This is a genomic window from Bradyrhizobium sp. 2TAF36 (assembly GCF_052114925.1).
Classification (GTDB): Bacteria; Pseudomonadota; Alphaproteobacteria; order Rhizobiales; family Xanthobacteraceae; genus Bradyrhizobium; species Bradyrhizobium barranii.
In genome coordinates this window covers 1-101,505 of record NZ_JBFRFR010000021.1, presented here as the reverse complement: position 1 = coordinate 101,505, position 101,505 = coordinate 1, and the positions used below count along the sequence as shown (strand labels likewise).

Genomic DNA, 101,505 nt, shown 5'->3' with positions numbered 1-101,505 from the left:
CCTCGATCGCGGACACGACACGCTTGCGAAGATCCAGAGAATAAGGCTTGCCCATCCATGCTGGCCTCCAACCCAGCCAGAATGGTGAATCAGAAACACACCGATTTGGGAATCCCAAATCGATTCAACCTAACCCCATCCCGCTTTAGGCCACGCCGCGGAGTCCCCCAGCGGAACAGGCTCGTCTTCCATCTAGTGCCTGGGATTGAGGGCATCATTCAGGCCGTCACCCATCAGGTTGAAGCCGATGACGAGCGCAATGATCGCGAGGCCGGGCCAGAAGGCCATCCATGGCGCCTCGCCGAGAAATTGCCTGGCAACGTCAAGCATGGCGCCCCATGAGGGGGCCGGAGGAAGCTGGCCAAGCCCCAGAAAGGCCAGGCTCGCCTCGGCGAGAACTGCAATCGCCATGGTCAGCGTCGCCTGCACAATCGTCGGCGCAAGCACGTTCGGCAGCACCTGTCCGGTCAGGATGGCGAGATGGCCGAGGCCCTGGGACCGGGCCGCGGCGATGTAATCCTCGGTGCAGACAACCAGCGTCTCGGCACGCGCGACACGAACGAACACCGGCACGGCGGAAATGCCGATGGCAATCATCGCATTTTGCAGGCTGGGGCCCAGGAACGCGGCGAGCGCAATCGCCAGCACCAGAAAGGGGCAAGCGAGCAGCGCATCGGCGAAGCGCGAGATCACCATGTCGGTGAGGCCGCCGAAATAGCCGGCCATGAGACCAAACGGAAGGCCGATCAGCACCGCGACCGTCACGGAGACGATGCCGGCGGCAAGCGAGGCTTGCGTGCCGAAGATCACGCGCGACAGCACGTCCCGACCGAGATCGTCGGTGCCGAACCAATGTGCCGCACCGGGTGCCGCGCGAATCGCCATCCAGTCCGGCGAGTTTGGATCGTACGGCGCAATCCACGAGGCAAACACCGCCAGCACGACGAAGAACAGGATGATCGTGGCCCCGATGACGGCGGATGGTTCGCGCAACAGGCGACGAATTTCCGAAGGAGCGGCGGCGCGTGCCTGACTTGCGACCGGCACCGTCTCAATCGAGCTCATGACCTGAGCCTCGGATTGAGCAGCACATAGGCCACGTCGGCAATCAGGCTCATCAGGAGGAATACGGCTGCTGTGCAGAGCACGACCGCCTGAACCACGGCATAATCGCGGCTGAACACGCCGTCGACGACCATCTTGCCGAAACCCGGGATGGAAAAGACCTGCTCCGTCAACACCGCGCCGGCCAGCAGTTCGCCAAATTGCAGTGTGCCCAGCGTGACCACGGGAATCAGCGCGTTCGGCAACGCGTGACGCATCACGATGGTGCTTTCGCGGACGCCCTTCGCGCGGGCGGTGCGCACGTAGTCCTGCTTCATCGCCTCGATCATCGCGCCGCGGACATGGCGCATCATGATCGCAGCGGTGCCCGTGCCGAGCACCAAAGCGGGCATCAGCATCGAAAGCAGGTTGCCTCCCACGCTCTCGGACGGCGGAACGAAACCTCCGGCCGGAAGCCAGCCGAGATTCACCGAGAACAGAAGGATCAGCATGATCCCCAGCCAGAAATGCGGGATCGACAGTCCGGCAAGCCCGAACAGACTGGCGCCGTAGTCGAAGGGCGTCCCGCGCCCCAGCGCCGCGAAGATCCCGATCGGCAACCCGACGAGCAGCGCGACCAGCATCGACAGGGTCGCGAGCTCAGCGGTCACCGGCAATTTTTCCGCCAGCATGGTGCCGATCGGTAATCGGGTGCGTACCGACGTGCCGAAGTCACCGTGCACCAGGGCTTTCAGCCAGACGGCGTATTGCACCGGGATCGGATCATTGAAGCGATACTTCTGCCGAAGATATTCAACGACTTCGGGATTACGCTCTTCTCCGGCGAGCGCCAGCGCAGGATCGCCGGGCAGCAGTTTCTGCAGACCGAACACCATCATCGACACCAGCAACAGGGTCGGCAGCAGGACGGCAAGCCGGCGCAGAAGCAAGCTCTTCATCGGGGCAGACTGGTCCTCACCAGGACGAGCGCATCGGCGGGCGCGAGGCGTTGCACATCAATTCACAGGCCTGACACCGACCAGGCGCAACAGACCGTCCGGCACCATGACGATGCCGCCGACCGATTTGCGGGCCGCAAAGAACCAGTTCGGGTGATGGAGGGGAATCGACGAGAGCGCCGTCAGGTAAATGTCCGTCGCTTTGGCGTAGAGTGCCTTGCGCTTGGCTTCGTCAGCCTCGCCCCGGGCCTGGTTCAGGATCGCATCGAGATCCTTGTTGCAGTACTTGTTGACGTTCTGGGAGCCCGCGCAACTGAAAAAGGCGACCAGCGTCGGGTCCGGGTCAGCGCGGCCGCTCCAGTTGCCGATATAGGCTTCGAAATTGCCGTTCATGTAGCGCTCGATGGCCGTGGTCGTTTCCATGGGCAGCAGCTTGACGTCGAAACCGGCCTCGCCCGCCATCGACTGTATGATCTGTGCGACCCGGGAATCGCCGGCCGTATTCTCGTACTGGATCTCGACCGGCACGCGAGTCATTCCGGCGGCGGCAATCATTGCCTTGGCCTTGGCAACATCGCGAGCCGGCGCCTTGCGCGCGCTATCGTAGAACGGAGATGACGGCGGGATCATCTGGTTATCCGCCAGGAACTCGCCGTTGAAGGCAACGCGGTTGATGACATTGCGATCGATCGCCAGCTCAAAGGCCTGACGCAGCGTCGAGTTCTTGCCGAGTGGCGTATCGGCCTTCGCGCCCGCGCCGACATTGAACATCAGATGCGAGACGGCAAGTCCCTGGCCGGAATGCAGGGCGAGGTTGGGATCGTCGCGTACGGTCTTGAGATCGGTCGGCGCGATACGCTCCGCGAGATCGAGATCGCCCGCCCGGACACGCGACAACCGCACGGTCGAGTCGGGAACGTAGTAGTAGACGACCTCGTCATAGCCGACCCGTGCAGCGTTCCAGTAGCCGGGATATTTCTTGACGCGAATGAGGTCGCGCGACTTGCGCTCGGCAAATTGATACGGACCGGCACAGACCGGCGCGGCCGCAAATTCCCCGGCTTTCTCCGTGGCGGCCTTGGGCGAGACCATCATGCCGGCACGATCGCTGAGATTGGCAAGCAGCGGCACGAACGGCTCCGACAGGTTGAACTTCACCTTGTCCGCGGCAAGCGCTTCGACGCTCGCGACCGGCGCCAGCTCGGCCTTGCGCTTGGAATCCGGCATGGACTTCATGCGCTCGATATTGAACTTGACTGCCGCTGCATCGAACGCGGTGCCATCGTGGAACGTGACGTTCTGGCGTAGCGTAAAGGTGATCGACTTGCCGTCCGCGGACCACTCCCATGCCTCTGCCAGCTGCGGCACGATCTTGAGGTCGGGGGAGATATCGACGAGCTTGTCACACAGCGCCGCAAACACGAAGCGGCCGGAGTATGTGCCGCTGAGTGCCGGGTCGAGCGCATCGGGATCGTCCTGAATGCCGACCCGCAATGTCGCGGCACTCGCCGAGACCAGGCCCGATGCGATCATCAGAATTGCCGCCCACGCCGTGCCCGTCCGCTTCATACGGAATTCCTTTCGTCGCACGCCTATCCCAAGGCTTCCAAGGCTCTGCTGTTGGAGGTCAAGACAAGCACGACTGAACCTATTTGTAAATGTCTCGAACAAATCATGGAACTAAATTACAATACATCGCTTTCGAGAGCGCAAAATCCTCGTGCCTCACCCCTTGACGACAGATCAAGCGAAGTATTAGTTCGGTATATTGACTAATTGGATTGAGGCCCATGCCAGACGCCCCCTCATCGCCCGTTGCGCGACAGCAATCCGTGCGCCTTGTGGTAGAGCGCCTGCTGCGCGATCGCTCGGTATCGCGCGCCGAAATCGCCCGCAGCACGGGCCTGTCCAAGCAGACCATCTCCGAAGTGATGCGTGATCTCGAGCGCGACGGCTGGGTCCATGAGGACGGTCAAATCCAGGGCAGCGTGGGGAGAAGCGCCGTCACCTATGCGCTCCGGCCGGATGCCGCCTTCGTGTTGGGTATCGACCTTGGCGGCACGAAACTGCACGTCGCACTTGCCGATCTGCACGGTGAGATCGTCGCCGAGAGCATCGAACCGACATCCTGCGACGGCGGCGCTGCCGTGGTCGCACAGATCGATCGCATGAAGGATGCCCTGCTTCAGCGTGCGTCCGTATCGGCGCAACGCTTGCGCGGCGGCGTGATGGGAAGTCCGGGGATGGTCGACCCAGCGTCGGGCAGCATCGTCATCGCGCCCAATATCCCCGGACTGGATAGCCTGGACGTGAGGGCCGCGCTGCGCGAACGGCTCGGAATCGACGTCGCTATCGAAAATGACGTCAATCTCGCCGCAATCGGGGAGCACTGGCGCGGCAACAGCCGCAAGGCGCGCAGTTTCGCCTTCATCGCAGTCGGCACCGGCATTGGCATGGGCATCTTTTCGAACGGCTATCTCGTGCGCGGCGCACGCGGGGCGGCCGGCGAGATAGCCTACCTGCCGCTTGGGGGCGATCCCTACGATGCGCGCGGTCTTCGGTTCGGCACCCTGGAAACCGCGATCGGCAGCGCCGGCATTGTCGAACGCTATATCGCGCTCGGCGGCGCGCCCGGCAGTACCGTGCGCGATGTCTTCGATCGGCTCGCGGTCGAGGAGGCGGCGCGAGTGACGATCGACGAGATCGGCCGGATCCTCACGACCGCGATCCTGGCCGTGCACAGCATCCTCGATTCGGAAATCATCATCATGGGCGGCAGCATCGGCGCGCGGCCCGAGTTGAAGGTCCGGATCGATGAACATCTGGCACGCTGCATGCGCGAGCCTGTTCGTATCGAGCTCAGCGCGCTCGGCAATCGCGCCACGCTGATCGGCGCGATCGGAAGCGCGATCGACCTCGTGCATCGCTCGTTGTTTGGCATCGGCAAGGATGCGGGCCCGCTGGCTCTTCCTTTCACGGCAGCAGATGTCGCGGCATGAAGGAGCAGGCGCCGAGAATCGAAGTTGTCGGCAATGCCGCCGCCGTCGCGGAACGCGCAGCCGCGCTCGTCATCGCGCGGCTACACGATCGGCGGCCGGTTACCCTCGGTCTTGCGACCGGAGCGACAATGGCGCCGCTCTATGCCCGCCTTGTCGCCGCGACCCGCGCCGGCCTCATCTCATTCCGAACGGTGTCGAGTTTCAACCTCGATGAATATGTGGGCGTCGCACCCCAATCGCCCGGAAGCTTCCATGCCTATATGCAGCAGCACTTGTTCAGGCATGTGGATATGGAAGCCGGTCGGGCAAAGATCCCCGATGGCACGGCCGACGACGTCGCCGCCGAGGCCGCGCGCTATGAGGCGCAGATTGCGGCTGCCGGGGGCATCGACCTCCTGCTCCTCGGCATCGGCGCCAATGGCCATATCGGCTTCAATGAGCCAGGTTCGGATTTCGCCTCACGTACCCGCGAGGTCAGACTCGACGAGGCAACCCGCATCGCGAATGCCATCAATTTTCCCGATCCGGCGTCGGTTCCCGAACGTGCGATCACAATGGGCATAGCAACAATCCTGGAGGCTCGGAGCATCCTCCTGATCGCGAAGGGACCGGAGAAAGCAGCCGCACTCGCGGCCGCGATCGAGGGTCCGATCACAACAGCTTGTCCTGCCTCGGCACTCCGCCTGCATGGCAACGTCGATATCCTTTGCGATGAACCGGCTGCCGCAGCCCTCGCCACGCGGCCCCACAACAACAATCGGAGAAGGGCATGAGCTGGGGACAGCGCGATTTCATGGTGCCGGGGCGCTCGCTGGCGGTGGGCGATCGGGGCATGGCCGCGACCTCTCATCCGGCTGTCACGCTCGCTGCGGTCGAGATCCTGCGCAGTGGCGGCAATGCGGTCGATGCCGCCATTGCCGCGATCGCCCTCCAGGGTGTCATTGATCCGCATATGACCGGCATCGGCGGCGACTGTTTTGCGATCTATGCTCCCGCCTCCGGCAAGCCCGTCGCTGTCAACGGCTCGGGCCGAGCGCCGGCGAAGGCCGAGCTCGGCTGGTTTCGGCAACGCGGGCTGGCGTCGATCCCGGACGATTCACCCCATGCAGTGACAGTTCCGGGTGCGGTCGATGCCTGGTGCCGCCTCTCTGGCGACTATGGTTCAAAAGGCCTGGACGAGGTTCTGGCGCCGGCGATCCGCGCGGCCGAGACCGGCTTTGTGGTGACGCCCCGCGCCGCACTGGATTGGGCACGCTACGCCGATCGCATCGAACGACATCAGACTGGCGTACCGGTCTATCTGCCCGGTGGCGCTGCGCCCGCCGTCGGCAGCAAGCTCAATCATCCCGCACTCGGCGCGACGCTGCGCCGGATTGCACGCGAGGGACGCGCCACGTTTTACGAAGGTGCCGTCGCCGAAGAAATCGTCGCGACATTGAAGGCGCTGGGCGGAGTGATGCAGCTTGAAGATCTCGCAAGTGCCCGATCGGAGTACGTTGAGCCGATCAGCGCCGACTACCGCGATCATCAAATCCTGCAATGCCCGCCTAACGGACAGGGCGTCGCGGCGCTGCTGATCGCCCGCATCCTTGCCGGCTTCGACATGGCCAGTCCGGCGCTCGGCGAGGCGGATCGCATTCACCTCCTAGCCGAGGCAACCAAGGCGGCCTACCGGCAGCGCGACGCGCTGGTCGCCGATCCGGAATTCCGTCCGCTCGATGTCGATTCGCTACTCTCAGAGGCGTCAGTTGCGGCATTGCGCTCCGCCGTCGACCTGAAGCGTGCCAGCGCATCAGCGGATTTTGACATGCCTGTTCATCGTGACACGGCCTACGTTGCGGTCGCCGACCGCGACGGCAACATGGTATCCTTCATCAATTCGCTTTTCTTCGCGTTCGGCAGCGGCATCTACGCTCCTCGCGCTGGCGTGCTATTGCAGAACCGGGGTTCGGGATTCTCCCTTCTCGAAGGACATCCCAATGCGATTGCGCCGCGAAAACGTCCCTTTCACACCATCATTCCGGGTCTGCTGGCGAAGCATGGCAAGCCGATCATGGCCTTTGGCGTGATGGGTGGACAATACCAGGCGGCGGGACATATGCAGATCCTGAGCGGCGTTCTCGATCGTGGGCTCGACATTCAGCAGTCCTCGGATGCGCCGCGCAGCTTTGCGTTTGATGGCACACTGAGTCTCGAACCCACGATTCCCGGCTCCGTCGCCGACGAATTGATTGCGCGCGGTCATCGCGTGATCTGGGCGGACGAACCGCTCGGAGGTTGTCAGGCCGTGCACGTCGATCATTCCAGGGGCGTCATTCTCGGCGCGTCGGACCATCGCAAGGACGGCATTGCACTGGCGGCGTGACCAGGATGAGAAAGACGTGATGTCGGATCGGACAGCATGAGCGAGACAATAGAGGCGATCCTGTCGATCGAGCGGCTGACGCTGGCGCTGCCCGCCGGCGGGGATCGTGCCTCTGCCGTCGAGGACGTTTCGCTTGCTCTGCATCCGCGACAAATCCTCTGCGTCGTCGGGGAATCCGGCTCCGGTAAATCGGTCTGCGCCTCTGCTGTCATGGGCCTGCTGCCCAGGGCCATTCGCCCGGTTGCAGGGGCCATACACTTTGAGGGGCGCGATTTGCTGAACCTCCCCGCAGCAGAATGGCGGACGTTGCGCGGGCGACGCATCGCGATGATCTTCCAGGAACCGATGACAGCGCTCAATCCTGTGATCAGGATCGGCGACCAGATCATGGAAGCGTTCGAGGCGCACGGACAATTCACGCCAACTGAGCGGCAAACCCACTTGCGCGCCCTCCTCGAAGAGGTCGGCATGCGCGACCTCGAGCGGATCATCCACAGCTACCCGCATCAATTGTCGGGTGGCCAGCGTCAGCGTGCCATGATCGCAATGGCCCTTGCGCTCGAACCATCGATCCTGGTCGCGGACGAACCAACCACGGCACTCGACGTCACGACACAGGCACAGATCCTTCGGTTGATCCGGGACATTCAGCAGCGGCGCGGCATGGCGGTGCTGTTCATCACCCATGATTTCGGCGTCGTCGCCGACATCGCGGACCGCGTCGCGGTCATGGAGAAGGGGCGCGTCGTCGAACAGGGGTCCGTGGAGGACGTGCTCGAACGCCCGCAGCATCCCTATACGCGTCGGCTGCTCGCCGCGGTGCCCGGCGGGACCCCGCCGGTCCGGGTCCGGGTCGAGGACGAACCGATCGCCTGCGCCGCGACCGGACTTGCGAAGATCTATCGTGGCAGCGACTGGTTCAGCTCGCAGACCGAGGTCGCAGCCGTAAAGAATGTGACCTTCGAAATCCGGCGCGGCGAGACGCTCGGCCTCGTTGGAGAGTCCGGCTCGGGCAAGAGCACGATCGGTCGGCTGGTGATGCGTCTCACCGACGCCGATGCCGGTGTGGTCCGTATCGGCGAACTGGATTTCTCCGAGGCTCGCGGTGCCGGCCTGCGGGCCGCCCGCAAGCACGTCCAAATGGTGTTCCAGGATCCCTTCGCCTCGCTCAATCCGCGTCGCCGCGTCGGGCGAATTATCGCCGACGGACCGATCGCGCACGGCGTCCCGCCGGCGCAGGCCTTCGCACGTGCCGAGGAACTGCTGGCACTCGTGGGACTCGACCCGAGCGCCGCGCGACGCTTTCCGCATGAATTCTCCGGAGGGCAACGCCAGCGGATCGGAATTGCGCGCGCGCTGGCGCTCGACCCAGAGGTGCTGGTGGCCGACGAACCGGTGTCGGCACTCGACGTCTCTGTCCAGGCGCAGGTGCTCACCTTGCTCGAGACGTTGAAGGCGCGGCTGCGGCTGGCGGTGCTGTTCATCACCCACGATCTCAACGTCGCGGCCCAGGTCTGCGACAGGATCGCAGTGATGCGCCTCGGAGAAATCGTCGAGATCAGGCCGACGGCAGATCTACTGACACGGCCGGAGCATCCCTACACGCAGGCACTGCTGGCCGCGATCCCGGGCAGGCAACGCAGGACGCCCACGTCGGTCTGAACCACCACATTTTCATTGAAGGAGGTCTCTGACATGCAGAAGCTCACGGAACTTCCAATGCTGCGCATCGGCCTTGTCGGCAGCGGCTTCATCGCCGCGTTCCATCTGCAGTCCATGCTCGGCGTGCGCAACGTCAGCGTCGGCGGCGTCTACAGCCGTTCCGCCGAGCGACGGACGCGCATCGCCGACAAGGCGCGCAATCTTGGCCTTGGGCCGGCGCATGTGTTTGACAGCATCGAGGCGATGGCAATGTCCGGCGAGGTCGACGCGCTTTGGCTGTTGACGCCGAACGACAGCCGTCTCGACATCATGCGCGAGATCCACCGCGTGACCAAGGCCGGGGCTCCCCTGCGCGCCATCGCCTGCGAAAAGCCACTCGCCCGCACGCTTGCCGAAGCACGGGAGATGCGCAGGCTCGTCGAAGATGCAGGCCTGCTTCACGGTTATCTGGAGAACCAGCTTTTCTCGACCGCGGTGATGCGCGGCAAGGACATCATCTGGCGGCGAGCCGTACCCGGAAGTGGACGCCCCTATCTCGCGCGTGCCGCCGAGGAGCATTCAGGACCGCACGAGCCATGGTTCTGGCAAGGCGACAAGCAAGGAGGGGGCGTGCTCTCCGACATGATGTGCCATTCAGTCGAGGTCGCACGCTTCATGCTGACCGCGCCAGGCGCAAAGCGCGACTCCCTACGGCTGGTCAGTGCCAGCGCCACGACGGCCAATCTCAAATGGACGCGCCCCCACTACGCTGCCGACCTCAAGAGGCGAATGGGGGTCGATTTCACCAAACGTCCGGTCGAAGATTTCGCGCGCGGGATACTTTCGATGGAAGATACCGACGGGAATCAATTGATGATCGAGGCGACAACCTCATGGGCGTATGTCGGCGCGGGCTTGCGCATCCAGCTTGAACTGCTTGGTCCCGAATATTCGATGGAGTTCTCCTCGCTCTCGACTGGCCTCAAGGTCTTCCTCTCCCGCGCGATCAGCGGATCAGAGGGCGAGGATCTCGTCGAGAAGCAGAATTCCGAGCAAGGTCTGATGCCGGTAGTCGAGGACGAAGCCGGCATCTACGGCTACACCGACGAGAACCGCCATATGGTGGAGGCATTCAGGCGGGGCATGAGTCCGGCAGAAACCTTCGATGACGGGGTCGGCGTCATGGAAATGCTTATGGGGCTCTATCGCTCCGCGGAGCTTGGCCGGACCATCCATTTCCCGGATCCCGAACTCGAGCACTATGTCCCTCTCGTGGCGCGCTGACGGCGTGCCCTGTCCTGCAGGCTGACGAGTCGAGATCACCGACAAGAAGCTCGGCTTCAACATCGCGTCTTCCCGAGGATGGCGCGCTGCTATTTCGCCAAGCGGAACTTCCCGCCCTCGACCTTGATCAAAAAGGCTGAGCGTTCATCATAGCCGTTGTGGTCGGTCTTGCTCATGTTCGACAGCCCGTTGTTGAGATAGATGTTCTCCCCGCGCTCGAGTTCGTCCCGCAGAGCTGCACGAAACTCGGGCGTACCCGGCTTCGTCGTCTTCAGCGCGTTCGGAGCAGCTTTCCCGATCAGCGCGACGACATCCCAGAGGTGAGCCGCGAACATATTGGGCTTCTGACCGTTCACCGCCTCATAGGCCGTCACGAACTGCTCCGTCGCGTGACGGAACGGGTCTCCCGCCGGAAGATCGGCCGCAACGGTAAAGGCCTCGCCGGCGAAAATAGCGCCTTCGACGGTCGCGCCTCCGAGCTTGATGAACTCCTCGCTGGCTACGCCATGCGTCTGGAAGATCTTTCCGGTGTATCCGCGCTCACGGAGCGCCTGCTGCGGCAGGACCGCCGGTGTGCCAGCAGAAGCAATGAAGACGGCGTCAGGATTCGTCGACATCACCTTCAACGCCTGGCCGGTGACGCTGGTATCCGCACGCGCGTAGACTTCATGTGTCGTCACCGTCAGGCCCAAGGTCGGCGCAAGGCGGCTCACCTCCTTATAGTAACCTTCGCCATACCCATCCGAAACACCGATAAAGCCAAGCGTCTTCGCGCCGGATTTCGCGATGTATTTGAGAATGGCGCTCGCCATCAGGTCATCGTTGGGGACGACCTTGAAGGCCCAGGCCCGCTTGTCGTCCAGCGGCTGAACGATGGCGGTGGCGGCCGCAAGCGATAGCAGCGGCGTCTTCGACTCCAGCGCGACGTCGAGCATCGGCATGGTCACCGGCGTCAGAGAAGACCCGACCAGCACGTCGACCTTGTCCTGGATCACGAGCCGGCGCGCGTTCTGGATCCCTTTGGTGGAATCAGACTCGTCGTCCAGGATGATGTAGGTCGCCTTCTCTCCGCCGATCTCTTTTGGCAGAGCTGCGACAGTCTTGAGCTGGGGTTGCCCCAACGCAGATCCCGGGCCAGTGGCCGAAATCACAATTCCGACTTTGATTTCCGCGTGCGCCGCGCATCCATAAAGTACGCAGGCCACAACAAGACAAACGCGCGTGAAACCGATCGTCATACAGCTCCTCCCTGTCCGCCCCAGTGCTTCGGCTGGTTGCATCGGACCCCGCGGGGCAGCATCAACGCCCCGGAGGAGATCGTCCGATATTCTGGCCCTGTCCCGGGGTTACGAGCAACCAGACGAGCGACCCTAAGCGGATTGCAGGGCCGTGTCTGTCCCTATGCCTAGGGACAAGGACCCGCGTCTCAAGCCAGGCGCCGGCCCAAGCCGCAGGAGTACGGTTCGTTGCGTATGTTTTGCTTCGGACTATTGGCCTAACAGCTTCCTGATACCTGTCAAACCGGCACGCAGGAACGGATCTGAGTGGATGTAGAAATATTTGACGCCGCGCTCAAGCCGCTCGGCGCGATGCGAGCGCGGCGCGCCTCGATCAGGCAGAATGGGCACGCGACCTTACCAATGGTCCATGCCTGCGGCCGCCGGATGCGGTCATGCTATCGGCCCGATCGTGCGATCGGGCTACTCAGCCGAGGCGATCATCGATGTAGCGCCTGAGTGCGGACGCGGCATTCAGCATGTGCGCACGCATTCGGCGCGCGGCAGTCTCTCCGTCACCTTCCGCGATCGCCTGCATGATGGCGTCATGCTCGTCGCGGGACTTGCGAATGCGATCGCCCTGCCGCAATTGGGTGCGGCGGAAGGCGCTGAGCCGCGAACGCACGTCCTGCGCCTGCTCGGCGAGAAACGAGTTGTGCGTTGCGCGATAGATGCATTCGTGGAATTCGCGGTTGAACGTGTCATAGGCATCGACATCGTTGGCCTCGACCATCTTCAACGAGGCGTCATGGAGTTCGATCAGATGGCTCCGCTCGAGCGGGGTCATGCGGTAGGTCGCGAGCCTGACGCACATGGCTTCCACCTCGGCGCTGGTCTCGAACATGTCCATGATGCGCTCCGGCGTCATCCGCGCAACGACGAGGCCGCGGCGGCCGCGCACCTCGACGAGGCCGCTGACCACGAGTTGGCGAAGCGCCTCCCGCACCGGCGTGCGGGAAGCTCCAAAACGATCGGCAAGCTGCTGCTCTTCCAGGGCCGAACCGGCGACGAGCGCACCTGAGGCAATCTCGTCCGTGAGCGCATTCCGGATGCGATCGGAGAGCAGCCCGCCATCGTCCTCCGCGTCGACTGCGACCTTCAATACTTCTGCCATTCAGCCTCCCGTGATCGCGCGCACCGCGAAGTAAAGGATCGAGGGCGCGACCAGGCATCCGAGCCCGGTGTGGAATGTCGCCGTCAGCGCACCATAGGGCACCAGACGCCGGTCCGTCGCCGCCAACCCTCCAGACACGCCGCTGACCGTTCCCATCAAGCCGCCGAACACCATCGCGCTACGCGGATTGTTCAGGCCGATCATCTTCGCCACAAAGGGCGTGCCGATCATGACGATCACTGCCTTGAATACACCGGTCGCGATCGAGAGCGCAATAACCGGTGAGGATGCGCCGATCGCCGCACCCGTGACCGGGCCCACGATGTAGGTGACCGCACCGGCGCCGATCGTCGTCAGCGATTCCGCGTCAGTGTAGCCAAACGCCGCGGCGACGAACACGCCGAGAATGAACGGCACCACCGTTCCCAGTCCGAGTGCGACCGCACCGATCACCCCGGCCTTGCGCGCGTGGACGACATCGACCTCGAAGGCGGTTGCGACGATGGCGAAATCGCGCAGCATCGCTCCACCCATCAGGCCGATCCCGGCTAGGGCCGGCAGGTCGGCCACGCCCTTCTCGCCGCCGGTGGAGATGCCTCCCCAAAAGGCTAGCGCAAGGCCCAGCATGATCGCGATCGCCGAGGCGTGAATGCGCCCGAAGGTGAGATATTTCGAGATCGCTCCGGAGATCCACATCAGGATTCCGACGACCGCGAACGCAGTGATCAGCGCATTGGCGGCGAGAATGTGAGACATCATGATCATCCGATCCTCCCGGACTTGAAGTGGGGCACAGGTGCAGCGAGCGCCTCGGCCTCTCGCGCCTCGATCTCGTCCATGGTCTCGACACGACCGCTGAACCGGCCGATCAGGGCCACCATCGCGAAACACACCGCGACCGCGCCGATCCCCGCAATGACGACGATCGGACCGCCTTTTGCCGCGGCGACCACGTTCTGCTGCGCGGCCATGGCGACCACGATCGGAATGTAGAAGCTGCCCCAGAACTCGACGCCGGTCTTGAGCCCGTGGCTGAGTATGCCGTGCCGCACCAGCCAGAGCCGGGCCGCGATCAAGAACATCATGGCGATGCCCACGCCGCCGACATTGGCCTTCACGCCGAGGGCGACGCCGAGCAGGTCCCCCAGCAGGCCCCCTAAGAGGGTGCAGATCGCGAGCAGCGCTACGCCGGAAATGGTCACGGGCGCCTCCCCTCGGCGAGCAGGGCACGATCCCCAGGACTTGGACTATCTGCATGCATTCGCATCGTAAATTCCCTCCTGTGTATGCGAATATCCATCGCTTATGGGTTTATGCATGCACTAATTGACATTTGAGAGCAATACGCATACATTTAGGCAATCGAAAGCCAACCCCGCATGCCAAGGAGCCGAAATGAGCGATTGGGGTATGCAAAAGGCCGCCCTGGCGGAGCGCCTGGCGGCCGGCGGCCAGCACGCGAAGGGCAAGATGGTGCCCATTGCGAACCTGCCTGCATTCCTGAGGGCGGTGATCTGGTCAGGGGACCGGGTTTGCCTGGAGGGCGATAATCAGAAGCAGGCCGACATCCTCGCCTCGGCGCTCGCGAACCTCGACCCCCAGGATGTCCATGACCTGCACATGGTGCAGTCGGGGGTGGTCCTGCCCGCCCATCTCGACATCTTCGACAAGGGAATCGCGCGACGGCTCGACTTCTCCTATTCGGGGCCGCAAGCGGCCCGCATCGCGCGCATGCTGTTCGGCCGCAAGATCGAGCTCGGGGCCGTGCACACATACCTCGAGCTGTTCGCCCGGTATTTCATCGATCTCACGCCGAATGTCGCACTCATCGCGGCGGTGAGCGCCGACAAGGACGGCAATCTCTATACGGGGCCGAACACCGAAGACACGCCGACGGTGGTCGAGGCGACGAGCTATAAGAACGGTCTCGTCGTGGCGCAGGTCACCGAAATCGTCGACAAGGTGCCGCGCGTCGATATTCCCGGCGACCTCGTGCATTTCGTGGTCGAGGCCGGCCGCCCCTTCTATGTCGAGCCGCTCTTCACCCGCGACCCGGCCGCGATCACCGAGACCCAGATCCTGACCGCAATGCTCGCGATCAAGGGCATCTACGCGCCCTACGGCGTGCGCCGGCTCAACCATGGCATCGGCTTCAACACCGCCGCGATCGAGCTGCTGCTGCCGACTTATGGCGAGAGGCTCGGCCTCAAGGGCAAGATCTGCACCCATTTCGCGCTCAACCCGCATCCCACGATCATTCCGGCGATCGAATCCGGCTGGGTCGACCAGATCCACTGTTTCGGCTCGGAAGTCGGCATGGAGGATTACGTCGCGGCGCGTTCCGACGTCTTCTTCACCGGGTCCGACGGCTCGCTGCGATCGAACCGCGCCTTCTGCCAGACGGCGGGCCTCTATGCCTGCGACATGTTCATCGGATCGACGCTCCAGATCGACCTCGAGGGCCACAGCTCGACGGTGACGACCAGCCGCATCGCCGGCTTCGGCGGTGCGCCCAACATGGGCTCCGATCCGCGCGGCCGGCGCCACCCGAGCGAACCCTGGCTCAAGGCCGGCGCCGAAGCCGATCCCGATTCCAACGCGGCGCTGCGCCGCGGCCGCAAGCTGGTGGTGCAGATCGGCGAGACCTTCGGCGATCGCAATGCGCCGCTGTTCGTCGAGCGGCTCGATGCGCTCRATCTGGCGCGCGAGCTCAAGCTCGATCTCGCGCCGGTGATGGTTTACTCGGACGACGTCACCCACATCGTCACCGAGGAAGGCATCGCCAACCTCTTGATGTGCCGCAGCAAGGACGAGCGCGAGCAGGCGATCCGCGGCGTTGCCGGCTACACCGATATCGGACGCGCGCGTGATGCGAAGCTGGTCGAACAGCTCAGGCAGCGCGGCGTGATCCAGCGCCCCGAGGATCTCGGCATCGATCCGCTCGACGCCGACCGGCGCCTGCTGGCGGCCCGCTCGATCAAGGACCTCATGCTGGCCTCCGGCGGTCTCTACCGCCCGCCCAGCCGCTTCCGCAATTGGTGAGGAGTTTTGCATGGAAAAGCTCAGCTTCAGACTGACTGCCCCGAGATGCGCCGGCGGCACTCGCACCCAGGCGATCGTCGGCGTCGTCGCCTCCGGCAATCTCGAAGTCCTGCTGGAACGCGTCTCGCCGGCAGATGTCTGCACCATCGACATCGCAACGGCTGCTCATGGCTTCGGCATGGTCTGGGACGCCGTGGTCCGCGACTTCGTCGCCCGCCGCTCCGCCGGGGGCTTGCGCATTTCCATCAATGACGGCGGAGCCAGGCCCGACACAGTGGCGCTGCGCCTTGCGCAAGGCGTCCGCAAGATCGAGGAGCCGGAACGTTGACAGCCGTCACAGCCGACGCCAATTTGCTGAGCTGGTACGAGGCCAGCGCCCGCCAGCGCATCGACGCGCTCGTCGACGCCGGCAGCTTTACCGAACTCAACGGCCCCGAGCTGCGCGAGATGAGCCCGCATCTGGCGATCTTCGACCTGCCGGAACAGTTCGACGACGGCATCGTCGTCGGCCGCGGCCGTCTGGACGGCGCGCCCGTGCTCGTCGCGGCGCAGGAGGGACGCTTCATGGGCGGTGCCTTCGGCGAGATCCATGGCGCCAAGCTCACGGGCCTCTTGCGTGCCGCGCGTGCGCTTCATCAGGACGTACTGATCCTGTTCGACACCGGCGGCGTGCGGCTTCAGGAAGCCAATGCGGGCGAGCTCGCCATCGCCGAGATCATGCGCGCGATCATCGAGGCACGGCGCGCCGGCATCCACGTGGTCGGCCTGATCGGCGGCCGTGCCGGCTGTTATGGCGGCGGCAGCCTGATCGCCGGCACCTGTTCGCACCTGATCATCTCGGAACAAGGCCGGCTCAGTGTCAGCGGCCCCGAGGTGATCGAGACCAACAAGGGCATCGAGGAGTTCGACTCGCGCGATCGCGCGCTGGTGTGGCGCACCATGGGCRGCAAACACCGTTACCTCATCGGCGGCGCTGATGCGTTCGTCGACGACGAGGCGCAGGCGTTTCGTCAGGCGGCGGTCGACGCGCTCAAAGCCAACAGACGATGCGACGTGGCGGTGCTCGAAGCCGAGCAGACGCGCCTCGAGCGGCGATTGCAGCGTTTCGGCGAGGCCGAGGACGCCATCGAGATCTGGCAGACGCTCAGCATCGACCAGCCGACTCAGATTCCCGCACTTCCGACCGGCGCATTTCTTCGCGCGGCAGACAACAGGGAGAACGCCGATGACGCTCGATGAAATCCTGGCCAGTCTCTTTCCAAACGGCAGCAAGATCGCAACCACGGGCGCGATGATCGCGGGACAGGCGATCCTGCCCGGTGGAGGTCCCGTCCACGTGCTGGGCATCACGCAGGGTCAGCCGCTCGGTGTCGATGAGGCGATCGTGCTCGCAGGCCACGTGATCGAGATCGTCAAATCCGGCGATCGTGCGCCGATCCTGGTCCTGGTGGATTCGTCGAGCCAGCGCATGAGCAAGCGCGACGAGTTGCTTGGCCTCAGTGAGTATCTGTCGCATCTCGCCAAGACCCTGCTGCTGGCGGAAGCCGAGGGACACCGCACCGTCGGCCTGCTCTATGGTGGCAGCGCGGCCGGTGCGTTCATCGCCACCGCGCTCGCCACGGCTACGCTGGTGGCGCTGCCCGGAGCGCATCCCGCCGTGATGGATCTGCCGTCGATGGCGCGGGTCACCAAGCTGCCGATCGATGTGCTGAAGGCCAAGGCGGAAGCGACGCCGGTGTTCGCGCCTGGCCTCGACAACATGGTGCAGACCGGCGGCATTCACGCCGTCTGGGATGAAAATGCGCCTTTGGCGCCGCAGCTTGCGGCCGTGCTGCAACGGCCGCAGGGACAGGACGATCGCGCCCGGCTCGGCGCCGAGCGTGGCGGCCGGCGGAAGGCGGCCGAGATCGCCGATCGGGTTGTCACGCTCGCGGCAGCCGCGCATGAGGGGGCGCAACATGGCTGAAGCCCTCCAGCGCCATACGATGGTGACGGCCTCGGCCACCGGGTGGGCCGCCGCGATGAGCCGAAATCCCGCGCTCGCCAGCGAGCCGATTATCGAGGGCTGGGCGCGCACCGGCCGCCCGCTCGTGGTTCGCAGGCCGGCCTGCAACGACCCCGCAGGCATGATTCCGCTTGGCCTGCCGCTGCCGCCGAGCCACGGCAAGCGGCGTATCGCGGTCGCGCTCGCCCCCGGCGAACTCATCGCGCATGCTCCGCCGCCATTGCTGGCGGATACGGCAGCAGCCGCGCCGGCGTCGTGGCGCCAGACCATCGACCTGCTCGTCCGCCTTCTGCCTGAGACGCGCACGTACGGCAGTCTGGCCTGGCAGCATCTCACCGGCCTGCCCTATCTGTCCGATGGGTCGGACCTCGACCTGCTCTGGCCGCTGTCGTCGGCGAGGCACGCGATCACCCTGCCGTCCGACATCGCGCGGATCGGAGAGACGGCGCCGATGCGGCTCGACGGCGAGATCGTCTATCACGCCGGCGGCGTGCAATGGCGCGAGCTGACCGGCGCTGACGAGGACGAAGTCCTCGTCAAAGGCGCGGCCGGCGTTCATGTCACCACGCGTGCGGCGTTTCTCGCCGGTGGCGCGTCATGAATGTCGCGCTGAGATGGCAAGCGCCGCCGCAACGCGCGCTCCGCGCGGAGCAGCTCGGTCATCTCGCATCGCTGTGCCTGAAGCTCGAAGTCGAGACCTATCCGAAGCCGGGGCTCGTCAGCCACGTCGACAACGGCGCGCATCGCGATATGGACGCCGGGCTCCTGTGCCGAAGCGCCGACACGCTGGCTCCGTTCTTCCACGACCTCGCAGCCGCGGGCGCCGAGGGCGCCGGCATGGACCGGTTGCGCGCGATCGGGGTTGCGGCGGAGCGCGCGATGTTGGCGGCGACCTCAGGTGTGAACACGCATCGCGGCGCGATCTTCGGACTGGGTCTGCTCTGCGCCGCGGCCGGGTATCGCGGCGCTCTCGGTATCCGCAAGCCGCTCGGCGAATTGGTGTCGCAACGTTGGGGCGACGCCATCTACGCAGGCCCGATATCCCTGCGTAGCCACGGCGCCGTGGCGTCACGTCGCTACGGCGCCGGCGGCGCCAGGGCGGAAGCGGCTTGTGGCTTCCCCTCCGTCTATGACATCGCCCTTCCCGCGCTGCATGCGGCGCGGACGCTCGCGCCTCGGGATGAGGAGGCGGTTCGGGTTCAGACCTGCATGGCGCTGATCGCAGATGTTGCCGACACCAATCTGTTGCACAGGGGCGGAGTTGACGGATTGCGCTTCGCGCAGGCCAGCGCATCCGCATTCCTTGCCGCAGGCGGAATCGGTTGCCCAGGCTGGCGCAAGCACGCCGACGGCATTCACCAGGCGTTCGTCGCGCGCAATCTCAGTCCGGGCGGATCGGCAGATCTGCTCGCCATGGCTCTGTTTGTGGACGCTCTCTTCGTCGATCGGCTGGCCCCCTGATGCTTGCACTGCTCTGCGGCGGACAAGGCACCCTGTCGGACAATATCTTCGATCTCGTCGCCGATCGGCCTGCTGCGGAATCGGTCTTCGCCGCTGCGACCGCTTGTCTCGGCGAAGATCCGCGGAAGTTCATAAGGACGCGCCGCGCGGACGAGCTGTCCGCCAACCATGCCAGCCAGATCCTAACCGTCACATCGGCGCTCGCGATCCACGCCTGTATCGCGGACTTGCTGACTGAGGGCACCGCTGTCACGGGCTACAGCGTCGGCGAGATGGCGGCCTGGAGCGTTGCGGGAATATGGACCGCCGCCGAAGCGTTGCGACTGACCGATATCCGCGCCCGATTGATGGACGGCGTGGCGGGGCCGGATGGGCGGCTCGGCTATGTCCGCGGGCTCGAACGAGCCACGCTCGAACACCTGCTCGAGACGCACCGCTGCGAGATCGCAATCAGGAATCCCGGCCTTCTTGTCGTGGTTGGAGGCGCGGAGTGCGATGTCATCGCCCTCTGTCAGGAGGCGACGACACAGGGCGCCGCCCGCGCCGGTCTTCTCGCCGTCAAAATCGCCTCGCATACGACGCGTCTCGAACCGGCCTGCACGCCCTTGCAGCAAGCGCTTGCGACCAGCAGACGCGCTCCTGTCGCAGACCAACGAACCCTCCTCGCAGGGGATGGCGGCGAGCGCATCTTCTCCGTGACCGATGCGACAGCAAAGCTCGCATGCCAGATCGCGCGCCCGATCGACTGGGCGGCGACGCTGGAGGCTCTCGTAGAGCTCGGGGTCGATCAAGTCCTGGACCTCGGTCCAGGACACGCGCTTGCCGAGATGACGCAAGGCTTCCATCCATCGATCCGCTGCTACGCCGCCGACGGATTTCGCACGATCGATGGTCTGCGAAACTGGGTTGTTTCCGAATAGGCAGGGCGCCCGGCGGCTCGCGATTGAGCGAACGCATGAAATTTCTCGAGAGAACTCGCCCTCGACAAGAGAAGCCTCCAGATACTCACCGCGATCGGTGCTGAAAGCTGTGGTGTTGAGCGACGCCAGGCATTGCCCCATAAGTCCTGTTGGGCCCAAACCAGGGAGCCGCGCCGCCAGGGAGCTCGAGGCCCATTCTGCCTGCTGGCGTCAACTCGCCGCTGGCAAGCGAATAATAGCTGGGGCAGCAGCGCGGCCCACCGAATGGTTAGACTCGCGCTCAAGACGGAGACAAGCCCCAAAGCCATCAGCAGCATGCCAAGCCAGGTCCAAACCCGTCCGTCATCGCCCGCCTCTGCGGCGGAAAAGGCGAGCGGCGCCGCCGAGGCGGCAACCACGTCACTGGCGGCTGGCGCCGCCGCAAGGAGTGCCTCCACGTCGACCTGGCGCGGCGTGATCTCGTCGGCCGTGAGCCGGTCGCGTTTGGAAAGGGGGGCCGGCGACGCGCGGGTTGCGATCCCGGTGGCGAGGACGGGACTGGCATCAACCACCTGCGCGGGCACGGACGGGCTCGGCCGGGACGTATCCGCAGGTGCGGAGCGCGGCAGCTCCGCGCGCGCATCCACCACCGTCTTCCGCTTGCGCGCCGCGGTCTGGTTCTCTTCGGCCGCGGCGACACGATGTTTGGTGGCGCGTTGCTGAACCAGCTTCTTCGCCCTCTCAGTTCCTTCGGCGATCTGGAACCAGCATCTGCGCTGGCCTTCCACCCGATAGACCCAGTGCTGGCCATCGGCGGTCGACTTGCCGGGCCGCGTCAAGCACTCTGCTTCCGCGGAAGCGGGCGCAGGGGCTGTGGCGGGACCGGCATTGAAGAGTTCGGAAAGAGGCGTCGAAAACGCGGATGATGTCGAGAGACCTGCAATAAGCGTAAAAGCGGCGCAATAAACTCGCAAATGACCGGACATGGAAAACCCCGGTGTTGCGCCCCTGCCCGGACGGGAGCGTTGGCCGTGACCTAGGTCGCAATGCGACCTAAATCCGGCAACGCCGTGGATTCATTTTGGCCGCAGGCGATCTGGCCGTCAGCTCGATTGTCCATTTTCGCCATCCCCTCAAGGTCGCACTTTCAAGCATCGGCCCACGCAAAGTTGCAAAGGCTGTTTACCCGAACGGATGTAGCCGATGTTACTGGTGCCAGACGAAGCGCTATATCCGAACTGACGACTGGGCATTCGACCTTCCCGGGATGACAGTCTGTCCGGAGTGCAGAACCCGTCCGATCGCGCGGAGCGATTGCGATGAGGGAGGCTACGATGGATTTTTCGCGGATGTCGGATGCAATCCGGCTGCATCACGCCTCCCATCGCCACGATGGGTACGATGGTGACGACGAAGCGGGTCCGGCACCGAGCGCACCGTTCCTGACTGACGCGGTTGGCGGTGGCGCCCTGGTCCATGGTCCCCGCCCGTTTGCAGGTCAATTTGCAGATTCTGGAGCGCACCCCGCGAGCGCGAACACCCAGCACAATGACTCCGACCCGATTCAATCCAAACATCCCACGTCGGTGGGCGACACGGGCGGCCACGTCGGCAACCACGCTGCGGCGGGCCTGGATGCTTCGTCCACCACGCCCGCTTCCGGCGCATCACATCCCGGGATGGGCATTGCTGCGGTCGAGAGCGGAGCCAACACGGCCGGAAACGGCGGAGATGGCTACTTCTACGGAAGCATCATTCACGCGTCCCTGTTGATCTATCAACCGATCAACATCTCGGTGAGCTTGGGATACGGCTCGGTCGCCCTGGCCAACCAGTCCAACAATTTGAATGTCGATCAGTCCGCCTTTCAGATGGCCGGCGTCGGCGGCCATGGCGGCAATGACAACATTGCATCGGGAGGCAGCGTCAGTACGTCCTTAGGCGCCGGCCTGATCGCGAGCGGCGACAACGGCGCCGGAAACGGCGGCAGTGGCTATTTCTCGGGTGCGATCGTGGACGCTCCCGTGGTGATCTATCATCCGATCAATATTGCGGTGGCGGCCTCGGGCGGCACTGCGCATGCAAGTCAATCGAACACGGTGGATATCGATCAATCGGCCACTCAGATCGCGGGCGTCGGCGGAAGTGGCGGACATGGCAATTTGGCCGCCGGCGGCAGCGTCATGACGCTCGACCCCAGCTGGGGATCAAGCAACGGAGGCGGCGTCTTTGGCGTTCAAACGGGCGGAAGCCAGGCCGGCAATGGCGGTGACGGCGTGTTCTACGGTGAACTCGTCCATACCTCGTTTGTAGTGTACAACCCGATCAACATCGCAATCGCGGGCTATGGTTCCAGCACTTACGCGGTCCAGATAAATGATGTCTCCGTGGATCAATCCGCGGTTCAGATCGCTGGCATTGGCGGGCACGGCGGCAACGACAACGCCGCAGCGGGCGGCCATGCAAGCCTTCTTTCCCATAATCTGTGGGGCGGTTCCGATACGATCGCGACCGGCTCGAACAGCGCAGGCAATGGCGGCAACGGCTATTTTGCCGGCAGTCTGATCGACGTCAGCGTCGCGATCTATGCACCCATCAACATCGCAATCGCAGGTCCCCATTCGACGGCCGTAGCCGATCAGGTCAACAACGTGCACATCGACCAGAGTGCGGTCCAGATCGCCGGCGTTGGCGGGGACGGCGGCCACGGCAATCTCGCACTGGGTGGCGATGCCGCGCATCTCTTGTCGGATCTTCACCTGGTGGCATAGCGAAACGTCGCATCGCTCGCATAGCCGATCGCATCGCGGCACGCGCCGTCGCCACTCTTCGCATGCAAAGCCCGCGCAGAGGCGCGTCTCCTGACGAAATGTCGTACTTTCGTACGTAGGCCCACCAAACCGGATGGTGTCCGATTTGACATCTATCGCCATCGCGCGCGGGCGGACCAGACTTGCCGCGCGCGTCCGCCTGATCGGGATGGATGTTGCACGACAGCCAACAAACCGACGGAGGCCTCAAATGATGCCAAAGGCAATCAACATCTCGGATACGATCAAAGTCAAATCGATCGACACCGGTGGTCAAAGTGCCGGAAATGGCGGCGACGGTACTTTCAAGGGAGCCATCATCAGCAAGCCGACTGTCAACTACGATCCGACCAACAAGGCGGAAGGTGCCGACGTGCACGTGAACACCGGCGATCACGTCAAACAAACGGCGGATTGGGATGCCGGCGGCGCAAACGCCAAGGCCTCGTATTTTTCGAAGGCCCATGGCGGAGACGCCGAGTCGAACGGAAGCCAAAAATCCTACAGCGGCTACGATACCTCCAAGGTCTACGCCAATACGGATGCCACCCAGATCAACAAGGTCATGGTGGACCAGCACCAGGAAGTTGTGGCCGGCATCGGCGGCGATGGCGGAGACGGCAACTTCGCATGGGGTGGCGGAGTGACCTTCCATCTCGATACGCTCTAACCAGCCGCTCGTCCGACTGGCGGGACCGGCGGCCGCGGCCGCCGGTCCTGGATTTCACGCCAATGATCTACCGATGCCGTTGCCGGATTGCGTTGGCCATCGGTCAAGTGCGCCGGACCTCGATTTCAGGCGGTGACGATCATGCTGATGCCGCCCATTCGGTTGCCTATCCTGCCGCAGATCAGGACGCCACTGCACGCGGCCCTCCGGTCCTGCGCGGGACCGCTCGGTCTCGTATTCGCGTATAGCTGCAGCTACAACCTGCTCCTGTTTGCGCCCTCGATCTATCTTCTTCAGATCTACGACCGGGTGTTGTCGAGCCGGAGTGGCGACACCTTGCTCCTGCTCACGCTCATTGTCGCGATCACAGTGGTCGTCGGCGGCGTGTTCGATGCGTTGCGGCGCGCCGTCCTGGGACGCCTTGGCGCCTGGCTCGACGATCGCCTTCGTCCTTGCGTGCTTTCGGCCGGCCTCGAATCGGCGCTTCGCAGCGATTGGACGCAAGCGTCGGGCGCATATCGGGATCTCACCGTGCTGCGCCAGTTCGTCGAGTCCGGCGCATGTCCGATGCTGTTCGACGCGCTCTGGGCGCCCTTGTTCCTCCTTGTGCTCTTTCTGATCCATCCCCTGCTTGGCGTGGTGGGCGCCTGTTGCGTCGCCTTCCTGTTCGCGCTCACAGTTGCCGGTGAGCTGGTCACGGAAGACGTTCTGCTCAGATCCGGCGCCGCGCTGTCCAGAAGCTGCGGCCGCCTCCAGACTGCAGCGAGCAACATCCACATGATCCGCGCCATGGGAATGTTCGATAGCGCTGCGCGCATGATCCACCGTGACGCGCAGCACGCCCGCAGAGAGCACGATGTGGCACTCCGGCGAGGCGAGATCGTCTCGCTGGCCACCAAGCCGGTTCGCGCGCTGTCGCAGGTCTTGATCATGGGGGCTGCCGCATGGCTCGTCCTCGATCACGGGAAGAGTCCGGCCATCATCTTTGCTGCCACGCTGATGTTCGGCCGTGCGCTCGCGCCGGTCGAAAGTGCGGTCGCAGGCTGGAAATCACTCGTGACGGCCGTGAGCGCCTGTCAGCGGCTCGGCGCGCTTCTCGCCGCATTCCCCGTCACCCGGCAGCAGAACGCGGAGGTTTCTCCGCCGCAGGCGCGAAGCGGCCTCGTCGTCGACAATGTTGACGTGAGGCTTGCGGGGACCAACCGTCTTCTGCTGAACGGTGTCTCGCTCAGCCTCATGCCCGGAGAATGCCTTGGCATCATCGGTCCGTCCGGGTCAGGCAAGTCCTTGCTCGGCCAGGTGATCGCCGGGCTGTCGATGCCAACGCATGGCCGTATCCTCCTCGACAATACTGACGTCTCGCTGCTTCGCGAGGGCCGAAGCGGCGACCGCCTCGGATATCTCCCCCAGGACATCAACCTGCTCGGCGACACGATCAACGACATCATCGCACGCCTTGAAGATGCCGACCGACGGAAAGTCATCGAAGCGGCCAAGCTCGTCGGTATCCATGGGGCGATCATGGGCCTGCCGCTGGGGTACGACACGGTGGTTCAGAGCGAAGCAACCTTCTCGCGCGGGTATCGGCAGCGCCTCGGTCTCGCCCGCGCCTTTTTCGGCAGTCCACGCCTCGTCGTTCTCGACGAACCCAACGCCAGCCTCGACTACGGGGGCGAGCGAATGCTCCTGGATGCCATCGAGCACATGAAGCTCGCAGGCGTCATCCTTGTCGTCGTCACTCACCGGATGGGTCTCCTCGCCGCCACGGACAAGATTGCCATCATGGAGGGCGGCGCGGTCRCCGCGTTCGGCGACAGCGAGGACATCTTTGAACGGCACCTGAGCCGCCCCCAGGTTACTTCGCAGATTGCGCCATGATCTGGAACTCTCTCACCATATGGACGCATCCCGCCGTATCGAGACTTCCCATGATCTGGGACCAGCTCATGCGAGCGCCGGCGAGCCCCCTGCCCGCCCGGCGATCTGGCGTCGTGGTGACCGCAATCGACGATTTCGAGCCTCTGGAATTTCCATGGTGTTCGACGCCCACGCCGACCTCTCCGCGCGGAAGGCTTCGCGGTATCACCGTCGCGGGCAATCTGCTGGTGCTCTGCTTCATGCTAGGGCTTGGGACATGGGCGAGCCTCGCGCCTCTCGAGAGCGCCGCGATCGCCTCCGGCGTCGTGGAATCGGAATCGAGCCGCAAGACGATTCAGCATCTGGAAGGCGGCATCATCAGGAAGATCCTGGTTTCGGATGGCGATATCGTGCGCAGCGGCCAAACGCTGATCGAGCTGGACGACACCCGGGCCGGCTCGGAGATGCAAAGCCTCCAAGGCCAATTCTGGGATGCCGCTGCTCGTGCCGCACGGCTTCAAGCCGAGCAGCAGAGATTCGAGAGGATCGCAATCCCGGACGCGCTGGAACAGGACAGCAGGCAGAGCGAGGTGGCGGCCGCCGCGGTGTCGGCGCAGCAATTCATTTTTCAGGCACGCCTCCAGGTTCACGAGTCGCAGCTTGCGGTCATTCGCGAACGAAGGCGTCAAGTCGAGAAGGAGATCGAAGGTCTCAAGGCTCAGGAAACCGCCACCGGGCAACGGGTCGACATCGTTCGGGAGGAACTGGATATGGTCGCGACCCTCGTCAACAAGGGACTCGAACGGCGGCCGCGGCTGCTGAACCTGCAGCGGGAGCTGGCCGACGTTGAGGGCCGCCGCGGCGAGATCGCCGCGCAGATTGCCCGCGCCGGGCAGGTCATCAGCGAACAGCAGGCCACCTTGTTCAAGCTCGAGAGCGAGAGGCAGAACGAGATCGCACAGTCGCTTCGTGAAGCACAGAACCAGATATTCCAGCTCCGCGAGCGGTTGCTTGCGGCCAGGGATCAGCTATCGCGAACGGAGATCAAGGCGCCCGAGGACGGCGTGATAACCGATCTGCGGGTTCATACGGCCGGCGGCGTCATCGGAGCGGGCGCTCCGCTCATGGACCTGGTGCCCCGGCAAGACCGTCTCGTCGTGACCGCGCGCCTGAGGCCCGAGGACATCGATGTGGTTCATCCCGGCCTCAATGCCGAGGTTCAACTCGTACCGTACAATCAGCGTCGCGTGCCTCGCCTGAAGGGAACCGTCGTGCACGTATCCGCAGACCGGCTGCTCGACAAGCGTACCGACCAGCCATACTACGCGACCAGGATCCGGATCGACGACGGACAGATCGTCGCGAACGACATCCAGATCGTCCCCGGCATGCCGGTTCAGGTGTTCATCACGACGGGGCGCGGCACCGTGGCTCTCTACGCGCTCAGGCCCCTGCTCGACAGCTTCCGTGGTGCATTCAGAGAGGACTGAAGCGCGATGAGATTCGGGTGAATCGTCATCGCGCCTTTCCGGGTCCGGATCATGCATTAGGTCTCCGGCATGAGAGCCACGCCGGGGACGTGATCGCGACTCGGCGCGGGCAACCGGCCGCGCCAGCGGAGCACGGCCTCCGTGCGATTGTGAGCGGCACATTTCCTCATGATATGCTGAATGTGCATTTTGACCGTGCTTTCCGACAGGCCCAATTTGGCGGCGATCAGCTTGTTGGGCAGGCCGAGCTCCAGTTCCGCGAGAACCTGTAGCTCACGAGGCGTGAGATCGGTCACACTCCTGTCGATAGCCACTCTGGCTCCCTCGTTCATCAGATATGCGGGCGCGAGCCCGCGCGCATCCGGCGGCTCGAAATCCGGTATCCTGTTCATCCCGGCCACGGGCAACGGCCTGTAGGCGCCGCCGACAAGAACAAGGCGCAGGCCGGCTATGGCGATCTCGATCGGTAGCGAGGTGGAAAGAAAGCCGCGCACGCCCCGCTGCATCGCGGCCTGCACGGTCGGCTCGTCCTCGTGGTTTGACAGGACCACAGTGGCGGCGTTGGGACAACACTCCGCAACGAAGGCGAGATCGTCCTCAACCGAGGGATCGCCGATGGGCTTGTCCGCGATACTCAGCAGCACCAGACGAACATCGCGGGCTGACGTGCAGTCCAGGCCTTGGACCGATGCCATGTCAAGGATCTCAAGTTCGTCCAGCTCCCGCCTGAGGACGTGCAGAATGCATGTACGAGGCAACAGGAGCGGCTCGATGATCACCAGAACCGGCAAATGAAGGGATTCATTAAGCCGTTTTGAAGTGTTGGTTATGTCGTGCATGATGTCCTCGAGATGAAAAGAACCTCCGCGATATTCCCATTCCGTATTGCGTCTCCCCTGCTGCTGCATTCATCCTGAATGCATCATCACGAGAGCGGCGCAGTGCCGCGTTAGTGCCGTATCCACTGCGGGATCACTCGACACCTGGGGGGAAATTCTTTCCGCTCAAATCATCTGGGCGTGTACCGCGCGGTGGCGCAGTCGACGCATCCCTAATTGCAGATATTTCGATACGCCGTTGATGCCGCCGACCCTGACTTGCCGTCGACGACATATGCTTCATCCTCCTTCACGAGATACAGGAACGGCCTCTCGCCAGTCTCGCCGCCTGACGCGCTTCTTCCTTTCACGCGGCCGCAAATCGTATCCACGGGGCGTCCAAACATGTTCTTTCGCATTGCGCGCTTCACGTCGCTGAGTTCGACCGTTTCCGGCCCCCTCATCTGCGTCGCGATCGCAACCTTCGCCTTGTCCAGAGCAGGGTCCGGCATTTCCGCGGGCCGTTCGGATGCCGGGACGCTGATGCTCGTCCGCGGGGACGCCGCTTTGGCAAGGTCGGTCGATCCGCGTTTCTTCGGAGATTTCGGAGATGATGTCTTGCCGGGCCTTGCCAGCGTTGCGGAACTCGATCTGACAGCCGCAGGCTCTTGCGCCAACGCCGTCGGCATTGGCGGCGCGGGTTGGGCGACAGCGAAACAGGGTCGTGACGCGCATCCGAGGAAATACCCTCGGGAAGGCGCAAACCAGCCAAAGCCGATCAGGACTCCCGCCAGCACTCCGACAAAAAGCAGTCCCATCCGATTCCCCTCCTCCGGGAGCTCGGCTCGCACTCGTAACTAGGACTAATTCCGCGCTGGTGATCTATCTGTTGCGCAAAAGCATTAAGCGCCCATTAAGCGCGCGCCGTTGTCCGGCCCATGCCTGGATGGGCGGATTAGATCGGGCTCCAGACCCGTGCCGAAATGACCGCGCCGATTGCCACAATGTAGTCGTTTTTCTGAATTCGGCGGAGATCGCCACGCGAGGAGGACGTTCCCCCGCTTCGGACACGCGATCTGCAGGACGACGGCGACTTCGGCGGTCGGCCCGACGACTTATCCGCCAAATCGCTTGATCAGCTTTGAGCCCTTGGCTGCATCGATCTGCTGGCCAGTCAAGTCGGAGCCGGCGCTCAATCCTTTCGTCATGAGGTTCTTGACGCGTTGCGCCGCCTGCTTCTCATTGGAATAGTCGATCTCGACATGATCGAGGCTCATCAGATGACCAAGCTCGTGAGCCCAGGCGCGTCCATTGGCGTGGTCATTGCCATACCACTGGACGAAGCTTGCCGGCTCGGGTTCGCTATTGGGGTATGAACTTCCGCCGGCAGATAGATTTTCAATCGAATTGACGAGGTAGATGTGGATGGCATTGTCCGGATCGTGCCGAGAGGCAAGAACACCCAGCAATCGCTGATCATTGCTGCGCGCGCTCTTTGCCATGTCGAGCGGCTTCTCCATCAAGCAATCGCTGATCACGAACGCGATCTTGGCCTTTGACCAGATCGTATTGACCACGTCGAGCGCCTTCTTGGCCGCGTCGCTGCTCCATTGCCCGGGCTCAACGACCCCCCTGTCGGCAAATGGCGTGATGTAAATCCTCAACGGAATGGGCATCAGCTTCTCCGAAGTCCGAAATTGCGATCGTATCTCCCTGCGCCGTCTTTCGAAGATGGTCACGGCCGGAAAGACGCTGTCCGGTCCTCAGCTACGGCGACAGCTGCCGGCCTGAGGGCAATCACATATGCGCACTTCGCGTTCCTATGCGCTTTCGCGGCAGCAATCGCGTGAGCGGTTTGTTTGACCCTTGTTAGCCACAACGGCGACTAACGAGCCACGTTTCGCCCGCCTCGTCGACTGAACGTGAATCGGGTCAGACGAGCATGTGCCCCTGGTGCGCGGGTCGGCCAATCCAGCTGGAAAATGTGTCGCGAAGACCCGGAAGTCTCCGCAAGGAAAGACTGGGGCCGGGCTTACGTTCAGAATGGCCGATGCAGACTCGAACGGCATGCTTGAACACGGCGCTACACGATATCGGCTGAAATCTTCAGGGCAGGAAGAACATGAATGGCATTCCGCCGCCTTCCGGCTTGTTGCTTGCGCTGGCCTCGGGTCTTGCGGGTCTTGCAGGAGCAGCTTCCCTCTCCCTTCGTTCAAGTCTTGCGGACGGGGCCTGACGGACCTTGCGCTTCTCGCATTCATCGTCGCCATTCAGAAAGTAACCCGCAGCGCAGGCAATCTTGACACAACGATCGCCGTCGCGCTTGAGGCCGGATCCGCAAATCAAAGGACAAACCCGCGCCGGTTTGAGCTTGATCGCATCGAGCGCATCGGCGCTCGCGGTCTTGGTATCGAACTTGGTGCCGGCGCTTTGATTGAACAGCTCAAGCGAGCGCCGCGACGCCGCATCCCACTCCCCACTGGCCGATCCCGTGAGGCAACCGACCCGGCGCAATTCGGTTTGCACCGATTTTGCCAGCTCGGCTGGCGAAGGTGGCGGCACGGGAGCCTGTGGATTGGGGAGCGCTGCCACTTTTGTGTCAGTGTTTGCCTTCGCCTCTTGCGGCTGACCTGTTGCTGATGGTGCAGCGTTCTTCGCGGCAGGTGCCGTTTCAGCCGCGACACGCCTTTGTTCGGCTTGAGCAGCCTGATGCTGCGCGGTTTCCTTGGCGGCCTCGGCGGCGGCCCGCGCTTCCTGCGCTGCCTTCAGATCCGACGCAGCCTTGGCAAGTTGCATCTGTTGTGCGCCCTCGTTCACGAGCCGCGCCTGCTCCTGCTCGGCCTGACGCGCCTTTTCGGCCGCAGCAACGCGCTTCTCCTCCGCATCGATTTTGGCGAGCTGAAGCTTTGCGAGACTTGCGTAGTAACCATCCGGATACTGGACGATGAAGAAGTTCAGTGCATCCTTGTTGCCAACCTGCAGCGCGAGCTCGTAGTCGCGCCGTATTTCGGATCGCAGCGTTGGCGATGGGGCAGCTTCCTTCGCTGCCTCCCTGGCTGGTTCTCCGGCTGGTTCCCTGGTTGGCCCCTTGGCTGTTTCCTTGGCTGTTTCCTTGGCGGGCACCAGCGGCACGTCGTCGCCGCCAAGCGTGCCGTAAACATAGGGCTCCTGCCGATTGCCCGTCGCTTTCATGACGTCGTCGCGAACGAAGCCGAACACTCTGCGCAAATCCAGACCCGGAGTCCCGATATATTTGACCAATGCGGCAGCGTAGGGACTGTTCTTGCTGTTGCCGTCCGACGCTGTCGAGCCAGCCTTGGCGGCGAAGGCAACCAGAGTATTCGCCGTCGCCGGCTCAATTCGGGCAAGGCCCCGGCTGATGGACCGCGAGCCGACCGTCCGTTTCATCTTTTCGGAGAAAGGATTGTTGCGGCAAGCGTCGAGGATCACAAGCCGCAGCTGCCTTGCCGGTTCAATGGCCAGCATGACGCGATCGAGCGAAAACGCCTCATCGTACACATCCGTATCGCGCTCGAGGGTGGCGTCGACCGGGATCAGATAGTTCGTACCTTCGATCTCCATACCATGACCGGCGTAGTAGATGACGGCCACATCTGCGTCGCGAGCCTGATCGGCAAAATCGCGCAGCGTGCGCCGCATCTCGATCGCCTGAAGATCCTGGCGGGTTTGCACAACGTCAAAACCTGCGTTCTTTAGTGTCGCCTCGACAATCGCAGCGTCATTGACGGGATTCGAAAGTGGCGCCGCGTTTTTGTAGGCAGAATTGCCAATGACAAGTGCGACGCGATTCCCCGCCCATGCCGGCTGACAGAAGAAGAGCAGCAGCACAGGAAGAAGGGACAAGATTCGGCGCAAATTCACGAATCCGTGCAAACCCATGGCAGTACTACTGTTTAATTATGCGCTTTATCATTCGTGTCGCCACGACAGGTTCGGTTCAATGACAACTCGACGATCCGGAAGGTCCGCGGAATGTGGAACCGCATGGGACTGGCTGGTGTGGCCGCGCCCGGAGATGTGGCCAGCCAATTGACCTCTCCAGGGGCCTGGCGTCTAGTGAGGCAGATTTTGAGCGAGCGAGATCACTGCTGTGACTGACGCGAAGGTCGGCCAGGAGGGGACAGCCAGGAACCGGATCGCCGGCGGCGTCAATCCCTGGCTGGACTGGACCTCCAGGGTGGCCATCGTGATCGTCTATGGCGGGTCTGCTCTCATTGGCGCCGCCAGCATCCATCGCCTTCCGTTGGGCAGCGTGGACAACTTGCTGATGATCGCAGCCAGTATTGCCAACGTCCTGTTCCTCGGACTCGTTGCACTGACAACCATGACCCGGCTGGTCCCGACAATGAAGTCGAAGGGCGTTGAGATGCGGGTCTCGGCCCTGCTGGGCGCATTTCCGACCGTCGCACTCGCTTTCCTTCCGAAGGCAGAGCTCGGCCCGATCTGGTCGGCTCTGTCCACGACGTTGATCCTTGTGGGGATCTCGCTTTCTATCGTGGTACTCCGCTGGTTGGGCAAATCCTTCAGCATTCTACCGGAGGCGAGGCGCCTTGTGACGGAAGGGCCTTATCGAGTCGTCCGGCATCCCCTCTACCTATGTGAGGGGATTGCGTTGGTCGGTGTCACACTTCAGGTCCTTTCACCACTTGCCGTGCTCATCGCCATCGTGGTTGCGATGATTCAGTGCCGACGAATGATCAACGAAGAGCGGATTCTAAGACTGGCCTTCCCTGAATATGACGTCTATGCCGCGGCAACGCCTTTTCTGATCCCTGCAGGTCTGATCCCCGCGAGACTCGGGCGGCGAGCTCATCAGGCCGGACCGGAGCTCTCGACCAAGGCGATCGATCCGCACGCCTGACACCGCGCTTCACGTCTCCTCGATGTGCGGCTCAGCGGAACTCGAGTTTGAACCAAGCCGGAGGCCTTGTGCCGCGCTGCCACGAGCAGCCCCCAGAAAAATAACCGTTTTATATCAATATCTTATATTGTGATCGCGCCCTCAGCAGAGCACTGGCGGGCGCCTATCATCCACATGAATCGGCGGATAGCGCCCGGCGCAATATCTTCCATGCCTTTTGAACGCGTCCGCATTTCGCAACAACACATAGGAATGGATCGGGCTCGAGTTTGGTACTGTATGCAGATAGGCAGCCGCCAGTAGCGTACGAATTCAGGAGCTGTTTCTCACGCGGCCATCTTCGCGACGTCACCATTCTACGGGCATAGGTTGAGTGTTCGCCATGAGAGTGTACAAGCACCTTCGAATTTTGCTTCTTCTCGCCGCTTCGCTGTTCCTGGCCTCTCAGCCAGCCTGGGCGACAAAGCGCGTGGCTTTGGTGGTCGGCAATTCCAACTATCAAAACGCCCCTCTGCTCCCAAACCCGGCCAACGACGCTGCGGCTATCACCGCGACCTTGAAGGGAGCAGGTTTCGACGTGGTTGACTCAAGGCTTAACCTCGCCGCGACCGATATGCGGCGGGCCTTGAGAGAATTCGCCGATCAGGCCCGCAATGCCGACATAGCTCTGGTGTACTACGCCGGCCACGGTATCGAGATCGACGGGACAAACTATCTGATCCCGACCGACGCCAGACTCGAACGAGACACGGACATCTACGACGAAGCATTCTCGCTCGACCGCGTCCTGCTGGCGATTGAGCCTGCGAGGCAACTACGCGTGGTGATCGTCGACGCGTGCCGCAACAATCCGTTTGCCGATTCGATGAAACGTACAGTTGCCTCGCGATCGATCAGCCGCGGGCTGGCCAGGGTCGAGCCCACCGTCTCCAACACGCTGATCGCGTTTGCCGCCAAAGCGGGACTAACCGCACTCGATGGCAACAGCCAGAATAGCCCGTACGCGACGGCCCTCGTGAAGTACATCGCAAAGCCGGGGCTCGACTTGCGAAGGGCTTTCGGCTTCGTCCGCGACGATGTCTTGCAAGCCACGGGCAACCGACAGGAACCCTATGTCTACGGCTCGCTCGGCGGCGAAGACGTTGCGCTTGTTCCGGCGACCAAGGCCGAGGAGCCGGTACAGGCAGCCAACCCCCAGTCGGAAATTCGACGTGATTACGAGTTGGCCTTGCAGCTCCGCAACAAGCCTGCTCTGAACGCGTTCCTGACCCAACATCCGGACGGATACTACTCAAATCTGGCCAAGCTGCAGCTCAATCAGCTCGACGCCGAGGACGCACGCGTCGCGGCCACGGCGAAAGCGCAGGAGGCCGAGCAGCAGCGAGCTCGCCTGATGTCCCAGGGCGCCCAGCGTGCCGACCAGGAGAAGGCGGCCGCGGATCTGAAGGCTGCGGAAGAGGCCCGGATTGCGGCCGAGAAGACGAAGCAAGCGGCGCAGGAGCAGGCCGCAGAGGCGGAACGGAAACGTATTGCATCCGAATCTACAATCGTCGCTGCACTCTCCGGGAATAAACCGGCTGTTGAGAGTACCGTCGCGGATAAGCCAGCGGCCGCTACGCCCGCTGAGGACAGCAAGACGCCCAAGCTTGCCGCGCTGAGCGACGAGCCGCGCCAGACCGATATCGCAAAGGCCGATCTCTCCAAGTCCGTAGATATCGCCAAGTCTGTACAAGGCGAATTGAGCCGCGTCGGCTGCTTCACCGGCGCCGTCAATGGCCAATGGAATGCGGCCTCACAGCGCTCGTTGGCTCTCTTCAACCAGCACGCGGGAACCAAATTCGACGCCAAGCTCGCAAGTCTCGACGCGCTTGACGCAATCAAGCTCAAGCCGTCCCGGGTCTGTCCCCTGATCTGTGATCATGGCTACAAGGCTGACGGTGACCTGTGCAGCAGGATCACCTGTGCCGAGGGTTCGTTCCTCAACGACGACAATGAATGCGAGAAGCGACCCGGGAAGAAACCGGTTGCAAAGCGCAACACGGACGAGCGTCCGTCACGTGCGGATCGTTCGGCACGCGAGAGGCCGGCGCCGGCAGCCGACGTTCCGCGGCGACAAGCAACTGCGAGGTCCGGCGGTGGCGGTGGTCAGGTCGTTTGCGATCAATCTCTGTGCCGTCAGGTTAGAAGCGGCTGCCACCTCGAATACCGTGGCGGCGGCGGCCCCGGGGGCAACGTGGGTAATGTCGAGTCCTGCAACTAGCAACGCGCAAGGCTGCCACGGCGTCATGGAAGGCCAGGAGGCCGCGCGGATCTTGGTGTCGAGAAGGTGTGACGGGCGGCAGAGCTTAACATTGGGTCATCCAGGTCCGTGCCTAGATTGGCCGAAGCGGAGCGACCTGCGTGGTTGCGTGTGAGCTTGAGCAAAAGGACGCCAACGCCTTTCCCGGGGTGACGCTCTTCACGAAGCGGCAGGCCCCCGGCATGAAGCCGACGGCGGTTTATCTTCCGCCAAAGCACCCAACAGCTGCCACCAAGTTCGATGTCGTGATCTGGCTTCACGGCTTCTATGTCAAAAACCATGAATTCCTCTTCCACAGCGATCCAGCGCGGCTGCGCGAACAGGTCCGGGATTCCGGCAAGGACGTAGTGCTTATCGCGCCGTTCCTGGGCTACGAGTATGCCGTTGGCGACACCTTTGCCGGAAACTACAGCGTGTCTGACCTGGCAACCGCGAACTGGGGCGAACGCTATCTCGAGGAGATCCTTGGAGCTCTTGCCAGGTTCCTGGGCCTCTCCTCGACGTCCATTCCTCAGCTCCAGATCGGCAAGCTCATCATCGCATGCCACTCCGGCGGCGGTAACGGCATGCGTAATCTCGTTGGGAGCCTTGGAAAGTATCAGGGCAAGCTGACGGCCTGTTGGGGATTTGACTGCCTCTACGGTGCCAATGCGCGGCCCGATGATGCGACCTTCTGGTACCAATGGCTGTCCGGACAGAGCGGCCGGGCGCTCGAGATCGTGTATGGTCCATCAACTCTGCCGCAATCGGTGAAGCTGGACCTGATCGGGCGTGGGCTGGCGACGACCGATGGCAATCAAACTCAGCCTCAGCGCCCTGCCCTCAAGAACCTCAGCGTAAGCTTGGGTCATCACGATCTATTCCCGGCATTTGGCCAGATGGTCAGGGTCAACGATCTTGACCCGGCTTTCGTGGATCGCTTCATGATACCGCAGGTCGCGGACCAGCCGCGGCATAAGCCCGCGCCGCAGCGCGGGGAATTCCTCCAGCACGCAATTTCCAACGTTCGCAGCGCTTTTCCCTTTCCAAAGGACATTCACTACATGATCRCCCGGGGTGGCTTCTTCAGCCGACTGAGCAAGCTATGACCCAAGCTTCACCGGACTCACTTGATGGAATAAGATTTGACGTCGAACGACCAATTGTTCGTCACCAGCTTTCCGCTGCTGTTGTCCGGCACGCGCAGCTCGCTGGTCCAGGCCGATAGATAGCTCAACGCGTCGGCCTGACCTTCCAGCTTGCGGGGCATGTCCGGCAAATCGAGCAATTGCACGCGTCGCTCGCTCAGGATGGCGATCATCACAGCGGACCCCGTCGGCGGTGCGACGACATATTCAAAACCACGCTGTCGCGCCGCCGGGGCAGGAACAACAAATTCGACACCCGGCTTGACGAGATTGATGTCGCGTTCGTTCGACTGCGCCAATAGCTCGGGGGTCGGAAAGATCTGGGACATCCGCCCTTCCGCGTCGACGTCGACCAAAATGAGATATCCGGTCTTCCTGGCCGTGACGCCGAACGAGACCTTGCCGCCGACGTTGACGGTCTGGCTCGGCAGGATCTGAAGGGACACACTCGCGGCATTGGTCTGCCCGCGCACCGCTTGTACAGGCCAAAGCCAACGTGCGTACGTCGTGCCGACATGCAACGACGCCGTCGGCAATGGTGCTGCGGACGCAGCTCCGCTACCCGCCAGCAGCAGCAGGAATGCGAGCCATGGTCGCGCCTGGCGGATCGGCTGCGATGACGGCATGGCCTGCTCCCCTAAGAGTCAGGGAGCACTGAAGAAGCCGATCGAGGCGATTCGCGCGTCTGCGGGCAAGTAACGCTCGAGACTCTTGATCACTTGCCCCGAGGCGCGACGCCGGTTGAACTGCATCAGGGCTGTCTCAAGATCTACCATGCGTTGCTGCGAGGTCACCGCAACGATCTGTTCCGCACCGAACGGCTCGCCGACCCTGAGCGGTAGGCGCAAACTCGCCGATCGGGCCAGCGCCGCATCAGAACCCACCGGATACAACAATTGGATGGTGCCATCGCCAGACACATTGAACAGCAGCACCGCCCTTGACGCCACATCGGACAGGTCAACTTCGACGGTCTGGCCAGCACGCTGTTGGCGATCGTCTGGCCAGATGCGCATGATCTGCGGCGACCGGGTCGCAATGCGTTTCAGTTCACGAATTGCCGCTGTCCGGTCGWCTACCGTCGGCAGGTCTGCAACGTCGATCCCGTAGGCGACCACGTCGCCCCACGCGATCACGTCGTGCGACACGGGATCCCAGATCAGGTCGGGATTGTCCGTCGGTTGGACCGCCTGCACGGGAACATCCTTTGGCTTCACGCTCGCAAAATAGCTCGTCTTGCCGTCGAGCGCCGCCAGCCGGATTGGTGCAGCGAGGCGGAGAGGCCCCGGCGCGTCGCCGGCCGGAAGTTCCTTGGTTGCCGCCGCGGCAAGCGTCGGAATGGTTGGTGCCTTGGCCGTGACAGACGGCGGCGCGGGCGCCTGTCCCTCGATGGCCCCGGATCCGGCCGGCCCAGAGGCCGCTCTCGCGGCCGGCCCCTGAATCAGCACGACACCGCGCGTCAATTCGAAGGCGACGTCGGTATCCGGCGTCTGAGGCGGCGATGATACGGTCACAATGTTCTGGCGCTGGTCCGAGAGCTGATAGACCACCTGTCGAACATTGCTGAAGAGCTCCTTGAGCGTCACCTTCCCATCGTGATTGATGTCTGCGCTCCCCTCCACCGCCCGCGCGACCGCATAGCTGAGAGCCCCGCGCAGGCCATCGATGCCAGGGATGCGGACTTCCGGTGCCTTGGTGTAGCGGTCCACCGCAGCCAGGAACGCCGTGTGGTCAAGATCGAGTTCTGACTTCGGATCGTTGCTGTCCGACACCGGCTTCAGTTCGTCGACCAGCAACGTGTAACGCGGAACCTGCCGGAAGCTCATCTCAGCGGCACGCGGATCGATATCGCGCACCATGCCGCCACCGTGGCAGGTATCAGCCACGAAGATCACCCTCGCCCCGCGCAGCTCGAACTGCCGGATGAAATGGTTGAACTCACTGCCCAGAACACGTTCAACCGACCCGGTTGGCGTAGTTTCAAAGCCTGGCAGCAAGAACACGTTTTCCATTCCGTCCGGCTCCGAGCCCTTGACGCGCTCCGGTTCCTGGGTGCCATGACCGGCGATCGACAGAAAGATGAGGTCGTTGTTCTTGGTCCGCTCCACCAGTGCACTGATCTCGCGCAGGACGCTTGCCCTGTCGGCCTGGGCGTTCGTCAGTACGACGACGTCGCCAACCCCCATGCTTTTCAAGCTGGTCACGATGTCAGTGGCGTCAGCGACCGCGCCCTTCAATTTCCGCACGTGCTGATAGTCATCGATCCCGATCACGAGCGCGCGCACGGCCGCCCCGTCCGGATTGCTGATCGACAGTCCTCCTGCCGCATATGCGTGAGGGGTTATCAGCCCGATCAACGCAGCGAGCCCGATGGTGGCGCATAGCCGCCTGATCCCGCAATCAAATCCTCTGGGCATCCGCATCGTGATCCACCTCGACATCATGCCTACCCATTTTGTAGCTCTGGCGACACACCGGGTTCAGCGCCTTTTGCTTGCCGTTTTGCGGCCCGCCGGCGATTGTTCGGTCTCCTGATAGGCGCTCGCTGAAACTGCCGTCTGATCGTCCGCGAAGGCTCGAAAGCGGACCGGAACGTAGCCGCGCGAAAGCAAGCTCGCCAACGGGTAGACGTTGCGGCAGACGCGGCCGTTGCAGCCGCCGGTCGAGGATTCCATCACCTCGGCCTTGCGATCCGGCGTGAACCGCAGGAACAACATCACATGCGAGCCCGGCTTGTTCAGCGCATCGCCGGGCCTCAGGTCCCAGGGATTTGCCACGGGCGCTGCGATCGCGGGGATAGCGGCAGTCGTGTAGTGGACGGAGAGCYCCCACGCGGCGCTGACGAATGCCGAGCAGTCGACGCCAGCCACATCCGGCCGTGGTGCATTGCGAGTGCACACATTGCCAGCCAGCGTTCCGCTCTCGATCCGCTGCCGGAAGTTCGCGAGCGAACCGTGGCAGCCCCAGCAATAGGGTACACCGCGCACCTCCTGGTTCACCTTTCCCTGCAGATACCACGGCCGACGAACACGGCTGAAGCCGCTGCATTGGCTGTCAGGATCGTTGCCGTAATTCGCCTGCGTCAGCTTCCACTGGATGCCCTCGAACGCAAACGCTGTCTCGATCGCCTGCTGGCGATTGGACGGTCTCACGGCGGCCGACGCGTCAAATTTGACGCCGGATTGCGGTGCCGGCGCGGCTGCCGTTCGCGACGGCCGCACGTCGATAATCGAAGCGTTGGTCAGAGGCCTGAAGCCCACACCAACCACTTCAATACCGTCCGGCTTGGTCCGCAGGAAATAGACATCGCCATCGCCCGAAACCGTGACGAACCGCCGGGTCAGCGGCGTGTTTTCCAAAGGAAGCTCGTAGATTCCTTCGAGACGCCCGTTCGCGGCATAGCGTGCGACGAACGTGGAGGCATTCTTTCCCGACGGCGGAACGTCCTCCGCCARCACATAGAAGCGGTCACTGTTGTCAATCTCGAGAAACTCTACCGTGCCGAGCTGGTTGCGCACCCGCAGGCCGAGCTGGCCGATCGTCTCGTTGGTGACCATGGTCTGGATTTCGACCCGTACGCTGGCATTGCCCTTGTCCGGAATGATATCGGCGATCACCGAGCCCTTGCTTCGAGTAGCAACATATTGCCGGTCGGGCTGCCGCGTCGTCTTGATGATGGCCGCGCGGGTGTTCTGGTCGAGCAGGTCGGTGGCGCTGCCTGGCGTCTGTGATCCCATCTGGGCAAAAGCCGAGACGGCGACCTGGTCGTCCGCGCCACGGCTCGAGACCTCTTCAAGCTGGATCACATCACCACCGAGGCCGCGCGTGGATTGCCCCGGCGCCGCCTTCAGCGTCCGTACGCCGCCGTCCCAAACCATGATGTCGTCGTTGTGGACGACGAGATCCGTCGGCTGGACGTCTTTCGGCATGTTGAGGACGTCAGGATCTGAGCTCGGCTGTTTCGGATCAAACTGGAGGATGCGACCGTTGATCTGATCGAGCACAAACAGGTTGCCCTGCCCGTCGGCGCTGAGTGCTTGCGGTCCCGCGAGTTCCACGTCCTCGCTGGCCGGGACGATGCCGACCATGGAAGCGGCCGAACCGCCGGCAAAGCTGCGTACGACAGTATCGTCGGCGTACGCCTTGGTTCCAAGAATGCCAGCGCCAACGATGAAGACCCAGATCCAATGACTTGGACGAAGCATGTTCGCCTCAATGTACCCCGAACCGATCGCCGCGTCGGATCGACTAATCCGAGATGCCGTTGATGCGGCGCGTCAATTAGTGGTGAGCAATCTCAATCACGTTCAATCTATCACTGGACGGTGATAGTCCGAATGTCTTCAGCTTGCGGTGCAAAACATGGCCCGGAATAGATTTGAGCAGGTGAGCGAAGTCCAGCCCGACGCGATCACGCTTGTCCTGAAACGCGACAATGACGGCATCTCCGGATCGATCGTGCTGCCGGCCGCCGCGAGCGGGGGACGGCTGACGACCGACCAGGTCAGCGCGCAGTTGCCGGCGCAGGATGCTTTTCGCGGCGCGATCCGGCTGGCAAACGACGTAAAGCTCGCGCTCGTAGTGTGCGATCCAGACGGGGTCTGGAAGTCTGAGTGGGGCGATCTTTATCAGCCGATCGATTGACCCGCACCGGATGGAACCAGCATATGCTGCGACGCCACATCGAGACGAGCTTGCCGAACGGACCCTCCCCCCGACCATCGTTCTGGATACGGGCCTCCATGGTCGCGCTGCTGGTTGCGACAAGCTGGCCGGCACGCGCCAACGACTCGGCTGCGGAATTGTCGATCGGCGGGCTCCAGTTCGTACGCACCAATGACGTGGCCATGGAGAGCGAGAACCTTCGTATCGCGCTCGACAGGATTAGCGTTCGCTATCAATTCGCCAACGTCACCGCCAAGCCGGTCACGCTTACCGTTGCCTTTCCGCTGCCCGACATCGACCTGTCGGAGGCTGAGAACATCGCACTGCCGTCAAATGATCCGATCAACTTCGTCGACTTCGAGACCAAGGTCGATGGCAGCCCGGCGCCGCTGACCGTCGATCAGCGCGCCATGGTCGGCAACAAGGATGTCAGTGCCCTGCTCCGCGAACTCAAGTTGCCGCTGCTGCCGATTGGTAACCGCGAGATCCGGGTGAACGACCTGCCCGAGGCGACCCGGGCCCGGCTCGTGGACGACGGACTTCTGATGCCTGCCGGAATGAGCGACAACGGTCGGCAGCAGTACGCGCCAAGTTGGGTTATCAAGACCTCGGCTGTGCGCCAGCAGGTGTTTCCGCCCATGCGCACCGTCTTGGTCGAACACCAGTACCGGCCGAGCGTCGGCTCCAGTCCCGACACCATCCTGCGCTCGAGCCTGCGCCGCAGTGGCGCACTCGCTCAGGAAGTCGCGCGTTACAGGAAAGAATACTGCGTCCAGGATACGTTCCTCGCCGAACTCGACAAGCGCGCGGGCAGCAACCAGACCAACAGCGCGAAACTGCAGGAGCGGCGCATATCGTATGTGCTCAAGACCGGCGCGAATTGGGCCGGGCCGATCCGCTCATTCAAACTGACTATCGACCCAGGCGGCAGCGACCGTTTGGTGAGCTTCTGTCCCGGGCGGCTAAAGGCATCGTCCGCTACTGGAAACATGCTTGAATATACGGCAAGCGACTTCAAGCCAGATGCCGACCTGAAAATCCTGGTGATCGGAACATTCTGAGCGTGCTGGTCAATTGGTGAGCAGTACGTAGCGCGCGGCCGCGATGACAGTCACCTTGTTGCGCTGAGCCTCGCTTAGCGCCTGCAGAAAGAACGTGTCGGCAGCCATCGGTCGCGGCTGGCGCAATGAGTCCAGAACCTGCGGAACCGCCACGACCAACAGCAATTGCGGACCGCTCGCGCGCGCTGTCGGGAGCGTAAACGAAAGTGAGTCGATGCCCGGCTTCAGAAGGTAGGAGAGGCTCTGGACTTCGCCGCGATCCGACACCATGAGCAGCTCCACCACGCGGTTGGCAAAGTTCTCAATGGTCCCATTAAGGGTTTCGCCGCCCTTCAGCTCTGTCGCTGACAGGGTGATGCGTGGCATTCGCGCCTGATCGCTCCCGACCTGACTCAAGAACTTGACGGCTGGGCATTGCGCCTGGGTCACTTGCCTGACGCCGACCGAAGCTTCGAAACCCTGCTCACGCCGAAACGCTTTGTCGAAGGTGTCGAATGGGGCGGTCGAGGCACCGAACCCTTCGATGACAGCCGCATTTGGGCTCACAGCAATCGGCAAGACAAAGAAGCAGTCACCGCCAGAATATTGGGCCACGTATTTGCGGATGCGCTCAGCTCGCCCCGGCCCATCGAGCGCCGGAGACGGCGTTGCCGTCGGCTGCGCGGACAACTTCTCTGTCTCTTGGCGTCCGGGCTGTGGTCCAGCGGGCTCGACCTTCGGCGGCACCATTGTTCCAGCGAGTTTCGGAGGTGGCGGCAAGACCGCGGTGCCGGGCGCTGACCAGACCAGCTTGTAGAAGGCATATCCGCTACCGCCGACCAGCAGCAACAATGCCGCCACGCCCGCCCCCAGCCAGAGGCCGCGCGCACTCCGCGCGGTCGACGGCATCGTGCCCTGCGACGGCGGCGCCGCGCTTTCCGGCCGCCGTAGCGGATCGAAGCCATATAACGGCGCGGCCGGTGTCTGGGCCGAACCGGTTGGCGTCCAGCTGGCGACCTCCCCCATGGTCGGGCGCAATGCCGGATCAGGCTGCAGCATCCGCTCCAGCAAAGGCCGGATTCGCATATCAACCGCACCGAGATCGGGCACACGCCGGCGCTTCTCCACCAGTTGAAACTGGCTGCCGCCCATGTCGAGTTTCTGCCCGGTCAGCGCATGGAACAGCACAAGACCGAAGCTGTAGACATCGGATTTCGCAGTCACGTCATTGCCGTACAACCCAACCTGTTCCGGCGATGCGTAATTGTCCTTGCCGGCGAAGCCCGAGCCGATGATGGTCTTGTCACCCATCTGGGTCGACCGGGCGATGCCGAAGTCGATGATCTTGGCCCGCCTGACGTCGTCGAGCGGAACGATGATGTTGTCCGGAGAAACGTCACGATGGATGATGCCGTGCTCATGGGCGGCCTCCAGTCCCGATGCGACGCGCTGCATCAGCCTGATCAGCGCCTCGAAGGCCAACGGCCCATCATCGAGCATGTTCGAGAGCGAGCGGCCATTCACGAATTCCATCGCGAGATAAGGTCGCTGCAGCACCGGCTCCACGGTAAACAGGAAGTAACGAACGATCGCGTCATGCGGAAGATTGTGGAGTGCCGCGGCCTCTCGACGGAACAGCGCGAGCGCCGCCTCGTTGTCAACCATGTCGGGCAGCAGCATTTTCACCGCAACAGGCGATCCAGTCTGGATCTCACGGCATTTGTACACCTCACCCATGCCGCCCGCGCCGATCACCGCTTCGATCTCGTAAATGCCGTTGAGACGCGTGCCGGGCGGCACGCCGTGATAGGACGATCGGAACGGATCGTTCGGGGTCATGGTTGCGGCTCCCGATTGAGCGGAGATCTTGTCGCCTCCTGAGATCGTGGCGTCAGCAGTCGCACGATCACAATCGTCACGTTGTCAAGCCCGCCACGATCAAGAGCCAGCGCGAGCATGTCATCGCAAGCCGCCTGGGCGCGTCGCGTAGCCACGTGCTGCAGGATCTCGTCGTCCTGCACGTGCCTGGTCAGGCCATCGCTGCAGATCACGAAGATATCCTCCGGCTCGGCCGGGCCTGTCACCACCTCAAATTCCGGATCATCGGCGACACCGACGGCACGAGTAATGGCATTGCTCGGCCAATCATTCACGTCTTCGCGCGACAGAGCACCTTCGGCGATCAGTTCCTCCAGTTCGCTGTGATCGTGCGACACTTGGCTAATTGCGCCACGACTGATCAGGTAGACCCGGCTGTCACCCGCCCATATGCAAGCGTAGTAGCTATCGCGAACGAGCAGAACCGCCGCTGTGGTCCCGACGGTGGCACCCTGTCGTTCATGACTTAGCGCCAGTATCTGCTGGTTTGCGCTGAACAGCCGCTCCTCGCATTCCGCCAGCAGGTCTGCGGCTGATTCTGGCGTGCCGATCGCGTCAAGCGACTGCACGACAATGCGACTGGCGAGATCGCCGGCCTCGTGACCACCCATACCGTCGGCGACCGCCCAAAGGCCGACGTCGGTTCGTACCAAACATGAATCCTCGTTCCGCTCCCGCACCCGTCCGGCATGGGTGACGCTACCAACATCGAACAAGGATGGAATATGCACCATCGCGTGTCATCCATTCCCGGATGCCGCGTGGCCGAGATCACCGGTCAGCAGCGTGATGTAGTGAAACGGATCTGGTAATCCGCGGCAACTCAGCGCCATTGGCGGAAAGCCTTCCCCTCCGGCGGTCCACCAGAAGCTAGCCGCGGCGTAGACCTGTGGGTTGGTGGCGCAAAGTGCTGCAAACGACCCCGCGAAGGCGTCGACCGCCGAGGCCCTTCCCATTGCCGCAGCACCCAGCGACGTGATCGGCGGATCGCCGGCGATGGTCTCCTGCAGTCGTGGCACCGCAAGCCGATCCAATGCATCGGAGATCTGCTCGAAGGTTGCGGCCCGATCCAGGGTCGAAAGCATGAACGCTTCCACTTGCCCGAACCATTCGTCCTGCGGATCAATGCTCGGCGGCGGCAGCGAGACGGCCTCGCCGGTCACCGCATGCAGGGTCAAGGGATAGTATCGCCCCACCCCGTCGAGCGAGGGCATGATCGCACCCGCCACTGTCGTGCCGCAGATCGCGGCGCCGAGCCAAAACCGCCAGACCGGAGCGGTCAGAAAGGCCTGCTGCCATCCTGGGCCAAGCTGGTGGCGACTTGCTGACAGCGCGGCCTGTACCCACGGCTCCCAGGCTTCCAGGAAGCTGCGCGGGGTCGCGATCGCGATGAAATCGCGCTTGGCGCCGATCTTGCCGAATAGCCCGCAACGCATGGTCATATCCCGGTCGGGCAACGAAACTCGCGCAGCACTGACAGGTTCAGCGGGTTGCGCAACGACCCAGTCGAAATTTGATAGTTGAGCTCGCGCCCCGCGACGATGAAAGTCGCGCTGGCCGTTTCCGCTTTCACGACCAACGAGCCCGCCTCCAGCATCCGAAAGAGCGACCAGGGACCAATGCGCTCAAGCACGGATGGCGCGCCGGTGTCGTTACTAACTGAAATTGCCGTTCGCGGCGCCGGGCCCGGCCATAGGACGGTCGTTGGCGAGTTGCTCTGAGGCGGTGGTGATGGCGGTGGCGTCGGTTGCGGACCGCCGAACAAGGACGACGTGGCCGGTCCGGGAATGGTTGGGCTCGCAATCGTGGTGCCGCCGATCTCGGTCTTAACGGTCACGCCTGGCCCCGGTGCCCCAGGAGGCCGGATCGCGAAAGAAACGGCGGGCACACCGCCGCCCGTCTGGAAGAACGCATCCCGGATATAGGCCGCATTCTGGAATTGTTTGAGCGTGTCGGGCGAGAACGACCGACCAACGGGGCTCTCCTTGCGCCAAGCCCAGTCCGACCGCGACGTGTCGGCATAAGGTGCCAGGTACTGGGTGAAGAACTTGTCCATAACGCCATTCGGACTGAACAATTTGGCAAAATCCGCCAGCGGGACTTCCTGGCCGCTGCTGCGGACAAACGGGTAGCGGTTGGTCACAGTCTGTTGGCAGACCGGCGTGACCTGATCGCGCAACGCTTGCAGGATTTGCCCGGCGGTTGAAGCCGCGATGCTGCCTTCGAACTCCGCGGCTGCTGCGCGCAGCATGTCGGAGAACGGCGGCGGCATGCGCGAGGCATTGTTGCGGAGCGCTGCGACCTGGGTCTGAAGCGCAGCCGTGGCCTGTGCTGTCAGTTGGGGATTCTCGACGATCAACGTCAGGTTCTGCGCGATGTCGTTCAGGTTCGCGACGGTCGAGTCGATCGGCCGGCGGGTGCTCTCGCCTTCGAGCGCCGCGTGGTAAGGTTTGAACTGCGCCTCGATCGTCGCGCCAGGCGGTCCATCCTGGGCATTCGTGAAGAGTGCCGGCGCCGGTGCGGCAGCTGGCGCCGAAGCATTTGCCGGCTTCGCCCGTTCCTTGGTCAGCACCGTCTCGTCGCGCACCGATTCCAGAATTTGCCGCATCGGCGAGGTCGGCGCCGAAAGCGCCCGCAGCACCTCGTATTTCGGCTTGTCGGCGAGCAGCTTCTTCAGGCGCAGGCTCCCGAGCGCCGTTCGCCAGGTCGTCACGAAATCGTTGGAATAGATGTTGAGCAGATCGCCGGCCAGATTGTCGTACTGCTGGTCGATGGCCGACTGCTGGCCTGCATCACCCAAGACCCATCGCTCCCGCTTCATCCGCTCAGACAATCCGGACAGCCGGGCGACGAACTTCTGATGGAAGCCGTTATACGTGAAGAACTCAGGTACCCGCACCGCGTCCAAAGGCTGCCCTGTCGTGGTTTCGAACACGACACCCATGTCAGGTCCGCCATGGCGGCTAGCGATCCAGTCGCCAGCGGTCGATGCGCGAGCCTCCGATTTCAGAAACTCGTAGGCACGTTGCGACACGCTCAGGCGCGCCAAGGAGCTCTGGGCCTGCTTGATCAACCGGCCGTCGAGTTCGACCAGCGGCGGCTGCTCGGTCTCGAGGTCGAACATTGCCACGAGGTTCTCGTCGAGCAGACGCCGCCCTTCCGCGTTGGTGGCGCCAGGATAGAGGTTGTCCGCCCAGTCACGCTGCATCCAGGAGCGGATCAGCTCGCGGTCCGGCGACTGCAGGCCGCCGACCATCAGATAGACCTTGAGCGCCTCGTAGACGAAGGCAGGTTCGTTGATGCGCGCATTGAGCTGCTCCTCGAGGCGATACAGCAGGCGCGGCCGGAACATGCGCTCAAGCGCCGTATGATAGGCCGCCTTCGACGGCGACAGCAGCCGGGCGTGCTGACTGAGCCCGTAGCGAGCCGACAGAGGCACCGACTCGCCGCGCGATCCGTAGCCTGCCGGGGCGTTGCGCAGCCGGTAGAGTAGCGGCAGCACCTTGTCGAGATCATGATCGGCAATCAGCGTCTGCCTGATAAGTGGAGCGCCGGCGGCCGCATACTCGCTATCCGCCTGCAGGCTTTGCTCGATCAAATCGGAGTTCCGCTTGTAGCTCATCAGCCAGGCTGCGATCAGTCCGATCGAGACCAGGCCAATCAATGACAGGGCCGCGGTTTTCAGGATCAGCGCGCGGCGCACCGCGGCACGGTCGGTCGACACCCAGTCGGCCTCGCCGATGATGACCTTGGAAATCAGGTCGGCGAGGAAGAAACTCTTGCCCGCGCCCGAATAGGATCCGGAACCGACCTCCTCAGCGCCGAACGTACGTGCCAGCGACCCGATCAATTGGTCGATCGGCGTGCCCTGCTGCGTACCCGAGGTAAAGTAGAAACCGCGCAGATTCGCGTTCACGTGATAGCGCGTCGGCTCGAAGATCTGGTTGAGGAAATCGTGGATCTGGGGCTTGAGCCGCGCCATCTGTGCCGGAAAGCCGAACAATTGCACGCGGTGCTGGGGCGTCGGCTCGTCCTGCAGACGGTCGAGCGTCTCCTCGCTCAGGCGCTCCAGCAGACGGTCGAACTCGACCGGGATCTGCCCCACCAGATTCTGGGTCTTGTCTGCGGTCTGGAACGTGGCACCCCAGACTTGGCGGCGGCCGGCCTCGCCGAGATAGGCGAAATACTCGGTGAAGCCGGCAACGAGATCGGCTTTGGTAAATAGCGCGTAGACCGGGAAGCTGACCTTGAGTCTCTGATGCAACTCGAGCAGGCGCATCCTGATGGCATCGGCGTGAAGTGCGAGTTCCTGCTTCGGCAGCGTCAGGATGTCTTCGATACTGATGGCGACAAGGACGCCGTTGATCGGCTGGCGCGACCGGCTTTTCTTCAGGATGTCCAGGAACGCCAGCCAGCTGTCCTTGTCGGCCTTGCTGTTGGAGTCCTGGGTCGTGTAGCGGCCGGCGGTATCGATCAGCACCGCCTCCTCGGTAAACCACCAATCGCAGTAGCGCGTACCGCCGACCCCCGCGATCGCTGCGGGCGTCGCCCCGCGCGCGAGCGGAAATTTGAGCCCGGAATTGACCAGCGCCGTGGTCTTGCCGGCGCCGGGCGGACCGATGATGACGTACCACGGCAGATCGTAGAGATAGCCCGACTTGTTGCCGCTGGCGGTCTTCAGCGTCGCGAGCGCATCCTTCATGCGCTCCTTGAGCACCGGTTCATCGCTGACAGGCTGGTCCGCACCAGCGATGCCATCGGCAATCTCCTTGGCACCCTTGCGCCGCTTGAACAGATTGAGGCCAACGACGCCTGCCACGACCGTGGTGAGCAGCAGAATAGCGATCTGCCGGACGATATGGTTCTCCAGCGGTCGCCAGTCGCCGAACGCGATGAAGGGACCGGCGAGATAGATCACCGCTCCGAGCGAGCTGAGCCCTACTCCGTAGAGAACGATGCGAAGAATGTCCTTGGCAAGCATCTAACCGTACCTGTTGCAAACCACCTGACCCGGCGGTATCCGCCTATTCGCTGCGTTCGATAAAGATCTCGACGCGCCGGTTCTTGGCGCGTCCCTCGGGTGTCGTGTTGCTACCGATTGGCGCATCTGCTCCTTTGCCCTCGACGTCGACGCGCGAACCATCGGTCAAGCCAGGCTTCAATGCCGCGGCAACCGCCTTGGCACGCTCGACCGACAACTCGAAATTTGTCGGGAAGCGGACTGTGCGGATCGGCGAACTGTCGGTATGGCCGACGACCCGGATCCGTCCCGGCTCCTTGTCGAGGGTTGCCGCGACGCGGAGTGCGATCGGCTTGAAGCCGTCGAGGATGGTCGCCTGGCCCGACGCGAACAACGCCAGGTCGCAGACCCTGATCACGATGAAGCTCGGGGTCTGGTCCGCCGTCATGGCACAGGCGGTGTTCTCCTTCGCGAGCGCGTTGCGGATGCGTTGCAACTGGGTGATGCGATCCGGTGGCGGCGGGGGCGGAGGCGGCGGCGGTGGTGCAACGACCTGGCGTTTGAGCTCGATCGGGCCGGCCGGATGGAGCGCGAGCGCCACCTCGGCAGCATTCTCTGCACGGCCAGCGAGGAGCGTCCGCAGGACGAAATAGGACCCGGTCAGCAGCGCGGCGACGACGGCCGCGACGAGCCAGACCGGAACGCGCAGACGCTGCCGGCGCCCCGCCAGCGCCTGTCCGCGCCAGTTGGGCGACAGGTCGCTCATCGTCTTCGGCCGGACCCGGCGCAACAATTCATAAAGGTTACGCTGGATCAGCTGCRGGTTCGCAAGTCCGCCCCCTGACGTCCGGTGAATGCCCTGAAAACCAAGCGCAAGGCAGGCGTGCTGAAGTTCGAGGACGGGATAGTTGACCAGTGGATCAACCTTCAAATGGTCGAGGATCTCGAAGAAACGGACGCCGCCGACACGCTCGCCGAAGAACCGGCTCAGCATCGAATATTGCGTCCAGACGTGGCGCTCCTCGGTCGGGATGTGCTGCACGATATCGTCGGCAGTGGCACACAGGATGTATTTCGCTGTGTTGGCCTGGTGCTCGGATATGCCCGCGGAACGGATGTCCTTCTCGAAGAACTTGATCGCGTCTGCAACCTGCTCCATCAAACTCGCGAACGACGCGCGCATGAGCGCCACCCGCAACCGACCAAGCAGCTGCAGCAACGGGCCCGCAGCGCGCATCACTGGATTGGCATTTGGCGCGACGAGATCGTCGACGCGCAACGGCGGTCCTGGCGGTAGCATGGGCTGCTGCGCCTGGGCTTGCGCGGGTGTCGATATCCATTCCTCAGCGGGATGGCTGGCCGGCGCGGAGGCGTAGTTCGAGCCCTGCGGGACAGGAGAAAATGATGGCGGTGGCGCCGGCGCGCCGGGAGAGGGTACCGGTGATGGCGAATAGCCTGGACGTGCCGCAGGCCCCTCGCCCAGCGGCGGCTGAAAGGTCGGCGCCGGCGGCAACTTCCCGCCGGGGTTGGGACGGATGATCGTCCGTTCGCCCCGACCGAAAGGATTGACCGGCTTGTCCCTGTCGCTCATGGCCTGTCTTCCAGGATGGCCCAAAGATACAGCTCAAGCTCCGGCCAGTCGCCGGAGAAATGCATTCCGATCGAGGCCGCCGTGCTGAACTCGGGCCACAGCGGCGACTTGCGGTCGAGATAGAAATAGACGTGATCCGTGATGGCCCGGATGTGCGGCGGCGGCGTCGGCAAATGCGCCAAGGTCAGGCCCGGCAGGTTTGCGTGCACGATCTCGTTCATCTTGGTGTTCGGCCCGACCTTGAACAGATGCGGGAAATCGTTCTGGATCTCCACGAGCGGCCGCCGTGCGGCAACCTCCAGCACCAGGGTCGCGTTTCGGAATAGCGCTCGATCGCGGATCGGCGACACGAACGCATTCTGTGCGCGCTCGATGATCTCCAGGCGGATCGCCCGCCGGCCCAATCGCGCGCTCAGGAAGTCCTGGATGTCGCTCACCAAGGGTGTGAAGACGTTCTCGAGATCGTCGTGATCGTAAGCCGGATAGTTGCGCGCCCGCCGTTCCGCCGTAGAAAATGTCGCAAGTTCACCCGCGAATCTCAGCAATTCCTCGTACAGGCGCTCGGGGTGCACGCTGCCGGAGCGCTGGAAATGAGTCAGGACGGGAATGGTACGGTTCAGCACTTGCAGGACCAGATAGTCGACGCTCTGCAACCCACCGCCGGATGACGGATCGACCGCGTAACGCGCGAGCTCGTCGAGTTTGGTCTCGACCCAGCCGATGATGCGGTTGAGCCAGCCATCGATGATCGGATGCGCGGCGCAGATCAGCATCGGCGGCACGAATTTATCGTCGAACAGGATGTTCTTGTCGCGCACCTCGAGAATGCGCGCGATGCCGAGCCCCATGTATCCGGGCTTGCTGCTCTTGCGCAGTTCGAACGACAAGCGCGGATAGGCGATGTCGATCTCTTCCTCGATGCGTAGCGCAGAGGTCGAGTCGATGAAGGTTTCCGAACTACGAACATAACGACTGGCGCTGTCGGTGCGATCCTCGTCGACCTCGCGGGTGTTTGGCGCCGCGACCGGCATCATCAGCCAGACGACCTGGCCTGCGGCCGTCTCCGGCACGTCGATCGCTTCGGGAATTTGGCTGTCCGCTGGGATATCGAACGGCGTACCGTCCGGCATGACGCCGGACGCATTGCGCACCGCGAACTTGCTCTGTTCGGTAAGAYCTTTGTCGATCTCCAGCTGGGCAAAGCCCCACGGGTATGGTGTCGTGTAGCGAACGCGCTTTTCCAGCAAGTGTTCGATGTAGCGGTCGTTCTGCTGCAGATGATGCGGCCGCAGAAACAGACCTTCCGACCAGAAAACTTTGCTGTACCAAGACATTCCTACATCCACTTAGAAATTGTCGGCAGCCGCGTGGTCGCCGATAGTTTACTTTGAACCGGGCTTGTCACCGCGGTCGTAATAGTTCGAGAAATGCAACATAAAGGTTTCGATCGGCGCGCTGTTGTCGCGACCAAGATGCGCCTTCCAGCGCGTCAAGAACTCGTCCCAGAGTTTGCCCTTGTTCGTGCCGAGCCAGGAGCTCGCGCCACGCTGAAGCTCGAGCTCGCGGGCCATCAGCGTCGGATCTATGCCCGCAATCAGCTCATGGACAGCGTGCTGCATCGCCATGTAGGTCTTCAACTGATGTGACTTGAGATCACTGAAGCCCTGTGCAAAGGCGCGCTGTGCGTCGAGGTAGCTGCGCGTCGGCGGCCCAAAGAGAATGCGCATCGCTTCTTCCGAGGTCGGCGAGAACTTCAGCGGATTATTTTCGAGGGCTTGGACGGTGGTTTGGCTGGTGCTACGGGTCAGTTGCTTGGCTTGGGTCCGCGCCTGCAGCAGCGCCATCAGATTATCCACGGTCATACGCAAGATGACGCCAAGCTGTTCGGCGAGTTCGGCATCGGACTTGCTCGCAAAGAAATTGTCCGGCAATCCTGCAGCGCGCGCCACCAGTCGCGCGAACTCGGTACCGCCGACTGGCTTGGCCGTGACAGGTCCCTCGTCTGCCGCTGGCGCCGGGCGCGATGGCGATGCTGGCGGCTGGGCAGCGGCTGGTTCATCATCGATCCATACCGACGGCCGGCGTGGGGTCGGCATGATGGGCGGGCGCTCGACTTGCGGTTTCGGCGCGTTGGCTGGACCGGCTGCCCAGTTCATGTCGTCGTCCTGCTCGGACGGTTGGTACGGAGACGCCGGCTGTGACCGTCGGAACGGGTCTACACCCGGTGCCGGGACGCTCGCCGCCCAATCCAGGAACCCCGGATTGACGGGCCGCGCAGCCTCGCGTGGCTTCTTCAGCAGTTGCGGATCGATCGGCGGCGGAACGTCACGATCGGCTGTCCAAAGCTCTCCATAGTCGGCATGCTGCTGGACCGAGGGTTCGCGCAGTTGCGCCTCATGGTTTGGGCTGCCCCCGCCAGCCTCATTCTCCAGCGAAACTCCGATGATGTAGTGGCCGATCGTGAGTCGGTCACCGTCGCGCAAGCGGTGCGGCCCCCGCATGCGCTGGTCGGCACCGTTGAGAAAGGTGCCGTTGGTCGAAACGTCGTGCAGCCAATAGCCACCGTCGCGAAAGTGCACCTCGCAATGCTTTCCGGAAATCGTCCGCGCCGGATCCGGCAGCGTCCAGTCGAGGTGACGGTCCCGGCCAATATCGACTGAACGCCTGCCGGTGACCGTAAACGACACAGGTCCGCCATCCGGAAGGTTCGGTTCGTTCTCGATATTAAAGCGAAGCACCATCACATCGTCTCGTTAGCGCGGAGGGCGCGGTTCGCCGCGAGCCAATTGAATACCATCCTCTAGGCATGACGTCATTATCCGGTCCCGGGAGTCACGGGGGAGCCGGCAGAGGCCGATCAGCAGTGCTGCACGCACCGCCCGCGCGGCCTGATCTGGCTTAGCTTCCACGGGCGCAAATTCCGGGGGAACCACGCTTCCGCCGGACCAGCCGGCCGCCAGCGCCAGCCATGTCGCCGGCTGCTCAGGATCATTGGCATTGCCGACAGCCAGCGCCTTGTTCCGGGACTGCTCGTCCGGTTGCCGGACCCAGGTCTCCACAATATTCAGCGACCTGGTATCGCTGGCGTCGAAATGGTCGAACATCAGTTGCAGAGAGCGACATCCCCAGGCAACTGCTACGCGCCTGGGAAGCAGATAGGCACAGTAAGACACGGCCGGGTGCCAATTCCGCGCATCGGCGGCCTCCTGAAGGAAGTCCAGCGAAGGCTTGTCAGCGTCGGCTTTGCCGACATCATAACGCGCCAAGGGATAGGCCTGAAACAGATCCTGAACCGTACCGAACCGAACTTGTCCCATGACCGTCAACCAACAAGGGTTGGAGTACCGTGGGCGACCAGCGGACCACCGGCAGCAAGCGCCATACCGGCCTGCGCCGTCATGGCGATCGTCGGCGCGTTGATGACGATGCCCGCCGGGGTCAGGATGATCTGACTAGGACCCACCTGCAGGGTGATGTTGGCATTGGCCATGAGCGTGATGCTGAGGCCTGCATTAACAGACTGGTCCATGGCCAAAGTGATGTGCTGACCACCCAACTGGATATCGAGCTTATCATTGCCGTTCTTGAGCGTGGTGTTGCGCGTGTCGCCGCCAAATGCAGCTTCGCCGATGGTACGTGTCTCGGTGTCGCGGACCGTTACGTCGTGGTCCTTCTCGGCATGCACCGTGATCTTCTCGGATCCCTTCTTGTCCTCGAAGTTCCACTCGTTGAAGCCGCCGCCGCCTTTGGTGGAGTCCGACTTCAATCCCGCAATCGTCTTCTTCGACGGCAGATCGTAGGGCAGCTTGTATTCGTCGTTGTACACGGTGCCGATCACCAGGGGCCGGTCCGGATCCCCCTCCAGGAATTCGATAACGACTTCCTGTCCGACGCGTGGGATGATCTGACCGCCCCAGCGCTTGCCAGACCAAACCTGAGCCACGCGCAACCGGCACGACCGCTTCTTCTTCCGATCCCAGAAAAAGCGGACATAGATTTCGCCCAGGGACTCGACGTCGATTTCCTCGCTCGAATTATCGTCTTTGGTCACCACCTTGGCCGTCTGGATGCCGTTGATTCTTGGCTTCGGCGTCATCATCAGCGCTCGAAACGGCCGATCGCTCGGCAAGAACTCGTAGCTGCCGAAATAGACGTGTTGCCCTGCGTCGCTCGGACCGCCGGTGCGATAGGATTCGATCGAGAACGAGTGCACAGCTCGCACCACGAGATATTCGACGTTCTGCGAGTCCTTGGAGTGCTTTTCGAGCTTCGTCAGCCCACCGGGGAACAGGTTGACGGCGTCGCCATTGYCGCGGCGACGCCGATCCATCGCCTGCTCTGCCTGGAGCTGGATCTTCGCGTAGCGCTCGCCGTCGGATTTCTCCTTGAACTTCCCGGGATAGTCATAAAACTCCATCTCCGACCGAGTGTAATGCTCGGAGCCCTTGGCGTCGCTGATCATCTGAGCGTTGGGCTTCTGATAGTTGTAATCGTTGAGTTCGATCTTGCCGGTACGAAATCGTCGCTCCGATACCCATTCATAGATGTGCTGCTCGCCGCGCCGGTCGGCACCCGCCAGCGGGATGTAGGGAATCGTAGCAAGACCATTGATCGGACTGTGCGACGATTTGGAGTCCGCCAACACCAGCGTGTGCTTGCCGCCCTCATGCTTGAAGAAGTAGTAGATGCCGTGCTGCTCCATCAGCCGGCACACGAAGTTCATGTCGGTCTCGCGGTACTGAACGCAATATTCGAGCTTCGGACAAGAACCCTCTTCGGTCAGTTTGGATTCATAGTCGGTGAAGCCGCGTTCGTTGAAGACCTCTTTGATGATGTCGGGCGCCTTCTTGTCCTGAAAGATCCGGCAATCGGTGGTCCGCGACAACAGCCATAACCAGGGCCTCAGCACGATCCGGTAGCTGAAATAGTCGTTCTTCACCCCGAGCCACTGGGCCTCCGTCAGAATGCCGCTGAACTCGCGCTCCTTTTCATGCAGCTTTATGGTCAGCGTGCACTGCTGACCGATAGCGCGGTCGAAGTCGAGGTCGGCATCCTCACTGAGACACTCGATGCGATACTCGAACAGTTCGCTGAGACCTTCCGAGCCTTCGAATCCGGCAAAAACCAAAACGTCCTTGCCAAGAGGCGTCTTGAGTTCGCAGAGGCGGGTATCCTGCGTAAGCTGGCCCATGTGGGCTTAAACTCCCTCCTTCGATCGAATGACCCGCTGCAAAAAAGCTGATCAGACGTTATGCAAGAACGACGGAAATCCTGCGTGCCGCCGGCTGTGCCGGCAAGCCCGCCCCAGGGCTGGGCTTCCTGACGTTCCACAACGGCCGCCAAAGAACTACCCCGGGCCATCAAGTAGTCGGCTCCAAGAGCTTGCCGGTTCACGCGAAAATGGCATGATCTTCGGGAATGAACCAAGGTCGGCAGGCATCTGACCCATAGGTATAGATTCCGGATCATGCGCCCCCGCGCGATCCCCTAGTCGCCACGGGCTCGGCAGCGGGGCCGTGAACGAGCAGATGGACGGTCCGCATATGCTTGACGTCGCCTCCCTGACGCAGCCCATTGCCGCTGACGATCCCTGCGGGCCGGATCTCGACGCCATCGGAGACGTCCAATATCTGAACTTCTTCGCAGGTGCGGAATCGCTGCTACCGATGTCGTTCTTCGAGGTCGTCAATGCCAACGGAGAGCGTGGACGCTTCGATCCAAAGGCAGTCGATTTTGCCGGCCAGTTTGCCGCCGCGCAGCCCATTCTGGCGCGTACCCGCGATCTGCGCCTGAACCTGCTGCTGGCCAAGTTTTCAATCCTCAACCGCGATCTCGACGGCTTTCTCTGCTGCCTGAAGGCGACCAACCTGCTGCTGCGCGAGCAGTGGGAGGCGGTGCATCCGAAGGGCGAGGACGGCGACTACGCACTTCGCGCCGTCACAGTCGAGGCGATCGACGTGTTCCCGACCGTGATCAACCCGCTCCAGTTCCTTCCCCTGATCGAGAACCGCAGACACGGCAACCTCAACTACCGTGCCTACCAGATCGCTCAGGGCGAAATTCCCGCCGGCGACGCCGACGCCGACGGCCCTGATCTGGCGGCCATCGAGCGCATCGTCAGCGAGACAGATCTCGACACTCTCAAGGCAACCAGCGGGCGGTGCTCCGCGGTCGCTGCTGAAATCGCGGGTATCAAGCAAACCTGGCACGAGAGGTTGAACGCGGGGCAACCGATCAGCCTCGACAGGCTCTCTGGCTTGGTTAACGGCATGGCTGCCTGGCTTGCGGGTCTTGTCGCGTCGCGCGATCCGGCCGCGATCGCCGCAACCGCGGAAGATGTCGGACCTGTCGATACACAGGCGCCGTCAGACACGACCGGTGTGGTGACTTCATCCGCACAAGCATCTGCAGCGCTTGCAGCAGTGGCAGGCTATTTTGCCCGAATGGAACCGTCCAACCCGGCACTGTTGCTGGTGCGTCAAGCGCAGGAGATGGTTGGCAAGTCATTCATTGAAGTCATGCGGATGCTGGTGCCTGCGCACGTGGAGAGCGCTGCGATCAACATCGGGCGCGACAAGGTCTTCGACCTGCCGATCGAACGGATGGCGGAACTCGCCACGTCATTCTCATCGACGGCCGAGAACAACACCCAAGATATTGTATTTTCAGTGGAAAGCAGAGCGCAAGCCTTGGGCCTGCTGGCAAAGGTGGCGTCGTTTTTCCGAGCCGCAGAGCCGTCCAGCCCCATCCCCTTTTTGGCAGATCGCGCGCGCGACCTCGCGCAACGAGACTTTCTCAGCCTTTTGAATGATGTTCTTCCTGAGGGAGCGCTTAAAACAATCGACAGATCGCATTGAACCCAGCTTTCGCTCGAGGGCACTAAATGGACACAAGGATGTTTGCCGACCGCAGCAACTTGAAGACCCCTAGCCGATCTGCGTCGCGCAAATTCGACGTCTAAAGCGATTTCGTAGTGAGGGAACCATGGCTACAGATAGCGGTCAAAAATTCATTCGTCGAAATCGCGCACCACGCGTGCACATCACATACGAAGATCCTTACGACGCCGAGCGGCTGATCGAACTGCCGTTCGTCATGGGCGTCCTCTCCGACCTTTCCGGCAATAACCCCGGCGTCGAGAAGGCGAAGGTCGAGGAGCGCAAATTCCTCGAGTTCGACATGGACAATTTCGACAGTCGCATGGCGGCAATCCAGCCCGGTGTGACGGCGCGCGTCGCCAATCGTCTCAGCGACGGATCAGACGAAAAACTTTCGGTCAATCTGCGCTTCAACAAGATGGCCGACTTCACTCCCGTGGCCGTCGCCCGCCAGGTGCCGGCTACAGCCAAGCTGCTCGAGGCGCGCGAACAACTTGCCAACCTGCTGCGCTACATGGATGGCAAGGTAGCCGCCGAGGATCAGCTGAAAAAACTTCTGGCCGATCCTCAACTGATGGCAGCGCTTCGGGAACGCGCGATCAGCCAGTCGACCGAACCTGGCACCGAGAGCTAAGGAAGGAACGGGGACCATGGCAAAAGAAGCTGTTCACAAAGAGAGCACCACCCAGGTCAAGACCGTCGAAGCTGACGAGTTTGCCACTCTGCTGAAGCAAAGCTTCAAACCGCGCACCGAGCGCGCAGCGACCGAGGTCGACAACGCGGTATCCACGCTCGTTCAGGAGGCATTGAAAGACTCGAGCGTCATCAAGTCGGACGTGCTCGACACTATCGAGGAGATGATCGCGCGGATCGACCAGAAGCTGACCGCGCAGATGAACGAGATCATTCACGCACCCGAATTCCAGGCGATCGAAAGTACCTGGCGGGGCCTCCACTACCTCGTCTTCAACTCGGAGACCGACGCCAACCTCAAGATCCGGGTCATGAACGTCTCGAAGAACGAGCTGTATCGTAATCTGCGGCTTTACCCCGATGCGCGCTGGGACCAGAGCCCATTGTTCAAGCAGATCTACGAATACGAGTTCGGCCAGTTGGGCGGCGAGCCGTTCGGCTGCCTTATCGGCGACTACTATTTCAGCCACCTCCCCACCGACGTACAGTTGCTGCGCGATCTCAGCAAGATCGCCGGCGCCGCACACGCCCCCTTCTTCAGCGGCGCCGAGCCGACGCTGATGGGAATGGACTCGTGGACCGAATTGTCCAACCCTCGCGATATCGGCAAGGTGTTCGACACGCCGGAATATGCCGCATGGAAGGGACTGCGCGACCAGGACGACTCGCGTTATCTCGGCCTGTGCATGCCGCGCGCGCTGGGTCGCCTCCCCTACGGCGCGAAATCGGAGCCTGTGGAGGAGTTCGCCTTCGAGGAGGAGACAGACGGGCACACCGGCGACAAATACGGCTGGATCAACGCCGCCTATGCGATGGCGGTCAACATCAACCGCGCCTTCAAGGAGTTCGGCTGGTGCACGCGTATCCGCGGTGTGCAATCCGGCGGCGAGGTCATCAATCTGCCGACGCACACATTCCCGACCGACGACGGTGGGGTCGATCTGAAATGCCCGACCGAGATCGCCATCAGCGATCGCCGCGAGCACGAACTTGCAAAGGCGGGCCTCATCCCGCTGATCCATCGCAAGAACACCGACAAGGCCGCCTTCATCGGTGCCCAGTCGCTTTACAAGCCGAAGAAGTATTTCGGCGAGAAGGGCGTGGATGCAACCGCGTCCGACAACCTGTCGTCACGTCTGCCCTACATGTTCGCAGTGTCTCGCTTTGCGCACTATCTGAAGTGCATGGTTCGCGACAAGATCGGATCCATGAAGGAGAAGGATGAGCTGACGGTCTRGCTACAAACCTGGATCAACGAGTACGTTGATGCCAACCCAGCCCTATCGTCAGAAGCTCAGAAAGCGCGCAAACCGCTGGCCGCTGCGAAGGTAGAGGTCATAGCAAACGAGGAGAACCCGGGATATTACAACGCGCGCTTCTTTCTTCGTCCGCACTTTCAATTGGAAGCGATGGATGTCGGCCTCAGTCTGGTTTCACGCCTGCCAGGTCCCAGCTCCTGACGCTGCAGCATCGCAACCGTACACACAGAAATTTGAGAGGACCATGCTATGGCTGTCGACATCTTCCTGAAACTCGATCCGATCAAGGGCGAGTCGCTGGACGACAAGCACAAAGACGAAATCGATATTTTGAGTTGGTCGTTTGGCGAGAGCCAGACCGGTACCTTCCACAGCGGATCGGGCGGCGGCGCCGGCAAGGTCAGCGTGCAGGATCTTCACTTCACGCACTTCGTTGACAAGGCCACGCCGGAACTTTTCAAGGTCTGCGCAAACGGCAAGCATATCGACAGCGCGATCCTGACGGTCCGCAAGGCCGGCGAAAACCCGCTGGAATATCTCAAGATCGAGATGAAGCAGGTTCTCGTGACGAGCGTATCGACAGGCGGATCGCACGGCGAAGATCGCCTTACCGAAAACGTGAGTCTGAACTTCGCGAAGGTCAAGATGATCTACAAGACCCAGACGGAGAAGGGTGGCGCCGGAGCTTCGCCGACGTTTGGCTGGGATGTTCCTGCCAACAAGGAATGGGCCTGATTGTCGGCCCCTCGCCTGGCGCCGGTTGCGATTGGCGAACCGGCGCCAAGCGGTGCGATTTTGATCGCACCTCTCGTCCGGCCCGGTTGCGGGCCCGAAAGCCTGCTGGGCGACGCCAAGTCGGACACCAACGCGCGCCCCCCGGGATTGCATGCGAGTTGGGCGTCATGGGGACCGTGAATGACCATTGCACGAAAGAAGGATCGGCTCTCTCCCCCACTGATGCTGGCATTTCGCTCAGCCCATGAAGCGCGCGACGCACGCAAGAAGCTCAATCTACGCGATGAGTCTGGCGAGCGGGTCATTGCAGGGCGGCGGAGCGCGGGCCGATTTCCAATCTCGGAAACGTTGCTCCGGCGCGAGGTCTCCCATGACCTCGAAACGCTCCTCAATACCATTGCCCTGGAATCGACCCTGGATCTGAACGGCCACGATTGCGTCCGAACCTCAATCCTGAACTTTGGCTTCCCTGATATTGCCCACCGTTCGATCGACGAGGTCGCCGACGACGAGCTCACCGACGCGTTGCGCGAGACGCTCACGACTTATGAACCGAGGCTCGATCGCAACACCATCCGGGTCCGACGCGACGGCTCGGTCGGCCCCGAGCAACTCAAGCTGCGCTTCATCGTTCACGCCGACCTGAAGGCCGAGCCGCTCAACGTCCCCGTGGAGTTCGTCGCCGACGTCGACCTCGACAGCGGCGATATCCAGATCAACCGACTTTAGCATGAACCGCGAATTCCTGGATTTTTACAATCGTGAACTGTCACTGCTCTACGAGCAGGCCGGGGATTTCGCCGAAGAGTATCCCGGCATCGCAGAACGCCTCGGTGGGCTGATCCGGGATCGCTCTGATCCCATGATCACGGGATTGCTGGAAGGTGCCGCATTTCTCGCCGCTCGCGTTCAGCTCAAGCTCAAGCACGAATTCCCGGAATTCACTGCAAACCTGCTCGAGCAACTGGTTCCGAATTACCTTGCCCCGACTCCGTCGGCCATGCTGGTCACGGCACGCCCCCCCTATGCCGACCCAGCGCTACGCGATGGCAAGAAGATCGCGCGCGGCGCCTATTTCGACGCCACCTATCGCGAGAGAGAACGAAGTCTCTCCTGCCGATTTCGACTTTGCCGCGATATCGCTCTTTGGCCATTTGACGTCACCGGCGCCGAATACTTCTCGACGGCAGGCGCGCTGCAGGCGCTCGGGATTCCCGTCGGCGGCGACGTCATCGCCGGGCTCAGGCTGTCGTTGACCCACCGTACCGCGGCCCGGCTCGATGAGGAGCTGCCGGACGCGGAGGCCAGGGCCAAGCCGGAAACCTGGTTTGCAGGCTGCCGCACGAGCGAACTTCCGATCTACCTTTCAGGCGCGGAATCCGACGCCATTGCGCTTTACGAGCAATTGATCTCGAACTGCAAGGGCGTCTACTTCCGGCATCTCGATGATTTCGGCGATCCGGTGGTGACTCGTGCGCCCCATGACTGCGTGCAGCAGATTGGTTTCGACGAGGACGAGTCGCTGTTTCCCAACGACAACCGGGTCTTTCGCGGCTCGGAGCTGCTGCGGGAATATTTCATGTTTCCACGCAAGTTCCTCGGCTTCAACCTGACGGGACTTCGCAGCGTGATGCCACGGCTGCGCAGCAAATCGATCGATATCGTCTTCGCTTTCGATGAACACAATTCACGGCTTGCCGCCGCGGTGCGGCCCGATACCTTCAGGCTCTATAGCGCGCCGGCAATCAACCTGTTCGAGAAGACGAGCGATCGCATCCCCGTCAAGTCGAATACGCACGAGTACCATGTGGTGCCCGATCGCAGCCGCTATCTGGAATACGAACCGCACCAGGTACTCGAAGTCTACGCGCACTTTCCGGCCGACAAGGACAAGCGGCCGGTGCGCCCGCTGTATTCGGCCGCCGTCGACCGGACCAGCGGATCGGTCGAGGGGCTTTATTTCACCGTTCGACGGTTGCCCCGGCGCCGCACAGTGGGAGAAAAGACGTACGGCGCATCATCGGACTACACCGGGACGGACATGTTCCTGTCTCTGCTGGAGCCCGGTGAACTTAGCGGCGAAGGTGCGGTCGCCGAACTCAGCGTCCGGGCGCTGTGCTCCAACCGGCATCTCACCGAACACTTGCCGGTCGGCCAGGGCGGCGCCGACTTCCGCCTGCTGGACGATACTTCCCTTGATCTGATGTGCGTCGCCGGTCCCACCCGACCACGCGAACCGATCGTGGCCCAATTGCGCAGCCGCAGCGAGATCGCGAACAGCGGAATCGTCAGCTGGCGGCTGATCAACATGCTGAGCCTGAACTATCTTGGCCTCGTCGAGCGCGGTGGCGGCAAGAACGCCGGAGCCCTGCGCGAAATGCTGTCCTTGTTCGCCGATCAGTTCGACGACGCCACGGAACGCAAGATCCGCGGCGTGCGCAGCATAGAAAGCCGGCCGGTCGTACGGCGGGTGCGCGAGCGCACCGGCAGCGGCGCAGCGCGCGGCCTGGAGATTACCATCACGCTCGACGAGAAGGCATTCGAGGGCAGCGGCGTGTTCTTGCTCGGAGCCGTGCTGGAGCGCTTCTTCGCCGACTATTCGGGCTTCAATACCTTCACACAGACGGTCGTCTCGACGTCGGAGCGCGGCGAGATCATGCGTTGGCCGCCGCGCATGGGCACGCGGAGACCTCTATGACGCTGATCGACCAGATGAAGGCGGAGCCCTGGCGGTTCGATTTCTTCAATACGCTGCGCCAGCTCGAGCGCGCCAACTCGGATCGACCGCGGATCGGTGACAGCGCTGCACGCCGCGAGGAGTATATCGACCTCGGCCAAGTGCCTTATCTGGAGTTCCCCGCCTCCAACCTTGCGGCCGTCGACGACGTGGGTGGCCGGCTCAGGATACTCGTCAAATTTCTCGGTCTCCTGGGGCCGCAGGGCGCGCTGCCGCTTGCCACCACCGACGAGAGCCTCAGTTGGTGGCTGATGCGGGATGACGCCTTCCCGCGCTTTCTCGATCTGCTCAACGGACGCTTTCTGCAACTCTTCTTTCGCGCCTGGGCCGATGCGCGGCCGATCGCTCAGCACGACCGTCCGGCGGATGATCGCTTCATCGCCTATGTCGGCTCCTTCGCCGGCCTCGGCTCCGACGTTTTCGCTGATCGAGACACCGTACCGGACATGGCGAAGCTCAGCTTTGCCGGACTGATCTCCCCCAGAGCGAAGTGTGCGTCACGGTTGACGCGGTTCCTGCAGGGGCTGTTCGACGTCAAGGTCGAGATCGACGAATTTGTCGGCACCTGGCTGTCATTCGACCCAAGTCATTGCAGCCGGCTCGGCGGAACCCATGCCAGGCTCGGCCGGGACGCTCTTCTGGGCTCACGCGTGTTCAGCGTCGAGGACAAGATCAGGGTGCGGGTCTTTGTCAAGAATTTTACCCAGTACGAACAGTTCTTGCCGACCGAAGCGCGCAACTTGTCGGAGCCTCTGGCGGACGCCGTGTTCTTCTATATCGGCGACGAATTGGAATGGGAGGTGGAGCTCGCCATTCCAGCGGGAGAGGTCGTCCCGGTCAGGCTCGGACAGAGCGGACGACTTGGATGGACCACCTGGGTCTCGCCGAACTGGACTTCCACGGAAGAATATCGCCGCGATGCCCGCTTTCAGCTCAGCGAGCGCTTGAGCGCCCGTCGGGCCGCCGCAGCCGATGCCCCGGCGATTTGAACCTATCCGTAGCGCCGATTGCCTAAAGCTATGGGATTCGATGAAATTTCCGCTTGATGCCAGGCATCCGCGGATGGATTAAGCAGGAGGATCCGCCGTGACCGACATCAGCATTGAGGCTGTAACGGGCAAGCTGAACCGGGCCGGCTATGATGCCTTCATACAGGCCCTGCGCCACGCAAAGAGCGCCGGCAATCGCAACGTCGAGCTAGCGCACTGGCTGTTTCATATCCTGCAGCAGGAACGCAACGATCTCAGCCTCTCGGTCGATCATTACAAGCTCGACCGGGCACGCTTGTTGTCGGACCTTGCCGGCGTGATCAATGGCTTTCGTAAGAACGAAACCGACATGCCGGGCGTCGCCAATCCGGTCATCGATCTGCTCGATCGGGGCTGGCATTATGCCACGCTCTTCTTTGGCGAGACCCAGATCCGCACCGGTCATCTGCTCGTGGCGGGCCTGAAATCGAATGATATTCGTCGCACGCTGAACAACCTCTCGCAGGAATTCGCCAAGGTCAACGTCGACGCACTCGCCGCGGAGCGCCGCAATGTCTGGGCCGGCTCCGACGAGGAAACCATGCGGCCGATGGACGGTTCGGGCCTGGTCGGCGCAGGCACGGAAGGCGCGGCCCAAGCGGGTCCCAAGGGGACGACGCCGCTCGACCGGTTCTCCCAGGATCTCACCGCCAAGGCCAAATCAGGTGAGATGGATCCGATCCTTGGCCGGGACGAAGAAATCCGCCAACTGATCGACGTGCTGATGCGACGGCGGCAGAACAATCCAATTCTTACCGGCGAGGCTGGCGTCGGCAAGACCGCAGTTGTCGAGGGATTCGCCCAGCGAATCGCCGCCGGCGACGTGCCGCCACCGCTCCGCGGTGTAAGGCTTTGTGCGCTCGACATCGGCCTGATGCAGGCCGGTGCTTCCATGAAGGGTGAGTTTGAGCAGCGCTTGCGCTCGGTGATCGACGAGGTCCAGAGCTCACCCACCCCGATCATACTGTTCATCGATGAAGCCCATACATTGATCGGCGCCGGCGGCGCGGCCGGCACCGGTGATGCGGCCAATCTCCTGAAACCTCCTCTCGCCCGTGGCACGCTGCGCACGATCGCCGCCACCACATGGGCAGAATATCGCCAGTATATCGAGAAAGACCCCGCGCTCACACGACGCTTCCAGCCGATCCAGATCGATGAACCGGAAGTGGAGACCTGCTGCATCATGCTGCGCGGACTTCTCGGTCCGATGGAAAAGCACCACGGCGTTCGCATCTCCGATGCTGCGATCGTCGCAGCGGTCAACCTGTCCCACCGCTACATTCCTTCACGGCAGTTGCCGGACAAGGCGGTCAGCCTGCTTGATACCGCCTCGGCGCGCGTGGCCATCAGCCAGAGCGCGACGCCAGCCCTGATCGAGGATGCACGCGTTGCGATTACCGCTCGTGAAGCCGAGAAATCGGCACTCGTCAGCGACAGCGATCTTGGGCTTAAGGACAGCGACCGCATCACGGCGATCGACAACGACATTGCGGCACTGAAGGACAAGCTGACGAACCTCGAAGCCGATTGGGCCGCAGAGCAGGAACTCGTCAAGGACATCCGGAGCATCCGGGAGATTCTGTCCCAGCCCAAAGAAGGCGAAGATCCGGCTGCCAGGCGCGCGGAGTTGCGCGGCAAGTTCGACACACTTGAGAGCATCCATCCGGAGAAGCGGATGGTCTATGCCCATGTAGACCAGCAATCGGTGGCGTCCGTTGTCTCTGACTGGACCGGCATCCCGGTCGGCCGGATGATGCGCGACGAGATCGAAACCGTGCTGAAGCTACCGGAGATCCTCAACCGCCGCGTCGTCGGCCAGTCTCATGGGCTGACGATGATCGCCAAGCGAATCGAGACCAGCCGCGCCAAGCTTGACAACCCTTCCAAGCCGATCGGCGTGTTCATGCTGGCTGGTCCATCCGGCGTGGGCAAGACTGAAACCGCCCTGGCGCTTGCCGAGACCCTTTACGGCGGTGAGCAGAACATGATCACGATCAACATGTCGGAGTTCCAGGAAGCGCACACCGTCTCGACCTTGAAGGGTGCACCTCCCGGCTATGTCGGCTATGGCGAAGGTGGACGCCTCACCGAGGCTGTCCGGCGCAAGCCCTACAGTGTCATCCTGCTCGACGAGGTGGAGAAAGCTCATCCCGACGTCCACGAGATCTTCTTCCAGGTGTTTGACAAGGGAACCATGGAGGACGGCAACGGGCGGCGGATCGACTTCAAGAACACCTTGATCATCCTTACCACCAACGTCGGCACCGATCTGATCATGGGCCTCTCGCGCGATCCAAAGTATCGCAACGAGCCGGAAGAGCTCGCCAAGATGCTGAGGCCGGAACTGCTGAAGGTGTTTCCCGCAGCGCTGCTCGGACGCATCGTCTCGATACCGTACTTCCCGCTATCCGACGAGATGCTCGCCGGGATCGTTCGGTTACAGCTCGACCGGATCGGACGACGCCTCCGCGACAATCATAACGCGTCCTTCGACTACGATGACGCGGTCGTGGAGCACATTGTGTCACGTTGCAACGACCCGGATTCCGGCGGGCGAATGATTGACAACATCATCACCAACACCCTGCTCCCGGAGCTGTCGCGCGAGTTCCTCAGCAAGTCGCTTGCCAAGGAAGAAATCAAGCAAGCGCGGGTCTCGATCGAGAACGACAAGTTCGCATATTCGTGGAACTGAGGACGATGAACATTCAAACCGAGCATCGCCACCCGAACGCCGGTCCCACGCCATACGACGAGGTCTACTACCCCGGCCACGTCTACGGGCTCACTCATCCGAACCATCTTGCTACCATTGCTGCCGTTTACGGCATGCAGTCAGCGCCGGTCGAGCGTTGCCGGGTGCTGGAGCTTGGCTGCGGCGTTGGCGGCAACCTGTTGCCGATGGCCTTTCAATATCCAATCAGCGAATTCGTCGGTGTCGACCTGAGCGGCGTGACGATCGAGCGCGGCCAGCGAAACATCGCCACATTGGGCCTGAGCAACATCAAGCTTCTCCATTGCGACATCATGAATGTCGACGCAGGCTTCGGGGAGTTCGACTACATCATCGCACACGGCGTGTATTCCTGGGTGCCGCCGGCGGTGCGCGAGAAGATGATGATGATCTTCAAGCAGAACCTGGCTCCCCGCGGGGTCTGCTACGTCAGCTACAATGCGCACCCGTTCTCGCATCTTCGCGACATGGTCCGCGACATGATGCGGTATCACACCCGCCGTCTCACCGGCATGAAGGAGAAGGTCGGACAGGCCCGCGCGATCCTGAAGTTCCTGAGCGACGGCTCGAAGGCCAACTCGGTGCACGGCGCAGTTATGCGCGACCAGTACAACCGCGTCCTCAAGTCCCCCGACGAGCTTCTGTTTCACGACGATCTCGATGATGGTGCCGAGGCGTTCCTGCTGCATGAGGTCGCCGAGGACGCAAGCCGCCATGGCCTGCAATATCTGGGCGATGCTGATTTTTCACGACGCTATCTTGCCGGCTATTCCGAGGACGTTCGCGCGACGCTGCAGCGCTTCCCGGAAAGCGAGTTCATGGCGCGCGATCAATATCAGGACTTCATCGACGGCAACGGCTTTCGGCGCACCTTGCTCTGCCACGACAGCATTTCGCTATCCCGCCAGGTCGACCTCGATTTCGTCACCCGGTTCCATTTGCTGAGCACGACCAACCCGGTCGACCCCGACGCCTGCGTGACCGACGATTCCGCGATGGAATTCGAGAACCAGGACGGCAGCAGGGTCACGGTAACCAATCCGCTATTGAAGGCCGCGCATCTATGTCTGGGCCGGGCCTGGCCGCGAGCATTATCATTCGACGAGCTGCTCGATGGGGCCCGCGCGCTGCTGGGCGATCGGCGGGCGGATGATGACCAAAAGGTGTTGACGGAGGCGATGTTCATCCTGGCTTGCAGCGGCGAGGTTTCGTTCCTGCTGTCGCGTCCCTTTTTGTTGAAGGAAGCTACCGAGCATCCGCCGCAGGCGAGCCTGCTCGCGCGAAGACAAGCGCAGACAGGTCCGCTCGTCACCAACCTCCTCCACCAAACGGTGCAGTTGGAGGACGACCGGACCAGGGATTTCCTGCAATTGCTCGACGGTGCGCGGACCATCGACCAGATCACGGCCGAAATGACCGAAAAATTCGGCCCGACCATCCGGATAGACCAGAAGGATAGTGCCGGGCAGCCTGCCGAGCCGTTATTGCTGTCAACACGAGAAAGCGTTCAGCGCTCGCTTGCGATGGTCGGCAAGCTGGGCCTGCTGGTCGCGTGACGCGCTCAAGTGCATCGGCCACTGTGGGGGGAGTGGCGGACAGGARCCCGAAGCTCTGCCAATTCCTGAAGCGGACGCGGCCCCCAGCACTCAACCATCGTGGGTGTACTGTTGGCCAAGCAGCCATCCAGTGAGAATACCCGCGGGTCCGCTGGTATAGACCGGATGAAAACCTACACCGGCGCGCAGCGTCCGCCATTCACTCTCGCCAACCCAGGGAATTCCAGGATCACCCTTTTGGTATTGCGACAGCAACGTTTTGGCGACCTCAGCGGCATTGGCGTAAATCGGGCCGTTGGCCCAGCGTGGTCGCGGGAGGCCAGTCATGCGGCAATAGAGCGCCGTGCAGACATACGCGGACGCCTCTTCGGCATTGGCGTCAAGGCCGGTACGCAACAGATCGTAGGCTGCATGCAGGCTCTCATGGACGATATAGGCCTCGTCCATCCGCCCCGCTGCCGACACGACCTCCAGCGTGTTCGCCGCAACCGCTGTGCCGTCCGCCCTGGTTCTCGCGACATCGTTGTATTGTGCAGCAACGCCTGCCGCGAGATCCGTCGGAGGTCTGACGGTGACCTGCCCCAACCGGATCGCGCGGGCGACGTGATGGAACGTTTGCGGCGCAATCGTCACATGGCTGCCGCGGATCGGAAACCGGAAGCGCATGCGTGCGACCGCCGGGCCATTGAGTACGTCCAATACCCTGCTCCGCAGTGACATTTGATCGTCCTCGTTGTTCGCACTACCCCACGGTTGGTGGTCGCCGTTTCCGATCAGCAGGTTCAAACAGTCATTGCACCGGCGCGATAGGAATTCGAATAACCTGGGCCGGGCGGCAGCTTGGTCGAACGAGCCGGCATTGAACCCGAACCCGTCCGGGCGAGACCAATTTGGGGCGAGGATTGCCTCGGAGTGCGCCCCATGACGACGACCGATCCGACGACGACCGACACTTACCGGAAGATCGCGGCACGACTGACCATGCTGCGGCCGCAGATCGATTTGAAGAATTATTTTGCCGGCCCCAACCCGGATGTGCGCCTTTATGACGAGAAGCCCTACATCCGACACCAGCTCGAGAAGTATGGTGTCGCTGCCGCGACGACCACGCTCGACGGCGTCACCTTCCTGCCCAAGGACTGGGAAGAGCTGATCAAGAAGCTGCGCATTGCCAAGACGACGGACGGATTCGACGCCTTCGCCGAAGGGCAAAGCCCGGAGAAAGCGTCGCATTGGGCCCTCGATCTGTCGATGGCGGCAACGATCGGCAAGGGGTTTCGGGAGGTCTGGCGCCCAAAGCTGTCCGACAGGCCGCTCTCAACGCAAGATCTCCCGGGCCGCCACGGCTTCGGGCTCGGGCGCGACCGCGGACAATGGAGCGATGCCTACAGCTCGCAATTCGGCAAGGACCCGCAGCCCCAGGACATCACCTCGTTGCATTTCGCCGTGGCACCTGATCGGGTGAACGTGCACGTCGACGAAACAGGCTTCGTATTCGAAGGCGTGGACGGCGCCCTAACGGTCGGGCCGAACTTCGTGCATCACGCCGGCAATGAGCTGTTCTGGAAGAGCAACAAGCATATACCGCAATGGGCCGCAGAGCACATCGATCTGATCCTGCCGAACAGCGCGAACGACTTTTCGCGCGTGGGCATTTCGGTCGACATGTACCAGCGCAAAGACTTGCGCGTTACGGTCACGGGCTCCTGCGGACTTTTCGGCGGTTTCGAGTGCTCCGGAACCGTGACCATCAGCGGCACGCATGACCTGCTCGGCTCGAAGTCAAAAGGCCGGCGCTAAAGCGGATATCGCTCGTTCGACATTGCTCCGTGTCTACGCCTCCAACCTACGAATGAGGCTCTTCGATTTGCCACGACCAGTTCGCGGACCGAATGAATGGAACCATCGAACCGCCTCGAGGTAGCGGCGACGAATAAGTATTGGCGGCGAGAACGCGTAGTTCCGCAGGAATCAGCAGGGGAGGCCTTTCATTGCCGAACCAGGAAAGGCCCTTGAGGCCTGTCGTCGAAAGCTATGTACCGCCCGCGGGAATCCGGCATGCGGTGATGGCAGGCGAGACCTGGATATCCCTCGCCAAGCGGATCGGCATCGACCCCTGGGACCTCATCGAGTTCAATTTTCCGGGCATCAAGCTCGTCAAGCAGCGCGATTTCCAACAAGCCACACGGCAGGTGAACTGGTACCTGGCCGAGTATGTAGGCTGCCGCGCGATGTCGCCCGACCGCCAGAATTTTGCGTTTTCCTCGGGTACGACCGGCGGGAGAGGTGGATGGCGAGGGGGATTCATCTATCTGCCGCCAGGTACGCCGCCTCCCCCGCCGATTGCGCCCACTCCACCGGTTGCGCCCACCCCAGCGGCTCCGACCCCGCTGGAATGTGAAGGAAGCCGACCCGACTTCGCGCGCGTGCTGGACGTGAGCGAACGGGATTTCGCGCGCAACGTTTTTGGCCCGACGCTGCCACCGTGGGAGACGATTGCGATTACCAATGGCCTCGGAGCAGGCGGAAGACCGTGGACGAACGATGGACCCTTCTTCAGGGGAAGCAATCCCATGGTGCCGAGCATGCGGTATGCCATCAATCTTGGCAGTGTCGCGTTCAGTAACCTGGCATCGCCCAGCCCCACCTTCGGTCTCTTGTGCGACGACTTCGGCCGCATTTGCGACCTCTTCGTGCACGAAATGACCCATGTGTGGCAGGCGTTCAACGATTCAAACTGGACGATGGCGCGCTCCTTCTGGGCGCAGACAATCGGTTCCGGCTACGAGTACACGCCGGGCGATTCCTGGGACTCATACAACGTCGAGCAACAGGCACACATCGTTGAAGATTGGCACAAATACAAAATCAGTTCTCCGATGCTTGCCGAGGAGCGCTATCCGTACGTCCGGCTCGTGATCCGCTCTGGACGCCTCACTTTTCCTCGCGGGCTGGATCTTGCGGCATTGAAAAAGGACCTTCAAGATCTGCGCGCAAGGCACCTGGACTAGAACCCACTGCAAGGGAGTGGTCGGGAGTCTACTTAACTGAAGCACCGACACGCCGAGCATTCGACGCGGTGCGGTCGCGCATTCTTCCTCTCAAAAGTATTTTTCCGACTTGCGTGCTGGTCAGCTTCGCAGCGCAAGCACACGGAGAAGAATTGCGCGGCCGCCATGCGACAGGCGATCGTGAAACAGTTCGGAGAGCCGGTCTCCACGCTTCCGCACCGAAAACCTCTTCCCGAGCTCATGGGCGCGAGACAGCGAGCAATAGAGAAAATCACGACGTAGCCGGCGCAGTCGGCTGCCATACCCTTTAACATCGGTGCTCGCGTAGGCCTCCATCAGGGTGCGCACCAAATAGTCGTCGCTCGGATCAACATAAGTTTCGTGGGAAACGCTCGATGATCGCATGGACACAGGTTCATCGCTCGACAGAAATAAGTTCCTGCGGGTCAGCCCATCCGATACGCCCGTCGCTTCTTTTGTGAAATCTCCATAGTTCACAAAAGGCAGCGCTGCGAGTTGCCGGCGCAGATTTTCGAGCGTCGCCGACGGGATCCGGACGCCGTTGCCCGCGCTGGTGTCGAGCTTATTGGCGCGCACCGTGGCGTAGAGGTCGCCCCAGAATTTGTCCCAGGGGGCGGTGCCGTTGCGGTTAGACGACGGATTCTTGCGAACGCTATATGTGGTTTGAGTGAGGTAGGCCGCCAGTTCGCCCATGTGGCGCGTAACAGCGCCGTCAGGATCATAGACGTCGATCATGGCGTGGACGCACTCATGCAGGAGCAGCGCCCGATCGCTATCATTTGCGGGCGGCGGCTTCTTCTGCGTCAACAGAACATCCGTAACCTGATCGTAGAAGGCGAGATCCTGAGTGCCGCCCTTCACCAATATATTGCCGGCACGAATGTGATCGCGAACTGTCGTCAAGTATTCGCCCTTGATATGGATCTTGTCGACGTAGAACTCGATGCCAAGCGCTACCGAGTCACTGAGTGTGTCCAGGACGTCGCCTTCGGTCAGTGGCATGACCTACCTCCCTTGCGTGGTCGAGCAATAGTGGTCCGGCCAGGCCCCGCAAGCGCTGAAACGCTGTACTGCACTAATAGGAGCCGCCCGCCCCTCCGTTCGCGTTGTGGAAGGTGGCTAGATCGTCACGCCGCCGCCGCCGAAGATTTCGACGACCACAGCGCGATTGGCGGCCCTGTTCATCACGGTCGTGTTGTCCTTCAGATACTCGTAGAGTGAAGCGGGCTTGACGGAGAAAACGCGCGAGCGGGCGCTTGGGCCGAACAGGTGAAAGACGTTCTTGGCCCGGCCCGTGCGCAGGAAGCTGTTGTTCCGTTCGCCGCCGGTGCTGTCGCTGTATCCGACGATCTGGAACTGCAACGACTTGTCGGTCTCGAATCGGATGAGCTGCGCTGCCAACAGCGGATCGCGCTTGGCGATGTTCTTGAGATGCCGCCAGTCGACGCCGAAATCCCAGATGATGAGATATTGGCAGATGCCGGCCGGCGGGACCAGACTGACGTCCACACCGAGATGGCCGACCTCGGTGCGGGACGTCGCGACTTCATTGGCCACGTAGGGAAAGACGGCGGCGCTGTGAACCTTGGCAAGCGGCGAGCACTGCGGTTGCGTCGCCATATTCGGCATCTGTTCCACCGGACCCGGCGGCGTGTATTGCGGCAGTGGCTGCGGCGCGCGTCCCATGGCAATTTCTCCCGTTGCTGGCGTGGCCTGCCCAAAGCTAAGCACTGGAGGGAGCGTCGGCTCCCACCACGGCTATGACTAGTAGTGACGTGAGCGGTCGGGGAAGTTCAAAGGCGAGGTGCGGGCGCCCTCAACAGGGCCATTAGCGGACATTGATTGGCCTTCCGCGCTCTCCGAAAAGCGGAGTAGGCTACGCCTATTGCCGTCCGTGCCAAATTGTTGCGGAGGGACTGGCCATGAAACTTCGCCGCCGAAATTTTCTTCATCTCGCCGCGGGGACCGGCCAGATTGTTTTCCCGCCGCCGAAGGAGGCTCTCATTTCCGCGCGCAAGATTTCGCGTTGACGGACCGAACTAAGACAGGAGAACCAGACATGGCCGCCTTTCAAGAGGTTTTCCGCCGCTCCGGCATCGATGAGCGCCGCAGCCCGCCGGGCATGGTGGTGCCGTTCGGCGGCTCCAACATCGTGGCGCTGATCGATCCCGGAAGAAAGCTCAAAGTCGATCCTAACGCCCATGCCCTCGGGATCAAGGAGATCGATGGCGCCGATACCCTTAGACGCGTCATGCAGGCCAGAGAAACCTTCTCCAAACCCGATATCGATCCGCAGCTCAGGGCGGCGTCACTTCCCGCCACCTTCAATGGCGATGCACGGTTTTTCGAGATCAATGGCCGGATTAAGCCGATTGGTTTTCCCGGCCTGGAGGTGGTGGCCCGTTCGGCCGGCCGGAAGATCGAAGCCAAGCTCTATGTCGTGGTGCTACCGGAAATCAAGATCAAGGTGGCGTTCCGCAATGTCATGGTTCCGGGGAGTGGCGGCGCTCCGGCGTTTCACGCCAAGAAGCCCTGCAACGAGCAAGACGAATTGCTGACGATGAACAATATATGGAGGCCGCAGGCCAACATCCGCTTCGAGCGGGTGCCAAGCGACTGGCTGGTCATCGACGACTCGCAGGCTGCCATCAAACAGGAGATCGCCAATGCGACTGGCATGAAGGATGCGAGCCTGGCGACCTTTCCCGATGTGATCGACGTCGAAAAACTGAAGGGCATCTTCGTCAAACACAAAGTTCAGGGCGCCCATCTAACCATTTTCTGCGTCGATAAGGTTTGGTCCAATGGCGGCCTCGCCAATGGCTCGTTTGCTCGCGGGCTGGACCTTGCCTTCATCAGCTCGCAACGCGGGCCTAACACGTCTGCCCATGAATCCGGCCATTTTCTCGGCTACTACTCGAAGAGCGCGAGCAAACCTTGGGACAGCCAAGGCCACACGCTGGAGACCGATCCGAAAACCGGAAAAGAAAACAGGGCGGAAGACATCAAGATGCTGATGCGCGGGGGAGGCGCCGGGTGGAAAATCCCGTTCAATCTCGTCAAGGAGTTCCGCGACTTCCCCGGCTAGCATCCGAAGATCAGACAGAAGCTGGAAATCACTCCAGACGTTGAATGTCGCCTTGGGTCAAAAGCTGCCCCGACGGCCCCGAAACGCTTACTTTGCCACCTGGCAGGCAGAGCGTGTCATCGGCCATCATGACCGCAATACGCTGCGCTTACGCCTCGATCCCAAGGGAGATTCGACAGACCTTGAGCCGGGCATGAGTGTCTGGCTTGAGAACTAGCGAGGACCCGAGCTCCGAAGTATCGCTTCGGCTGCTCACGTCTCAATCGGCTTCGGAGCTGATGTCGCGATTGGACTGCACCCCACGCCTGGGTACGCTCATTGTTACGCGCGAAGCACTCGATCGAACCCGCACGATTCATCCTCCGTTGCAGGCGAACTCGAGAGGCGCGCCCTGCGCAACTCGTCGGTGTCTTTGATCGCATCGCGTATCGGTGGCATGATGATGCGCGCTGAAGCCCGTGGAAGCCGAAATTGTAAGCCAAGGTTGTCGTTGCAATGCGGACCAGGCTCCAACTTCGCGACGTGACCAAGCCCCTGGGCCAAGCGGCGGTGGGCGCGTTGACGATCGGAATACTGCGTGCCGCTCGCCATTTCGATCCAACCAAGACCGCCAACTTATTCGCTCGGATCACTCGCTCAATCGGGCCCATGATGCGGGAGCAAAAGATCGGTCGAGCCAATCTAACCGCCGCATTTCCGGAAAAATCGCCTGCAGAGATCGAGACCATTCTCGCAGGCGTCTGGGACAATCTCGGTCGAGTCGGCGCCGAATTCGCGCATCTTGATCACATCTGGAACTATGATCCCGCACGGCCCAAAGCTAGCTGCATCGAAATCGACAGGCGCTCATATGAATTGTTTACGCAGCTGCGGCTCGACGGCAAACCGGCGCTGATCTTTGCGAGTCATCTCGCTAACTGGGAACTTCCGGCCCTGGCAGCCGTCGCGCACGGGTCGGATACTGCGATCCTGTATCGCCGACCCAACATCGCGTCCGCCGACCGCATCATCCAGGATATGCGCGCCGTGAAAATGGGCACGCTCATTCCCGCGGGTCGTGATGCGCCCCTAAGACTTGCCGAGGCCCTTAAAAGTGGCCAGCACGTTGGAATGCTGGTCGACCAGTATCTGACCAACGGCGTCGAGGTTACTTTCTTCGGCCGCAAGACCAGGGCCAATCCGATGCTTGCGCGACTGCTGCGGCAGATTGAGTGCCCGATTCATGGTGTGCGCGTCATCCGTCTGCCCGGACAGCGCTTTCGTGGCGAACTGTCTGAAGAAGTGAAGCCGGTCCGCGATGCCGCCGGACAAATGCCATTCAGGGAACGATGCAGGCGGTCACATCGGTCATCGAGGGCTGGATCCGCGAATATCCCGATCAGTGGCTGTGGCTACACCGTCGCTGGAGGTAGCACTTGACTGACTGCGGTAGCCCTTCTTAGTGGAGGTACATGGTCCAGCTCGGCAATGCGGCGGTCAATCTCGCCGATCACGCGTTCCGAGAACGGCCCGAGGTGCATGTACAACGCCATCAGCATCACGATGTACCGTAGCGCGCCCGGATTGGTCTCCGCGACTTCGACGAAGGTCTTCCAGAACGGCTCGCGAACCTTCGGCAGGGCCCGCATGATCTTGTGTACGCTGTCGATGCCGCCAAGCCTCTTGCGCACGTCGCCATCCGGCAGGTCGCGGCGTCGGTCGGACCGGTCGAGCATGGCGGCGAGACGCGACAGCCGTCCTGCATATGCTGCCGGACTGTAGACGTGCCCGAGCACAGCCTTGTAATCGGCAAGGATGTCACGAAGCGGACGCTTAGTATCGAAATTGCATCCGAGCGTGCACTGATCGCCCGTCTGCTCGACATTCATGAGGTCATGGCCCTGGTGCAAGCGGCCTTCCGCGGCCAACCGCCGTGTAAGCTGTGTCCCAGGCAGCGCATAAAGCAGTCCAACGATGGAGACTGGAATGCTCGCCTCCTCGATGAGGTCGGCCATCGCCTGTCCTATCGAGGCCTTTTCGCTATCGAACCCGACGATGAAGCCAGCGGTGACGAACATGCCGTAGCCGTAAATCTTGTGAATGCACTCGGCGATGTTGCGCCTGGTGTTCTGCTTCTTCTTCATCTGCACGAGCGTCTCGGGATCCGGGCTCTCGATGCCGACGAAGATCGCGAAGAAGTTCGCATCCTTCATTGCCTGCAACAACTCGCTGTCGTCCGCGATGTTGATCGAGGCTTCGGTTGAGAACTCGAATGGATAGTCGTGCTCCTCCAGCCAGGCTTTGAGCCGCGGCATCAGGGTGCGGAGGTTCTTCTTGTTGCCGATGAAATTGTCGTCGACGAAATCGACATGCCCGCGATAACCGTGATCGTAGAGCGCCTGCAACTCTGCGAGAATCTGATCGTTGGTCTTGGTACGCGGCACGCGACCATATAGCTCGATAATATCGCAGAACTCGCAGGTGAACGGGCAGCCACGCGAATACTGCAAGCCGATGTATAGATAGTGATCGAAGTTGAGCAGATCGTAGCGAGGCATGGGGCTCAGCGTGACATCTATCGTGAATTTCTCGGCGATGAACACGCCCTTGCGTTCGCCGCTTTCCCAGGCGGCGATGAACTGCTCGATGACCTGCTCGGCCTCGCCGATCACCTGGAAGTCCGCGTCCGCGTAAAGATGCGGGCTGGAGGAGACGTCCGGCCCACCAACACATACCGGCTTGCCGCGCAGGTGGGCGAGATCGATCAGATAGATGGCATCAGGCTGCTGGTTGAGCATACCGCCGATCATCACAAGATCGGCCCAGTCGAGGTCCGCATCTGTCAACGCCTCGGTATTGCGGTTGACGAGCCGGATGTCCCAATGCTTCGGCAACATAGCGGCGACGGTGATCAGGCCGAGTGGCGCCGTTGGATACTTCGCGCCGACGAGTTCGCAGGCCTCCGCATAGTTCCAAAACGAATTCGGAACGAACTTCGGATAGATCATCAGGACGCGGCAGGGGATTGTCATGCTGTTCCAGCCCGGGCGTTGATGGCACAATGCCCCGCTGTTGATCGGGGCTCAAGGGGTCGCTTCGCTCGTCGATAAGGCGTTTGAGTGCTGGTTATGGAGGTGAGCACTGCGGTTCAGCTCGCGCACCTCGGCAGTAGTGCATTGCGAATCAATCAGGTCGGACGCGAACATCGCGGACCGTAAGGCTAGTATTAGTATCAGCAGATACGCGTTCTAATTGGATTTTTTTGGGGCACGCTTTTTCGGTCCAGTTCCGGCACCGTCCCCACGGCAGGGCCAAGCATCCCTGAATGCTTCGATCGCGACGGTGATCCCCGGTTCATTCACTCGATCCGGATTGTTATCAAGATACTGCAGAAAAACCTTCGCACTTTGCAAAGGGCTGCCTTGCGCGGGGGGGCATGCACGCACGTCAGCGGGCAGATTTGGTGAAAAGAGCATCGCGGTCTCGATCATTCCCTCACATGCGCCTGCGGACCGAGCTTCGTCCTGATTGCGAAGCGAGTTCTTGACAAGCAGCTCGCAAGACTTTTGCGCGTCGGTTCCCTTATCGACAACCGTGGCACTGGCCTTCCCGATGATCGCTAGGATAAGGCCGGCAACAATCATATGGACCCGCATCCACGTCCCCCGAATACCGGCGCGATAGCTTGCAGGCATTGAGTATGCCGCAATAGAGCGGCCGCCCGCGCCGTTCCAGGCGGCTCAGACGGCTTAGCTCAAAAAAAGCGTCTGATCCACCGCGCTCGAATAGGAGCGAAGTGAACTCACCTCTTCCATTTCCACAAAGCTAAAAGAGCCCTTGTCGACTTGACAACACGCAGCTTTACGCGCCGTGACCGCCGCAAAGGTCGGCTACACCGCGATCATGATCGCGAATCAACATCGGCGGCGACAAGCGTGCTGATGGTACAGATCTCGATCCGGCGAGGAGAGCATCTATTATCCTGCCGTGCACGCGACGTGCACTGGTCGATTGATGTCGATGCTCGGCCTCGACGCAGAACCATTGCCTAAGCGGTGATCTTCGTCTGCGACGACAAGTTCTGCGAACCTTCCTCAACTACGCCAAGGAGGACTTCACCCTCAGAACGGTTTCCAACAAGAGCTTAGCCACGACCAAGCGGAGGTGGAGCTGCCTTGCAGCGCAGCGCCACGGACGTTCCATGATCTCGCGGCCTATTCATCAACCAGGCGAGGCAGCGCACGAAGGTTGGTCGTATCGAACCGCATCCTCAAAGAACAAGCTCGCTTGAATTTCTTGAAGACCTCACACCCATCCAGACGCAAAGAAGAGTGGATGAACTCAATCCGAGGATTTTAGCCTCGACCTGGTTCAAGCTGCACCGTTTTTCGTCCCCCGTTCAGCTCTCTGAGTTTGTTGACGTATTCCTCAGGCTTTAGCAGATGAAACGGAGCGTTGAGGCCCATGAACGTCGCTATGCGGCCGATAAAGGCAGTACAGTTTGTCGTTGCTGCATTCCAGAGCGGCGAAGACTCCTGCTGGCGCTTGATATAAGCAAAGACCTTCTTGGCGTCTGCCTCAGACAAATAGACACGATAGCTGGCCGTCAGATATTGCTCGTCAAGATCACCGTAGGTCGCACCCGTCTCAGAAGGGACAAACATAATGTGTCCCAGGATATAGGGCACCTCGTCGCCGGCCGGAGCCAGACCAGCGACCTCGACCTGCTTTTCGCCCGTCTTTCCGTACCAGACGAATGCATGACCGTACGTTGCCGCCGTGCGGGCACGAAAATCAACGTAGTAGGGACCCGTGGCGGCAGCTCTTCGAGCTGGCTTTACATCGGATATCGCCGGCGTAGCAGCAGCCATGGTCGCTGCATGCTTCATCGCCGAACTGGGGAGAGCGTCCCGTTGCTGCTGGTCGGTACGCGCCACGAGTGGTTGCGCGCTACTGATCCCGGCCCCCAAGCCTACAAAGGCCGCCAGCATGGCGGCCTTTGCAAGAAGCCCCAGACCCGGATATTTCCGAATCACTCCCGCCATCTTCGAATCCTCTTGGATCCAAGATCCGATGCCACAGGTAATCTGCTACCCCAAACGAACGCCGCTGGCGTACGAATGAATAGTCAGATCAACCCTTGGTCACCAACGGAGCCGGGGCAGCGACCGGGTATTTGCCCACGGGGCTCTTACCCACGGGATATTTGCCGATCGGAGCTTTGCCAACCGGCGCCGCGACGGCAACCGGCTGAGGCCGTGGCAGGTCCGCAGCAGCTGCGGTTCCCACGAAAGCCAAAGAAGCGATTCCAAGGACAACGAATTTCAACATCGGTTCTCACCATTGTTCGGAACGATTGGATTCACCTGACACGCATAGAAATAACCCGACACTCGCCACGGCACCAACGAATAGACCGGGGAGTCCGCGGTTCCGACCGCTTTTTCTGCCGCATGTTGCGGAAATGGCACGCAAATTGAGGCATCTGGTTCCAAATCAGTCTCGTGGGTACCACAGGTCGAGACGTGCCGGGACCTACCTCAGAGTATCCACGGGAAGACCCGACCGGTCCGCGCCATATAATCGCGATAGCTGTCGCCAAACGTCTGCAACATCATTCGCTCTTCCCTTGCGACGCGGCCAAAGAACAAGATCCCGAAGCCGGCAAGGCCCGCGAAACCGGCGATCCAATTCGGCAGCAGCAATGCCTGGGCGATGGCCCACAGCCAAAATGCCGAATACATCGGGTGTCGAACTCTCCGGTAAATCCCTTCCGTCACAAGCTCATGGTTCTCCCGCACGTCGAGACTTATCGACCAATTCCGGCCGAGTGCACGGTGTGTCAGGTGAAACACGCCCAAAGCCGCAATCGCAAAGAAAGACCCCAGCCAAGCCAACCAGGGATAAAAACTGTGATCTGCGAAACGAGGCATTCCTGTCGCAACGTAGGCGAGCGGCACAAGTCCGAGTCCCGAAAGAGATATGAGCAGGAGCGCAGTTTCCAGGGGGCCGCGAGCGCTCCGCACAACCCTCGCACGGCGGGAACGCCGCGCGTACTTATAGCGTGTGAGGTACCAGCCGATCACCAACGCAACGAAGATGACTTTTGAAATGGTGGGCGTCATTTGAATCAGGCTGCCGCGCCCGGATTTCCCAGCAGTTCGCTTTCCGACACCGGCGCGCCCGCAACAAGGCCTCCGTCGTCAGCGATCATCGACACAGCGCCATCCGGGGCGAGCGTCTGGGATTTGGCTGAAATAGGTCCGCATGTGAGCATGAAGTAGTCGTACGATGTTCGCCTGTCATTTCCACTGACGAACTGGCAGTGCACGCGGAAGAAATTGAAGCGGATGCGTTGATACATGTCGTCGTCAAGCATTCGACTAATCTTCACGACCCTGACGGTCGCCTCGTTTTCTGTCGACAAGCCCATTTCGGCCATCGGCCGGCATTTGTAAAAATTCAACGCGTCCGTGAGGGCCTGATAGTCGCCCCAGAAGATCGCGCGGGAATCGGCGACGCGTTCCACCGCCCTGCGAAAGCGCACTGCCTTTGGGTGCAGGCCGATCTTGAGTATGGATGATCCAACGCTCAAGAATGTGACGGGAATCTTTTTCCGACCGAGCGCAGGGTCCCGCTTCAAGGCGCGATCAAGTAGATCAACCGCTAGTACGGCGCCAAGGCTGTGCCCTACGACCACAATTTCGTCTGCGGCAGAGTTGCTCGCCGCAACCACGAGCTCGGCGGCCAACCTGTCCAGCCTCTGCTCTATCTCCGAATTACCGAATCGAATGTACTCGCAAGAGAAAATCCAATCGTCGAACAAGTCGCCCAGGTGCAGCCAGCGCCACGGACCCGCCAACACGGCTGCGAGCCCGAAGAGGCCGCCACCGGTAGCAATGGGAATTGATCCAGTGATCTTGAATGCAGCCACGCCAATCAAAAAGGCGGCAGCGATGAGCAATCCGAACGTAACGAATGGATAGAGAAAGAAAAGTGCGTAGCGCCAATTGGTCTGCAAGTAACGCCAAAGAGTGCCGGTCAAAACGAAATCCAGAAACGCAAGAATGCCGACGGAAATGCGTGAGCCGATGCTTCGCCCCCCGAAAACTTCAATTACATCGTGCCATCGGACCAGACGGTAATCGGTTTCGACGAGCCAATCGGGGCCGATTGTCGTCACGTTCCATTGTATCTGGTCGGCGGAATCATGCGAACCGTCGACGGTCGCTTTCACTGACCAAGTACGTTGGAACCTCGCAATTTCGCGCACAAAGCGTCGTTGCGCGCTGGCATGCGACGTGATTGGATCATAGCCGCCGATATGGAATACCAACCGTTTCGCTACAGGCTTGCCGGACATTGCCTTATTCCCGGACTCATACGTGCTGCTCGCTCCCCACGCGTCAATCGACCTGCAATCAAAAACAGACGTTTGAAGCCAAGGGTTGTCAAGAGAGAATCGACCAGTTATTGGGGAACATGGGTCGATTTGTTCTACCATGCGTAAGCCGAACCGCTCGAACAATAGCGTCGATCGGTGCTGCCGTGATTGTCGGTTTGTCCAGCACAGCGCCCTCTCAAGCGCAGGACGGGGCATCATCTGGCGAGAGATGCCTTGCTGCAAATTTGGATGTTTCGCTGGGCGCACAATTGCCCCGCACGGCGGCGCGTTTGAGATCTGGTGAGCCGCTAAAGATTGTCGCGATCGGATCATCGTCGACGGTGGGGCTCTGGGTACTTCGGTCCGCGGCCACATATCCGCAGGTGATGCGCCGAGAACTCTCGAGGCTTAGATCCAATGCAACGATCGAGGTCATCAACAGCGGTCGAGTCGGCGATACGATTCCGAACAACATCGCGCGGTTCGAGCGTGACGTTTTCGCGCACACGCCTGATCTCGTTATCTGGCAATTAGGTACTAATGACGTCGCCTGGGGTGGCCGGCCGGACCAAGGGCTCAAAAGAAGCGTTGTTGAAGGGGTAAGGGCACTTAAGGCGGGGTCTGCCGATGTCGTGCTGATGGATCTGCAATATGCGCCACAGGTGCTCGCTTCCGCTAGCTACTCAACGATGGAGGGCATCATCGCCGATGCCGCGAAGCAGGAACGGGTCGGCCTATTCTCTCGTTTTGCGCTGATGCGTAACTCGATCAATGCCGGAGTTGCGCAAAGCGAGCTTGTAACGTGGGACGGATTGCACAACACCGCCGATGGTTATGATTGCATTGGACGAGCCCTTGCCCGAGCCATCTCAACGAGCGCGCGTTGAGAGGCCCTAGCTCAGGCGAATCGAAGGCTGCGGGCTCGCAAGAGTTTGGGCACCGGCCGTGACAGCGATGCCGAGCGTGCAGATGCCCACCAACGCGAACAAAGACCAATTATCGTCGACAATCACCGCATCTCTCGCAGCGGTGACAGCAATTCGCGCCGACGCTGTCAGGAGGTGCGCTCATGCACCATTATGCCAGCCAACTTGTTGACCTGTTACTGGTGCTTGTCGCCGCGTGGATGGTGCCGGCCACCATCTTTATTATCTACGCCTATTTCGCTCGTCTTAAGAATCCGGTCAGCGAATCGGTCTTTGGACGTGTGGTGATCATATCCTTGTTCATCATAACCACGTCGATCTGGCTCCCGATAATTCTGACCGCCATAGTCCTATCACTGATCGGTCATTTGTGGTTCCGCTTCAGGGGACAACTACGCAAATAGCTACATATTGCTAGAGCCGAAAAAGATGGAGTCGAATTAGAGCGGCCCCTCAGAAAACTAAAAAAGGGAAGCGAAGCAATGCCCGCATTTCTCCCTGCTCTGACGATAGCTGCTGTCAATTTTATAACAATCGCCACGGCTGCAGAATGGCGACCGCAGTTTCTCTCAGCGTGCCGAAACGGTTGCGCGCAGCAAGGCGGTTTTTCGACGGACGCTTGCTTGCAGATTTGCATCTGCATGGCGTCAGAGTTGGAAGCGAAGTTTAGTATCGAGACTCTCGGCTCCATTGATCCCCCGAGTGCTGAGCAACTACACCAAACTAACGAAATCAGAATGCTTTGCGTCCGGCGAGTACTAGGACGTTAGAGCTGTTGCCATTGGCACGGTGGTCATCAGCTTGACCCTGACGTAGCTCTCCGTCTTTCCATAGCCGCAAACTTGGCTGCCCCGGCCGTTCGAGGACAATATCGCGCCGACGGCGCATCCGAGTTCTCCCTTGCGAGACCATCTCAGCCCTGAGCTCGAAAATGGCCTTTGCGCCTGGTGGATGCGATCGCAAACGGACATGGCGATCCTTCCATTCTCGACCCCGATCGACTGCCTTGGATGCCGAACGAAAGAGGATATCCCAAGAGCTGCAGAACGAACCGCGGTGGAAATAGCCGGCCGCCCAAATGCCTTACTCGGCGAAGCCGCCTACCTACGTTCCCCCAGACGGCATTTCGAGTTTACGGTTTCCCTGGCCTAGCTCCTGCGGGGGGCACTCTCTCCCTTCGTGAGAAAGGCTGATCGGGAACAGTTCAATAAGATCAATGCATCGCGGCGGTGCATGGCAAAACAGATTTTTTCCGGCCGCCGCGAGATAGGAAACAGGTGGTGATGCGCGGGATGACGAAGGGAGGATCGAGCAGCGGATTATTTAGTCGCCGGGATCCCTAACGCTCGCGACACGCCTTAGTGGGATTATTTCGCACATTGACCGAGGCGACACCGCGAGAGTTGAAATAAAAAGTGAATAGAAGAGCGGGGATATTCCTCGAAGCTGACTTGATCTCACCCTTCGCTGACTTTCTCAGCGCAACTAATTGATGAGTAAGTAGTTATGACTGATCAGCAATTAGCCCTGGAAGCGATTAGCGACGCGCAACTCATATTGGAAGAATTCCTTCGGCCCCATCCCAAGGATCATGCGCGTATCCTTGAAGAGTTGGTGGAAGTTCTCGAGCGGCCTGCTTTGATCGTTGCTGTAAGTCGATTGCAGCAACACGGCAATTGAGCGCGCCCATGAGCAAACCGCTTCAAGCGTTTTCTTTAACCGTTGGCATTGTTGCGCTCTCATCGCTCGAAATGACCAGCCTGCATGCCAAGCAACAATGCAGCGCCGCAATGCCGCCAAATCCGCAAGGGCAATGGTGGTCCTACCGCTTAATCGACGGACGAAAATGCTGGTACGCGGGCAAACCCATGCTGTCGAAAGCATTGCTGGAATGGCCTACAGAGCAGCGTCCCCAACCCGGTTCTCGCGGAGAAGCTACAGGTATCCTCATTGCTAACAAGCCCGGCAATCCTTTCGATGCACAAGCGTTGGCACTGAAAGAGGGCCCTGACACGTTTGAAGAGCGATGGCGTGCTAGGATCTCCATCTCCAACACTGGACGCGACTGAACAATACTAATGACTTAGCGATCCTGCATCTCGCCTATCGTTCGCGAGGACTTTCGCGCCTGTTCCAGGCCGTGTGCTTCGTTACTCCAGCAATCCCGCGCACTGCGTTCCTCTAGAACACCGCGCCTCCGCAACTCGTGCGCGGCAGCCGTCAAACGAGTCCCCGCAATCAACCGATTGCCGAAGAGCTATTCAACACGCTGGCCCACACGCCAGCCCATTTCCCAGAAGTCCGCCTCGAGCCGAGTGGCTTCCTTGAAGATGGCGATCAGTTCTGCCTCGCGAGCCGGCGTGGCGTAGAGATCGGCGAGATGCTCCAAATGCGCACGCGCATTCGCCGCGACCTCCTGGTATGGCACGCCAGCGTACTCGTCGATCCAAACCCGATAGGAGTTCGTCCTAGCGTCCGCATCGGGTTGCGAGGCGAGCCGCGTTGCGATCTCCGCGTACCCGATCACGCAGGGGGCAAGTGCCACCTTGAGTGCCAGCAGATCGCCGCGCATTCCGGCATCGAGCACGTAGCGTGTGTAGGCCAGCATCTCGACCGCCGGAGGAGTTTGTTCAAGGTCACTCGGGGATAGACCCCAACCGGCACACAGCTTCACATGAAGGCTCATTTCGACATCAAGGATGGCCGACAGGCCGGCCGCAGCTTCACGCATGTCGGCAAGCTTGGGCGATTTGTAGACCGAGAGTGCATAGGCGCGCGCAAACTCGATGAGGAACAGATAGTCCTGAGCAAGGTAGTGACGAAATGCGGCCTCAGGGAGCGAGCCATCTGCCAATCCGTTCGTGAAGGGATGCTCGGTGTAGGCCCGCCACTCAGCAGATGCTTCTGTCTTTAGACGCTCGAAGAAACTCACGATCCATTCCCGCCTGGCTTGCTTTCCTATGAACTTTTTACTCACGACCTATCAACGCGAACCAAGACGCTGACTTGGCAGACCGCAGCGACTAGCGGGTAGGATGCGAATGGAATTCGCTTGCCGTCGGTCGCCGGGAATGACTGGCGTTATCACACTATCACCAACAGAACGAAATGCGCGGGAAAATCAACGGAGGCGGCCATTGTCCCGCCGCTCATGGCGATCTAGTTGCAGATTCGAGTCTTGCCGGGCCCACCAATCACGTCAGTATCTTACTTGATCTTCGTTTCCCTCAGCGCGACTACCGTACCAGATACGTGCACTTTTCGTTCAAGTTCGCACATCGCAAATCAGCTTGATGGCGCTAGACCGACTTGGATGATGGCGAATGTAGTCGTCGCCCACTCATCGGTTAGAGATGCTCCGACAGAGCCGCCGATTAAGAGACGGATGATTTGCTAGGAAAATCTACGCCTATTCCGATGCTGCCATGGCGTCACTCCTTCAAGCCGCTGGAGGCCACGCCACGTACGAAATTTCGACGCATCAGCGAGAAGAACAGTGCGCTCGGAACCAGCGCCAGCGCCGCGGCCGCGCTGAGGCGACCGATGTCCACGGTGAAGCCGGTCTGAAACAAGGCGAGCCCAACCTCGAGCGTATAGGTTTCCTTGTTGGTCATGACGACGAGCGGCCACGCGAAGGCAGTCCAGGCCTGAAAGAACGCCAGCACGGCAAGAGCGCCCAACGGGCCGCGCATCAGCGGCAGCACGATCCGCAGGAAGATCCAGAGCTCCCCTGCGCCATCCACCCGGGCAGCCTCCAGCAGTTCGTCAGGGATCGACGTCATCACATATTGCCGCACCAGGAAGATGCCGAAACTCATGATGAGATAGCCGACCAGGAGCCCGGGCCAGGTGTTCAGCAGTCCGGCGGACTGGACGTTGAGATAGAGCGGGATCATGTAGACTTCGAAGGGAACGACCGCCGTCGCGATGATCACGCCGAAGATGACCGGGATCCCCGGTAGATCGAACTTGCCGAGCACATAACCTGCGATCGCCGATGTGGAGACGATGCTCGCGGTCGAGAGTGTCGCGAAGATCAGCGAGTTGCCGATCCAGCGAAACAGCGGCGTTTCGCGCAGGACACTGACGATGTTCTCCAGCGTCGGCTGGTGCGGGATGACGGTCGGCGGCCACGCCAGCAGCTCCGGCGGCGTCTTGAACGCGTTGCTGATCAGGAAGACCAGCGGCAGGAGCATCATCAGGCTGACGACGCCAAGAACGGCGTCGATCACGAGGCCGACGGCACCGTTCTGACCAACGACGGACGGATGCTCGCGTTCCTGCTCGCTCATGCGCGACTCCTGTCGCGGAACAGCCTGAACTGCGCGCTGGTCAAAATGAGGACGATGACGAGCAGTACGACGGCTTCGGCGGCAGCGTAGCCGACCCGGTAGTTACGAAAGCTGTTTTCAAGCATGTCGAGGACGAGGACTCGGACGAGACGCCCCGGCGCACCCTGGACATCCGATGCCAGCACGAAGGCCTGCGCATAGATGTTGTAGGACGAGATCAGCGTGATGACCGACACGTACAGCATGACAGGCTTTAGCAGCGGCACGGCGATGTGGCGGAAGGCCTGAAACGACGAGGCGCCGTCGAGGCGCGCGGCCTCGTAGAGCGCCTCCGGGACGTTCTTCAGTCCGACCAGGAAGATCAAGACGGCATAGCCGATCGCCTGCCAGGAGCAGAGAACGATCAGGCACACCAGCGACAGGACAGGGTCGAACAGCCACGACTGGGCCGGAATCCCGACGAGGCCGATCAGGGCGTTGAGCGGCCCGAGCCGGGCGTCGAAAATCCATTTCCAGGCCATCGCCGCCGGAACCAGCGAGACGACGTGCGGCAGGAAGACCGAGGCCTCATAGACGCCGCTGCGCTGCAGCCCCTGCCGGGTGTTGATCAAGGCGGCGAGCGCAAGCGCGACGGGGATGGTGATCGCTACGACGCTAAAGGCGATGATGGTGGTGTTGAAGATCGCTTCGAGAAACAGCGGGTCGCTCGCCAGCTCGACGAAGTTGGCGAAACCGACGAACGGCTTGCGCCGCGAGATGATATTCCACTGGAAGAGGCTGAGCCGCAGCGTCTCGATGATCGGATAGACGCGGATACAGCCATAGAGGCCGAGGACCGGAAGCAACGCCAGAACTGGAAACAGCCATTTCGGCGTGGTGCGCATGCATCCTCCGGCAAGCGCCGGTCAGCCGCCGGCGCCTGGATTGAGTGGGTCCCTGTCGATGGAGTTTAGGGTTTGGCCAGCAGGTCTTCCCGGGCCAGGATCTTGTCGCTCTCCTCAGCCGCGGCCTTCAGGAAAGCATCGATCGCGGCGTCGTTGCCGGCCAGCGATTTGTCGGTGAACGCCTTCTCCAGCCGCGCCGCGAGCCGGGTGAGGATTTCGCTGGCAGGGCTGATCGCCGGGACCGTGAAGAAAACGTGGCCGGGCGGCGTGTTGACGAAGGCGTCGAGCTGCGGGATTTTCTTGAGCACGGCGGAGTAGTCGAGGCCTTTGCGGTTCGGGACCCAGGCCGTGTTCTCGAGCAGCCAGAGCAGATTTTCCGGCTCGTTGGCCTTTTGCACGAAATCCCAGGCGATCTGGCTCTTGGGTCCCTTGTTCGGCACGTAGAGATCGACCGGGACCATCAGCGTGCCCTTGGGCAGTGGGGCCGTGGCGTATTTGAGATTGGGCGCCTTCTTGGCGACGTCGCCGATCACCCAGGATTCCCGGATGAACATCGCGGTCTGGCCGAGCTCGAAGGCCTCCGCATCCRCCTTCATCTCGGGCGTCACGGTACGGTAGACCACGACGTTGTCGAGATACTGCTTGAGTGCGGCGCGGCCGGCAGCGTTCGCATAGGCGGCGCGCCATTTTCCGCCCTTCTCCTCGAGCAGCGTCCCGCCGTGATTATAGAGAATGGTCCAGTACTTCTCCGCGATGCCCGAGCCGCCGCCGCTGAGACGCAAGCTCCATCCGCTCACCGTCGGCACGCCGGAGGCATCGCGCTGCGCGAGCTTCTGCGCATAAGCGGTGTAGTCGGCCATGGTCTTGGGCGGACCGTCGAGGCCAGCCTTGGCGAACATCTCGGTGTTGTAGAACAGCGCGCCCTGCCCCTGGAATAACGGCACACCGAAGATCTTGCCCTCGTACATGGCGGTCTTCACGCGCGTCATGTCGTAATTGGCTTTGACGAAATCGACGATCGACGCCGGCGGCTCCGGGATGAGGCCGGCCTCGAGATACCGTGCCGCCTCGACCTCCATCTCGATGACGTCCCCGGCCGCGCCTGATGGAAGCGACAGTGCCAACCGCTTCTCGTGCTCGCGGAGCGCAATGGCCTCAACGCTGATTTCGAGATCCGGGTATTTGCTCTTCAGCTGGTCGCCGACGCGCTTGTAGAACGGGGCCAGATCAGGCCACCCGCTCCAGATGGTCAGCTTCTCCGCCGAAGCAGGAGACGCAAACGCCGGCACGGCGACAGCGAGCGCCAGCGACAGCGCGGCCGACATCCATGACCGACGCCCCGAATTCGCCGGGCGAATGTTGTCCTCGGAACGCGTGATGTAGCCGAACCTGCCGACGGGTCTCATCATGAGGGTCATTCTCGCAATACAGAATGGGACAAATCCTGCGAAAAAGCTCGCATGCAACCGGTTGCGTGTCAATTGCGATCCGTTGCCGCTTTCGAAGGCCTTTGATGAAATCGTCAGCGGCCTCGCCGCTTCGCTGGCGCCGGCCCGGTCGAGGCGCGAATGACGAGATGGGAATTCAGCTTGTGGCGAATCTCGCCCGACACGCCGCCATTCATCTGGCTGAGCAGCAGACCGACTGCGACATCGCCTGCATCGGCGCAGCGCGCCGACACGGTGGTGAGCGGCGGATAGGTGGTTTCGCCGAGGACGTCGTCGCAGCCGACGACACTGAACGATTTGGGCACCTCGACATCGAGCGCAGCCAACCCTGCCATCAAGCCTTGAGCGACAAGGTCATCGAACGCGATCGCCGCGGTGACGCCGCTCGCGACGATCTGCGTCGCCGCCACACGGCCGGTGTCATAGGAGGGTGGACGCGCGGGCACGGCGATCACCTTGAGCCCGCGCTTCTCCGCCTCGCGCCGGACGGCATTGCGCCGTTGCTGGTTCGACCACGACGTCGTGGGGCCGCTGACATAGGCGATGTGCCGGTGCCCCAGCTCGGCCAGATGTGCGATCGCAGCCGCCACACCCGGCGCGGTGTCGATCAGGACCCGCGTAATGCCTTCGATATCGCGATTGATGAGCACCAGCGGCCGGCGCGTCGCATGACGGCGGATACGCTCTTCGTCCAGGCGCGACGAGGCAAGGACAAGTCCCTCCACCTGGCCGATGAAGCGGCCGACCAGCAACTCCTCACGCGCGGGATCCTCGTCCGAATTGCCGAGGAAGACGCACAGCCCGGCCTGGTCGGCGCGCAGTTGCGCCGCCCTGATCAGCGGTGGAAAGAACGGGTTCGCGACATCCGAGACGATGAGCGCGACGTTGCCGTGGCGTCCGGTCGAAAGCGCACGCGCGACCTGGTTCGGCACATAACCGAGCTTGCCCGCGACTTCCTTGACGCGCCGGACGGTCTCCTCGGTCAGCATCTCCGGCCGCGAGAAGGCGCGCGATACGGTGGCACGCGAAACCCCGGAGGCCTTCGCGACCTGACTGATCGTCGGCACGACCGATGGACGTCCCTCCCCACCGCTATCGGAATCGCGCTTCACCGCAGGCCGCCTCCTCTGCATCGCCTTCACCTAGACATGCCCCGGCCGGGCCCGGGGCGCAAGCTTGACATGCAACCGGTTGCATCACATTCTCTCCGCTCGAGGGTAAAGTGCAGGCCCGGCAGACCATGGATGAGCATGACGGCTTCGGTGACTCCCTCAATCGCGACGTTTAAAACGCGGGATGCGATGGGCCGGGCGGCCGCTGCGGACGTCGCTGCTGCGCTCCGCGACCACCTCGGACGGCAGAGTAACGTGCGGATGATCTTCGCGGCGGCACCGAGCCAGGCGGAGATGCTGGATGCCCTTGCTCGCGAGCGCGATATCGACTGGCGGCGCGTCACAGCCTTCCACATGGACGAATATCTCGGACTTCCCGCGGATGCGCCGGAGCGCTTCGGGGCTTGGCTGACGCGTCACTTGTTCTCGCGCATCGCTTTCGGCGCGGTTCACCTGATCGGGCAGGAGCCGGATCCGGAGCGGGAAGCAGCACGCTATGCGGCCCTTCTCGGCGAAGCCCCGATCGACATCATCTGCCTGGGAATCGGCGTGAACGGTCACCTCGCCTTCAATGACCCGCCGGTCGCCGATCTGCACGACACCAAGTCGGTCAAGATCGTCGAGCTCGACGCAGTGTGCCGGCAGCAGCAGGTTGACGATGAGTGCTTCCCGACGCTCGGAGATGTTCCGGCACATGCAATCACGCTGACGATTCCCCGGCTCCTGGATGCCGACCGGCTGTTTTGCGTCGTGCCCGGCGCGTCCAAACGCGCCGCCGTCGAACGATCGCTATACGGTCCGATCGGGACCGAGTGCCCGGCGAGCGCGCTCCGCACGCACCCACGTTGCGCGCTGTATCTCGACCAGGATTCCACGCCGCCGCAGCTCTCACTGACCCCGGTACGCGCATGACAGATCCGGCAACGCGCGTTTCGGGCCGCGATCCGGAGACCGGACAGAATCGCACCATCGTCATTCAGGACGGCCGGATCACGGACATCGTTCCCGGCGGTGACGATGACGGGCTGTGGCTGTCGCTCGGCCTGTTCGATCTGCAATTGAACGGCTTTGCGGGCTACGATCTCAATGGCCGCCCTGATCTCCGGACGGTCCGCGATCTCGTCGCGGCCGTCCACAACAGCGGGGTGTCGCGTTTTGCCCCTACGCTCATCACGGCATCGCATGATGCGATCATCGATGCATTGCGCGCCATTGCACAGGCGCGTGACAGCGATCCGTTTCTCAAGCACGCAATGCCCTTCGTGCATGTCGAAGGCCCGCACATCGCGCCAGAAGATGGTCCGCGCGGTGCGCATCCGGCCGAACATGTCAGGCCGCCTGATCTCGACGAGTTCGACGCGTGGCAGGCGGCCTGCGGAAACCTTGTCGGCCTCGTGACGTTGTCGCCGCATTGGCCGGAAACGGACGCCTATGTGCGCGGCCTTCATGCGCGCGGCGTCCGTGTTGCCCTCGGCCATACAAACGCCGCACCGGATCAGATCTCCGCCGCCGTCGCGGCGGGCGCAATATTGTCGACGCATCTTGGCAACGGCATCGCCGCCACGCTGCCGCGACATCCCAACCCGATCTGGTCGCAACTGGCCGAGGACGGGCTGTGGGCGAGCTTCATCGCCGATGGCCATCACCTTCCCCGCGAGACCTTCAAGGCCATGCTGCGCGCAAAGGGGCTGGAGCGAGCGATCCTGGTGTCGGATGCCGCCGCGCTCGCGGGTTGCACACCCGGAATCTACGACGCGCCGATCGGCGGCAAGGTCGAGTTGAAGGCGAACGGCCGGCTGGAAGTCGTCGGCACATCCTTTCTGGCGGGCGCAGCCGTCAGCCTCGTGTTCGGAGTAGCCACGGCAAGACGCATGGCCGGATTGACCCTGGCAGAGGCGCTGAGGCTCGCAACGGTCAATCCGCGTATCCCGTTCAACCTTCCTGCGCTGACGGTGGGTGCGCCGGCCGATCTGCTGCGCTTCCATCTCGGCGAGGATGAATCTCTCGTGCCCGAGACGGTCTATGTCGCGGGTCGTCCTTATCGCTGCAACTCTTGAGGACTGAGACATGAACCGGCTTCGCATCGGGTTGATCGGTCCGGGAGCGATCGGCGAAACACACGCGCGGGCAATACGGGCGCTCGACGATACCGTCTTGTCCGCGATCGCCGGCGGCACGCCTGTGCAGATTGCTGCGTGCATGAATGGCGAGGACGTTCCGGCATTCGCGACCACCGAGGCGATGCTCGCGAATGCCGGGATCGACGCGGTCGTGGTCTGCACCCCGAGCGGCGCGCATCATGACGTCGCGCTTGCTGCGATCGAGGCGGGGCGGCACGTGCTGGTCGAAAAGCCACTCTGCGTCGATCCGATTGAGGCTGCGTCACTGGTCCGCGCCGCCGAGCGCTCGCAGCTGACCTGTGGCGTGGTTTCGCAGCGCCGTCTCGAACCGCAGCACCAGGCGATCAAGACCCAGCTCGACACTGGCCGGCTCGGACAGCCGCGCCTGATCGAGGCGGCGATCCATTGGTACCGCTCCGACGCCTACTACGCGGAGAAGCCGTGGCGCAGCGAAGCGGAGCATGGCGGCGGCTCGCTGTTCAATCAGGGCGTTCACAATCTCGACCTGATGCTCTGGCTGTTCGGAGCCGTCGACAGCGTTCAAGGCAAGACGACGACGCTCGGACACGCACACGCCGTCGAGGACACGACGGCGGCGCTGCTGTCTTTCGCATCCGGCACGCTCGGCGTGATCGTGACGAGTACGGCGCTGCCTCCGGGACGGCCGGCCATGCTTCGACTGTTCACCGATCGCGGCAGTTGCGAGCTCGCAAACGACAGCATCGTGCGCTGGGATTTTGCTGATGTTGCCGAGCCGCCAAGCGCGGCCGGGGTTGGGAGCGCCGCGAGCGATCCCAAGGCGATCGGGATCGAAGGACATATCGCGCAATGGCGCGACTTCGTTCAATCCGTCCGGGAGCGACGGCCGCCTGCGAGCACGTTCAGGGATGGATTCGAGGCTGCGAGACTGGTTGACGCCATCTATCGCTCGGCTTCCGAAGGTCGCGCCGTCAGCCCCAATGAGATCGCAGCGGAGGCCATTCATGCCAGCTAGCTCCGAGATGCTCGACATCGCCATCATCGGCGCAGCCCACCCGCATGTCGAATACGTACTGTCAGAGATCGCTGTCAGAACCGACGTCAGGGTCGTGGCCGTCGCCGATCATGACCCAGCGCGGCGCACCGAGCTCGAACGACGTACGAAGACGCCCGGCTACGCCGACCCGAATGCGCTTCTGGATGCGCATCGGGTTCGGGCCGCAGCAGTCTTCACCGAATTCGGTCTTCGCGCTCCAATCCTCGTCGAACTTTTACGCCGCGGCATCTTCGCGATCGCCGACAAGCCCATGGCTGTGACCCTGGCCCAGCTTGCGCTTATCGAGGAGACGCTCGCCGGGCGCAATTTGCTCACTCTTCTGCTCGAGAAGCGGTTTTATCCGGTCACGCTCGCACTCCGATCCGTGATCGACAGCGGCCAACTTGGAGACATTGTATCCATCACTGCAACCGGGCCGCACAAGCTGGTCCCAAGCCGACGTCCAGCGTGGATGTTCGAACCATCAACTTATGGCGGCATCCTCGCTGACCTCACGGTCCACGATATTGATCTGGCCCTTTGGTTGACGGGATACACCAGCGGCACGATCAGCGGCTGGATTTCGTCGACCCCGGCTGCCGGCACGACGAACTTTCCCGCGCTGGGGCGTGCTATTCTCGCCTGCGATGGCGGACCGGAATTCGCGATCGAAGTTGACTGGATCCAGCCCGAAGCATCGCCACGGCACGGCGACTATGCCATGCGGATCTCCGGGACAAAGGGTCGTGCTGACGTTCTGTTCGCGGAAAATCGACTGCTCGTCGAGACGGCGACGAGACCCCGGCGCGAAATCGACCTGCCCGTGGGCGCCTCGCCCGCCAGCTTCGTCTTTGATCATCTCGCCCGCGGCGAGACCTTGCAGATTGCGGCAAACGAGGCCCTGCGCGCCACGCGTATCGCAATACTTGCTCAGGAGAGTGCGGCCAACGGCGGAAAGCCGATGCGATGGAGTTAACACCTACCCCGCTACCCTGGATCACAGCCAAGCAGGATCTTCGCTACCTGCGCGGGGAATAGCCACGGCGCGTCTGTCGGAATGACGACCGTAACAAACCCCTAAGCTATTGAAAGGCTTGGTGGGCGCACCAGGGCTCGAACCTGGGACCCGCTGATTAAGAGCCAGCTGCGGTTTCAGGATAATCAATGACTTGCCGGTCGCATCCCAGGCTCATGCGGCTGAGAATGGGCGTCCGTCGGACGATCATAATCCGTCATTGCGCTGCCGCTCAGCCAGGTGTGCCGAGCTCAACGTTGTATCGTCGAATTCGGGAGATCAACGTCGTGCTTTCGAGCCTCGGGCCGCTGGAAGGAAATGCTTGGATGCTCCTGGAGCGGGTCTGCCCAAGTCCGGACCTTGACAGCACCGCTGTCGCTCCAGCGAAAATCGCGGCATTTCCAACGGGAGAACGCGTTGTCGCTGATCGCTTGCGAGGCGGCGACTCGCATTGAAAGCTCCATCAAGGATTGACGAGCTTCCTGCGAACGGCGTAGCGGACGAGCTCGGCCGTCGATGACATTCTGAGCTTGCGCATCGCTGACGCGCGGTGGGTCTCGACGGTCTTTACGCTCAGCTTCAGGATGACGCCGATCGACTTGTTGGTGTGTCCCTCTGCAATAAGCTGGACAACGCCCTGCTCGCGCGCGGTGAGCAGCATATCGGACGTATTTTGCTTGCCGGCCTGGTATTCGTGGAGCAACTTCTCCAACAGAACGCCCGTGAAGTAAGGTCTGCCATCGAGCAAGGCCTCGATCGCGAAGATCAGGTGCCTACTGGCGTCCGATTTGAACAGGAAGCCGCGAACGCCAGCCAGGATGGCTTCAGTCAGCAATTCCTCATTCTCGTGCATCGTCAGGATCAATACTTCGGTGCGCAGGTGCATCGACTTGAGGCGGCGGCTGACCTCAAGTCCGTTCATCAGCGGCATCGAATAGTCGGCTATCACGACGTCCGGACGCGTCTCCACCGCCACGGCCACAGCCTGCTCGCCGTTGGTCGCCTCTCCGCTGACGATCCAGTCTGAGCGGGTCTCAACGATCGCTCGGAGCCCGGAACGTACGACTTCATGATCATCCGCAATCACGATGCGTTTCACGGCGTCGTTCCCGTATGCGGGCCCAAAACCTGTCGGGCAATGGATGGAGATTTCCAGCAGTCAAGTGTGCCAATCTACCGATTATCCTTCAATGGGTTATCCTGCAAAACCCTGATATCTCCGGGCGGATGTACCAAACATCGGCGTTTCCAATCAGACAAGGACGGGCCTTGCCCGCGCGCAGCCCAAATCGGACCGCTACACGATCATCGTCGATCAGCCTTCATTTCGTGGAGGGAACTCCGGGAACCGACGGACAGAGACTGCCTGCCCTCGGGGTCCCTGATCTCCGTCATTCCGTGCACACGCTGGCTTATGATTTCAGTGACGCGCGCCGGCTGCGCCTTTTGGTCATGAGACCATGCGGGAACACCGCGCACAGCGTCGTGCCGGAATGTCGCGGTGCAAGATCGGACCGGATCTCGAACGTGCCCCCAAGCTGCTTAAGTCTCGCTCTCATGGCGGGAATGCCGACACCGGGCGATATCGCACCGTTGCCACGTTTTGTGTGATCGACCGGAAAACCGCGCCCGTTGTCGCTGATCGTCAGATGGAAGTGCCCCTCGATCGCCTCGACGACGATTCTGACCTCCGTCGCCTTCGCGTGGCGGAATATGTTCGTGAGCGCCTCCTGAATGACCCGCAGCACCGAGAGCTGGCTCGCGTAAGGTAGCTTATCGGCGGCGGCGGGTATCCTCGTGCTCACCCGCAACGACGTACGTGCACCAAACCCCAAGGCATGCTGCTCGATCGTCGCCTTGAGTCCTCGGTCCGTCAGATCCTGGGGGTGGAGCAGATAGGTCAGGGAACGGATTTCCTTGAGTGCCGCGTCGATCGACGCGTCGATATCATCGCAAAGCCGCTCGACGCCGCGCGGGTTATCGAGGCAAGTGCGGACACGCATCACACCAAGACTGGCGGCAACCAGCTCCTGGCATGTCGAATCATGAAGCTCCGATGCGATCCGCTGGTGGATGTCCTCGCGGATGGACATCAGGCTGACGTCCCCGTGAAGGAAAGCAGCCTCTTCAGTCACACAGTCGAGCCCCTCCTTGTGGAGTAACCGATGACCGCCAATCAACCGGGCCGCATTGCCGGCCATGGGATGGAGGATCGGAACAACGGTTGTCTCGACATCCCGCAGCAAGCCGCCGAGCATCAGACTGTGCTGGATTTTGGCCTCGGTTCCTTCCGCAAGACATGCCTGGAGGATTTCACAGAGACGCTCGGCGTCTTCCTTGCCAAGACATTCGAAGACGTCCAGCTCTCGGACCTCCTGCTGCGACATTCCAAGGAGAGCCTCGAAGGCCTGATTGATTGCCTCGTACACGAAGCGCCCGCCACGTGAGGGGCGGACCGCGAAAAGGAGCTCTTCGGAGTGTGTCCAATATGAGCGATCGCCAATTGCGTCCTGGCCAATCAGGTGATCGTCGATAAAGGGACGCGCCGGCTCGCAAGCAGGAGAACTGTGTGGCTTCACGGTACGCACCCAACTTTCCGGGTCGTTTTCGAGGTCGAACTCAACGCTCAATCTCGAAAGCTCCCCTCTCCAGTCGTCCCAGCATCGATCGCCGGACTACAGGAAACGCCCTAGGGGATAGATCGGATTATACGCTCGATCTTACCCTCAGCCAGCAGGTTGTATTCTCCGAGGACCAAAACCTCGCATGACTGGCATGAATTCCGGCATATGACTATGCAGTTCGTGCCACGTAAATATGGCGGCGGCACCCAAGGCGCGACGATACGGGATGCAGCGCACAGTGGTGGGATTGTGAGCCATTTCGATTTTACGCACCCCTCCCTATCCTGAGATCGCTTTTTGCGCTGCAGGATGATGTTGAGCCGACCGAGCGCGATGCAACTGCGCTGCGGTACAACCGAAATGGCACAATCTCGCCGAAAATTTCGACCTTCGATGGAGCCGGCTTGCGATCGCTGAAATCAAGCGCAAAACTCGATGTGCCCTGAACGTGCCAACAGGAGGCTTGCGTGCGAACATTCCGAGCGCTTTGTGGCGTTGCATCAATCGCAATATTTGCCGGTCCGTCTTTGGCGCAGACACCCGCCAGTCAGGAGCAGAAACCTTCCATGGAAGAGTTGATGCGCCGTCTCGATGCGCTGCAAGCCCGCGCAACAGAAGGTGACAAGCTGATCAGCGCGCTGCGCCGTCGCGTCGACGAACTCGAAACGCGCGATAAGCATTCGAAGTCCCAAGCCGCCACCGCACGTCGTGACGTCGTCGCACCGACCGCCGGGCAAAAGCCGCCTGCGATTCCGGTTGCGTCGACTGAGCCGCGAATGACTGCGAGTGCTGCGGTCCCTCCACAAGCCGCGGCGGCGCCCATTCCGGGCCTGCGTCCGCCCGAACCGATGGGCAGTCAGTTCGACGGCGAAGGCGAGGACGCGCTGCGTTCCGATCTCCCGGGCTTGTCCTTGCGCATCCCGGGTTCGCAGTCCGAGGTGCGATTCTACGGTTTCGCGAACGTCAATGGCTACCACGACTTCAATGGCCGCAATCAGTCCGATGCGCCGACAGTGCAAACCATTCCGCTTTCCGGAAGCCCCGCCGACATCCAGGGAGGCGATACCGGATTGTCCGCCCGGTTCAGCCGCATCGGTATGGATACGCGCACGGCGACCGCCTGGGGCACTCTGGAGACCCGCTTTGAAGGCGACTTCGGCGGGGGCACGGCAACCTCACCCAATGCGGTCTTTCGGCTCCGTCAGGCCTGGGGCGAGGTCGGCAGCGAACAGTTTCGTGTCCTGGTCGGCTGGGCGAACAGCCTGTGGAACGAGGGCGTCTATGAAACCGTGAACTTCTCGACCAATCTCAACCAGTCATTCGTGCGCCAGGCGCAGGTTCGGGCGACCGCGACATTGGCTCCGGGATTGACCGGGCACGTTTCGATCGAGATGCCGGATACGCAGTACACGTCCGCGGCAGGCGTATTCACGCAGATCAGCACCCCGGCTGGCTTTGGTGGATTGAGTCCGTCATTTGCCTCCGTGCCCGATCTACTCGGCCGGCTCGAATACCGGAACGATGGCCTGGGCCTCGACCTGCGCGGCCTGCTGCGCGATCTCACCATCCGCACGGCTGGTACGGCGGCGGCGCCGCCAGCGGTCGAGCGCAATACCGCCGGTTGGGGTGTCGCAGGTAGCGGTCGCTTCCCAATGCGATGGCTGTCACCAGCTTTCGGTCCGGACGAGCTGGTTGGCATGGCCTATTACGGCCAAGGCATCGGGCGCTATTTCGGCGCCAATACCTTCGGCCAGGATGCGCTGTCCAACATCGGCCTGCCCGGCGTTGTCGATCCCAGCCTCGACGCCCTGCCGACCTATGGCGCGAGCGCAGGCTACCGCCGCTTCTGGACACCGCAATTACGCAGCAATTTCGTCTACTCCTACGCATGGCAGCAATATCCGTCCTATGCGCAATTGTTCGTGCCGGGATCTGTCTCGGCGACGTCGTTGAACAGCACCATGCAGCAGGGGATCTTCAATTTGATCTGGAGCCCGTTCGCCGAGCTTCGTGGCAACAGCGTCGGGACCGGATGGCTCGACGTCGGTCTTGAATATGTCTACTCCCATCGGGACGTGTACGGCGGCACCGCAGCAACAGCCCCGGTCAGCACCGGCTCTGGTACCGCCAATCGCATCCTTGGCTCGGCCACTGTGCGGTTCTGAAGACAGCCTTGTTGCTTCGCAGGCAGACATGGAAGCCTTGCTGACACAGACGTTCGTTCGGGTCGGTAATTGCCCCGGAACAATCTAGGCGCATTCGGTATTCAGCCGGATTTTGAAGCGCCTTATTGATTGTTCGTAAGGCAGCGTGTGAACGGACAGATCGCGAAAGGATGAGCAATCCTCTCCCGAGAGGCCTCCGTGCCTCCATGGTCCTTTCAGATCGTCGCCGCACTCGCGGCGATGGCGCTGGCATCTTCGTCAGAGGAGTAGCGGGGTCGTCGCGTTGATTACGAGATCAGCGGTTTCGAGCGCGCATTGGCGTCCGATCCTTCCTCGCTGTTCTCATAGCATGGATCATCATGGTACCAGCGCCGCTCCAGCCGTCGCTAATGGAGCGGGAGGATTTCCGACATGAGCGCGCGCAGTGACGCCACGAACACGCCGCCATCGAAGACGATGACGCAAAGAGCCCTCGACACTGTCGAACGTGTCGGAAACAGCGTCCCGCACCCGGTCGTGATATTTCTGATCCTCATCGCCATCGTGTTGGTTCTGTCTCACTTACTCTACATGTTGGGGGCAAGCGTCACCTATCAGGCCATCAATCCGGATACTCACAAGATCGAGACCGCGACCTCTGCCGCCAATAGCCTGCTGACGGCGGATGGAATTCGTCATATTTACACCCGGCTCGTGCCAAACCTCATGGGTTTCACCGCGGTTGGGCTGCTGATCGTCGCCATGATGGGCGTCGGCGTCGCCGAGGAAGCCGGCCTGGTCAACGCGTTGATCAGAAAACTCGTGGCCGTCTCTCCGAGCTGGGCACTCGTTTACATCGTCGCGTTCGTCGGCATCTTGTCCAGCATTGCCGCAGACGCCGGCTATGTGGTGTTGATCCCGTTGGCCGGCGCCGCCTTCTTGAGCGTTGGCCGGCATCCTCTCGCCGGGCTCGCTGTGGGATTTGCCGCAGTCGCCGGTGCATTCACCGTGAACATGATCATCAAGCCGCTTGATGCCGTTCTGACGGAAATCACCAACGACGCAATCCACATGGTCAACCCCACCACGTCGCTGGATCTGACCGCCAACGTCTCGTTCTCGATCGCCTCCGTTGTTGTCCTGACCATCGTCATCGCGCTCATCAACAACCGGATCATCGAGCCACGGCTGGGCGCTTACCAGGCCGAGAAGGCCGCCAACACTCAGCCGGAGGCGAACGGAGGGCAGCTTTCCGCCGACGAGTCGCGTGGGCTGAGGTACAGCGGCTTTGCGCTGCTCGGGGTCGTGATCCTGTTCCTTCTGTTAACGGTTCCGTCGGGCGCGCCCCTGCGCAATCCGACGACGGGCGTCCTGATCGGCAACTCACCATTCATGAACGGCCTGATCGGGGTCATCATGGTGCTGTTCCTTGCAACCGGGATTGCATACGGCATCGGCGCGAGAACGGTGAATAGCTCCGCGGCCGTCATCGCGGCCATGACCAAGGCGGTGGCTTCGCTGAGCGGCACCATCCTCCTCTTCGTCGTCATCAGCCAGTTCGTCGATTACTTCAACTATAGCAACATTCCAACGTTGATGGCCCTGACGATGGCCGATGTCTTGAAGAGCGCGAATATCGGCACGCTGTGGCTGCTGGTTGGCTTCATCATTGTCGTCATGATCCTGGACTTCGTGTTCACGCCGGCGATCGCCAAATGGGCCATCTTCGCGCCGGTCTTCGTGCCGGTGTTCGTACAGCTTAACGTCGATCCCGCGGCCGTCCTGGCCGCCTACCGCGTCGGCGACTCGCCGATCAACGCGATTACCCCGCTCAATGCCTACTTTGCCATGGTGGTCGGATTTGCCCAGATTTACGACAAGAAAGCGGGCGTCGGGACGGTTGTCGCGCTGATGTTGCCGTACACTCTCTGGATAGCCATCATTTGGACCGTGCTGTTCGTTGTCTGGTACCTGCTGGGCTTGCCTTGGGGATTGTGAGGCGCAAGGCAGCCCTAACCCGGAAAAACCCCGAGATGTCCGGGTAAATGGCCTGATTGTTCACCAAGGAAAATCAACGTTAGATGACGGTCCGTTGGGCCTCGTTAAAGGCAGTGAACGAAAACGGCGAGTGAGGAGCGTTTGACCCGACACATGTCGGGGCTCCCTCGGTGCTTCTCATTATGGAGGCTTGGAACGCGCAATGAATGCGAACGCCGATGCCGACAACAACTATTCCTACGTATCAACCGGACACCTGCCGGCCGAAGCGGAAGTCATCTCGCTGATCGACGAGGTGTACGCGCGCTACAAATCAAATACGGACGGCAAGAACTCTCAAGTATATCCCGCTCTCGCCGAAGTGCCGAGCGACTTGTTCGGCGTTTGCGTGGTCGGCACCAACGGCGCGGTGTACGCCGTAGGGGCGGCCGAATACGATTTCTCCATCATGAGCGTTTCCAAGCCGTTCATCTTTGCATTGGTCTGTCAGGCCCTCGGCGCGGCGCAGGCACGTCAGAAGCTTGGAGCGAACGCGACCGGCCTTCCGTTCAACTCGCTCGCTGCCGTCGAACGAAGTCCCGATGGCCGCACAAATCCCATGGTGAATGCGGGCGCGATTGCAACGACAAGCCTCGTACCGGGAA

At 61.8% G+C, this 101,505-nt stretch carries 83 protein-coding genes and 1 pseudogene; 45 read left to right on the top strand and 39 right to left on the bottom strand.

Annotated elements, in window-relative coordinates; translation table 11 throughout:
* Positions 1–192 precede the first annotated feature (192 nt).
* From AB4Z51_RS14185 to AB4Z51_RS14175, 3 genes are read right to left on the bottom strand one after another with little or no spacing between them, the layout of a single operon-like run.
* On the bottom strand, positions 193–1,065 hold the full coding sequence (locus AB4Z51_RS14185) for an ABC transporter permease (protein WP_028149198.1): 873 nt from the start codon (positions 1,063–1,065) through the stop codon (positions 193–195).
* On the bottom strand, positions 1,062–2,003 hold the full coding sequence (locus AB4Z51_RS14180; RefSeq protein WP_135214268.1) for an ABC transporter permease: 942 nt from the start codon (positions 2,001–2,003) through the stop codon (positions 1,062–1,064). The genes AB4Z51_RS14185 and AB4Z51_RS14180 overlap by 4 nt, the downstream gene beginning before the upstream one ends.
* A 57-nt stretch (positions 2,004–2,060) precedes the next feature.
* Positions 2,061–3,572, bottom strand: coding sequence for an ABC transporter substrate-binding protein (locus AB4Z51_RS14175; RefSeq protein ID WP_135214267.1), 1,512 nt, complete (start codon positions 3,570–3,572; stop codon positions 2,061–2,063).
* Between the two features lie 221 nt (positions 3,573–3,793).
* Between AB4Z51_RS14175 and AB4Z51_RS14170 the strand changes: the two genes are divergently transcribed.
* The 5 genes from AB4Z51_RS14170 to AB4Z51_RS14150 are packed head-to-tail and all read left to right on the top strand — an operon-like array spanning position 3,794 to position 10,292.
* Positions 3,794–5,002 carry an ROK family transcriptional regulator gene (locus AB4Z51_RS14170; protein WP_343287537.1) on the top strand — a complete coding sequence of 403 codons (1,209 nt, stop codon included), beginning with the start codon at positions 3,794–3,796 and terminating at the stop codon, positions 5,000–5,002.
* Positions 4,999–5,775, top strand: a complete 777-nt coding sequence (nagB, locus tag AB4Z51_RS14165) for a glucosamine-6-phosphate deaminase (RefSeq protein WP_135214266.1) — start codon at positions 4,999–5,001, stop codon at positions 5,773–5,775. Before AB4Z51_RS14170 ends, nagB begins: the two co-directional genes overlap by 4 nt.
* A complete protein-coding gene (gene ggt, locus AB4Z51_RS14160; RefSeq protein ID WP_135214265.1) occupies positions 5,772–7,367 on the top strand; it encodes a gamma-glutamyltransferase in 1,596 nt (531 codons plus the stop codon). The genes nagB and ggt overlap by 4 nt, the downstream gene beginning before the upstream one ends.
* A 36-nt stretch (positions 7,368–7,403) precedes the next feature.
* Positions 7,404–9,029, top strand: coding sequence for an ABC transporter ATP-binding protein (locus AB4Z51_RS14155; RefSeq protein ID WP_135214264.1), 1,626 nt, complete (start codon positions 7,404–7,406; stop codon positions 9,027–9,029).
* Positions 9,030–9,062: 33 nt separating this feature from the next.
* Complete coding sequence (locus AB4Z51_RS14150; RefSeq protein ID WP_135214263.1) at positions 9,063–10,292, top strand: Gfo/Idh/MocA family protein; 1,230 nt, start codon at positions 9,063–9,065, stop codon at positions 10,290–10,292.
* 89 nt (positions 10,293–10,381) lie between these two features.
* On the opposite strand, the gene AB4Z51_RS14145 is transcribed toward AB4Z51_RS14150, so the two are convergent.
* The 4 genes from AB4Z51_RS14145 to madL all read right to left on the bottom strand — a co-directional run bounded on the left by AB4Z51_RS14145 (position 10,382) and on the right by madL (position 13,885).
* Positions 10,382–11,530, bottom strand: a complete 1,149-nt coding sequence (locus tag AB4Z51_RS14145; RefSeq protein WP_135214262.1) for an ABC transporter substrate-binding protein — start codon at positions 11,528–11,530, stop codon at positions 10,382–10,384.
* A 466-nt stretch (positions 11,531–11,996) separates the two neighbouring features.
* The gene (locus AB4Z51_RS14140) at positions 11,997–12,683 is read right to left on the bottom strand and encodes a GntR family transcriptional regulator (protein WP_071911412.1); all 687 of its coding nucleotides are present in this window, start codon (positions 12,681–12,683) and stop codon (positions 11,997–11,999) included.
* Positions 12,684–13,448 (bottom strand): malonate transporter subunit MadM, encoded by a 765-nt coding sequence (madM, locus tag AB4Z51_RS14135; protein ID WP_063981840.1) that lies wholly within the window; start codon positions 13,446–13,448, stop codon positions 12,684–12,686.
* Positions 13,445–13,885, bottom strand: coding sequence for a malonate transporter subunit MadL (gene madL / locus AB4Z51_RS14130; protein ID WP_028149209.1), 441 nt, complete (start codon positions 13,883–13,885; stop codon positions 13,445–13,447). The genes madM and madL overlap by 4 nt, the downstream gene beginning before the upstream one ends.
* A gap of 193 nt (positions 13,886–14,078) precedes the next feature.
* Between madL and mdcA the strand changes: the two genes are divergently transcribed.
* The 7 genes from mdcA to AB4Z51_RS14095 are packed head-to-tail and all read left to right on the top strand — an operon-like array spanning position 14,079 to position 20,111.
* Positions 14,079–15,725, top strand: coding sequence for a malonate decarboxylase subunit alpha (gene mdcA / locus AB4Z51_RS14125; RefSeq protein ID WP_441497579.1), 1,647 nt, complete (start codon positions 14,079–14,081; stop codon positions 15,723–15,725).
* A 10-nt stretch (positions 15,726–15,735) separates the two neighbouring features.
* Positions 15,736–16,053: a malonate decarboxylase acyl carrier protein gene (mdcC, locus tag AB4Z51_RS14120; RefSeq protein WP_071911406.1), complete on the top strand. Its 318-nt coding sequence runs from the start codon at positions 15,736–15,738 to the stop codon at positions 16,051–16,053.
* Complete coding sequence (locus AB4Z51_RS14115; RefSeq protein ID WP_441497578.1) at positions 16,050–16,964, top strand: biotin-independent malonate decarboxylase subunit beta; 915 nt, start codon at positions 16,050–16,052, stop codon at positions 16,962–16,964. The genes mdcC and AB4Z51_RS14115 overlap by 4 nt, the downstream gene beginning before the upstream one ends.
* On the top strand, positions 16,951–17,691 hold the full coding sequence (gene mdcE / locus AB4Z51_RS14110; RefSeq protein ID WP_135214259.1) for a biotin-independent malonate decarboxylase subunit gamma: 741 nt from the start codon (positions 16,951–16,953) through the stop codon (positions 17,689–17,691). The genes AB4Z51_RS14115 and mdcE overlap by 14 nt, the downstream gene beginning before the upstream one ends.
* The gene (gene mdcG / locus AB4Z51_RS14105) at positions 17,684–18,331 is read left to right on the top strand and encodes a malonate decarboxylase holo-[acyl-carrier-protein] synthase (RefSeq protein WP_135214258.1); all 648 of its coding nucleotides are present in this window, start codon (positions 17,684–17,686) and stop codon (positions 18,329–18,331) included. Before mdcE ends, mdcG begins: the two co-directional genes overlap by 8 nt.
* Positions 18,328–19,191, top strand: a complete 864-nt coding sequence (mdcB, locus tag AB4Z51_RS14100; RefSeq protein WP_063981834.1) for a triphosphoribosyl-dephospho-CoA synthase MdcB — start codon at positions 18,328–18,330, stop codon at positions 19,189–19,191. Before mdcG ends, mdcB begins: the two co-directional genes overlap by 4 nt.
* Positions 19,191–20,111, top strand: a complete 921-nt coding sequence (locus AB4Z51_RS14095) for an acyltransferase domain-containing protein (protein ID WP_084795019.1) — start codon at positions 19,191–19,193, stop codon at positions 20,109–20,111. Before mdcB ends, AB4Z51_RS14095 begins: the two co-directional genes overlap by 1 nt.
* On the opposite strand, the gene AB4Z51_RS14090 is transcribed toward AB4Z51_RS14095, so the two are convergent.
* On the bottom strand, positions 20,051–21,076 hold the full coding sequence (locus tag AB4Z51_RS14090; protein WP_135214257.1) for a hypothetical protein: 1,026 nt from the start codon (positions 21,074–21,076) through the stop codon (positions 20,051–20,053). The genes AB4Z51_RS14095 and AB4Z51_RS14090 overlap by 61 nt on opposite strands.
* Before the next feature lie 348 nt (positions 21,077–21,424).
* Between AB4Z51_RS14090 and AB4Z51_RS14085 the strand changes: the two genes are divergently transcribed.
* The 4 genes from AB4Z51_RS14085 (at position 21,425) to AB4Z51_RS14070 (ending at position 26,917) form a co-directional block, all read left to right on the top strand.
* The gene (locus AB4Z51_RS14085) at positions 21,425–22,861 is read left to right on the top strand and encodes a hypothetical protein (RefSeq protein ID WP_441497577.1); all 1,437 of its coding nucleotides are present in this window, start codon (positions 21,425–21,427) and stop codon (positions 22,859–22,861) included.
* A gap of 145 nt (positions 22,862–23,006) precedes the next feature.
* The gene (locus tag AB4Z51_RS14080) at positions 23,007–23,570 is read left to right on the top strand and encodes a hypothetical protein (RefSeq protein ID WP_244623098.1); all 564 of its coding nucleotides are present in this window, start codon (positions 23,007–23,009) and stop codon (positions 23,568–23,570) included.
* 141 nt (positions 23,571–23,711) lie between these two features.
* Complete coding sequence (locus AB4Z51_RS14075; RefSeq protein ID WP_441497580.1) at positions 23,712–25,448, top strand: type I secretion system permease/ATPase; 1,737 nt, start codon at positions 23,712–23,714, stop codon at positions 25,446–25,448.
* A complete protein-coding gene (locus AB4Z51_RS14070; protein WP_135214254.1) occupies positions 25,445–26,917 on the top strand; it encodes an HlyD family type I secretion periplasmic adaptor subunit in 1,473 nt (490 codons plus the stop codon). The genes AB4Z51_RS14075 and AB4Z51_RS14070 overlap by 4 nt, the downstream gene beginning before the upstream one ends.
* A gap of 56 nt (positions 26,918–26,973) precedes the next feature.
* On the opposite strand, the gene AB4Z51_RS14065 is transcribed toward AB4Z51_RS14070, so the two are convergent.
* From AB4Z51_RS14065 to AB4Z51_RS14055, 3 genes are all read right to left on the bottom strand, one after another.
* Positions 26,974–27,756 carry a response regulator transcription factor gene (locus AB4Z51_RS14065; RefSeq protein ID WP_135214253.1) on the bottom strand — a complete coding sequence of 261 codons (783 nt, stop codon included), beginning with the start codon at positions 27,754–27,756 and terminating at the stop codon, positions 26,974–26,976.
* A 1,094-nt stretch (positions 27,757–28,850) separates the two neighbouring features.
* Entirely contained in the window at positions 28,851–29,411 is a 561-nt protein-coding gene (locus AB4Z51_RS14060) for a hypothetical protein (RefSeq protein WP_135214251.1), read from the bottom strand.
* A 430-nt stretch (positions 29,412–29,841) separates the two neighbouring features.
* Positions 29,842–31,635 carry a caspase family protein gene (locus AB4Z51_RS14055; protein WP_441497576.1) on the bottom strand — a complete coding sequence of 598 codons (1,794 nt, stop codon included), beginning with the start codon at positions 31,633–31,635 and terminating at the stop codon, positions 29,842–29,844.
* Positions 31,636–31,846: 211 nt separating this feature from the next.
* Between AB4Z51_RS14055 and AB4Z51_RS14050 the strand changes: the two genes are divergently transcribed.
* From AB4Z51_RS14050 to AB4Z51_RS14040, 3 genes are all read left to right on the top strand, one after another.
* Positions 31,847–32,617 carry a methyltransferase family protein gene (locus AB4Z51_RS14050; protein WP_063981829.1) on the top strand — a complete coding sequence of 257 codons (771 nt, stop codon included), beginning with the start codon at positions 31,847–31,849 and terminating at the stop codon, positions 32,615–32,617.
* A 382-nt stretch (positions 32,618–32,999) separates the two neighbouring features.
* Positions 33,000–34,877 carry a caspase family protein gene (locus AB4Z51_RS14045; protein ID WP_244623095.1) on the top strand — a complete coding sequence of 626 codons (1,878 nt, stop codon included), beginning with the start codon at positions 33,000–33,002 and terminating at the stop codon, positions 34,875–34,877.
* Between the two features lie 140 nt (positions 34,878–35,017).
* Positions 35,018–36,004: a hypothetical protein gene (locus AB4Z51_RS14040; protein WP_441497575.1), complete on the top strand. Its 987-nt coding sequence runs from the start codon at positions 35,018–35,020 to the stop codon at positions 36,002–36,004.
* A 17-nt stretch (positions 36,005–36,021) separates the two neighbouring features.
* Here the strand turns inward: AB4Z51_RS14040 and AB4Z51_RS14035 are convergent, their stop codons facing one another.
* The 3 genes from AB4Z51_RS14035 to AB4Z51_RS14025 are packed head-to-tail and all read right to left on the bottom strand — an operon-like array spanning position 36,022 to position 40,248.
* Positions 36,022–36,669 carry a DUF4384 domain-containing protein gene (locus tag AB4Z51_RS14035; protein ID WP_135214247.1) on the bottom strand — a complete coding sequence of 216 codons (648 nt, stop codon included), beginning with the start codon at positions 36,667–36,669 and terminating at the stop codon, positions 36,022–36,024.
* Between the two features lie 18 nt (positions 36,670–36,687).
* Positions 36,688–38,466, bottom strand: coding sequence for a caspase family protein (locus AB4Z51_RS14030; protein ID WP_441497574.1), 1,779 nt, complete (start codon positions 38,464–38,466; stop codon positions 36,688–36,690).
* Between the two features lie 57 nt (positions 38,467–38,523).
* Positions 38,524–40,248: a hypothetical protein gene (locus AB4Z51_RS14025; protein WP_441497573.1), complete on the bottom strand. Its 1,725-nt coding sequence runs from the start codon at positions 40,246–40,248 to the stop codon at positions 38,524–38,526.
* A gap of 157 nt (positions 40,249–40,405) precedes the next feature.
* Here AB4Z51_RS14025 and AB4Z51_RS14020 point away from each other — a divergent pair, with 157 nt between their 5' ends.
* Together AB4Z51_RS14020 and AB4Z51_RS14015 are read left to right on the top strand one after the other, a co-directional pair.
* Entirely contained in the window at positions 40,406–40,687 is a 282-nt protein-coding gene (locus AB4Z51_RS14020) for a hypothetical protein (RefSeq protein WP_028156828.1), read from the top strand.
* Positions 40,688–40,785: 98 nt separating this feature from the next.
* Positions 40,786–41,769, top strand: coding sequence for a DUF4424 domain-containing protein (locus tag AB4Z51_RS14015; RefSeq protein ID WP_167767973.1), 984 nt, complete (start codon positions 40,786–40,788; stop codon positions 41,767–41,769).
* A gap of 9 nt (positions 41,770–41,778) precedes the next feature.
* Here the strand turns inward: AB4Z51_RS14015 and AB4Z51_RS14010 are convergent, their stop codons facing one another.
* The 9 genes from AB4Z51_RS14010 to AB4Z51_RS13970 are packed head-to-tail and all read right to left on the bottom strand — an operon-like array spanning position 41,779 to position 55,368.
* Positions 41,779–43,587 (bottom strand): serine/threonine-protein kinase, encoded by a 1,809-nt coding sequence (locus AB4Z51_RS14010; protein ID WP_135214243.1) that lies wholly within the window; start codon positions 43,585–43,587, stop codon positions 41,779–41,781.
* On the bottom strand, positions 43,584–44,360 hold the full coding sequence (locus AB4Z51_RS14005; RefSeq protein WP_135214242.1) for a PP2C family protein-serine/threonine phosphatase: 777 nt from the start codon (positions 44,358–44,360) through the stop codon (positions 43,584–43,586). The genes AB4Z51_RS14010 and AB4Z51_RS14005 overlap by 4 nt, the downstream gene beginning before the upstream one ends.
* Positions 44,361–44,366: 6 nt before the next feature.
* Positions 44,367–45,068, bottom strand: a complete 702-nt coding sequence (gene tagF, locus AB4Z51_RS14000; RefSeq protein WP_135214280.1) for a type VI secretion system-associated protein TagF — start codon at positions 45,066–45,068, stop codon at positions 44,367–44,369.
* Positions 45,065–48,607, bottom strand: coding sequence for a type VI secretion system membrane subunit TssM (gene tssM / locus AB4Z51_RS13995; protein ID WP_135214241.1), 3,543 nt, complete (start codon positions 48,605–48,607; stop codon positions 45,065–45,067). The genes tagF and tssM overlap by 4 nt, the downstream gene beginning before the upstream one ends.
* Before the next feature lie 43 nt (positions 48,608–48,650).
* Positions 48,651–50,177, bottom strand: coding sequence for a type VI secretion system protein TssL, long form (tssL, locus tag AB4Z51_RS13990; RefSeq protein WP_441497572.1), 1,527 nt, complete (start codon positions 50,175–50,177; stop codon positions 48,651–48,653).
* Positions 50,174–51,511, bottom strand: coding sequence for a type VI secretion system baseplate subunit TssK (gene tssK, locus AB4Z51_RS13985; RefSeq protein ID WP_441497571.1), 1,338 nt, complete (start codon positions 51,509–51,511; stop codon positions 50,174–50,176). The genes tssL and tssK overlap by 4 nt, the downstream gene beginning before the upstream one ends.
* Positions 51,512–51,559: 48 nt before the next feature.
* Complete coding sequence (gene tagH / locus AB4Z51_RS13980; protein WP_167767972.1) at positions 51,560–52,918, bottom strand: type VI secretion system-associated FHA domain protein TagH; 1,359 nt, start codon at positions 52,916–52,918, stop codon at positions 51,560–51,562.
* A gap of 12 nt (positions 52,919–52,930) precedes the next feature.
* Positions 52,931–53,494 carry a DUF6931 family protein gene (locus AB4Z51_RS13975; RefSeq protein ID WP_135214238.1) on the bottom strand — a complete coding sequence of 188 codons (564 nt, stop codon included), beginning with the start codon at positions 53,492–53,494 and terminating at the stop codon, positions 52,931–52,933.
* Between the two features lie 5 nt (positions 53,495–53,499).
* Complete coding sequence (locus AB4Z51_RS13970) at positions 53,500–55,368, bottom strand: type VI secretion system Vgr family protein (protein WP_441497570.1); 1,869 nt, start codon at positions 55,366–55,368, stop codon at positions 53,500–53,502.
* A 352-nt stretch (positions 55,369–55,720) separates the two neighbouring features.
* Between AB4Z51_RS13970 and AB4Z51_RS13965 the strand changes: the two genes are divergently transcribed.
* The 9 genes from AB4Z51_RS13965 to AB4Z51_RS13925 all read left to right on the top strand — a co-directional run bounded on the left by AB4Z51_RS13965 (position 55,721) and on the right by AB4Z51_RS13925 (position 67,800).
* Entirely contained in the window at positions 55,721–57,034 is a 1,314-nt protein-coding gene (locus AB4Z51_RS13965) for an ImpA family type VI secretion system protein (RefSeq protein WP_167767979.1), read from the top strand.
* Between the two features lie 127 nt (positions 57,035–57,161).
* Complete coding sequence (gene tssB / locus AB4Z51_RS13960; protein ID WP_028150766.1) at positions 57,162–57,689, top strand: type VI secretion system contractile sheath small subunit; 528 nt, start codon at positions 57,162–57,164, stop codon at positions 57,687–57,689.
* A 16-nt stretch (positions 57,690–57,705) separates the two neighbouring features.
* Positions 57,706–59,208, top strand: coding sequence for a type VI secretion system contractile sheath large subunit (gene tssC, locus AB4Z51_RS13955; protein ID WP_441497569.1), 1,503 nt, complete (start codon positions 57,706–57,708; stop codon positions 59,206–59,208).
* A gap of 48 nt (positions 59,209–59,256) precedes the next feature.
* Positions 59,257–59,742: an Hcp family type VI secretion system effector gene (locus tag AB4Z51_RS13950; RefSeq protein WP_014493489.1), complete on the top strand. Its 486-nt coding sequence runs from the start codon at positions 59,257–59,259 to the stop codon at positions 59,740–59,742.
* 180 nt (positions 59,743–59,922) lie between these two features.
* On the top strand, positions 59,923–60,471 hold the full coding sequence (gene tssE / locus AB4Z51_RS13945; RefSeq protein ID WP_094184183.1) for a type VI secretion system baseplate subunit TssE: 549 nt from the start codon (positions 59,923–59,925) through the stop codon (positions 60,469–60,471).
* A 1-nt stretch (position 60,472) separates the two neighbouring features.
* Entirely contained in the window at positions 60,473–62,440 is a 1,968-nt protein-coding gene (gene tssF, locus AB4Z51_RS13940) for a type VI secretion system baseplate subunit TssF (protein ID WP_135214235.1), read from the top strand.
* Positions 62,404–63,468 carry a type VI secretion system baseplate subunit TssG gene (tssG, locus tag AB4Z51_RS13935; protein WP_135214234.1) on the top strand — a complete coding sequence of 355 codons (1,065 nt, stop codon included), beginning with the start codon at positions 62,404–62,406 and terminating at the stop codon, positions 63,466–63,468. The genes tssF and tssG overlap by 37 nt, the downstream gene beginning before the upstream one ends.
* 97 nt (positions 63,469–63,565) lie before the next feature.
* A complete protein-coding gene (gene tssH / locus AB4Z51_RS13930; RefSeq protein ID WP_063981813.1) occupies positions 63,566–66,205 on the top strand; it encodes a type VI secretion system ATPase TssH in 2,640 nt (879 codons plus the stop codon).
* Positions 66,206–66,210: 5 nt separating this feature from the next.
* Positions 66,211–67,800, top strand: a complete 1,590-nt coding sequence (locus AB4Z51_RS13925) for a methyltransferase regulatory domain-containing protein (RefSeq protein WP_441497568.1) — start codon at positions 66,211–66,213, stop codon at positions 67,798–67,800.
* Positions 67,801–67,890: 90 nt separating this feature from the next.
* On the opposite strand, the gene AB4Z51_RS13920 is transcribed toward AB4Z51_RS13925, so the two are convergent.
* Positions 67,891–68,586, bottom strand: a complete 696-nt coding sequence (locus AB4Z51_RS13920) for a hypothetical protein (protein WP_244623093.1) — start codon at positions 68,584–68,586, stop codon at positions 67,891–67,893.
* 135 nt (positions 68,587–68,721) lie between these two features.
* Between AB4Z51_RS13920 and AB4Z51_RS13915 the strand changes: the two genes are divergently transcribed.
* Together AB4Z51_RS13915 and AB4Z51_RS13910 are read left to right on the top strand one after the other, a co-directional pair.
* Complete coding sequence (locus AB4Z51_RS13915; RefSeq protein WP_167767970.1) at positions 68,722–69,600, top strand: hypothetical protein; 879 nt, start codon at positions 68,722–68,724, stop codon at positions 69,598–69,600.
* Positions 69,601–69,812: 212 nt separating this feature from the next.
* Complete coding sequence (locus AB4Z51_RS13910) at positions 69,813–70,811, top strand: hypothetical protein (RefSeq protein ID WP_244623092.1); 999 nt, start codon at positions 69,813–69,815, stop codon at positions 70,809–70,811.
* Positions 70,812–70,931: 120 nt separating this feature from the next.
* On the opposite strand, the gene AB4Z51_RS13905 is transcribed toward AB4Z51_RS13910, so the two are convergent.
* A complete protein-coding gene (locus AB4Z51_RS13905) occupies positions 70,932–71,834 on the bottom strand; it encodes a hypothetical protein (protein WP_135214232.1) in 903 nt (300 codons plus the stop codon).
* Between the two features lie 117 nt (positions 71,835–71,951).
* Positions 71,952–72,518, bottom strand: coding sequence for a hypothetical protein (locus tag AB4Z51_RS13900; RefSeq protein WP_135214231.1), 567 nt, complete (start codon positions 72,516–72,518; stop codon positions 71,952–71,954).
* Positions 72,519–72,891: 373 nt separating this feature from the next.
* On the opposite strand from AB4Z51_RS13900, the gene AB4Z51_RS13895 reads away from it, so the two are divergent.
* Positions 72,892–73,920, top strand: a complete 1,029-nt coding sequence (locus AB4Z51_RS13895) for a hypothetical protein (protein WP_063981808.1) — start codon at positions 72,892–72,894, stop codon at positions 73,918–73,920.
* Between the two features lie 495 nt (positions 73,921–74,415).
* Positions 74,416–75,332: pseudogene (locus AB4Z51_RS13890) on the top strand (lipid A biosynthesis lauroyl acyltransferase).
* Here the strand turns inward: AB4Z51_RS13890 and AB4Z51_RS13885 are convergent.
* The 6 genes from AB4Z51_RS13885 to AB4Z51_RS13860 all read right to left on the bottom strand — a co-directional run bounded on the left by AB4Z51_RS13885 (position 75,312) and on the right by AB4Z51_RS13860 (position 81,262).
* Positions 75,312–76,931: a B12-binding domain-containing radical SAM protein gene (locus tag AB4Z51_RS13885; protein ID WP_135214230.1), complete on the bottom strand. Its 1,620-nt coding sequence runs from the start codon at positions 76,929–76,931 to the stop codon at positions 75,312–75,314. The pseudogene AB4Z51_RS13890 and the gene AB4Z51_RS13885 sit on opposite strands and share 21 nt — an antisense overlap.
* Positions 76,932–77,147: 216 nt before the next feature.
* The gene (locus AB4Z51_RS13880; protein WP_071911343.1) at positions 77,148–77,555 is read right to left on the bottom strand and encodes a Rap1a/Tai family immunity protein; all 408 of its coding nucleotides are present in this window, start codon (positions 77,553–77,555) and stop codon (positions 77,148–77,150) included.
* Between the two features lie 699 nt (positions 77,556–78,254).
* Entirely contained in the window at positions 78,255–78,944 is a 690-nt protein-coding gene (locus AB4Z51_RS13875) for a hypothetical protein (RefSeq protein WP_063981798.1), read from the bottom strand.
* A gap of 88 nt (positions 78,945–79,032) precedes the next feature.
* A complete protein-coding gene (locus AB4Z51_RS13870; protein WP_071911340.1) occupies positions 79,033–79,230 on the bottom strand; it encodes a hypothetical protein in 198 nt (65 codons plus the stop codon).
* 209 nt (positions 79,231–79,439) lie between these two features.
* Positions 79,440–80,024 carry a protein-S-isoprenylcysteine O-methyltransferase gene (locus AB4Z51_RS13865; protein WP_441497567.1) on the bottom strand — a complete coding sequence of 195 codons (585 nt, stop codon included), beginning with the start codon at positions 80,022–80,024 and terminating at the stop codon, positions 79,440–79,442.
* 5 nt (positions 80,025–80,029) lie between these two features.
* Positions 80,030–81,262, bottom strand: a complete 1,233-nt coding sequence (locus tag AB4Z51_RS13860; RefSeq protein ID WP_135214229.1) for a hypothetical protein — start codon at positions 81,260–81,262, stop codon at positions 80,030–80,032.
* 185 nt (positions 81,263–81,447) lie between these two features.
* On the opposite strand from AB4Z51_RS13860, the gene AB4Z51_RS13855 reads away from it, so the two are divergent.
* The 4 genes from AB4Z51_RS13855 (at position 81,448) to AB4Z51_RS13840 (ending at position 84,278) form a co-directional block, all read left to right on the top strand.
* On the top strand, positions 81,448–82,170 hold the full coding sequence (locus AB4Z51_RS13855; RefSeq protein ID WP_244623091.1) for an SGNH/GDSL hydrolase family protein: 723 nt from the start codon (positions 81,448–81,450) through the stop codon (positions 82,168–82,170).
* Between the two features lie 182 nt (positions 82,171–82,352).
* Positions 82,353–82,613, top strand: coding sequence for a hypothetical protein (locus AB4Z51_RS13850; protein WP_135214228.1), 261 nt, complete (start codon positions 82,353–82,355; stop codon positions 82,611–82,613).
* Positions 82,614–83,715: 1,102 nt separating this feature from the next.
* Positions 83,716–83,889 (top strand): hypothetical protein, encoded by a 174-nt coding sequence (locus AB4Z51_RS13845; protein WP_166343440.1) that lies wholly within the window; start codon positions 83,716–83,718, stop codon positions 83,887–83,889.
* 8 nt (positions 83,890–83,897) lie between these two features.
* The gene (locus AB4Z51_RS13840) at positions 83,898–84,278 is read left to right on the top strand and encodes a hypothetical protein (protein WP_244623090.1); all 381 of its coding nucleotides are present in this window, start codon (positions 83,898–83,900) and stop codon (positions 84,276–84,278) included.
* Between the two features lie 188 nt (positions 84,279–84,466).
* On the opposite strand, the gene tenA is transcribed toward AB4Z51_RS13840, so the two are convergent.
* The 5 genes from tenA to AB4Z51_RS13815 all read right to left on the bottom strand — a co-directional run bounded on the left by tenA (position 84,467) and on the right by AB4Z51_RS13815 (position 89,945).
* The gene (gene tenA / locus AB4Z51_RS13835; RefSeq protein WP_135214225.1) at positions 84,467–85,141 is read right to left on the bottom strand and encodes a thiaminase II; all 675 of its coding nucleotides are present in this window, start codon (positions 85,139–85,141) and stop codon (positions 84,467–84,469) included.
* 499 nt (positions 85,142–85,640) lie between these two features.
* The gene (locus tag AB4Z51_RS13830; protein ID WP_135214224.1) at positions 85,641–86,501 is read right to left on the bottom strand and encodes a carbohydrate ABC transporter permease; all 861 of its coding nucleotides are present in this window, start codon (positions 86,499–86,501) and stop codon (positions 85,641–85,643) included.
* Positions 86,498–87,385: a carbohydrate ABC transporter permease gene (locus tag AB4Z51_RS13825; RefSeq protein ID WP_135214223.1), complete on the bottom strand. Its 888-nt coding sequence runs from the start codon at positions 87,383–87,385 to the stop codon at positions 86,498–86,500. Before AB4Z51_RS13825 ends, AB4Z51_RS13830 begins: the two co-directional genes overlap by 4 nt.
* A 65-nt stretch (positions 87,386–87,450) precedes the next feature.
* Positions 87,451–88,794 (bottom strand): ABC transporter substrate-binding protein, encoded by a 1,344-nt coding sequence (locus AB4Z51_RS13820; protein WP_441497566.1) that lies wholly within the window; start codon positions 88,792–88,794, stop codon positions 87,451–87,453.
* 113 nt (positions 88,795–88,907) lie between these two features.
* The gene (locus AB4Z51_RS13815) at positions 88,908–89,945 is read right to left on the bottom strand and encodes a LacI family DNA-binding transcriptional regulator (protein ID WP_135214221.1); all 1,038 of its coding nucleotides are present in this window, start codon (positions 89,943–89,945) and stop codon (positions 88,908–88,910) included.
* Positions 89,946–90,077: 132 nt separating this feature from the next.
* On the opposite strand from AB4Z51_RS13815, the gene AB4Z51_RS13810 reads away from it, so the two are divergent.
* From AB4Z51_RS13810 to AB4Z51_RS13795, 4 genes are read left to right on the top strand one after another with little or no spacing between them, the layout of a single operon-like run.
* The gene (locus AB4Z51_RS13810; protein ID WP_231142847.1) at positions 90,078–90,857 is read left to right on the top strand and encodes a glucosamine-6-phosphate deaminase; all 780 of its coding nucleotides are present in this window, start codon (positions 90,078–90,080) and stop codon (positions 90,855–90,857) included.
* Complete coding sequence (locus AB4Z51_RS13805) at positions 90,854–92,002, top strand: N-acetylglucosamine-6-phosphate deacetylase (protein ID WP_135214220.1); 1,149 nt, start codon at positions 90,854–90,856, stop codon at positions 92,000–92,002. The genes AB4Z51_RS13810 and AB4Z51_RS13805 overlap by 4 nt, the downstream gene beginning before the upstream one ends.
* A 10-nt stretch (positions 92,003–92,012) precedes the next feature.
* Positions 92,013–93,059 (top strand): Gfo/Idh/MocA family protein, encoded by a 1,047-nt coding sequence (locus AB4Z51_RS13800; protein WP_135214219.1) that lies wholly within the window; start codon positions 92,013–92,015, stop codon positions 93,057–93,059.
* Positions 93,049–94,056 (top strand): Gfo/Idh/MocA family protein, encoded by a 1,008-nt coding sequence (locus AB4Z51_RS13795; RefSeq protein WP_135214218.1) that lies wholly within the window; start codon positions 93,049–93,051, stop codon positions 94,054–94,056. Before AB4Z51_RS13800 ends, AB4Z51_RS13795 begins: the two co-directional genes overlap by 11 nt.
* A 502-nt stretch (positions 94,057–94,558) precedes the next feature.
* Here AB4Z51_RS13795 and AB4Z51_RS13790 read toward each other — a convergent pair.
* The gene (locus tag AB4Z51_RS13790; protein ID WP_028152046.1) at positions 94,559–95,194 is read right to left on the bottom strand and encodes a response regulator transcription factor; all 636 of its coding nucleotides are present in this window, start codon (positions 95,192–95,194) and stop codon (positions 94,559–94,561) included.
* Positions 95,195–95,507: 313 nt separating this feature from the next.
* Positions 95,508–96,725: a sensor histidine kinase gene (locus AB4Z51_RS13785; protein ID WP_441497565.1), complete on the bottom strand. Its 1,218-nt coding sequence runs from the start codon at positions 96,723–96,725 to the stop codon at positions 95,508–95,510.
* A gap of 560 nt (positions 96,726–97,285) precedes the next feature.
* On the opposite strand from AB4Z51_RS13785, the gene AB4Z51_RS13780 reads away from it, so the two are divergent.
* The 3 genes from AB4Z51_RS13780 to AB4Z51_RS13770 form a co-directional block, all read left to right on the top strand.
* Positions 97,286–98,884 carry a DcaP family trimeric outer membrane transporter gene (locus tag AB4Z51_RS13780; protein ID WP_135214217.1) on the top strand — a complete coding sequence of 533 codons (1,599 nt, stop codon included), beginning with the start codon at positions 97,286–97,288 and terminating at the stop codon, positions 98,882–98,884.
* A 411-nt stretch (positions 98,885–99,295) separates the two neighbouring features.
* Positions 99,296–100,861, top strand: coding sequence for an AbgT family transporter (locus AB4Z51_RS13775; RefSeq protein WP_135214216.1), 1,566 nt, complete (start codon positions 99,296–99,298; stop codon positions 100,859–100,861).
* 202 nt (positions 100,862–101,063) lie between these two features.
* The coding region (locus AB4Z51_RS13770; RefSeq protein WP_441497564.1) for a glutaminase at positions 101,064–101,505 on the top strand (442 nt) is incomplete at its 3' end.

What these genes read in the sequence shown, in the direction of transcription:
- AB4Z51_RS14185 (WP_028149198.1), bottom strand. Translation starts at nt 1,065, where the DNA reads ATGAGCTCGATTGAGACGGTGCCGGTCGCAAGTCAGGCACGCGCCGCC.
- AB4Z51_RS14180 (WP_135214268.1), bottom strand. Translation starts at nt 2,003, where the DNA reads ATGAAGAGCTTGCTTCTGCGCCGGCTTGCCGTCCTGCTGCCGACCCTG.
- AB4Z51_RS14175 (WP_135214267.1), bottom strand. Translation starts at nt 3,572, where the DNA reads ATGAAGCGGACGGGCACGGCGTGGGCGGCAATTCTGATGATCGCATCG.
- AB4Z51_RS14170 (WP_343287537.1), top strand. Translation starts at nt 3,794, where the DNA reads ATGCCAGACGCCCCCTCATCGCCCGTTGCGCGACAGCAATCCGTGCGC.
- nagB (WP_135214266.1), top strand. Translation starts at nt 4,999, where the DNA reads ATGAAGGAGCAGGCGCCGAGAATCGAAGTTGTCGGCAATGCCGCCGCC.
- ggt (WP_135214265.1), top strand. Translation starts at nt 5,772, where the DNA reads ATGAGCTGGGGACAGCGCGATTTCATGGTGCCGGGGCGCTCGCTGGCG.
- AB4Z51_RS14155 (WP_135214264.1), top strand. Translation starts at nt 7,404, where the DNA reads ATGAGCGAGACAATAGAGGCGATCCTGTCGATCGAGCGGCTGACGCTG.
- AB4Z51_RS14150 (WP_135214263.1), top strand. Translation starts at nt 9,063, where the DNA reads ATGCAGAAGCTCACGGAACTTCCAATGCTGCGCATCGGCCTTGTCGGC.
- AB4Z51_RS14145 (WP_135214262.1), bottom strand. Translation starts at nt 11,530, where the DNA reads ATGACGATCGGTTTCACGCGCGTTTGTCTTGTTGTGGCCTGCGTACTT.
- AB4Z51_RS14140 (WP_071911412.1), bottom strand. Translation starts at nt 12,683, where the DNA reads ATGGCAGAAGTATTGAAGGTCGCAGTCGACGCGGAGGACGATGGCGGG.
- madM (WP_063981840.1), bottom strand. Translation starts at nt 13,448, where the DNA reads ATGATCATGATGTCTCACATTCTCGCCGCCAATGCGCTGATCACTGCG.
- mdcC (WP_071911406.1), top strand. Translation starts at nt 15,736, where the DNA reads ATGGAAAAGCTCAGCTTCAGACTGACTGCCCCGAGATGCGCCGGCGGC.
- mdcE (WP_135214259.1), top strand. Translation starts at nt 16,951, where the DNA reads ATGACGCTCGATGAAATCCTGGCCAGTCTCTTTCCAAACGGCAGCAAG.
- mdcG (WP_135214258.1), top strand. Translation starts at nt 17,684, where the DNA reads ATGGCTGAAGCCCTCCAGCGCCATACGATGGTGACGGCCTCGGCCACC.
- mdcB (WP_063981834.1), top strand. Translation starts at nt 18,328, where the DNA reads ATGAATGTCGCGCTGAGATGGCAAGCGCCGCCGCAACGCGCGCTCCGC.
- AB4Z51_RS14095 (WP_084795019.1), top strand. Translation starts at nt 19,191, where the DNA reads ATGCTTGCACTGCTCTGCGGCGGACAAGGCACCCTGTCGGACAATATC.
- AB4Z51_RS14090 (WP_135214257.1), bottom strand. Translation starts at nt 21,076, where the DNA reads ATGTCCGGTCATTTGCGAGTTTATTGCGCCGCTTTTACGCTTATTGCA.
- AB4Z51_RS14085 (WP_441497577.1), top strand. Translation starts at nt 21,425, where the DNA reads ATGGATTTTTCGCGGATGTCGGATGCAATCCGGCTGCATCACGCCTCC.
- AB4Z51_RS14070 (WP_135214254.1), top strand. Translation starts at nt 25,445, where the DNA reads ATGATCTGGAACTCTCTCACCATATGGACGCATCCCGCCGTATCGAGA.
- AB4Z51_RS14065 (WP_135214253.1), bottom strand. Translation starts at nt 27,756, where the DNA reads ATGCACGACATAACCAACACTTCAAAACGGCTTAATGAATCCCTTCAT.
- AB4Z51_RS14060 (WP_135214251.1), bottom strand. Translation starts at nt 29,411, where the DNA reads ATGCCCATTCCGTTGAGGATTTACATCACGCCATTTGCCGACAGGGGG.
- AB4Z51_RS14055 (WP_441497576.1), bottom strand. Translation starts at nt 31,635, where the DNA reads ATGGGTTTGCACGGATTCGTGAATTTGCGCCGAATCTTGTCCCTTCTT.
- AB4Z51_RS14045 (WP_244623095.1), top strand. Translation starts at nt 33,000, where the DNA reads ATGAGAGTGTACAAGCACCTTCGAATTTTGCTTCTTCTCGCCGCTTCG.
- AB4Z51_RS14035 (WP_135214247.1), bottom strand. Translation starts at nt 36,669, where the DNA reads ATGCCGTCATCGCAGCCGATCCGCCAGGCGCGACCATGGCTCGCATTC.
- AB4Z51_RS14020 (WP_028156828.1), top strand. Translation starts at nt 40,406, where the DNA reads ATGGCCCGGAATAGATTTGAGCAGGTGAGCGAAGTCCAGCCCGACGCG.
- AB4Z51_RS14015 (WP_167767973.1), top strand. Translation starts at nt 40,786, where the DNA reads ATGGTCGCGCTGCTGGTTGCGACAAGCTGGCCGGCACGCGCCAACGAC.
- AB4Z51_RS14010 (WP_135214243.1), bottom strand. Translation starts at nt 43,587, where the DNA reads ATGACCCCGAACGATCCGTTCCGATCGTCCTATCACGGCGTGCCGCCC.
- AB4Z51_RS14005 (WP_135214242.1), bottom strand. Translation starts at nt 44,360, where the DNA reads ATGGTGCATATTCCATCCTTGTTCGATGTTGGTAGCGTCACCCATGCC.
- tagF (WP_135214280.1), bottom strand. Translation starts at nt 45,068, where the DNA reads ATGACCATGCGTTGCGGGCTATTCGGCAAGATCGGCGCCAAGCGCGAT.
- tssM (WP_135214241.1), bottom strand. Translation starts at nt 48,607, where the DNA reads ATGCTTGCCAAGGACATTCTTCGCATCGTTCTCTACGGAGTAGGGCTC.
- tagH (WP_167767972.1), bottom strand. Translation starts at nt 52,918, where the DNA reads ATGGTGCTTCGCTTTAATATCGAGAACGAACCGAACCTTCCGGATGGC.
- AB4Z51_RS13975 (WP_135214238.1), bottom strand. Translation starts at nt 53,494, where the DNA reads ATGGGACAAGTTCGGTTCGGTACGGTTCAGGATCTGTTTCAGGCCTAT.
- AB4Z51_RS13965 (WP_167767979.1), top strand. Translation starts at nt 55,721, where the DNA reads ATGCTTGACGTCGCCTCCCTGACGCAGCCCATTGCCGCTGACGATCCC.
- tssB (WP_028150766.1), top strand. Translation starts at nt 57,162, where the DNA reads ATGGCTACAGATAGCGGTCAAAAATTCATTCGTCGAAATCGCGCACCA.
- AB4Z51_RS13950 (WP_014493489.1), top strand. Translation starts at nt 59,257, where the DNA reads ATGGCTGTCGACATCTTCCTGAAACTCGATCCGATCAAGGGCGAGTCG.
- tssE (WP_094184183.1), top strand. Translation starts at nt 59,923, where the DNA reads ATGACCATTGCACGAAAGAAGGATCGGCTCTCTCCCCCACTGATGCTG.
- tssF (WP_135214235.1), top strand. Translation starts at nt 60,473, where the DNA reads ATGAACCGCGAATTCCTGGATTTTTACAATCGTGAACTGTCACTGCTC.
- AB4Z51_RS13925 (WP_441497568.1), top strand. Translation starts at nt 66,211, where the DNA reads ATGAACATTCAAACCGAGCATCGCCACCCGAACGCCGGTCCCACGCCA.
- AB4Z51_RS13915 (WP_167767970.1), top strand. Translation starts at nt 68,722, where the DNA reads ATGACGACGACCGATCCGACGACGACCGACACTTACCGGAAGATCGCG.
- AB4Z51_RS13905 (WP_135214232.1), bottom strand. Translation starts at nt 71,834, where the DNA reads ATGCCACTGACCGAAGGCGACGTCCTGGACACACTCAGTGACTCGGTA.
- AB4Z51_RS13900 (WP_135214231.1), bottom strand. Translation starts at nt 72,518, where the DNA reads ATGGGACGCGCGCCGCAGCCACTGCCGCAATACACGCCGCCGGGTCCG.
- AB4Z51_RS13895 (WP_063981808.1), top strand. Translation starts at nt 72,892, where the DNA reads ATGGCCGCCTTTCAAGAGGTTTTCCGCCGCTCCGGCATCGATGAGCGC.
- AB4Z51_RS13885 (WP_135214230.1), bottom strand. Translation starts at nt 76,931, where the DNA reads ATGACAATCCCCTGCCGCGTCCTGATGATCTATCCGAAGTTCGTTCCG.
- AB4Z51_RS13880 (WP_071911343.1), bottom strand. Translation starts at nt 77,555, where the DNA reads ATGCGGGTCCATATGATTGTTGCCGGCCTTATCCTAGCGATCATCGGG.
- AB4Z51_RS13875 (WP_063981798.1), bottom strand. Translation starts at nt 78,944, where the DNA reads ATGGCGGGAGTGATTCGGAAATATCCGGGTCTGGGGCTTCTTGCAAAG.
- AB4Z51_RS13870 (WP_071911340.1), bottom strand. Translation starts at nt 79,230, where the DNA reads ATGTTGAAATTCGTTGTCCTTGGAATCGCTTCTTTGGCTTTCGTGGGA.
- AB4Z51_RS13865 (WP_441497567.1), bottom strand. Translation starts at nt 80,024, where the DNA reads ATGACGCCCACCATTTCAAAAGTCATCTTCGTTGCGTTGGTGATCGGC.
- AB4Z51_RS13860 (WP_135214229.1), bottom strand. Translation starts at nt 81,262, where the DNA reads ATGTCCGGCAAGCCTGTAGCGAAACGGTTGGTATTCCATATCGGCGGC.
- AB4Z51_RS13850 (WP_135214228.1), top strand. Translation starts at nt 82,353, where the DNA reads ATGCACCATTATGCCAGCCAACTTGTTGACCTGTTACTGGTGCTTGTC.
- AB4Z51_RS13845 (WP_166343440.1), top strand. Translation starts at nt 83,716, where the DNA reads ATGACTGATCAGCAATTAGCCCTGGAAGCGATTAGCGACGCGCAACTC.
- AB4Z51_RS13840 (WP_244623090.1), top strand. Translation starts at nt 83,898, where the DNA reads ATGAGCAAACCGCTTCAAGCGTTTTCTTTAACCGTTGGCATTGTTGCG.
- AB4Z51_RS13830 (WP_135214224.1), bottom strand. Translation starts at nt 86,501, where the DNA reads ATGAGCGAGCAGGAACGCGAGCATCCGTCCGTCGTTGGTCAGAACGGT.
- AB4Z51_RS13825 (WP_135214223.1), bottom strand. Translation starts at nt 87,385, where the DNA reads ATGCGCACCACGCCGAAATGGCTGTTTCCAGTTCTGGCGTTGCTTCCG.
- AB4Z51_RS13810 (WP_231142847.1), top strand. Translation starts at nt 90,078, where the DNA reads ATGAGCATGACGGCTTCGGTGACTCCCTCAATCGCGACGTTTAAAACG.
- AB4Z51_RS13805 (WP_135214220.1), top strand. Translation starts at nt 90,854, where the DNA reads ATGACAGATCCGGCAACGCGCGTTTCGGGCCGCGATCCGGAGACCGGA.
- AB4Z51_RS13800 (WP_135214219.1), top strand. Translation starts at nt 92,013, where the DNA reads ATGAACCGGCTTCGCATCGGGTTGATCGGTCCGGGAGCGATCGGCGAA.
- AB4Z51_RS13795 (WP_135214218.1), top strand. Translation starts at nt 93,049, where the DNA reads ATGCCAGCTAGCTCCGAGATGCTCGACATCGCCATCATCGGCGCAGCC.
- AB4Z51_RS13780 (WP_135214217.1), top strand. Translation starts at nt 97,286, where the DNA reads ATGGAAGAGTTGATGCGCCGTCTCGATGCGCTGCAAGCCCGCGCAACA.
- AB4Z51_RS13775 (WP_135214216.1), top strand. Translation starts at nt 99,296, where the DNA reads ATGAGCGCGCGCAGTGACGCCACGAACACGCCGCCATCGAAGACGATG.